The following is a 115,343-nucleotide window of genomic DNA, read 5'->3' on the forward strand; positions in this document are numbered from 1 at the left end:
CGATATCCCCATCCGTCGTCCCGGAATCGCCCCGAGCGATATCCGGGATCTTAGAAACATCCAGCGGGGGTCGTTTTGACATCACGGACTTTTTGAATAGGTCCCGGGGCAAGCCCGGGATGACAGCGCTTTATAAGCCAAGAACTCAACCTACAATCAAGGGATACAAATCCAACCATTGGGGATTCTTTTGTGTGATCAGTTTTTCTTTCCAGCTTCGCCGCCAGCGTTTTAATTGCTTTTCGCGGGTGATCGCGGCGTACATTTCTTCGTGCATTTCGTAATACACCAGGTCTTTTACGTTGTAGCGGGTGCAGAAGCCGGATGCCATGGACATTTTGTGCTGGTACACGCGCTGGGGCAAATTGCTGGTAACGCCAACATACAGCACAGTGCGTGTGAAGTTAGATAGAATATACACGGCGGAATAACGTTCAGACATGCCATTGTCCTGAAAACAAACATAGCTTATTTGAGCGCTATCAAACGATGCTGACTACTGAATCAAAGATCGGAAAACGAATATAGGAAATCGGCAATATCAGTTTGAAGCACAAAAGCACCTCAAACTGACACCTGAATTTACACGCCAAATATGGCTTTAAGCGTGAAGAAGCACAGAATAGACAGGATTGCGCCAGCAGGCAGTGTTACTACCCAGGAAATCACGATGTTGCGGATAATGCCCAGGTTAAGCGCAGACACGCCGCGTGCCAGGCCCACACCCAATACCGCGCCTACCAACGTTTGTGTGGTAGAGATTGGTAGCCCGGTGCCTGAGGCAATGACCACGGTACAGGCAGCCGCCATTTCAGCCGCAAAGCCACGGCTAGGGGTTAAGTGAGTGATACCCTCACCAATGGTAGCGATAACGCGGTGACCAAATAAAGCCAGACCCGCAACAATACCTAAACCACCTAAAGGCAGAATCCACGGTGCCAGTGAACTGCTTGAACCAATTTCACCGCCGTTGGATACAACGCTAACTACTGCAGCCAATGGGCCAATGGCGTTCGCAACGTCGTTAGAGCCGTGCGCAAATGCCATACAACAAGCGGTAACAACCATTAACAACGCGAAGACTTTTTCTACGTTTGCACGCTGTAAATCCGCGTCTTCTGAGTGACTGTAAGCCTGGCGACTGATAAGCCATTTACCAATGAACGCAATAATTACGGCCAACACAACAGACAACACATAGCCTGTGGTTGGAGACAGGTCCAAACCAACGTGTTTCAGGCCTTTTTTAATGGTCACCAGCGACATCACAAAGCCCGCAAACGCCATGTAAAACGGCACGTATTTGCGTGCGTAATGGAACGGCTTGTCGGTTTCGAAAATCAGTTTGTGTGCGCTCATGAAAATCAGATACGCAATCACGCCGGAAATCGCCGGCGTTACAATCCAGCTGCCAACAATACCGCCAACTTTGCTCCACTCAACCGCATCCATACTCACGCCTACAGCCGTGAAGCCAATGATGGCACCAACAATAGAGTGAGTAGTAGAGACCGGCCAGCCCAGGTATGACGCGACCGCCAACCACAGACCTGCAGCAAATAAAGACGAGATCATTCCCAGTACCAGGTACTCGGGAATATCAACAAAATAAGCGGTATCGATGATGCCTTTACGGATCGTCGAGGTCACTTCACCACCGGCCAAATAGGCACCGGCGAATTCGAATATCATGGCAATGATAATAGCTTGCTTGATGGTAAGGGCTTTAGAACCTACTGAGGTGCCCATTGCATTGGCCACATCATTTGCGCCAATACCCCATGCCATCACAAATCCCACCGCAGCGGCGAGGATGATCAGAATCATGCCATAACTTTGTAGGAAATCCACTGACAATAGCTCCCAGTCTGTTTAGCAGTCTGTCAGACGTCGCGCGTTGAAAGACGTATTTACTGCTGACGGGCATTCTGTCGTGTTCACGCTTACTGCCAGCACGTTGAATTTATGCATTGTTCTTCGTTCGTTTTTTATACTGAAGCTTCAATATTGCGGCGCATTCTAACTTAATCCGAAGACAAGCCATAGACCATTTTCGACGATCTGCTACAAATAATCGGCTTTATCATCCTGATCGATGATATTTACAGCAAATATTTCACTTTCGTTACAGATTTAAGACAATGTTAGCCGGTATTTTGTTTTTCGCTCAGGTTAAATCGTCTAATTTTTGTTGCAAACTCTCTAATGGCGTATGACGCACGTCTTTTCCGCTGGTCAGCGACACTATGTATTCGCAGATATTTTTGCAGCGATCACCAATGCGCTCCAGCGATCGCAGTGCCCACAATATTTCCAGCCAGTCTTCCATATCTTCACCCGACCGCGACATTTCACCGGTGGTAAAAGTCAGCAATTTTTTATATTCGCTGTCGATGCGGTTGTCCTGATCATACACGTGTAACGCTGCGCGCTCATCCTGACGAGCAAAGGCGTCGAAGGTACCGCGCATCATGGCCGTAACCTGCTGACCAATTTGCAGCATGCTGCTTTTTATCGACTCCGATGCCGGGATCTTTTGTTTGGTTACCAGCTTGGCAATACGCTCTATTTCATCACCCATGCGCTCAATGTCAGTGATGGCCTTTGAGATGGTCATGATCAAACGCAGATCACTGGCGGTTGGGTGCCGCTTGGCAATAATCCGCACGCATTCTTCGTCGATCTGCATTTCCATGGAATTGACTTTCAGGTCGTTGAGTATGACCTTTTCTGCCAGCCCCGGATTATTCGTACTGATGGCTTTCAGAGTATCGATTAACTGCTGTTCGACTTCGCCGCCCATAGTGAGCACTGAGTTTCTGAGGTTTTCCAACTCCAGGTTAAAGCGATCAGAGATGTGAGTATTCAGTGCGACCTGATGCATACGCGTCCCTCTCCTTAGCCGTAACGGCCGGTGATGTAATCTTCGGTTTGTTTCTTGTCGGGCATGGTAAACAGCGTATCACTGTCGCTGTATTCCACCAGTTCGCCCTGATGCAGAAACGCCGTGTAATCTGACACCCGCGCAGCTTGTTGCATATTGTGGGTAACAATCACAATGGTACAGCGTTTCTTAAGCTCACCCATCAGTTCTTCAATAAACAGCGTGGTAAGTGGGTCCAATGCCGAGGTGGGCTCGTCGAGTAACAGAATACTCGGTTTCAGCGCCAGCGCCCGTGCAATAACCAAACGTTGCTGCTGACCGCCCGACAGGGTCATTGCCGAGTCAAACAGACGATCCTTTACTTCTTCCCACAGTGCAGCTTCGTGCAATGCGCGCTCTACAGCGTCATCGAGTTGCCGGCGCTGCTTGATGCCCTGCAACCGCAGTCCGTAACACACGTTGTCGTAAATGCTCATTGGAAAAGGATTGGGCCGTTGAAACACCATGCCTACCTGAGAGCGCAGCAACGACAGGTTTTCTTTTTTGTGATTAATATTGCGCCCTTCAATCACAATTTCACCGCTGGTCTGGCTGTTCAGGATCAAATCGTTCATACGGTTAAAACACGCGATCAGCGTGGACTTGCCGCAACCACTTTGGCCAATTAGCGCGGTAATGCGGTGTTTGGGAATGCGCATGTTAATGTCGTGCAGCACATGCTTCTGACCAAAACGCAAATTCAGGTCGCGTACTTCTATGGCCGTTTGTTCCGGCGACAGGCCTTCCAGGTCGAGTCGTTCCCGTTCGAACAGTTTCAGCATGAGCGTCAGTAACCTCGCAAATATCGTTGACGTAGCCGCTTACGTAAAATGACAGCCAGAATATTTAACACAAAAACCACCAGCAATAACAGCAAACAGCTGGCAAACATCATCGACGCGCTGCGCATATCGGTTTGGCTGTGGAATGCGCCGTCGTAAATTAATACTCCCAGGTGCATAAACTGGCGGTCCAGATGCAGGTAAGGGAACTCACCGTCAAACGGCAAATTCGGCGCAAACTTCACAGCGCCTACCAGCATTAACGGTGCAACTTCACCGGCGGCCCGGGCTATGGCCAGAATAACACCGGTCATGATACCCGGACTCGCAATGGGTAATATAGTGTGCCAGATGGTTTCCAGTTTAGTGGCCCCCAGTGCATAACTGCCCGCTTTGAGCCTGTCTGGCACACGGCGCAGCCCTTCTTCGGTCGCCACAATCACTACCGGCAAGGTTAAAATAGCCATGGTGAGTGCCGCCCAGAATACCCCGGGGGTCCCCATGGTCGGTGCCGGTAAGCGGTCGCTGAAGAACAGCTCGTCAATTTGACCACCTACCATATACACAAAAAAGCCCAGCCCGAACACGCCATACACAATAGAGGGCACCCCCGCCATATTACTCACGCAGATGCGTATCACCGCTGTCATGCTGTTGTCCGGGGCGTATTCGTTCAGGTAAATGGCTGCCATAACGCCAAATGGCGTTACCAGTATGGTCATAATAAAAATCATCAGCACGGTGCCAAACAGCGCCGGGAACACCCCACCCGCGGTGTTAGCCTGCTTTGGCGACTCACTCAGGAATGTCCACACTCCGTCAGCGGCAACCCCTAACTTGCCCCAGGTCGTGAGCTGGCCGGTATAGGTAAGCTGGTCCAGCTCATTCAGCGCAATAGAGAACGGCGCGCCGTCAGAAAACTGCACGTTTAAACGAAACTCGGCTATTTGGGCTTCCCGTTCCAGGACCTTGGTTTGCCACTCGCGGAATTCGGCAGACAACCGCTCTCTGGCTGGTGCGTCTTCAGCTACCGCGCGAATATCCAGCTCGGCCAGACGACGATGAATAGGCGCCAGGTGCTGCGTGCGGATTTGATCAACGTCCTGCTGCAGCAAGTCTACCCGGGCTTGCGCCTGAGCCAGTGAAGACAGCGGCTGCGCCTGATTTTCCGGCATGTCCACACTCACGGGTTTCGCAAACACCCGGGTGCCGTCGGCTAACAACATGTCTGCTGCGTCTTTGGCAACGGCCAGGTTTTGAATCGCGGGCGTTTCCAGAATTAATTGATTTCCATACGGGTAGCGCGTGTCTGAATAACGAATCAGCCACAAGCGCTGGGTACCGGCACTGTACTGGCTGGAGGCGTGCCCCACGCCTACCTGCCCATATACTTTGTGTTCCTTACCGGCCAGGTCAACATAGGTCAGCGAGTGCACCGGCCGTGGCCAGAAGTAATCACTGCCACGCAGTGCAATTAGCGCCAGCACACATACCAGGGCGACCAGCAACAAACTGGCACAAAACGCGCCCAAGCTAATCACAAAGGACTGCTGCTGACGGTTGGAGAGAAATTGCCTGACCGACCATTTACCCATAGCTGGCATTCCTGCGCAGGCGCTGGCGCAATAGCTCTGCCAACGTGTTCACAACAAAGGTAAAGGTAAATAACACACAGGCGGTTAAAAACAATACCTTGTAATGCATGCTGTCCAGCTCGGCCTCGGGTAGCTCAATGGCAAGGTTCGCGGTAAGCGCACGCAAACCAGCAAACAAGTCCCAATCGGCAATGGGTGTGTTGCCCGTTACCATTAATACAATCATGGTTTCGCCAAAGGCGCGTCCGAATCCCAGCATGATCGCCGCCATGATGCCCGGAAACGCCACGCGCAACACCACCCGGCGTAAGGTTTGAAGACGTGTCGCGCCGAGCGCATAAGAGGCCTGTCGCAGGCTGGCAGGCACACCGCTAATGGCGTCTTCGGCCAGCGAATAAATACTGGGAGAAATAGCAAACCCCAATGCAATGGCAACCAGAATAGTGGTTTTACCTACCGGCACACCGGTGGCGTCGGTAATGAAATCAAAGTCATTGACTTCCAGCAGGTAGAACAACAACTGCGGCGCCCATTCGATGCTGATGTAACCCAGTCCGACAATCCCTAACACCGGCAGTATCAGTTCCGCTACGTTGCGAACTTCTGACGGCAAATTGCGCGCTACCTTGTGCTGCACAAACGCAATCAACAACAAGCTAAACGGCACGGTAAATAAGAACACCGCGAACGAAAATAAAAAACGTTCTGCCAAGGGCGCCAGCCAAATGGCAGCTATAAAACCAATGAGGACCGACGGAATGGCTTCGAGCATTTCAATCGCTGGCTTCATATTGTCGCGCACTTTAGGGCGAGCAAAATACGCGGTATACACCGCCGCGCCCAGTGCGAGCGGTATGGCAATCAACAACGCCAGCCCCGACGCCTTAAAGCTACCAATTAGCAGCGGTACCAGGTTCATTTTGGTTTCCTGATAATCCGTTGCACTGGTGGTTTGCCAAAGCTGATCTGCCTCTTTGTACCCCTCGTAGATCTGCGGCGTCAGTAAGCTGTCTGCGGTACTGAGTCCAGCAAGGTGTTGAATGCGAAGTTTGATCATGACTGCATCGGAAAACACATAAGCCCGGTTATCGAACCAGCTCACGCCCGTTGGCTGAATTGGCAACCCGCGTCGCTCTACAATTTCGCCAGTTACCCGATTAATAAGCAGTAGCTGTTGTTGATTGGTCACCATGGCCAGGCCATTCACACTGGCATGCGGGTAAATGGCCACAGGTTGTTCCTGCTTACGCAACGCAAGTACGTAAGTGCGCTGATAGCGCAGCGTGCCTTTGTCGTTAAACACCGTGTAGCGACTCACCGTGCTGTCGGGGTGGGTAACAAACAGCGAGCGGTTTTTCACAAAGGTAAACACTTTATCGACTGCTTTGGTGAGGGAAATCTGGTTTATCTGCTGATGTTTTTCATTGTAAAAGCGCAGTTCTCGATCGCGTATCTGCACCACTTGTTTGCTGTCGGGCAGCAACACAACGGGGTGTGATGAAGGCAAGGTATGGCGCATGATATTCGCCGGGTCCTGACGATTCACCCACTGAATTAATTGCGACTGTGCGGTATTCACCACCATGATCAGCCATTGTTCACCAACGCCGAGCGTCCAGTCTGTGTGTTCGGCCCACACCGCTTCGGGGATCGCAAATGAAAGCTCGCTGGCCAGAGGCGTACCGAACGACCCCAGGGTCTGGGCTGTGCCGACCGTTGGCACGGGTAATAATCGCACTTGCCCGCTGGTAGAAATATCCACCGCATAGGGCTGTCCCTGCACTTGCAAGGTGGTAAGTGTGTGGCTACAAGGACGGCGAATGGATTGGCGGGCAGTCAGGGTATCGGCTTCGAGCCTGGCCAGAGTCAAACGGCATCCGGGTCCATCAATAATAGCGGCCTGACCACTGTCCATATCACCGACATATAAGTAGCGACCAGACGGTAACACCGGGATTTCGGTCTGAATGTCAGCGTCGGGCGACATCGCTATGCTGGCCGCTTGCGAGAACAAATGCCATATAAGAATGACCATGGTTAGCAGCACGATTCCGCCAAAACCACTGATAATGACGCGCGCAGCAGTGTCCCGGCGGCGACGTTTTTTCAGTACAGATCCCTGCTCAGCTGCTACATTCATTATCCAGAGTCATGATTTGGCTTAAATTGCACTGCTCAGCAGTGTAAGTTGTGATATTTTAAGATCAAGAGAAACTTATAAATACCTGACTTCGTCGCGCTTTTTTTCGACGACGCAGAACAACTCACAGGAGTGAATGCATGAAGCCTGTCATCATCACTGTAATAGGTAAAGATCGCCCCGGCTTAGTCGATGCGGTGGCGAAAAAGGTGTATCAGTTCGGTGGCAACTGGCAAGGCAGTAGCTTTGCACATATGGCCGGACAATTTGCGGGTTTTGTGGAAGTGCTGGTGCCGGCCGAACAGCATCAGGCGCTCATTGACGCGCTGAATACGCTGGACGGATTGCAGGTCCAGTCGCAGTCGGTTACCGATACGCTGGAACAGCCCGACGAAATGCTGCGCATTGAGGTGATGGGCAATGACCGCGCCGGCATCGTGCAGGAGCTTACCAATGTACTGCATGGCTTTAATCTCAACATTTTGCACTTTGCGTCTACTTGCGAAAGCGCGCCTAACTGGGGCAGTCAGATGTTTAAGGCACAGCTGCGCGTAGGCGTGTCGGCCGACCTGGATCGCGACGATCTGCAGGAAGCGCTGGAAGCCGTTGCCAACGACCTGGTTGTAGACATTACCACAACCCTGTCGTAGGGCTTGTTACCCGCGGCCATTGCCAGCCAAACACTGGCCGCAAAAATTTGTTTGCGCCGTCAACATGCTGTCACACTTCGCTGGCATGTTAACGCGTTTTGATCGCTGAATAATTGATGTAATTATGGAATCGACTGATCTTTATTATCCCAAAGAACTGAGCTGGCTGGCGTTTAACGAACGCGTATTGCAGGAAGCCGCCGACAAGAATAACCCCGCCGTTGAGCGCATTCGCTTTTTGGGCATCTATTCAAACAACCTGGACGAATTCTTTCGGGTACGGGTTTCTGACGTAAAACGGCAAATCATTATTGCCCAGAATGACGGTAACGAGCTGGAAGCCCAGCACCAGCGTAAACTACTGGAACAAATCCAGCAGAAGGTGATGGCGTTGTCGAAGAAGTTCGACACTATCCACAAAGATGTGGTGAAAGCGCTGGCTCGCTACAATATTTACATCCTGCAAAAGCACGAGCTGACAGACTATCAACGCGAATGGGTAAGGAATTACTTTATAAACAAAGTCCTTCGACACATCGCGCCTATTCTGATTGATAAGAAAACGGACCTGCTCAGCCGACTGAACGGTAATGCCGTGTATTTGTATGTGGCTCTGCGTCGCGAAGGACGTAGTCCAAGATTCGCGGCTGTACAGGTGCCAACGGGCGAAGTGCCACGTTTCTTCTTAATACCGCCTCAGCGCAGCCGCAAGAACAAGCACATCATTTTGCTCGACGATATGATCCAGCTCTCCATGGAAGATATCTTCCGTGGTTTCGTGAAGTTCGACACGCTGGAGTCCTACTCATTTAAAATGACCCGCGACGCAGAATACTCCATTAACGACGAAATCGACGAAAGCTACGTTGAGAAAATGTCTGAGAGTATGAAGCAGCGCCTGATTGCCGAGCCCGTTCGGGTGATCCACGATCAGGACATGCCAGAAGACATGGTAGAGGACTTACAAAAGCGTTTAAAAGTCACCAAGCTCGATACCCTGCATTCTGCCGGTCACTACCGTAACTTTAAAGACTTTATTGGCTTCCCTAACCCGGGTCGTGAATACCTTGAACACCCGCCGTTACCGGCCATCGACACGAAAGACTTCTCGGCCTACAACACGGTATTCGACGCCATCAGCGACCACGACATATTGCTGTACTATCCGTATCACCGCTTCCTGCACTTTACCGAGTTTGTGCGTCAGGCCGCGTTTGACCCTAATGTGAAGTCGATTCGGATTAACATTTACCGGGTAGCCAGCCATTCTCGTATTATCAGCTCGTTAATTGACGCAGTAGATAACGGCAAGAAAGTCACGGTAATCGTTGAGCTGCGCGCCCGTTTTGACGAAGAAGCCAACATTGAATGGTCGAAGCGTATGACCGACGCTGGCATTCGCGTGGTACTTGGTGTGCCGTCGTTAAAAATTCACTCCAAACTGTGTATTGTGTCGCGTGAAGAGCGCGGCAAACTTATGCATTACGCGCACTTCGGCACCGGTAACTTCAACGAGAAAACCGCGAAAATCTATACCGATTTCAGCTTGTTTACCAAAAACCAGGAGCTGGCCGAGGAAGGCAACGCTGTGTTCGACTTAATTTCGAACCCGTACCGCCGCTACAAGTTCCAGCATCTGCAAATATCACCGCTGAACGCCCGTACCAAAATTCAGTCGTTGATCCGTCAGGAAATCCAATACCTGAAAGAAGGCCACAAAGCCGGCATTACGTTTAAGATCAACAACCTGGTCGACAACGAACTGATTGACGATCTGTACCGCGCGAGCCAGGCAGGCGTGAAAATCCGCGGTATCGTACGCGGTATGTGTAGCTTGCGTCCGGGCATTAAAGGTCTGAGTGAAAACATCAAAATCATTTCGGTAGTAGACCGCTTCCTGGAACACCCCCGGGTGATGATTTTCAATGGCGGCGGCAACCGCAAAGTGTACATCTCGTCGGCTGACTGGATGATGCGTAACATGGACAACCGTATCGAGGTGGGTGCACCGGTTTATGACGATGCGCTCCAGCAACGCATTGTGGATATTATGGAAATTCAGTTCCGCGATACCATGAAAGCCAGAGAGATCGACAAGGAACAAGTTAACCAGTATGTTAGACGTGGAAATCGCAAAAAGCTGCGCTCTCAGGAAGAGATTTATGACTACCTTAAACAGCTAGAAGAGAAGAAATGAGTCCAGACCCTTCGTCATTTGCCAGCGTAGAAAGTCGTGAAGCCAGTAAAGTGGCCGCGCTTGATATCGGCTCAAACAGTTTTCACCTGGTGGTTGCCCGCATCGTTGCAGGCTCAGTGCAAATCCTTCACCGGGTGAAACAAAAAGTCAGACTGGCAGAAGGGTTAAACGAAGACAACGTGCTGCAAGGCGAAGCCAAGCAGCGCGGGCTGGATACCTTAAAAATCATTGCTGATTCGTTGAAAGGGTTTGAACCGGACTCAGTTCGCATTGTAGCGACCCACACGCTTCGCAGGGCCGTGAATGCCAAAGAGTTTATTGAAGAAGCATTGCAAGTGCTGCCCTACCCCATTGAAGTGATTTCAGGTACGGAAGAAGCCCGTCTTATTTACTCTGGGGTAGCGCATACCAATCACGACGCGGGTAAACGTCTGGTAGTAGACATCGGCGGCGGCTCTACTGAATTCATCATTGGAGAAGGTTTATCGCCTTTACTGCTGCGCAGTTTACAAATGGGATGTGTTAGCTACACCCAACGCTTTTTTGCTAATGGCGAGCTGAAAGCCAAAGCGTTTGACAAAGCCATCACCGCTGCCGAGCAAGAAATGGAACCTATTGAGGAGCGCTACCGCCGGTTAGGCTGGCAGCGCTGTATCGGCACTTCCGGTACCATTAAGGCCATTTACAATCTGGTTCAGCAGACTCAGAAAGAAGGCGAGCATGATGTGCCGGTAACGCTGAAGGCGTTAAAGTCGCTAATGAAACAATTCATTGAAGCTGGCCATATCGACAAGCTCAATTTCCCGGAAATGACCGAGGACCGACGCCCGGTCATTCCCGCCGGCTTGTGCGTACTGATAGGTTTATTCAAGGCGCTCAAGATTGAAGCGTTGGAATACTCCCCTGCCGCTTTGCGGGAAGGCGTGCTGTATCAGATGGAAGATGAGCTGCACAACAGCGATATTCGCAGTCGCACCGCCAGCAGCCTTGCGACCCGTTACGATGTCGACATCGATCAGGCAAACCTGGTACTCAACACGACTCTGACCCTGTTTAACCATTGTCAGAAGGCGTGGAAGCTGCGTCACCCTGACTATCGCGCTATTTTAGGCTGGGCGGCGTTATTGCATGAAGTCGGCTTTCAAATTAACACCCGCGGCGTACAGCGCCATTCAGCGTATATTCTGCAAAATGTAGATATGCCCGGGTTTAATCAAGCTCAACAAGAATTGTTAGCCACCCTGGTGCGTTTCCATCGCAAGAAAATACGCATTGCCGATATTCCGTCGTTTACCCAATACGACAAAGAAGACGTGTACCGTTTGATTGTGATGCTGCGACTGGGCGTGCTGTTAAACATAAAACGCCAGGAATCATTCTTGCCTGAGTTTGAAGTTGACGTCGAAAAAGACAAACTCAGTGTGACCTTTCCAGCAGAATGGCTGCCGTCAAAACCCATCATGACGGCCGACCTGGAACGCGAAAAAGGCTATCAGTCAGCTGTGGGTATTGAGCTGGACGTTTCCTAAGATCCCGAATATCGCTGGGGCGATTTCGGGACGACGGATGGGTGGGATACATCCTTTCCCCGTCATCCCGGACTTGATCCGGGACCTTGGCTTGTTCCGGGACCTATTCAAAAAGGCCGTGATCTAAAAACAACCACCGCTGGATGTTTCCAAGATCCCGAATATCGCTGGGGCGATTTCGGGACGACGGATGGGAATATCGCTGGGGCGATTTCGGGACGACGGATGGGGACAAGCGCTTCGCGTTTCCGGGACCCTGGTTCGTTCCGGGTAAAGAGCCGTCATCCCGGGCTTGCCCCGGGACCTATTCAAAAAGGCCGCGATCTAAAAACAACCACCGCTGGATGTTTCCTAGGATCCCGAATATCGCTGGGGCGATTTCGGGACGACGGATGGGAATATCGCTGAAGCAATTTCGGGACGACGGATGGAGATAATCGCTTCGCCTTTTCCGGGACGACGGACGGACGTGCCCTAAACCGTAATCACCTGATTACGGCCTGCGGCTTTGGCGTTGTATAGCGCCTGGTCGGCTTCTTTTACGCTGCTGAAAAACTCGCTGTTGTGGGTCATTTCAATCACCCCAAATGAAGCCGTGAGCATAAGGTTTACCCCTTTGGCTTCAATTTCGGTTTCACTGATAACCTTGCGCAGCCGTTCAGCCAGTTCGGTGGCCTGATTGCGGTCGCAGTGCGGGCTCAACACTAAAAACTCTTCACCGCCCATGCGGATCAATGTATCTTCGGCTCGCAGTTCGTCCTTAATAATCTTACAAAAACGCTTTAAGGCGATGTCGCCGACTACGTGGCCGTGTTTGTCATTAATAGCTTTAAAGTGGTCGATGTCACAGGCCACCACTGACAAAATTTCGTTATTGCGCAACGCGTGGGCGCTCAGCTTTGGCGCAATTTCGTAGAAGAAATGACGGTTTTTGGCCCCCGTGAGTGGGTCGGTATGCACTTGTGTATGCAAGCGGTTAACCAGCGAATGCAACACACTCACCGCAAACGACAACATAAACACCAGCATAAACACCAGTAAAATCGCGAAGGTTAAACTGTGGTGATGCACAATACTGGCGTCGAAGAAAATAAGGTAAATCGGCAAAATAGCGAGGAGTGTATAGAACACCGTAGACAACACGGCATAAAGCACTTTGTCGCCAAGGCTGTTTGTTGCCAGATAATATTTTACCCGGCGGATAGCCTGCCACACCGGAAACGCGACGCTTAACAATATAACCGTATTGGCAGTCCACTGAGGAAGGTAACCAGCCTGAAGCAGCAATGAACACAGTGCCACGCCCACCAGATGCAGCAGCACTAACGTTATTTGTTGGCGATTTAATGAATGCCCGTAGCGCTTAACAATGGTCATCATGAGCATGTATGCCGCTGAGAGAGACATTACATAGAACCCCATGCGACCGATGTCTTCGTATCCGGAGAAACGCACTGTCTGAAAGACTTCTACGAGCCAGCAGGCAGCCAGAAAAAGTCGGGCAAATACACCGGAACTGGCTTTTGTTTTATGGTTTGGAACGGGGAGTGCGAACGTAAATACCACGCCAATCAGGGCAACTATCCCCAGCAGCAAAGTCTGTGCTACCACATAATCATAATCCATCACGGTGACAACCTACTTTCTTTGTTATTGTATTGTTAAAAGCGATTACGGAATATACGCGAATGCAGTACAAATAACCAGCAGGATAATTAGGGGATAGCGTAGCGATATCGTGACGCCGACGAAACCGGCGTCACAGAGAGGCAGGATTAGGTTAATGAAGCCTGATAAATGGCTTCAATAGCGGTATCCAGTGTTGCTTCAAACTCGGCGTCGCTTTGTTGTGCCGATACGCCTTCGGTCAGTGCACGCGAGAAGCTTGCGATCATACCGTGGTTTTCAGCCAGTTTGGCATTGGCGTCGTCGCGGCTATAACCGCCAGACAGCGCTACCACTTTCAGCACTTTCGGGTGGTCCACCAACTCTTTGTAGAAATCGGCTTGCTCCGGGATAGTCAGCTTAAGCATGACTTTCTCGTCGCCCAGCATGTTCAATTGCGCCAGAATTTCCAGCTTCAGTAAGGCCTCTGCTTCCGCTTTTTCCGGGCTGTTGATATCAACTTCAGGCTCAATGATAGGTACCAGACCTGCCGCCAGAATTTGCTTACCCACTTCAAACTGCTGCTCAACCACGGCTTTAATGCCTTCGTGATTAGCCAGTTTTACTACTGAACGCATTTTAGTCCCAAATACGTCCTGTGCGTTGGCTTTTGCTAACAGTTCGTCAAGACCCGGCATTGGCTTCATTAACTGAACGCCATTGGCTTCGGCTTCTAATCCTTTGTCGACTTTCAGAAACGGAACAACGCGCTTCTTTTGCCACAGGAAATTTGCAGAAGACAGACCTTCAATGTCACGGTCCAGGGTATTTTCGAACAAGATAGCGCCCAATACGCGCTCGCCAGAAAAGGCATTACAGGTAATGATACGGGTACGCATGGCGTGAACCATGTCGAACATTTCGTCGTCGTTAGCGTAAGCTGACTCGTCGATGCCGTAAAGTTTGAGGGCTTTTGGGGTACTTCCACCGCTCTGGTCCAGTGCGGCAATAAAGCCTCCCTGAGTGAGGATTTTATCAAGCATAGCTTGCTGTGCCTGTGATGCCATGTGCAACACTCCTTTCTTTTTCATGTACCGCGATTAAACGGCTGTAGGGTTACGAAAAATCGTTTGACCTGCTGATCCGTTAGCAGGCTGCCAGGCCCTGTGTTTATGTGTCACAGGTACCCGGCGGGGAAGATCTGCTGAGTTGCGTTGTTGTTATTTATTTTTTTCTTCGAGTACCGCAACGGCAGGCAGGGTTTTCCCTTCTAAAAATTCTAAGAAAGCGCCACCACCGGTTGAGATGTACGACACTTTGTCAGCAATATTGTACTTATCCACTGCCGCTAGCGTATCACCACCGCCGGCAATTGAAAACGCATTGCTCGCTGCAATGGCTTCTGACAGTGCTTTTGTTCCAGCTGCGAACTGATCGAACTCAAAAACACCAACCGGACCATTCCAAACAATGGTGCCCGCGTTCTTCAAAATGTCTTCAAGCGCAGCTGAGCTGTCTGGGCCGATATCAAAAATCATATCGTCATCAGCAACATCAGCAACGTTTTTCAGTTCTGCTGGCGTATCTTCAGCAAAAGCCTTACCGGTTACCACGTCGGTAGGTACCGGAATGTCACCGCCATTGGCTTGCGCCTGGGTAATCAGTTGCTTCGCTTCGTCAACCAGATCCATTTCAACCAGTGATTTACCCACATTGTGGCCTTGTGCCGCAATAAAGGTATTGGCGATACCGCCGCCCACAATCAATTGGTCTACTTTCTCTGCTAATGATTTTAACACAGTCAGTTTGGTAGACACTTTTGAGCCACCCACAATGGCGACCATCGGGCGAGCCGGATTATCCAGTGCTTTCGCCAGTGCAGCCAGTTCACCAGCTAACAATGGACCAGCTACCGCTTGTGGAGCAAATTTGGCAACGCCGTGAGTCGATGCCTGGGCGCGGTGAGCCGTACCAAATGCGTCCATTACAAACACATCGCACAGCGCGGCGTATTGCTTAGACAGGGTTTCGTCGTCTTTCTTTTCGCCTTTGTTAAAGCGCACGTTCTCTAAAATTACGCACTCACCGGCAGCTACGTCAACGCCATCCAAGTAGTCTTTTACCAGTTTTACGTCGGTATCCAGCACGTCATTCAGGTAGTCCACAACAGGCTGTAGCGAAAACTCATCCGCTGGCTCGCCTTCAGTCGGGCGTCCTAGGTGTGACATCACCATAACGGCTGCACCTGCGTCAAGCGCGGCTTTAATGGTAGGCAGTGACGCTTTGATACGTGCATCTGAGGTAACTTTACCGTCTTTTACCGGAACGTTCAGATCCTGACGGATCAATACGCGCTTACCTGACAAATCAATATCTGACATGCTTGGGATTGACATTGCTCTTCCTTATTAAATTAAAAAGTAAAACCTAAAATGCGTTAATTAATGACTGCCCACCTGATACATCGCCAGTGCCGTATCTAACATACGGTTTGCAAAGCCCCATTCGTTGTCACACCACACCAGGGTTTTCACCAGCTGCTTGTGACTCACGCGGGTTTGCGTACCATCCACAATACACGAATGCGGATCGTGATTGAAATCCACCGACACCAGGGGTTCTTCGGTGTAATCCAGAATACCGGCCAGCTTGCCGCTTCTGGCATTGCGAAGCGCGTCGTTTACCTGATCAATTGTAACCTGTGCGGCTAACGTTACGCTTAAGTCCATAGCGGTAACGTTGATGGTAGGTACGCGCACAGCTATCGCTTCAAATTTACCGGCAAACTTCGGCAGTATCCGCTCTATGCCCCGGGCCAGTCGCGTGTCGACCGGAATAATCGACTGGCTGGCAGCGCGCGTACGGCGCAAATCCGGGTGGTATGCGTCGATGACCTGCTGATCGTGCATAGAAGAATGAATGGTGGTGATGGTGCCGCTTTCTACGCCAAAGGCTTCGTCGAGTACCTGAATCACCGGCACTATACAGTTAGTGGTACAGGAGCCGTTAGACACCACGGTTTGTTCCGGGCGCAGAGTGTCCTCGTTACAGCCAAAAATAATGGTGTTATCCATGTCGGGCGCACCGGGCTGGGAAAACAGGACTTTTTTAGCGCCGTTTTGAATGTGCAGTAAACCGCTGGCGCGGTCCTGATACTGCCCCGTACACTCCAGCACAATATCTACATCTAACTCTTCCCAGGGCAAGCCCTGAATATCGGACTGGTGACATAAACGAATGCGGTCGCCGGCAACAATGAGGTCGCTACCGTCGCGTTCCACATGGCAGGCAAAGCGGCCATGTGACGTGTCGAATTTGAGCAAGTGCGCCATACCGGCCGGGTCGGCCAGTTCGTTTATAGCAACCACTTGCATAGATTGGTTGCGGCCACTCTCATAGAGTGCCCGCAGTACATTTCGGCCGATGCGGCCAAAGCCATTAATGGCTATTCTTACCATATGTTTTTACTAGCCTGCTGGCCAGGGCGTTTATAGCCCCAGCGCCGCCTCTACCACTGCCTCAACAGTAATATTGAAGTGCTTGAACAGGTCACCTGCTGGTGCAGACTCACCAAAGGTGTCCATGCCAATAATTGCACCGTTAAAGCCAACGTACTTGTACCAGCTTTCTTTAGACAGGGCTTCAACTGCTACGCGCTTAACCACGGCAGATGGCAGTACAGCTTCGCGATAGTCTGCATCCTGACGCTCGAATACGTCGGTAGATGGCATAGACACTACGCGGACCGCTTTACCCTGTTCGGTAAGTTGTGCCGCTGCATCAACCGCCAGCTGGACTTCTGAACCAGTGGCAATCAGAATAAACTCAGGCGTACCGTCACAGTCAACCAGTACGTAACCACCGCGAGCAATATCAGCAACTTGTTGTGCGTCACGCGCTTGTTGAGCCAGGCCCTGGCGGCTGAAGATCAAAGACGTTGGACCGTCGTTGCGCAGAATAGCTTGTTTCCAGGCTACGGCAGATTCGACCTGATCACACGGACGCCAGTTGTCCAGGTTTGGTGTAGCGCGCATGGCGACTACCTGCTCTACCGGTTGGTGAGTCGGGCCGTCTTCGCCCAGGCCAATTGAGTCGTGGGTGTACACGAAGATAACCGGTTGTTTCATTAACGCGGCCATGCGTACAGCATTACGGGCATATTCCATGAACATCAGGAAGGTTGCGCCGTAAGCTTTGAAACCGCCGTGCAGGGCAATACCGTTCATGATGGCAGACATACCAAATTCGCGCACACCATAGTAGACGTAGTTACCGCTGGCGTCGTCTTTTTCTACGCCTTTGCTGCCCGACCAGATTGTCAGGTTAGAACCTGCAAGGTCAGCAGAGCCGCCCAGAAATTCAGGCAGTAACGGACCAAACGCATTCAGCGCGTTTTGTGACGCTTTACGGCTGGCAATGTTTTGCGCGTTTGCTTGCAAAGACGCAATGTATTCGTCGGCTTTGGTTTCGAAATCGGCAGGCAGCTCACCAGCTAAACGGCGCTTCAGTTCAGCGGCCAATTCTGGGTACGCTGCAGCGTAATCGTTGAACAATGCATTCCACGCTTGCTCAGCTTCACCGCCTTTGGTTTTGCCATCCCAACCAGCATAAACATCTGCAGGCACTTCAAATGGCGCATGAGACCACCCCAACGCTTCACGGGTCAGTGCGATTTCGTCATCGCCCAGCGGCGCACCGTGGCAGTCTTCTTTACCTTGTTTGTTTGGAGAACCAAAACCAATCACGGTTTTACAACAAATCAGGGTAGGTTTGTCACTTTGTGCTTTCGCCGCTTCAATAGCTGCGTTGATGGCTTCCGGATCGTGACCGTCGATACCAGTAATGACATTCCAGCCGTAAGACTCAAAACGCGCAGGCGTGTTGTCAGTAAACCAGCCTTCTACTTCACCGTCGATTGAGATGCCGTTGTCATCCCAGAACGCGATTAGTTTGTTCAGACCTAAAGTACCGGCGAGTGAACAGGCTTCGTGAGAGATACCTTCCATTAAACAGCCGTCGCCCATAAAGGCATAGGTGTAATGATCAACAACCGGGAAGTTGTCGCGGTTGAACTGCGCCGCCAGCACTTTTTCTGCCAGCGCCATACCTACGGCATTGGTGATACCCTGGCCCAATGGACCTGTGGTGGTTTCAACACCCGGTGCATAGCCATACTCTGGGTGACCAGGTGTTTTAGAGTGCAATTGGCGGAATTGCTTTAATTCGTTAATCGGTAAGTCGTAACCGGTCAGGTGTAACAGTGAATACAACAACATAGAGCCGTGACCATTCGACAGCACAAAGCGGTCGCGGTTCGCCCATTCCGGGTTAGACGGATTGTGTTGTAGGTGATCGCACCACAGCACCTGGGCAATATCTGCCATGCCCATAGGCGCACCAGGGTGACCAGATTTAGCTTGCTGGACGGCATCCATACTTAATGCCCGAACGGCATTGGCGAGTTCTCGACGAGAAGGCATGTTGTCTCCTGAAATAATGAGTGTTGCTGCGGCTCTTGGCGAAGTTGCGAACGAGACGACAGCGATTACGTCTTACACTGGGGCACGTATTGTCGCCCAGTGACTTATCCAGTTCAACGTGTTTTCTGTCTTAGTTGTGGGATTTCCGTAATTTTTGCAACGAAGAACTGATCCCTTGTGTCAAGTAAACGTAACAAATAGACCTTTAGACGTCCAGAAGTAAAGACTGGTATTTATTATTGTGCTTGCTACAATATAGAGATTCAGTTTTTCAAAATATTACGGAGACACCATGGCAGCGCGTTTATTTACATCCGAATCTGTGTCAGAAGGACACCCGGATAAAATTGCCGATCAAATTTCCGATGCGGTCCTCGATGCGATCCTTGAGCAGGACCCAAAGGCACGTGTTGCCTGTGAGACCTACGTAAAAACCGGTATGGTATTAGTCGGCGGTGAAATCACCACGTCTGCCTGGGTAGACATTGAAGAACTCACCCGTCAAACCGTACGCGACATTGGTTACACCCATTCAGACATGGGTTTCGATGCTGACTCATGCGCCGTATTAAACGCCATTGGTAAGCAGTCTCCTGACATCAACCAGGGTGTGGATCGCGCCAGCCCGGAAGAACAGGGTGCCGGTGACCAGGGCTTGATGTTTGGTTATGCGTCAGATGAAACCGACGTATTAATGCCTGCGCCGATTACCTATTCACACCGTTTGGTTCAACGCCAGGCCGAAGTGCGTAAGTCTGGCAAGCTGGATTGGCTTCGCCCGGATGCCAAAAGCCAGGTAACGTTTATTTATGACAACGGCAAGCCGGTTGGTATTGATGCGGTTGTCCTGTCTACCCAGCATTGTGACTCTGTTGCGACCGATACCGTGCGTGAAGCGGTAATGGAAGAAGTGATTAAGCCTGTATTACCTGCTGAGTGGATTTCCAAAGACACCAAATTCCACATTAACCCTACCGGCCGATTTGTAATCGGTGGCCCAATGGGTGACTGCGGTTTGACAGGCCGTAAAATCATTGTAGACACCTACGGCGGTATGGCACGTCACGGTGGTGGTGCATTCTCGGGCAAAGACCCGTCAAAAGTTGACCGTTCAGCCGCATATGCCGGTCGTTATGTTGCCAAGAACATTGTTGCAGCTGGCCTGGCTAAACGCTGTGAGATTCAGGTGTCTTACGCTATTGGTGTAGCAGAGCCAACATCTATCAGCATTGATACCTTTGGTACTAGCAGCGTGGACGAAGCAACCCTGGTTGCGCTGGTGAAAGAGCACTTTGACCTGCGCCCTTATGGCTTAATTCAGATGCTGGATTTGGAACGCCCTATTTACCGCCCTACAGCTGCCTATGGTCACTTTGGCCGCGACGCTTTCCCATGGGAAGCTACCGACAAGGCAGAGGCATTACGCAGCAGCGTAAAATAGCAATATTTGAAAGAAAACCTGCGACTTGGTGTCGCAAACAAAAAAGAGGCACTGGTTGCCTCTTTTTTACGTGTGTAAATAACCCTAGGCGCTAACCGAGCGTGCTTAGTACTGGCAACTCACCATGGCCAGCGTGTCGGGCAAGCCGAACTTTGCCAGGTGAACATTTTGGTATTCACGCCGGTGAGTCACTTCAAATTCAGCGAAATCCGGTGGCAGAAATTGCCTGCTGTTCATTTCTGAGTCGAACTCAACCTCAACAAGCATCAACGGCTCAAGGTGACCCGCAAACACATCGAGAATAAGACTGTGGCCGAAAAAGCCGATGCGATAGCGCTGCTTTTCCACCCGCATGTGCTGCGTTAGCGGCCAGAGTTGTTCGAATTGCTCGGCGCTGATTGCCATTCGGGTATCCTGACGTTTATGTCCAAAACCCTGGCTGATGATCATAGTGTAGTTACCTCCTTCATCCAGGATGCGTACCTGACGCTCCCCATCTGACGAGATATACCCTTGCCTCACCTTTACTGGCTGACGGGTGTCTAACAATCCTTCAGGTAAAAAAGTAACGACAAATTTTCGCTCAATTTCCCATTCTGCACGCATAACTTAGTCCTCGTATACGAACGTGTTCCTGACTTTCTGCTGCGGTACTCCGCTCACCGCAAGATACTTTAACGTTAGTCCACAGAGGGGAATATTTCCATATCATACTGCTGCAGACTGTAAGACTTTACTGCCTGCGTTGTGTTCAGATTTTCTGCTTTCATTCAATAAGTTAGTGAAAATTCTAGCCGCTACTCAAAACACGTATGTAAGCACTAACTTGAGCCTTCATCGCGCATGGGTAAACGGCAAAAAAATAAATTAAAAAATGTAGAAATTATTTTTGGCTGGTTATTGTGATCCGGTTGAATAACGCTATAGTTAATAAAAACACTCAACGAAAAACCGGAACGTTTTAATGCCACTGCGCCGCGCAATCTTATTGTGTTTGGCCGGTAGTTTTAGTAGTCCTCTGCTGGCAAATCAACCTGCTTTTTTACCAGAATCTCCGCTGGTAAGTGCGCCTGCGGACAACGCCCAGTATTTCATTAAGTACCAAAATGCCCGGTTACCGAAATGGCGCTTCGATATTCGGATGAACAGTCGAAGTAATCCTTACGTTCCCACCAATTTGCCACGCGTTGATTTATTGGATTTGGCTGCCGTCAGTCTGTCGGCGCGCCGGGCGGTGACCTCCTCGTCGACCCAGTGGGTTTATGCAACATTACGTAACACACAGTATTTCCTGAACCCGCAGGCAGCGGCCTTGCCGATTACGGGCCATAATGCCACCGCGGCGGGTGTAGGCTGGCAATTCGGTGAACCTTATGGATTTGGATTAGCCGTAGGCTATGAATTTCGGTATGTCGGTGACGAGAACAATAACTCCCTGGTAATGGGTGTGCATTATTACTTCTAACCAGCTCCGGTCAGCCGTCTCAGTTGGGCTTGCTACTTAGCATGAAGTCTACAGCGCTCTTTGCATGTAACGCTGTAGTGTCCAATACCGGTAATGACGAATCCTGGGGAGCAATCAACAAACCGATTTCGGTACAACCTAATATAACCGCCTGCGCCCCGCGTTGTTTTAGCTGTTCAATAATGCGCTGGTATTGCTCTCTTGCGCTATCGAGCACTTTACCCTGACACAATTCGTCGTAAATAACCTGATGAACAATGCGGCGATCTGCCTCGTCCGGAACCATCACGTCTAACCCACCCGCACTCAGGTGATCTTTCAGAAAAGGTTGCTCCATGGTAAACGCCGTACCAAGCAAAGCGACCCGTTGATACCCCTGCTCTTTACAGGCGACGATAATGGCGTCACCAATGTGAATAACGGGGATCTGCACCACTTCCGTGATATTCGCGGCGACTTTGTGCATGGTATTGGTGCAGATTAGGAGCCCTTTAGCGCCCGCTTGTTCGAGTTTTTTGGCAATGTCACACAACGCCGTTGTTAACGCAGGCCAGTTGTTGTCGTGCTGTAACGCGGCGATTTCCGCAAAATCGACACTGTGCAAGATGAGCGGTGCGCTGTGCAATCCGCCACAACGGGCTTTAATACCTTCATTGAGCAACCGGTAATAGAGTGCAGTAGACTCCCAGCTCATGCCGCCGATTAATCCTATGGTGTGCACACTGACTCCTTAACACAGCGAATATTAACGCTGATTCACCACTGTCTTTTGGTTGTTTAGCGCTGCTTGCCGGGTATGAAAAAACGTTTGTTGAATGATTTCAGCGTCTACACTGGCGCGATGCCTGGCTATTGTCAACGATTGCGTTACCCGCTGTTTAACATGCTGCCAATGGTCCATCTGATATTCCGACAACACATATTCCAGCGCGCGTATTTCAAATTGCATGGGTACACCCGCTGCACTGAACAGCTTTATGAGCCAGGGATGGTCAACAACCCAGCCGTCACTGTATACGGTTGTGCCTTTTAAGAAGTCGTTCAGGGCCAGACAGACTGCGGTGCCATCGTTGCCATGAGCAAGCAGGTGCTCGCGGCTCAGCCCGTGCAATGACTCAGCTTCTTGTTCCCAGTGGGTCCAGTCCGGGTAGGGTTTAACTAACTGACAAAATTTGCCGCCGTCCTCCCGAATAACGCCAATTTCAACCGGGTAGCTGTGTGCACCAAACCCACTGGCTTCGATGTCGATAATAGAAGGAACCTGCATAATCACCTTTCGTTATTGTTATTCTTTTAATCATAGTACGTTTTCCCGGGTTAACCCGATGAATACGCCTCTCACGTTTCTGATGCAATCGTTACCGGATAGTTCAGTATCCTTTTCAGCGTCTAAAAACAACGCTGTTTTTTTATTTCTACGCAGAAATCGACTATAACCCTATACAATTACTTAACAATTACTGTGCCAACGAGTATGTTTAAGCGCATTGTTGGAAGCAATTTGAAATGGGCTTATCCCCGAAACCGGATTGTTTGTTATGCTTAACCCACGTATCTGTTATCGGTTGATAACCCACCAGCCAAAAGGAGACTTGCTGTGAAGAGTCGACTGTCACTGCTTAGCGTTACGCATTTGATGTTTAAAACATGTGTTATAGCCTGTTGTGCAGTGTCTTCTGTTTTTGCTGCCCAGCCTGTCGTTATTGGCCTGGATGCAGATATGAGCTCTGTTGCCATTGAAGGTGGTCAGGCGATTAAACGCGGCGCGTTGCTGGCGGTGGATGAAATCAATGCCAATGGCGGGATTTTGGGTCGCAAAGTCGTGCTGGAAATCAGCGACCACCGCGGTAACCCGGCACGGGGCGTAAAAAACATTGAGCAATTTGCCAAAAACCCCAACTTACTGGCAGTGCTAGGTGGGGTTCACACCCCCGTTGCTCTGGCAGAGCTCCCGCTGATTCATGAACACAAATTATTGTATCTCGGCCCTTGGGCGGCGGGCACCAGTATTATCGACAACGAGTATTCGCCCAACTTTGTTTTTCGCATTTCTGTTCGCGACACAGAAGCCGCCAAAGTGATGCTGCGCCATGCAGCGTCACGCGGTATAACCCGGATCGCGTTAGCATTGGAGCGCACTGGCTGGGGCCGCTCTAACCTAGCGTCTCTGGAGCAACACAGTCAGGCTTATGGCATTACCATCACCACGGTGCAATGGGTTAACTGGCGGCAGGAGTCCTTTCAACAGGAAATGGATGCAATAATGGAAAGCGAAGCAGAGGCATTATTTTTGGTGGTTAATGCACCTGAGGGAGTGGTGATTGCCAATACCATGCTGCAACAAAGTACGCCCATCCCCATGATCTCGCACTGGGGCATTGCTGGCGGCGATTTTGTGGCCAAACTGGGGCTTGCCACGTTGAATCAGTTAGACTTTGCGGTTTTACAAACCTTCAGTTTTGAACGTAACCCCGATGGTGCAGTTGAACGACGCGTATTTAATGCTTATCGCGAACGGTTTGACGCTCATGCTCAACCAGATAGTATTCTGGGTGTCGTAGGGCTGGCCCATGCTTATGATTTAGTTCATATTCTGGCAAAAGCCACAGAACAGGCCGGCTCGCTGAATTCAGACGAAATACGCATGGCGTTGGAAAAAATGACAGAGCACAAGGGGTTGATAAAACACTATGCGCCGCCGTTTAGTCCTACTCGCCACGATGCGCTGTTTGCCGATGACTACTTTATGTCATACTACAACGCGCTTGGACATTTAGTGCCTTTTACCGAGGATAATTGATGCCGCGTTTGCCATCGCTCAGGCAATATCTTCAACGCATAATGCTGCCCAAGCTGGCGGCCATTCTGGTGGTATTCACAATACTGATTTTTTCAACGGTATTTTTCACCGCGAACCGCCACATAGCAGAAGTACACCAAGGTTACCTTGACGACCTGACCGACAGTATTGAGCGAAGTATTGATTTAACCCGCACCGAACTGTCGAATATCGCAAACAACGACTTACTGGTTAACGGGCTAATCGACGTAGAATACCAACAGTATTATCTGCCTCTGTTTATCCAGTCCCTGCAAATTACCGGAGATCGCAACTTAAGTCTGGCGTTGTTCAATTTCTCGGGTGAGCGGTTGTTGTTTAAAAACTGGGACGAGCGGGTCCCTAAGCACTACCTGAAAGCCTGGCAGCAGCAAGTACTCAGTGATGCAGACACCTATACCTCGGTAAATGATGACGGCGTATTTATTGCCGCCCCTGTTATGATAAACGGCATGGCCGAGGGTGCGCTGGCACTGTATGTCGACTCATTGCACTGGGTAGTGAGTGATCGCCCGAACGTGGCTACGCAGCTTGTGATTGGCGAAGAAGGAAAGGTGTTGTATTCCAGTCGTCCCAAGCAGTTTCCGGTCGGCACGGAATTCGATACCCTGGATTTAGATGCACAGTACATTGCCAATACAAAGTGGGAAAACTTTCGTCTGGTTAGCTTCGAGCCGGTTATAGATGCCTACAACAACATCTTCTGGCTCATTCCCATCCTGGCACTTGCGGTAGTCTCAATTATCTTAACCAGTCTTTATAGCGTCAGAGCCGCCGCGAACTTGTCTTCACTGACTTTGCAACGTCTACACGAAAACCTCGAACACCAAATCGACAATACTCAGGGCAACAGCGAGATCCGCCAGGAGCCTACCCTGGAAATGTCGCAAATACGCCACGCCTTCGAACAACTCATCGACAGCGTTAACGACCTGTCACTGTCGAACAACCGGTTCAGCAATATCATTAACTCGATGGAAGAGATGTTAATGGTCGTCAATAACGATAATCAGCGACTGCTGTCTAACTCGGCGTTCACCCACTTTCTGGAGCATTATCAGCAATCACTGGATGACATTATTGAAAACGTGCTTCACCTGGCAATACGCACCGACAAGAAACTACAACTGAGCTACCAAAAACCGTCTGGTGAAACCTTGCACGTTAGCTGGAATGCCAGCCCTATGCTAAACACTGAGGGCGAATTCATTGGGCATATTCTAGTAGGCGAGAACATTACCCAGCGGGTTATTCTGGAAAAAGACGTGCTTATTCGCACCCGGGCAATGAACGAAGCGACAGTGAGTATAGTCATTTCCGACGTTACTCAGCCCGACAACCCGCTTATTTACGTAAACAGCGCATTTGAAAAACTTACGGGTTACCGGAAGGCCGAAGTGATTGGCAAGAACTGCCGATTACTGCAAGGCCCGAATACTAACCCGGAACACGTTCAGCAAATATCAGAAGCGCTGCAAGCCGGAAAAGGCGTAGAAATTACCCTGCTTAACTACCGCAAAGACGGTTCTGAGTTTTACAATCAACTCACGCTGTCTCCTATTCAGCAGCGCGATGGCTCGGTCTCACACTTCATCGGTATTCAGCAGGATGTGACACTGCAGGAACAAACATCCCGCTATTTGGAAGAAGCTAAACTTCGGGCCGAGGAGTCTACCCAGCTCAAATCCCGTTTCCTGGCCAGTATGAGCCACGAAATTCGCACGCCCATTAATGGTATCTATGGCATGTTGGGCCTGTTGAACAACGGTAACCTGGATGAAGCACAACAAAACTATGTGCGCATGGCACGCCAGAGTACCAAAGACCTGTTGCACATTATCAACGATATTTTAGATTTCTCGAAAATTGAAGCCGGCAAATTGCTGGTAGAACGGCATGATTTCAACCTGGAGGCATTGCTAAACGAAACCATTGAGCATTATGCGTTTGAAGGTGAGTCCAAAGGGATCCCGGTTGAATTACATTGTTCATTGAGCGAAACATGGGTCAGTGGTGACACTGTTCGCATTCGTCAGATCATCAGCAACTTGCTGAGCAATGCGGTGAAGTTTACCAGCGAAGGAAAAGTCTCAGTCAACGCATCGATAGAACGCGCCGACGATCACTATCGCTTTGATTGTGAAGTATCCGATACCGGTGTAGGCATCGATGCAAGCAAACTCGACAATATCTTTTCCCTGTTTAGCCAGGAAGATGAATCTACGACCCGTCAGTTTGGTGGTACCGGACTGGGGCTGGCCATCAGTAAACAATTGATACAACTGATGGGCGGCGATATTGAGGTCAGCAGCAAGAAAGGCCAGGGCAGTAAATTTAAGTTTCACATACTGCTGTATCCGCCGCTGGAAGCCAGGATACAAACAACCGCAAGCAGTGAAACTGATGCCGTCGAGTCATTTGCCAAGAGCAACAGCAAGCCACTGATTTTGTTAGTAGAAGACAATAACATTAACCAGGTAGTGGCTCGTGAACACCTGAGCGACTGCCGGGTTATGGTAACGACCAACGGCCAACAAGCTCTGGAAGCACTGCAAGGCGCGAAAGCCCATTTCGACCTGATCCTGATGGACTGTCAGATGCCTGTAATGGATGGCTATGAAGCAACCCGCCGGATCCGCGCCGGTGAAGCCGGAGAGCGTTACCAGCAAACCCCCATCATTGCCCTGACCGCCAATGCCATGAAAGGTGACCGTGATACCTGTATTGCCGCAGGCATGAACGACTACATCAGTAAACCGTTTAACGAATCAGAATTGCGTCAGAAAGTGTGGCAGTGGTTTCACATTGCCCACGCTGAATAATCTTGGTGACAGCTGGATCTGGTGTCCGGCACTGACCTGTGTAACACTGAGAGTGATCTAAATCATCCCATTGCCGTTATCGGTATTCTTTTATATATTTTTTCACACTGAGATTATGGACGCATCGCTCAATAAGGTAACTGATACTTCAACCCGGCATTTCCGCTTCTTCGACTTTATGTTGGCCGCTACCTGCATTTTAATTGTCTGCTCTAACATCATAGGTGCGGGCAAGGTTGCAGAAATAGCAGGCTTTACATTCGGTGCCGGGGTCATTTTCTTCCCACTGTCTTATGTATTAGGCGATGTGCTTACCGAAGTGTACGGCTATCAACGCGCGCGCCGGGCAATTTGGGCGGGATTCTTCGCAGCAGCATTTGCCGCTTTTATGGCCTGGTTTATTACCGAGATGCCACCCGCGTCAGGATGGAATTCAGATGTCGGCGGCATCACGCGTCAGGACAGCTTTGCTATGAATTTTGGTCAGGCCCCGCGTATTGTGCTGGCGTCAGTACTGGCTATCTGGCTGGGCGAGTTTGCCAATGCCTTTGTGATGGCAAAAATGAAAGTCATGTCCAAAGGCAAGGCGCTGTATCAACGCACCATTGGTTCAACCATTGTCGGTCAGGCTGTAGACTCAGCGGTGTTTTACCCCATCGCGTTTTGGGGTATCTGGACACCAGAGCTTATTCTTACCGTAATGCTCACCAATTACGCGTTAAAAGTATTGTGGGAAGTGCTGCTCACGCCGGTCACTTACAAAGTCATAGCGGTATTAAAACGTGCCGAAGGGGTAGATGTGTATGACGAGCACACTAACTTCACGCCCTTTTCAATTAAATAAAAGCTACTCCACCCGTTTACGCCGGGCAGGGGTAGTCCTTTATTACAATTGAAAGCGCTGAATTTGCCCGTGTAAGGTTTCAGCCAACTGACTAAGCTGTTCGGCGTTGGCGGCAACCATCTCAGTAGCTTCATTCACTTCACTGGTTACCGACATAATGTGTTTAACATGCGCGTCGATATCGCCGGCAACCACCGTTTGTTCTTCGGTGGTCTGTGAAATATCTTCTGTCATGGCATGCACGCTGTGCATATCTGCGGCCGTACCGGCCAGTACCGATACAGCGTGCTCTGTGAGGGCGCGGGCTTTTTCAGCCTGTGATTCGCTTTGTTCCATAGCCTTAACAGAACTGTCCACACTGGACTGCAACCGCTCAATGGCCTGACGTACCACGTCTGTAGAGGTTCGGGTACGTGAGGCTAGCTTGCGAACTTCATCGGCAACCACCGCAAAACCGCGACCAGATTCACCGGCTCTGGCTGCTTCAATGGCCGCATTTAACGCCAGCAGGTTGGTTTGCTCGGAAATACTCTCTATTTCAACCAAGACCTCGGCAATTTGCGCGGTGTCTTTTTCCAATGATCGCAACCGTGAAGCGGTGTTGCCCACCACGCCAGACAGCGCCCCTACCATAGACTCAGACGCGTCCAATTCAGTGCGACTTTCGTGGACCCGCTCATTAACAGTATCGCCCAGCGTGGTTGTTTCGGCACTTTGCTTACATATAGCGTCTATGGTCGCCAGCAGGCTTTCAACGCCGGTGTGCATTTGGTGGGTAACATTGACCTGATCGGTACTGCCCTTGTGCGACTGTAACGAAGCGGCGGACAATTGCTGAGCGCTGCCGTGCAATTGTGTTGCCGACGATGACAACTGTTGAATTAGTGACACCATATTATCGAGCATGGTATTCACCGCTTTACCCATCCTCCCGAGCTCGTTGTCGGCCTGATACGTTACCCGGTGTGACAGGTTTGCAGCTGCCATGTCATCAATAACCGCTTCGATTTCGTGCAGCGGAACCACAATTGAGCGCACCAGCCACAAAGCAATCAGCAATAAAAGCGAACCAATGATTGCAACGCCTCCAAGACTGTAGATGAGATCCTGTTTTACCGCACTGTGAATATCGGCCAGATACACGCCGGAACCAACGACCCATCCCCAGGGGGCAAAGGCCTTTACATAACTGATTTTGTCTTCGGCAACAGACTCACCGGCTGCGCGCCACTGATACTCAAAAAAGGCGCCCTCGGACTGCCCCGTAGTGACCAAAGCAGACATATTGGAAAACACGGTAACGCCGTCTTCACTTACCGCATTGGCAAAATTTTTACCCCTTACGGCAGGCTGCTGACCATGCCCAATCATGTCGACGGACTGATTCAATACAAAGAAATAGCCATCCTTACCAAACTGCTGCGCATTGAGCACTTCCAGCGCCTGCTCGCGTGCCTGCGCTTCAGTAAGTATGCCCTGCTCGGCGCGTTGATAGAAATAGTGAACCTGACTTGTGGCAGCATCCACCAAACGCTGCAAGTGCTGCTTTTGGTGTTGTACCGCATCACGATATTGGCTGCGTAAATTAACGGTTTCCAGTGCCAGCATTGCTAGCAACGACAATAACAGTATAACGAGTAGACGAGTCCTTACAGACCAGGATGTTGCAAGCATAACTACATAAATTCAATAACTTATGAACGCTGAACCTACATGAAAATAATTCCCATTACCAGAAATTTTTATAAAAAAATATACATAAATAGAACTTTATAAATAAAAAACCTTCACTATATCAAGGCGTTTTTAATCGGATTGTGCGTATCTGTTTTGAGCGTGGAATGTGAATGATGACCAGGCAGCACGGGCGTAATACGAGGAATAGCAGGCGTGTTCGACCTTGCACAAAATGTTGCTAACAAAGATAAATATGCGCTGCTGACGCAAAAAAAAGCGCCGCTATTTTGCAATAGCAGCGCTCACTCAGCAGGACTTAATTAAAACGTAGCGTTGAAATTAATTGCAGTAGTGCGAGGTGCACCAATCCAGGCAGCACCTGTAGCAATTGTGCCCAGGTAGCTTTCGTCCATCAGGTTGTTAATGGTCAGACGAACGTCAATTTGTTCAATGCCGGATACTGGTTGTTCCAGCGTCGCGCCCAGATAGAAATCACTCACTGAATAAGCATCAACAGTAAACGACCCGGCAGAACGATCACCCACGTACTTGGTAGACAGGCCCGCACTGTAGATATCGCGCTGATAGTCGAGGCTGATGACTGCCATGTCTTCCGGCGTACCGATAACCTGCACCCCTTCTGATCCCTCATCGGTATACTCAGAGCTGTTATGGGTGTAAGACACGTAAACACCAAAGGATTCGGTGACCTGATAATCCACAGCCAGTTCAATACCGTCTGACTCAATACCACCGTCATTGATATAACCACCCGCAACTGATTCAAGGAAATCAATGCCGCTCACGTCTTCGTTGCTAACAAAACGGATACGGTTTTCAAAGCTAATGCTGTAGTAGGTCAGGCTGGCATTCAGGCCCGGCATGGCATAGCGAATACCTACATCGATGTTTTCTGCGGTTTCTGGCTCGACTTTGCTTAAGTCGGCGTCGTCACGCTCCAGCACAACATCTTTAATGGCCGCGTAGTTTTCTGCGTAGCCGGCGAAGACTTCTACGCCCTCAACAGGCAGCGGCGCTACCACACCAGCCGACAGCAGGACGTCTGAGTCTGAAGAAACAGCCAGGTTATTCGCGCTGTCAAAGCGGTCTTTCTTTTCAACATCTACATTGAATTGCTTAGCACCTAGGCGAACTTTCGCTACGTTGAAATCCAGTTCGTCTTCGACATAGAACATCAGGGTTTCTACCGGGAATTCACGGCTGTACTGGATCCAGTAAGGCACGTGATCAAACTCATAACTGACTTTTGAGTCGATGATTTTTTGCCAGCTGCGGGTTTCTTCACGGTTGTAGTCTTCATACCACATACCACCGCGCAAGGTGTTTTGCATATCGCCAATCATAGTTGTCCATACCGCATCAACGTTGATACCCGCACGTTGTTTTTTATAGTTGGTATGGCGATACGAACTCACCGGAATTGCATTATCCGGGTAACAAGCCGGATCATATTCTGCGCCGCCACCGCCGTATGGAAAGGTCAGAGAGCTGGCACATCCCTCTTCCGGCGTGAGTGCCATACCATTGGCATCGACAAAAAAGATTTGCCCGAGCACTGAGCCGCCCATCGCCGTGTTGCCGTGAACCAGTTCAGAATGGCCATTTGTACCATCGTCCGTTACATCCACAATGTAAGGTGGGATCCAGTCGCCGCGACCTTTGTTGTCGTGGTAATAGGCGTTGGCTTTGACTTCTACATCGCCGAACGTCATGTTTGCTTCCAGATAAGCGAACCAGTTTTCACGCAAGGTAGACCAACCGCGGCGGTATGACTGGTCGATATACGGAATACCCGACCAGTCAGAGGTTAGTTGATCCCATTCCGGGTTTTGCTCGAACTGGCTCAAACCATAGATACGCTGATAGTTATCTTCATGGCTGTCGTCATAAGACAGATACGCCGTGATGTCCATATCGTCCAGGTAGCTGACAATCTTTGCCGCATAGTGATCGCGATTGGCTTCGCCAACTTCGTCCATCCAGTCGTTGTTATTCTGTGACGACAAGCTCATCCACGCATAGGTGTTTGGCGCGATTTCGCCCGTTTCCAGTCGTACATATGTCTTTTGCGCACCAAAGTCGCCGGTTGTTGCACTTACTACCAGCTGTTCATCCATACCCGGGTTTATGGTCGTGAAGTTCAGTGTTCCGCCAAGTGCTTCGTTCGAGCGTGATGCCACATCCGCCGTACCCTGAGATACCTCAACCGCACGCAGGTTTTCGGTGTCGATGTAGCGATTGGCTTTTGCGCCCCCGCCGTAGTTAGAGTTACCGTTGGCAATGCCATCTACCGTAATACCAATTTGCTGCTGGCTTAAATCAACCTGAAAACCACGGATAGAAATACTCGTAGACCAGTCATCTGAACCGAAGGTGTCACCTTCGTTAATCAGTACACCAGGCAGGTTGTCTACCGCTGCCAACACGCTGGTCAGGCTGGTCTGCTGTTTCAGCATAGGCTCATCAGTGGCGTTATTTGCGTAGGACACGCTACGACCGATAACCGTCACTTCTTCGATTTCGTCCGGCACCTCTACGGCAGCGTCATCTGCCTGCACGGCAGTGCTAGTGGTAACAGAAAATGCGCTGATTACTGCCAGTGCCAGTAACGAACGCTTAGGCATCATTGTGGTGTTCATGTGTGTTCCTTTAGCTATTATTTGAATAGTGATGGCGCGATAGGCTAGAGCCGCAGAATGACAAATCCATGAACGAAACTTGACCATTCGGTGAAGGAATAATGACAGTTAATTCATTGTGTTATCGCTTGAATTTGTAAAGTTATTGTTAATTTAAAGCTTGTGGAGAATTAACCTTAAAAAAAATAGGGAAAAAGAAACAAAATGAAGTGGAGATTCGTCTGATTTTTACTAGCCTTAAACTAAAGTGGAAATAAAACAACGACGATGATCACCTATCAATCGGTTCACGTAGACTCAGACTCGGAGACCCTTACTGCAAAGCTTCATGAATTTCATGATGCGATTCTCCGTGACCACACACATATCATCCGGGTTGCCTGTGCGCTATACGAGGAGAAAACGGACTACCTGAAAACCTTCATTCACAGCACCCGGGATGGTCATGCCATCACGGCGTATCAGGCAAAGTTGAGCGAAGTACCTTCTTTAAATGCACTGGCTGAGCATCAGGAATGCCGGGTAATTGACAACGTCCAACTCGAGATTAAACCCGGCACGGAACATTCCGACTGGTTGTTAGACCAAGGGTATGTGAGTTCATTTACCGTCCCTATTTACCATCACAACCGATTAATTGGTTTTCTTTTTCTGGACAGTGACAAGTCCAATGCATTTTCAGAACAAACACAACGACAATTACTGGTTAAATGTAACCAAATTGCAGAAGTCGTTTCCTGCGAAGTCGCCACCGCCCGCTTGCTCATTGCTACTGCTTCTGCCATACGCAATGTCGCAGGGTTGCGGGATTTTGAAACCGGTATGCACCTGACACGTATGGCGGAATTCAGTAAACTGATTGCACAAAATATGCCTGCAAAATATGGCCTGAATGACGAGATAATTGAGCATATTTACCTGTTTGCGCCGCTACACGATATCGGCAAAATCGGGATCCCTGACGCCATTTTGTTAAAGAAAGGCAAACTGACTGACGAAGAACGTCAGATCATGCAGGCTCACGTCACCAAAGGGGTAACTATTGCAGATCAAATACTCGAAAATTTCGGCCTGCTCGACTTAAAAACCGCGCGAATTATGCGCAACATCATTGCATGTCACCACGAGTATATGGACGGCTCTGGATACCCCAAAGGTGTAAAGGGCGACGAAGTGCCGGTGGAAGCGCGTATTGTTACAGTCGCCGACATTTTTGACGCTCTCACTCACGAGCGACCTTATAAAAAGCCCTGGTCAATTCCCGATGCGTTAGCTGAATTACGAAAGATGGTAGATTTGGGCAAACTGGATGAAAACTGCGTGAATGCGTTAGCGTCATCAATGAACGATGCCCGCTTCATCGTAAAAGAATACAACGATTCCTAAACTGCGATCCTCAAAGAAAAGTCGGAGATGGCCGTAAGCCGTGTGTCGATTAATTGAGACTATAGCATATCAATAAGTTAAGTTATTTCAATCACTTTTGTGTGACACTCTAAGTCGTACTTTGTGTGACAAGAGAAATAACTTACTCATTCTCTAACTTCTAAAAAAACTGTATTTATAAACAGTTAGCCTAGTTTACATAAAATGATAAGCTTAAATTACGCTTAAACATGGATGACTTACGGTGTACAAAGTAATAAAAACAGAAGCTAATAATGATAAAGCCAGCACAATGGAAACTAAGGCACTTCTTTATCTCGCAAGTCAACATCAGTCCTCTGATATCATACATGCATACTCAATAGATTGTTTTAACGATGTATCCGGTTTATGTGAGTCCTACAATATATGGGATGTACAAGCTAAAAATGAGAAAAACCTAAGACCTAGGAAGATAGGAGAATACCTTCTCACTTTATTTGAAAATTATACCTCTTCATTCTCAAATAAATTTAAAGAATATCTATTTTTCATGCCTACCCTCAATCGAATGTACATTCATAAAGATTTAAAAGAATATGGATTGAATAATTTCAAAATTGAATATATTAACAAAATAAAACAAGGGCTAAGTAGCAAAGTATCAGACAGCAAAAAAAATAAAATAAGTTCATTCCTAGATAAAGTTTTGTTTGTAGAGGCTGTCCAAGATGACGGTTATTACATCGAAAAGCTTTCACAATTTAATGTCAGCAAAAAAATTAAAGAGTCTTATTTTCAAGAAGTATTCAAAGAAATTAAACACACTCAATCTTCAAAAAAAAATAGCAGCATTGAAGGTAAGATACTTAGTGCTCCAGAAGATGCATTGATGTTAGATAGACACCTAACCTATCACGAACTACAAACATTTATTCTTAATAGAATGGTTGGTTTTTCATTTACGGACGTCAGTGGCATACCCTCAAGCTTGTTTAACTGGTTGTTCACTCTTAAACTCGCAAATGAAGATTTCGATCAAAGTACATACATCAGGGATGTTAAATCTAAAATATTCAGATCATATTTTGACAAATCAAACGAGAAATACTTTTGGAAATTATTCGAGGAAATACACTTAGCCATTTATGAAGATGAAAAGGCAAATATAATAGAAATTCTAAACAATATAAAACCTAACACAATAGATAAATGTTATTTTATGGATCAAGACTCAACACTGTACTTAATATCAATAATCAAAGACGGCTTGTCCCAACATGATAATTAAAAAATTTGGATTCGGAAACAGCAAGGAAGCATTCATCCTAGATGAACTAAAAGAAAATTTAAATATAATCTTTAGTGATGACAATAATAAAGGCAAAACTATTTGCTTGCAATCATTATTTTTTTCACTTGGAAACAACCCAATATTTCCCGAAAGCTTTAACTATAAAGAATATTATCATTACGTAGTAGTCAAAACCAATAAAAAGACAATAGAAATAATTAGAAAGGAAAATACCTTTTGTACTATAGCAGATGGTGCCTTTCGATTCTTTAGCTCACAGGCAGAATTTAAGTTATTTTTTAGTGAAAATATATACCCGTTACCTGAAATACTTCATAAAGATAGAATAAAGAAGCCAGATCTTGAGCTATTCCACCAATTAAATTTCGTCGGCCAAGATAAAAGAAATACATCTACAATCTTTAACACAGGATTCTATTCTAAGTCTGATTTCGTAAACCTTCTTTATTCTGTAGTAGGCATCTACGGAATTGAAGGAAACTCAGATGATAGAAACAAACTAACCTCTGAAATAAGCGGAATAAAAGAAAAGATTAAAAAGCTGAACAAAGAAATTGAAAGGTTAGACAAAAATAGCAAAATATTGGAAAATGTTAAACTGTCCATGAGCAGAAACTCCTTCACAATATTAGAAGAACAGATTGAGAAAACAAATAAAGAAACTTCTGAACTCACGAAAGAAAGAAATAAATTTTTAAGGCAAAAAACAAATAACACAAACTTAATAAAAGAACTTAAATCACTAAACAGAAATTTAGACCTCGGTAAAGTCCAATGCTTAGACTGTGGCAGTCTTAATATCAACTACAAAGTTAGAAACATTTCATTCGATATTAGTAATAAAGGAGTTAGAGATTCGATAATTAAATCGATTGAAAATGACACCAACATCATTATCGAAGAGTTAGAAAGGGTTGAATCTGATATTGAAGAAAATAAGCAAAAGGTCGACGAGCTTTTAGAGGACTCAACACCAGAAGCTAGAGATTATTTTTTGTTTAAAGGTGAGGTGGTCGAGTCAGGGAAACTTGATAAGGAAATAAAATCCCTGCAAGAGGAATTACGTAGCAAAGAATCAATACTTGAGAAAAATAAAAATTTCAATATTGAAGTCAAAGAGAAGCAAAATTCATTCATGAATTCACTAATTGAAGAAATGAATAGAATTTATAAATTAGTTGATCCAATTGGAAAGCTGACCTTTAGAGATTTATTCACAAAAAGAAATGAGAATTACTCTGGAAGCAGCGAGCAAGAGTTTTATTTTTCAAAAACCCTTGCAGTAGCAAAACTGACAGGGCATGGACTACCAATTGTTATTGACTCTTTCAGAGACAGAGAGTTATCTACTGAAAAAGAAATTAAAATGTTAGAAATTTTTGAGCGCATTGATAATCAGGTAATAATTACATCAACACTTAAAAAGGAAGAGTATAACGAGGCTGGTCGTTATCAAAGTTACAAAGACGTCCTTGCAATAGATTTTAGTCAGATAGAACCTTTTAAAATTTTGTCTCAAAATGTCAGTGGAAGATTTATTGAAATATTAAAGGAATTTAATATTTTGATTGATGAGTAAGAGATAATGTCTGGGTTTTAAGCATAAAATATCAGCCCTATAGAAAAAGCTGATAATTTCAAAATATCAACGGTATCGATATACAGTAGCTCTGCTTATACCTAGCTTTTTAGCCACTTCAGTAGGCCTGTAGCCGTCTTTTAGCAATGACCTTACTGCTTCCTCATCTGTAGTCTTTTTACGCCCCTGATAGGCTTCTGGGCGCTCCTGTTTAACTTTTGCTATACCTGCCAACTGTCTTTCTTTACGCAGATTAGTTTCAAACTCAGCAAATACACCAAGCATTTGAAGAAATGCATTACCTGATGCTGTAGATGTATCGATCTTCTGGTCAAGTATCTCTAGTGAAGCATTCTTATCTTTTATTGTTTCAACAATGTCTAGCAGGTCTTTTAGGTTTCTACCTAACCTATCAAGTTTCCACACCACCAGCTTATCACCATCATTTATCATATCGAGCATGAGGGACAGTACATCCCTTGTGTCTACAGAAGTTCCACTTTTTTTCTCATGACGAATAACGATATCAGGATAAGCTTTACGCATAGCTTGTTCCTGCATTGATGTATCTTGATCTAGCGTACTAACGCGACAATATCCAAAAATAGTCATAGTTCAATCTCATTTGGGTTTAGACCCTTGAGAGAATATGTGTTTTTTATCTCATATTCAACCCTAATGAGACACTTTGTTACTGTATCGTATGGGTATAGCCTATTGAGATAAGATACCAAGCACATTTTTGCGTTAAGCAAGACGTGTTTATATTTATATTGCAATGAGATCATAAAATTGAGAATGTAAATCAAAATCAAATAGATAGTAGAACCCATACTATGAACTCAACCAACGAAAGAATGAAGTGGATACTATTCTGGTCTTTCCTAATTCCTTTTTTGCTAGCTGTATTTGGCACTTTAGCCTCTGTTTTTCTTGGTTTTGGTTCTCCAACGCAAAATGAACGTGAGTTATTAGTAACCGCCTTTCTGGTTGAATTGGCAGCGTGTATTATTGCTTTGTTTTATTCTATTTTTGGCCTAAAACGCTCAGCAAATGATTCAGAACAAATTGAAAATAGTAAGCTTGAGTCCAAGGTAGAAGAGTTAGATTCCAAAATTTTGTTATTAGTAGAGAGGCTAAATGAATACAGTAACCCATCTCAGTTGAGTGAAGTAAACATTCCGGAGAGGACTTCTGAACGCCCAAATTTCATTCAAGAATTGTTCCCACACCTTGACATCATCGCAAAAGTAACTACACCTCCGCCGTTTGACATAGAGGAATACACCATTCATCCAACTTGGGGGGAGATTGGAGAAGATATTGATTCTGCAAAGCCTTATGAGCGTACATCCAAGCGAGAAAATTATGTCGGACTTAAAGTTCAATGGATATGTACATATGAAAATTACTACAGCTCGAATAATCAGCAAATCTTAAACCTTAACGGTGATAGGACAATGCATAGTATTACTGCGGTACTTAAAGAAGGTTTAGATATAACAAGATTAAAAACTATGGACAAATTAAGTCCTATGTGGGTTGCTGGTCAGATTAAAGATATAGAAGGAATTGGATTAACGCTAGAGCAAGTCGAGTTTAAGCCCATTCAAATTGAATGAGATATAATCAAAATTGTTTAGTGAAATTCATAATTAATTAGTTAGATTCTGAGTTGCTTAACTGCCGTTTCCAAAGACACTATTACATCATCAAAAGGAATGATGAATTTATCATCTTCAGGGTGCCTGAGAGCCAATAAGTTACTCAGTAGCACCTCTACTTGCTCCATACGTGCATTTGCTTCCTGAATCGCTCTGTGGGCTTCCTGAGAGGAGTATTCGATTGTTAAGAAGGACATGTAGTTAGTTCCATAAAATCAAGTGGACGGAGTAATTATTAATTATGGTTTGGGTAAATACACCTGTATCAAATACTAGTTCTAATAGATAGATTCAGCTTGCCATAAGTAGAATCTGACGTACATTCAGATGTAGACTGTTGTTTTCAGTCTATTCACTGACAGTTTGTACCAATGTTCTTCGTGCAACAGAACTGCTTAAGATTAATGGACACTAACCAAGAAGTAATAAAGAACGGAGAGCTCATGTTCACAAAAGAGTATATCGATAGTCTACCGAAAGATCCTTTACTTGCGCTGAGCAAAGTAACTGATAAAACTCTAGATTTCTGGGATGATATTCCACCGAATTCGGAATTAAACAATATAGATTTCTTTTTAGAAGCCTATGCGATTTCAAATGGGTTGATTGAACACCTTCCTGAAATTAGGAGATACTCCCCTAATCTGAATGAGCATCAGGAGAAAATATTAGACAATCTTATAGTCTACTTCAAAAATCTAAAGGTCGATATTTCAAAGAAGCTTATCTCTATTAAAACCGCGCACCTTACCGAAAAATATTCAGCGCTATTAGGAAATTCATTTTCATATGAGTTTTCTGAAGGAGATTTAAAGAGGATTCAAGAGCTTATTAATCAACTTCGTGATCATGTAACTTCTTCAGATTATTTTGACGAAAACCATAAAACAAGATTACTGAGTCGATTAGAAAAACTTCAATCTGAATTGCATAAAAAGATGCCAGATCTTGACCGGTTTTGGGGCCTAATTGGTGATGCGGGAGTTGCTATTGGCAAATTGGGCAAAGACGCTAAACCTTTCGTAAAGAGAATTAAAGAGATATCGGACATTATATGGAGAACTCAATCAAGGGCTGAAGAATTACCATCAGACACTCCAATGGACTTGCTTTCCTCATCTGATGACTCAGAAACATAGTGGTTGATTTTTCTTTGCCAATAATTAGCAAAAAGCTGTATTAATTAGTCAAAATTAAAAAAGTAACATATTGATTAATAAAACTAATAACCATATTGGCAATTTATTTTAGGGTTGTTGTTATCCTGCTGATACGAAGTAGTTTGGTAAGCAAATAACCAACAACCCTATATGGGTCTGTATGCGATTTTAAGAGCACTTAACCAACACCCTGTAGGTTAGGGTTACCAACAAAGATAAATGGCAACATAGAGCCTTACAGGAGAAATTAGAGCTGAAATCAAACTATAGATCGCTCTTTACCTCTCTAGACTCAAAATTCTTAAATGCTTGTTCTACTTCTTCAACACCAGCAGCAATTTGTTTTATTCTTGCTTCTGATAAATCAGGTATGTCTTTCAATTCAGACCTACCGTGTTTCTTTTGACCTTTAGGCAAATGTTCTTTAGTGACAACTTTACTCAAATAGCTTAATGCGTAGATGCACTCGTCTAAATAACCACCAATTGGGAATTGGATATGCTTACGAGTTATGATTGCATTGATATTTAGATAGTTACAACCCTTATCATCAGCAATCAAACGTTCAATGCATATACGTTGTTGTTCTTGTGATTCAACAGTAAAACCTTTTCGTTCCAGAACGAAGAATCCTTTAATAGCTACGTAAGGATTTACAACTTTTTTCTTCGATGTATCAATATCACTTTCATCTTTACATGATAGTGTTATGGCAACTATATCCCTGAAGTTGTTATATAACTGTTTGATTGTCATACGGTCTACTTTTCTAAAAGCCATAAAACAATGAAAGTGGATTCCCTTACCTAAGCGTGATTTACCCTTTTCTCTTACCCAGAGATATTGAAGATCTCTGTATATCGATTCACCTTCAGTTTTCTTAATTGTTCTAATTCCGTTGTTCCAACGTTCCTTTTTCAACCTGCGAACAATAGGTTGAAGAAGGTTTGTGATACTAATGCCAGAATCAGCAGGGTAATAATCAAACCTAAGTACAGTGACTTCGTTGTGTCTAGAACACACAAACTTTATCACTTTAAATATGTTGTCTAAGATAGGCTCTTCGTGGTTACCACGTTCAATGTTATCTTGAGACTCTTCTGGAATTTGTAATCTAAAGCCTTTGTAATGGGTTAACCATTCTGCGTTGTCGGTAGTGTGGAATTGGTTTAGTGCTTTGCGTTGTGCTTCATTAACAGCAGCGCTTGATGTTTTTTTAGTAAATGCCAATTTAGTAACCTCCTTGTATTTGTACCTTCATGTCATGAAAGTGATGTTTTTAGATGATACTATTTACTAAGATATTATGTAGCCAGACTTAGAGTTATAAAGTCACCACAAACACTATTTTTATTGGCATAAAAAGAGATATATGACTCTCAAAAATTGGTTGAGATGTTTTTGATAAAAGATAATTTTCAGACGTATAAAAATTCTACTTTGCTGATTCACCCGACTCAGCACTAATAGAGATCGAGTTTATGTATTCCTGCATGAGTTTAATATCATCTGGATGAGAATAGTTATCCGTTATATCTTGCTGTCCCGATAAACTATGTCCCACTATTGCTTTAACATACATATCGGGTACATTTTTAGTCCTTAATGTAGTGACAACAAAGTGCCTTAAGCTGTATAAACTCAACGGTCTCCCAATCCCATCAGTATCGGGAAAATCGCATTCTTTCTTAATAAAATTGGCGTATAGTCGTGTTAAATACCGATCTGATGTAGAGTATCTTTTAAACAAATATTCCTCTTTGCAATCTTCAACAAACTCTATGAAACCCTGTTCTATAAGCCATTTATGAATAGGTATAATTCTATTACTACTTATTGTCTTTAATTCACCAGCTTCTTCTGTTACTCGGATCGAGTGTACGCCATTTAATTCAAGAATATCTTCTTTTCTGAGTTGCATTATCTCAGCATTTCTCATGCCTGTGTGAGCCATTATGTAAATTGGCCATTTCTTTCCGGGTCCCAAACTTGATACACATGTGAGCATTTTAAAAACTTGCCCAACTGAAAATACAGCTCTTTTTTCACTATTTGCGGGCTTGAAATTCATAAATCTAAAAGCCTGTGAGTTACCACCCAAAACTTTTTCATAATAATTATAAAATGTTGCTAGATTTTTGTAGTGATTGGCTACAGTTTTTCCTCTGACCATGTCGTCTTCTGAAATAATTCCTTGCGCAACAATTTCAAATAGTTCAGGAATTGTATTCTGTTTCGCTATCCTAAGATTCCTTCTTGGGAAATTTGATAGGTACTCTCGAAACAATGTATCAAGCTCGTTTGACGTAACATCTTGCATTGAAGTACCCTCGAAATAGTATCCAAACAGGTTAAAACTATTTTTTACATCTTTATATCTGGTCTCGTCCCAAGGTTCACCGCCACTCATAGACTTATGTAACGTCCCCTCTAAACCAGCCCTCATGAACTGTTCAAAAAGCTCATTGAAAGTTCTTCTACCTTCAATCATTTTTTTTAAGTTCAAGTAAATTTGTTCAGCACTATCAATATCTCCGTTTAGCAAGTGATCTTTTAAATGATTGACTCGAAGGTAAAACTTCTCCAGCTCTTCTTCAGATTTAAAAAACTCTTTTGTAAAATCTGAAGCGTCAAGTTCAAGAATATTTTCACTACTATTAGAATCTTCAGATAAAAATAATTTTTTTAGCGCCGTACCAGCCCTATATCCGGCATCTTGACTAGAGCAAATTTTTTTAATTTTGAAAATTGAATATGTATCAAGGTCTTTATCATATAGACCACCTGAGAACTGCCGTTCTAAATAGCTCTTCCTATACTGCCTATACAAAACGTCTTCTAAGTCTTCATTATTGTTGAAAAGAACGTCAATCTGTTGAATTTCACTTTCAATAACAGATCGAACTAACTTTCGAATTTTTAAATCTTCCATAATTTGGGTTTCACCTGATTTTTTCATTAAATCAAGTATATGCGAAACTCTTCGTAGAGCAGTAGTGCTATCTTTCGTGTAAAGGGAAACTCTTATGATTTTGCCTGAACTTCGTAAGTTGAAGTAATAAAAACCTGCTCGCTTGACAGTGTATGGAACGTTGATGTGTGACATGATGTGTACCACTATGTGTGACACACGGAATTACGCCCCCCCTCAAATAACTATAACCTTTTGATTTAGCTTAATAATTTAAGAAAAGTCGGAGATGGCCGTAAGCCGGGTTCTGTTCTCTTTCGAGTGGTAATCATTCCTCTAGGCCAGCAATTGCTCACTGGCTCAAGCAACCTACCCGCTCCCCGTGCGGGCCGCACGTATAGGGAGCCTATTTGGTCTTGCTCCGGGTGGAGTTTACCGTGCCACAAACTGTTACCAGTTGTGCGGTGCGCTCTTACCGCACCCTTTCACCCTTACCGGCGCCGAAGCGCTTAGGCGGTATACTCTCTGCTGCACTGGTCGTCGGCTCACGCCGCCCAGACGTTATCTGGCACCCTGCCCTATGGAGCCCGGACTTTCCTCCCCTTTCGCAAGCGAAAGCAGCGATTACCTGGCCATCTCCGGCGCGCATGATACCGCGTTTACTCAATAATACCAATCGGCTTATTCGCTGAACCCCATTCTCGATTCATCGCCTCAATTGTAAAGAAAAAAAATTAACCATAACGCTAATTAATTCAATATGTTAAGCAATACCCAGATTTGGCAATGTGATTTTTTTGTAAATTTTTTAGGGGGATTTTTTTACCATGCCTCGTCTTTACTCCTAAGCAGCAACTCACCCTTGCTGTGCCGGTGCTGACTTGACCGGCAATTTGTTGTGTAACCCGTGCTTGTGCGGCCAATGGGCATTTTCTCCCTGGTTTTACGCCCATTGGCCCGCTGGTCGGCTTACACAGGATCCACACAATCGTCAGGACAGAGAACATAACATGTACAACAAAACAAAAACCGCCTGCGCAGTAGCAGCCGTGCTATCCACTATGGTGGCATCACCGCTGGTACTGGCCCAGGACGCCGCCCAACAAGAAGTTGAAACCATTGCTGTAACCGGTATCCGCTCTTCTGTTGCCAAATCCATGGACGTCAAGCGCAGTTCTGCTGGCGTGGTAGATGCAATCAGCGCAGAAGACATTGGTGACTTCCCCGACACCAACCTGGCTGAATCCCTACAGCGTATTACCGGTGTGTCTATCGACCGTTCAGGTGGTGAAGGTCAGTTAATTACCGTGCGAGGTTTTGGCCCGCAGTTTAATACCGTGTTGGTTAACGGCCGCCAGATGGCGTCGGAAAACCAAAGTCGTGCATTCAGCTTCGACACCATTGCTTCAGAACTGGTTAGCAGCCTGGACGTACACAAAACGTCTACAGCCACTATGCAGTCTGGTGGTGTGGGTTCAACCATCAACGTAAACACCGCGCGACCGTTCGCATTGGGCGGCTTCAAGGTCGCTGGCAGCGTGAAAGGCGTGTACGACGAAAACAGCGAATCGACGACACCACAGCTGTCGGGATTGATCAGCAACACCTTCAACGACGACACGTTCGGCGTACTGCTGGCGGTATCGCATCAGGAGCGTGAAACCCGTTTGAACCAGGCGCAAATTGACGGCTGGTTAGAAAACGTCGGTGTACCCAACCCGGTAACCGAAAGTGGCGAAGCGTGGGATGGCAATGTGTTCTCACCGCGTAACTACGACCACAAAGTGACCTTTGAAGACCGTACCCGTACCAACGCTAACCTGGTATTACAGTACGCGCCTAGCGATGACCTGGTGATCACGGCTGACGCGCTGTATTCAAAATTTGATGTGGAATCCAATGCCACGTCTTACGGTCACTGGTTCACTGCGCCGAATATTCAGGGCGTAGCCGACGACGGTAGCCTGTTCGATGCCAATGGCGATCGCCTGAGCCCTACCGTTGATGCAAACGGCACGGTTATCGACTTGTACCAGGAAGTGGGTCTGGCGACCGATATGCACGCCAAGACTTTCGACCGTCTGACCGACACGCTGTCACTGGGCCTGAACTTTGATTACCAGTACAACGACAACCTGAACCTGAAGTTTGATTTAAGCCATTCAACCGCAGAACGCGAAGCCAACAACGGTGGCGGTGACCAGCTGTCTCTGATTGGTTATGCAAACCGCGTACGCTTTCAGGTTGACGACAACATTCTGCCGGTCGCCAGCATGTTTGCTGACGCCAACGCCAACATCTACAGCGGTCAGCAAGAAATCGACGGCGCCATCGTGGCCTCTCCGGTTGACGGCTTCCCAGCTTACGATAGCAGCCTAACGCCAGCTGGCGTGAGCGACTTGCTGGACAAAGACAACAGTCGTGCACACGTTATGTTACGTCGTGGCTGGGCAGTAGAAGATGAAGTGACGCAACTGCGTTTCGACGGTGAGTATTTCACAGACAACGGCGGCATTACCGAAATTCGTTTTGGTACCCAGTACAGCAACGAAACTAAGAGCCTGACCCGCTGGGACAACGAAGGCGTTGGTATTCACTGTACGTACTGTGGCTACCCTGACCTGCCGGAAATCCCTGCCGATGCACAATACGTGTTCAACGCGGGTAACGACTTCTTAAGCAGTGTAAGCGGCAGCGGCCGTATGCCAACGTCATGGCTGGCACACAACGGTGAAGCCAACTTCGCGTTCCTGGAAAACTACTACCAGAGCGTTAACGGCTCAGCCATTAGCTTCGATGCCGTGCGTCGCAACAACAGCTTCGACGTGGAAGAGCAAATCCTGTCTGCTTATGTAGAAATGGATTTTGAAGGCGAAGTGGGCGACATGTTGTTGTCTGGTACTGCCGGATTCCGTTACGAATCTACCGATGTGTCGGTAACCGGTACCGAAGCCCCGATCATTCAGTTAACCGTACTGGACCAGACTGAAATGCTGGCGCAATACGGCGAAGCGCAACCTATCGACGTTGACGCCGATTACGACGTGATCCTGCCTAATTTCAGCATGAAGCTGGAAATCACCGACGACCTGATTGCCCGTGCAGCGGTGTCTACCACCATTACACGTCCAACGTTGGAAAGCATGTCGCCGGTAACGGTTATTACTACAACCCGTCAGGGTGGTGACTTAACCTCGACCAGTGGTAACCCGGGTCTGGAGCCATTTGAATCAGACAACTTCGACTTGTCTGTTGAGTGGTACTACGACATCGCCAGCTACGCGTCAATTGGTTACTTCCGTAAGCACGTGTCTAACTTCATTGTGAACAGCCAGGAAGATCGCACCTTTACGCTAAGTGACGGCAGCCTGCTGACTGACCCGTCTACCGGGACAGACAGCAGTGGTCCGGACGGCGCTGACAGTGTTGCTGTGTTTACCAATACCCTGCCAAACAACGGTGAAAACGCCATTGTTGACGGTTTCGAACTGGCCTGGCAGCACAGCTTCGACTCAGGCTTTGGTGTACTAGCTAACGCGACCCTGGTCGACAGTGATGCCAAGCTGGACCCTTACAACATCAACCAGGTGTTTGCGCTGACCGGTCTGAGTGACTCCTACAACCTGGTCGGTTTCTACGAAAACGATGATTTTATGATCCGCCTTGCCTACAACTGGCGCGGTGAGTTCGTTCAGTCGTTAACCCAGTCTCAGGGTGATGGCCCGACTATCGTTGAGGATTATCAGCAACTGGATCTGAGCGCCAGCTATGAGCTGTCTGATTCACTGGGGATCTTCTTTGAAGGTATTAACCTGACCGAAGAGTACGTGCACAAGCGCGGACGCTTCAGCAACCACATGCTGTTAGTTGAAGACAGCGGTCGTCGCTGGGCGTTTGGTGTAAGAGGTTCATTCTAACGAGTGCCCCGGCTGGCGTGCGTGTCACCCTTTCGCGCACGCTGGCTATTATTATGTAAACGCACAGTACGCTGTGCCTTTACACAATAATAAATGAGGTAACTACGGTGACAAGTGCATCACAACCTGTTCGCAAAGTGGTAATCGTTGGCGGCGGCACAGCCGGCTGGCTAACCGCGGGTCGCATTGCGGCTGAACATGCCACTAAAGCCCATCACCCGGTAGAGGTGGTGCTGGTTGAATCCCCGAATATTCCTACGATTGGCGTGGGTGAAGGCACCTGGCCAACCATGCGTAACACCCTGATCAAACTGGGGATTCGAGAAACCGATTTTATTCGTGAATGCGACGCCAGTTTTAAACAAGGCGCTAAATTCGCAGGCTGGGTAACCGGCGACGCCAACGACTTCTACTATCATCCACTCATGCTGCCGCAAGGATTCAGTCAGGGCAACCTGGGGCCTTACTGGCAACAACATCAAGACACTATTGAGCAATCGTTTTCGAATGCAGTGTGCTTTCAGGAAGCCTTGTGTGAACACAACCGCGCACCGAAATCGATTCGTCATGCCGAATTTGGCGCAGTTGCTAACTATGCGTATCACCTGGATGCAGGCAAATTTACCGCGTTTTTAACCCGTCACTGCACAGAAAAACTCAATGTCCGGCACGTGCTGGCAGACGTAACCGGCGTAATAGCCCATGACAATGGCGATATCCGGGCTATTCAAACTCAACAGGCTGGTGAAATTGACGGCGATTTATTTGTAGACTGTACCGGCTTTCAGTCGTTGCTGCTCGGCAAACACTACAAGGTGCCTTTTGTGCCGTGCGATGACGTGCTGTTTATTGACCGCGCTCTGGCAGTGCACGTGCCTTACGACAGCCCGGACGCCCCAGTGGCAACCCATACTATCTCCACTGCGCAACAGGCGGGCTGGATTTGGGATATTGGCTTGCAAAGCCGCCGTGGCGTCGGCCATGTCTATGCCTCGCGCTACCAGAGTGAGCAACAAGCCTTGGACCAGCTTGCTCAGTATGTCGGACCACAATTTAACGACTTTTCTGTAAAACAGATCCAGATTCAAAGCGGCCATCGCGAACATTTCTGGCACAACAATTGTGTCGCCGTCGGCCTGTCAGCGGGTTTTCTAGAACCTCTGGAAGCCTCAGCTCTGGTACTGGTTGAGCTATCAGCCACCATGCTGGCAGAGCAACTGCCGGTAAACCGCGCAACGATGCCAATTATCGCCAAGCGGTTTAACCAGACTTTCCAGTACCGCTGGCAGCGTATTATTGATTTCCTGAAGCTGCATTACATGCTTACCAAGCGCACTGACACTGCGTTTTGGCGCGACAACTGCGATCCGGCCACCATCCCCGATAGCCTGCAGGAACTTTTAGATTTATGGCGCTATCACCCGCCTTACGACCACGACTTTACCAGCAACAATGAAGTGTTCCCGGCGGCCAGCTACCAGTATGTGATGTACGGCATGGGGTTTGAGTCAGACCTGAGCTTTGGTCAGCAGCAGGTAGCCAAGGCATTTGCGCAGCAACAACTGCAGATGAATCAGCAGGCGAGGCAAAAAGTGCTCAGCGCCCTGCCAACTCACCGTGATTTACTGAACAAAATTAATCAATACGGCTTACAGCCGGTATAACAATAAGCGAGCCCTGTTTATGTCTTTAGTTGCCCTCAACCCCAATGCTCATAAGGCACTTAAAATCAACCCGCAGCAGGTGCCACACGTTGGCGCCAACGCGCATCTGATCCCCGTGGTGGTGTCGGAGTTTCAAAAGCTGGTAGTCAACTACCCTATTGTGTTTACCAAGCACGCAGACACCGGCCAGTTTGTATGCTCGGCGCTAACCGGCTTTAGCGAAGGCGAGAATCTGTTCTGGCAGGAAGGCCGCTGGCAGGCGCTGTATATTCCGGCGCAAATTGAACGCCACCCGTTTTTTGTGGGCCAGGACACAGATGCACAAGGCAACGCGAAGCCGGTGATCTGTTTTGATGACGCGAGCCCCGCCATTGCAGACACGGACGGCGACGCGTTATTCAATGACGATGGCACGCCTACGTCGCTGCTCAACGAAAAACAGCAGCTATTGGCTCAATTGCTGGACGGCGAACAGCAAACCCAGCAATTTATAGACGCGTTGCTGTCTCACTCACTTATTACCCCCATAAAACTGGCAGTCACCTTTGCCGATGGCAGCGAGCATACAGTGCAGGGATTGTTTACTATCGACGAAGAAAAGTTATCGCAGTTGAGTGCAGAGGCCATTACCAGTTTGCATGCCGGGCAATGGTTAGGGGCTATTTACACCCTGATCGCTTCCACCGCGCAAATTTACGCACTCATTGACCGCAAAAATCAGCGCATCGAGCACGGCAATGCCTGGTTTAGCTGAAGCGAATGCACCGATGGGTGCTATTCGGCTGCACTACGTAGGCCAAAGCCGTACGCCGTTATTGGTGGTGGATGATTTTCATCCGGACCCCGATGCGCTGGTGGACGAGGCTTGCCATGGGCAACCTTTCCAGAAGCTTAGCGACGATTTTTACCCCGGTGTAAGAAAGCCGCTGCCCGGGCACTACTCAGCTTTTCTGCGTAGTGCCCTGCCGGCGGTACTCTGGTTAGCCGGTGAAAACGACAGCGCGTTTTCGCTGTCGTTTGCCCAGTTTTCCATGGCAACGGCATCGCCCGAGAGCTTGAAACCGATTCAGCGCATTCCTCACATCGACTCCACCGTGAATAACGAGTGGGCGATGGTGCATTACCTGTTTGACAATCCAAAGGATGGCACTGCCTTCTACCGCCACAAAGAAACGGCACTTGAACGACTAAATACCGCTGAACATAACCGCTATATGCAGATCCTGAAAAATCAGGCCACCACGGAGGGGCTGCCTCCGGCTGAGTACATTCAGGGTTCGACGGCACTGTTTGAGCAAACCGATAAAGTGGATGCAGTTTATAACCGCGCTATCTTCTATCCGGCCAACGTGTTTCATTCGGGGTGTATTCAGGTGGGAAGCGGTCTGAGTGACGACCCTGCCCGCGGGCGACTGACCGCGAATTGCTGTATTACTATTGCTGAATCGTAAAGCTAATAGGTAGCCCGCACGCCAACTACATAACGCGCGCCAGAGTCTTGCACTAGCAACAGCTGATTGTTAAAGCGGCCGTGCTTGTGCACGGTTTCATTAGTCAGGTTGATCCCTTCTGCATACAGGGTAACGCGACCGTTAAGCTGGTATGAGGCGCTGACATCCCACTGCTGATAGGGGTTAACAAAGGTCGGCTCGTTGCTTTGTGACTGCACCAGAGACTGTAAAAATCCGCCCCGCCGATTATATGCTACGCGCCATTGCAGTGGTCCTTTCTCGTAGAACAACACCAGATTGCCTGCCCCAGAGAGGCCGGTTAAGGCGAATTTAGTTTTAACGTCGTCCTTATCGAGTTCAGCGTTACTGCTTACCGCACTGACATTAGCCTGCACACCAAAACCGGAATCGCCAAAGGCATGTTGCCAGCTAACCTCAATGCCGTCGACCATAGCAGTCTGACCGTTTACCGGGCTAACTATATCAAATACGGCCGTGCTATCGGCTTCATCCGGCGCATTTGGGTCATTGCCGGTACTGGGATCCGTCACCCCAGGAAAAGGGACATCCTGGTTGGCACTCAAAATAAAGTTATCCACGTATTTACGGAATGCCGCGGCAGCAAGGTAGCTGTCTTTCTGATAATAATACTCTAACGCGATATCCAGGTTACGTGACTCGAACGGCTGAAGTAACGGGTTGCCCACCGAGGCACGTAAATCGCCGCCCTGGCGTGTTGTGGTAAAAGTGATCCCCGGCGTCATCTGCGACAAGGTTGGGCGCGTAATACTGTGGGAATACGCGCCGCGCAGAACCCACTTATCGCGATAGGTTGCTTTTACCTGAATACTGGGTAGCCAGTTGGTGTAGGACTGCGAATAATTCACAAGCGCGGCCGCCCCCGTGATTGGCGCCAATTCAGTTTTGTCTAAGATCACCAATGAGTCCAACTGCTCGTTCACCCCGGACACCTCAACATCGGTGTGGGCCAGCCGCAATCCGGTGTGAGCCACCACAAACAGCGACGAAAAATCCCATTCGTAGGTGAGATCAGCATACAGTGCGTAGGTTTTCTCATTGATGACAAACGAGTTATTGCGCCGCACAGCACTTAAATCAACGCCTCCCGCTTGCTCCAGAAAAGCAAACAGTTCAGGGCCATTGTGTCTTAACCACTGGTTGGGTATGCCATCATGCCCACTGACTTCATCTAAAAAGTCGTCACCTGCGTTAAACAGGGTTTGAAAACTGTCGGGAATATCGGGCGTATCGAAATAGCCGCAAAAAGCGCAATGGCGTGCATTGAGTTCATTGTCGTAACGGGTGTTTTGCTTGGTTTGATCGGCCACCCGCCAACCAAAATCGAGTTGGGTGAGGCCGCCATTATTCAGCAGATAGCGGCCATCTACCTTCCACTGTTTCACCGTATCACTCACATCCCACCCGCGTTTTAGCATGACATGCGAACGGCCATTTGACGGGTCCAGATAGTTCCCAACACCGACAACTTCGCCGTCAGCGTTTACTTGTGTAGGGTTTGCAGTCTGGAACCCATAAATAGCCGGTAACACCACATTGTTGGTGTGATCGAATGTAGACCGGTTCAGATACCCGATAAGCGACAGGGCATTCCCGCTGCCCTGCTTGTCCTGTGACGTGGCGCGCGACATGGAGAGATCGCTGTTAAGCGACAGAAAATCAGTAACCTGCCAGTCGATGTTTATACCACCCGCATGCAATGTGCTGTCGCGGTTAAACGTACGTGCATGAAAATCTGTTGCGTGGCCTTCCTGCTGGCTGAACTTCACCGCGGTGCCGTTATCATCCAGCTCTACAGCCTCAAGATTACTCGAAGTAAACCAGTGGCCCATGGACGTTGCAGAGGTATTTACGTCAAATCGCGACCCCAGATAATCAGCGGTAATATCGAGGGAATCATTAGGCCGGTATTGCAATACCAGGGTGCCGCCAGTGCGGGAGCGATCGTCAAAGCGCACCCGCTGATCGTAGTTTCTGGGAACGTATAATGTGTCAGTATCGCGCTTCAGCGAAGACGCGGGGACGTTGGTATTTACCAGCCAGCCGTCTATTTGCGCTTCGTCGATGCGGGCATCGCGCTGATGATGAGTGAGCGACAATAACACCCCAAACTTATGATCCAGAAAGGTATTGCGCATTAACACCGAGCCTTGTGGAGTCCATTGGTCGGCGTTGTCATCGTACTGCATTTCCACACTGCCTGCAGCCCGCATACCACGGTACGACAGCGGTTTGTCGGTAATGATATCGATGGTCGCGCCAATCCCTCCGGACTGCTGCGATGCCTGATTTTGCTTAAAAACAGTGACGTTACTAACCAGCTCCGACGCCAGGGTGTCAAAACTGAATTCACGGCCTAAGGTGTCGGTGGCCAGTTGCCGCCCATTAATCAGAACACGGTTGAATTCGGGGCCAAAGCCTCGCACGGTAACATAACGCCCCTCGCCTTCTGCCCGGTCAATGGCAACGCCTGATACCCGTTGAAGTGCTTCAGCCAGATTCTGGTCCGGAAATTTGCCCATTTCCACCGACTGAACGGTTTCCAGCAAATAGTCAGCGTCGCGTTTTATGGCCAGCGATTGTGCCGTTCTGGCACGCAGCCCGCGAACCTCAATGTACTCAACCAGCGCTTGCTGATCTTCCACCGGCACACTGAGTAAGTCGTCGCGCTTTGCAAACAGATCTGAAATCCACCTGAACAGTCCGCTGCTCTCTTCATCATCGGGCTTCACCGACACTTTTATGCGGCCGGAGTCGGTAACCTCAGCCATGAGGTCGGTGCCCGCCAACAACAGTGTGATTGCCTGTGCAACCGGATAAGTCCCCTTCACACTGTTGGCCATGCTGTGACGCACTTTGTTGTAAGGGAACACAATGGTGAGCTGCGCCTGATTTGCGAAGGCAATTAACGCTTCATCGGCAGGTTGCCGAGCAATATCGAATGAAATGGTTTGCGACTGCTGTGATTGAGGCGTAGTCGTTTGAGCAACGCTATCAGCCGACAGTGCAAGGTACACTGCCGCCGCAACAGGCGCCCAAAACAAGCCTTTCACACGATTCAAGTTAACCACCTGTTTACTGCACTTAGGCACACAATCGCCACATTTAGTTTTATTTTTACCAATTTTAGCTATTCGCACACGAGGCCAGCCTGACGACCGGATTGATGCGGACACAACCCTATAATAAGGCTGGGGTTTGTGTAAAGCAGGAATCACATTTTATTAACAATACCCATTATTCTCCCCGAAGTGCAATTTTATCTATAATGCTATGGGGGAATTCATTTTGTTGGTCGTCCTATAGAAAGTAGTAGCAAAATAATAATGAAGATGTCAGTCGATAACACCATTCACAACGCCTACATGACGGCTCGAAACGGCATTGCAAAAATGCTGTCGAGACTTGTGCCGCCAAAAGAAGTGGACGACATTTTACAGGACACCTACGTACGATTATGTCAGGTGAAAGACACCAGCCATATTCGTGAACCTCGTTCTTTTTTGTATAAAACGGCGCGCAATCTTGCTTATGATCATCTTAAGCGTGCCGATGTCAGGTTAATCGATGATGCGATCGAGGCAATCGACCAGTTAGACAGCCAGCTAGACGAATTCGAAGACGAAACGTTACGCCAGACAGCCAGTCAGCAGGAGTTTGCGCATTTTTGTGACGCCGTTCGCTTGTTACCGCCACAGTGCCGCCGCGCATTTGTGCTGAAAAAAGTGTACGGACACACACAAAAAGCCATCGCAACTGAGTTAGGTATAAGTGAAAAAACAGTGGAAAAGCATATAGCTGAAGGTGTTAAACGCTGCACGTTACACATGCGAAAAGTGCAACAGCGCGACGAAGGCGTGACAGGCATGAGAGGTCAACACAATGGCTGATCAAAATGTAAATAATGTTGTGTCGTTGCACAGCGAAGACCGCATCCTCGACGAAGCCAGTCTCTGGCTGGTAAAACTCGACAACGGCCTGTCTCAGCAGGAAGTGACTGCCTTAAAGCAGTGGCTGAAAACACCGGCTCATCAGGATACGTTTCTGGAAGTTGCCGCCTTGTGGGACAAAATGGAAGTACTCAGTAAATTAGCAGAAATAGTGCCGGCGCCGCGTTCACAGCGCAGTGTTATGCGCCCTCTGGCTATTGCTGCATCGTTTCTTTGCGTGGCGTTGCTGGGTTGGTTGGGACTCAGTGCCTGGCAACCGCCATCGCAATCTTTCGCTACCGTGCAATATCAGAACGCACTGAGCACCCAGGTGGGTGAAATGCGTGAGTTGATTTTAAGTGATGGCAGCAAACTCACCCTTAACACTGATACCCAGGTGGCCGTTACCTACACCGACCGCCAGCGTCTGATTGAACTCAAACGTGGTGAACTTCACATTGAAGTGGCCAAAGATACCAGCCGACCACTCAGTGTACTTGCTGATGGCCAGATGATTCAGGCGGTGGGTACGGCATTTAACGTTGAATGGGTAAACGATACGCTGGACTTACTGGTAACCGAAGGCCGGGTTCGGGTAGCGCCACAAGCACAACCTGTAGAAGTGCTCACCCAATCGGTGGACGTGCGGTTACCAGCGACTTCACTGTCTGTATCACAGGGGCAGTATTCGACCCTCTCAGAGCCCGTTCAAAAAGTGCGTCGCATAGACGATGCCGACTTAAGTGCCAAGGTATCCTGGCAGACAGGCAAATTGATTTTTCGCGGTGAATCTCTGGCCGAAGTGATTCGGGAAGTCTCACGATATACGCCGCTGTCTATTGAGTTGGGAGATGCGTCACTAAAGGACATTCAGATTGCAGGCTTGTTTAACGCCAACGATGTAGAAGGTTTACTGGCCGCGCTGGCTGAGAACTTCCCGTTGCGGTATGACTACACATCCAGCGATACAGTGGTGATTCATTCTCTGTAGTGCGTTGTCTGTATGACTTTTTTCAAAGGCTATAAAAAAGGTGAGCACTTGCTCACCTTTTTTTGATCTTCTGCGATTTTATTGTGCTGTCATATCGAAAAACAGCGCGTGGAACCCGGCCGTTTCCGACAACTCGACCTGTTCACCAGGCGCGAACGCTACACCATCACCGGCAGCAACGGTTTCACCATTCACCAACGCAGTACCTTCAATAACCTGCAACCAGCCAATGCGTGATGACGGCAGTTCGTGTTGCCATGTCGTGTTGTCCAAAAGGCGACCTGCATACACATCTGCATCCTGATACAACGGCAGTGAAGCCCCCCTGCCTTCTTCGCTAAATATCAGAGTCAATTCGCTCGCGGCTTCCGCCAGCGCAGGTATATGTTGCTGTACATAACCAGGCGCAACATTCTTTTTGTTTGGTACAACCCAAATCTGCAAAAACTCTACGGTATCGCTGTTACTGTGGTTGAATTCACTGTGACGGATACCCGTACCGGCCGTCATTTTCTGCACATCACCCGGGCGGATGACCGATTCATTGCCTTCACTGTCTTTATGCGCCAAACCACCACGTAGCACATAGGAAATGATTTCCATGTTAGCGTGCCCATGTTCAGCGAAGCCGCCACCCGGCTGCACGGTATCCTGATTAATAACGCGCAAAGGGCCATGCCCCATATGGTTGGCATCATAGTAGTGCCCGAATGAAAAACTGTGTTGTGACTGCAACCAGCCAATGTTGACCTTACCGCGTGCTCCAGCGTGACGAATTTGCATAATGATTCTCCTCAAAGTTGATGAGCTCAGTCTAGCAACCTCACAAAAAGAGACAATACAACCATTAAGGGATACACTGTCGCATATTACACAACAATAAAAGTGCCAGATGGATAAACTCACCGCAATGCGGGCCTTTATGACAGTAGCCGATCAGGGTAGCTTCGCAGCGGCGGCCCGGCAGCTTGGCCTGTCTCGTTCCCAGCTAAATCGCCAGGTGCTGTGGCTTGAAGATCACCTACAGGTGACCCTGTTCAACCGAACAACGCGGCGCGTGTCGTTAACTCACACAGGCAAGGCTTACCTTGAAAACATCGTGCCATTGCTGGATAACCTGCACGACACTGAAGCCCAGCTGCAACAAGGCCAAACCGGTTTACGTGGCGTAATAAAAGTAAACGCCCCTATGTCTTTTGGGTTGTCTCACCTCACCCCCGCCGTATTGGCATTTATGCAGCAATACCCGGATATTCGCGTTCAGCTGGAACTCTCAGACGAAAAGCGCGACCCGCTGTCGAATCAGTTTGATGTAACCTTGCGTATTGGCAAACCTGAGTCCAACCCCGCATTAATTGAGCACGACATTACGCATACATCCCGCCGTATTGTCGCGTCTCCTGATTTTCTGGCGAAATACGGAGAGCCAACGGAGATTAGTCAGTTAGCCACACTTCCCTGCTTACAATACGGCAGCCTGTTGCATGGCAATTACTGGGATCTGATGCACCAGCGTACCGCGATGCGGGTTAAAATTAACGGGGTACTGAGTTCCAACAACGGTGACGTCCTCAAACAAGCCGCGTTGCAAGGCAGAGGGTTAGCGTTCCTGCCTACCTTCATTGTGGGTGACGCCATTGGTCAGGGGGCGTTAATACCGGTACTGGAGGCTTATCAACCTGAGAAACTGGTCATTTCGTTAATCTACCCGCCTAACCGACATATGGCGTTGCGTTTGAGCGTGTTTGTGAAGTTTATGCAGGACGCGTTTGAGGATAATGATTTTATTGTTGGGTAAGAGCGTGATTTTTTTAGATCGCGGCCTTTTTGAGTAGGTCCCGGGGCAAGCCCGGGATGACGGAGTGTTTGTCGTCCCGAAGATCCCGGGGCGAGCCCGGGATGACACTTATCCCCATCCGTCGTCCCGGAATCGCGCAGCGATATCCGGGATCTTAAAATCGAAGTGCAGGTGGTTGTTGTTTTTAGATCCCGGCCTTTTTGGGTAGGTCCCGGGGCAAGCCAAGGTCCCGGAACAAGTCCGGGATGACGGTTCTTTTTTCCCGGCTCGGAGGCCGGGATGACGGGGGAGTGTGTTGTCCCGAATCAAGGCCAGAAGGTCCCGGGGCAAGCCCGGGATGACGAGGCTATTATTCCGCGGCGTCGGGGGTAACCGCGTTGTGGTAGACGTCCTGAACGTCATCACAGTCGTTCAGCATATCCATGAACTTCTGGAACATGGGCATGTCGTCTTCGCTGATGTCCACATGTGTTTGTGGTACGAAGGTGATTTCTTCTACTTCGAAACTCAGCTCTGGGTAGGCGTCTAATAACGCGGTCTTTACTTTGAAGAACTCAGTGTTAGGTGCGTAAACTGAAATCTTGCCGTCTTCAGATTCAACATCTGTTACATCGACATCGGCTTCCATCAGGACTTCCAGTACCGCGTCTTCGTCTTCACCTTCAAACACAAAAATGGCCTGGTGATCGAACATATGCGACACCGCGCCCGGCGCGCCAATTTTTGCACCGGTCTTTGTGAAACAGTTACGTACGTCAGTAATGGTGCGATTGTTGTTGTCAGTCAGACAGTCAACAATAACCATGCAGTTACCCGGACCAAAGCCTTCGTAACGGGCTGGAACAAAGTCTTCACCTGCGCCGCCGGCAGCTTTATCAATCGCTTTGTCGATAACGTGCCCTGGAACCTGATCTTTCTTCGCTTTGTCCATCAAACGGCGAAGCGACAGGTTAGTGTCTGGATCGGTACCGCCGTTTTTCGCGCAGACGTAAATTTCTTTACCGTATTTAGAATACACCTTGGTTTTGGCGCCGGCGGTTTTTGCCATGGCCGCCTTTCTTACTTCAAATGCTCTTCCCATCTTAACAATCTCTACTTTCTGACTTCTGGTGTCGGCGTTTTGTAAAAGGCCCGAGTTTACCGATTTTTAGTGGTTATGGTAAGTGCTCTTTGGCCAAATAATCGTGTGACTGCATTTCCTGCAGACGACTTAAGCAGCGTCTGAACTCGAAGTTTAGCAGGCCTTCAGTGTAAAGGTTCTGCAGAGCGACCTCGGCAGACATGATCAGTTTTACGTGTCGCTCGTAAAATTCGTCAACCATGGCGATAAAGCGCCGGGCAACGTCATCATTGTTTTGACCCATCTGCTTTACATTGGCCAGTAGCACCGTGTGATAGCATCGGCTCAATTCAATGTAATCAGACTGACTACGCGGGCCTTCACATAGCTCTTTAAAGTCGATCATCAAGACACCATCGGCGTCGCGCACGGTTTGCAGCATGCGGTGATTGACTTCAATTTTTTCGCCCTGAGTACCTTCATCGGGCGCAAGCTGGCCAAAATAGTCGTTCAAATTTACCGTAGCCTGTTCATCCAGCGGGTAATGATAAATCTCTGCCTGCTCCAGGGTACGCAAACGGTAATCAATGCCGCTGTCGACATTCACCACGTTACACTGGGCGTTAATCAGTGCGATAGCCGGTAAAAATCGGGCCCGTTGCAGGCCGTTTCGATACAGTTCGTCGGGCACTATGTTCGACGTGGCTACCAGCACAATCCCCTGCGCAAACAGCGCTTCCATTAACGTACCCAAAATCATGGCATCGGTAATATCTGAAACAAAAAACTCGTCGAAACATATAATGCGCGTTTCGTCGGCCAGTTTTTTCGCCACAATTTTCAGCGGGTCCTGCTTCCCGCCCAATAGCTTAAGCTCGTCGTGCACCCGGTGCATAAAGCGGTGAAAGTGCACGCGCATTTTCTTTTCGAACGGCAGGCAGTGGTAAAAGGTGTCAACCAGGTAGGTTTTACCCCGCCCAACGCCACCGTAAAAATAGATGCCTTTGATATTGGAATGCGATGCGGATTTTGCGCCGAAAATGGCCTTCATCTTTGAAGCCAGAGACGACTTGGGCATCCCTCGTAACATTAAGTCGTCGTATAAGCGCTGCAATTCACGTACGGCATTTTCTTGTGCAGGGTCGAACTTAAAATCATCCCGTTCAAGATCTTGTTGGTATTTTTCCCACGGCGTCATCGCCTGTTTTACTCCTCGAGAACCACGAATTAAATCTAAGCGCTTGAAAAGCGTAATTATGCCCCGAATTCAGGCCGAATACCAATTCACCGCCGTTATTTTAAGCAGTCTGTTCAACATCTATGGCTTCCGCGGCGCGCTTGCGTGATAATTGGGGCCGATACATTTTGCCACAAACTGTCTGAGCAAAGTGACGCGGGTCTTGCTATAGTCTGCAATAGCAACAGTGAACGCTGCGCAAGCAGTTACTGGGTCTACCTGATAACACAGGCCCGGTCTTTGAAACAACGGAGAAAAGAATGGAAGTTGTCATTCCCTTAGCAATGCTGGTAATTGGTTTGATTATTGGTTTTTTTGTCGCTCGCTATGTCTTTACCAAAGAAGGCGCAGTAAAAGCCAATGCGGCAGCGGAAAAAGCCATGAAGGAACTGTTGGCGCAACAGGCTCAACATCATTTGTTTCAGGTAAAACAATCCATTGAGGGACTTGAAAAACAATGTTCTGACCTTAAACAGAGTGTAGCGGACTACGAAACCCTGCTGGAGTCTGACAACAGCGACGACACCCCGGCAGTGCCGTTTTTTGGTGAACATACTACCGCTTATTTACGAAACAACATTAAAGGTACAGAAAAATCTAAACAATCTGCGAACAGTGACACCCAACCCCGTGACTTCGCAGGCCAAAGTTCAGGACTGTTTGTCGGCGCAAACGCACCATCTAACGCAGACAAAGAATAACCCCGGGAACTTTTCCAATAGTCACAGAGTCTTTGGGTAGGTAGTTGCAAGAACGCAATGAGACTAGGAGTTATGTGTCTATGAATAAGTCTTTTCGAAAGCTTGTCGTGGTATCGGGTATTGTTGTCAGTACTCTTGGTATGTCGGTATCCACGCAAGCTGCGCTTCCCTTCTTTGGCGATAGTAAAAAAGAAGTCCCCACCCTGGCCCCAATGCTTGAAGAAGCCATGCCTGCGGTTGTGAGTATTGCGGTAGAAGGTACCCAAACCTCACGTCAGCAGGTGCCAGAAATGTTTCGTTACTTTTTTGGCGGGCCGTCTGAACAGGTTCAGGAACGTCCTTTCCGGGGTTTAGGTTCGGGTGTCATTATTGATGCCAAAAAGGGCTATGTGGTTACCAATGCTCACGTTGTCGCTAATGCCGACGAAATTACCGTGAAGCTGACTGATGGTCGTGAGTTCATCGCCAAAAAATTGGGCGCTGACGAGCAAAGCGACATTGCCATTCTTCAAATTGAATCTGATGATCTAACCGCACTGCCACTGGCAGACTCTGATGAGGTACGCGTGGGTGACTTTGTGGTTGCCATTGGTAACCCTTTTGGCCTGTCGCAAACAGTGACCTCTGGTATTGTCAGCGCATTGGGTCGCTCAGGCCTTAATATAGGCGGTTATGAAGACTTTATTCAAACCGACGCCGCCATTAACCGCGGTAACTCAGGTGGTGCACTGGTTAACCTGCACGGTGAACTGGTGGGCATTAACACCGCTATCTTCGGGCCAAACGGTGGCAACGTAGGTATCGGTTTTGCGATCCCGGCCAATATGATGAAGAGCCTGGTTGATCAAATCGTTGAATACGGTGAAGTGCGTCGTGGCCAGCTTGGCATTATTGGTAGCAACGTAGACCAGGGCCTGGCGGAAGCCATGAACTCCGAGTTCAACAAAGGCGCGTTTGTCAGTGAAGTGCAACCGGACTCTGCAGCAGAAAAAGGCGGTATTCAGGCTGGAGACATCATTATTGCGGTTAATGGCAAAGACCTTACAAGCTTTGCAGAGCTACGCGCCAAGATAGCCAGCATGGGTGCAGGTGCAGAAGTTGAACTAACCGTCATTCGCAAAGGTGAGCGCCTGAAGCTGGATGTGGTTCTGGACGATGCTGCTAAAGCAGAAGTAGTGGCTAAACAAATTCACCCGGCCCTTGAAGGTGCAACGCTGGTTAACGGTGAAGACGCCGGCGGTAACCCGGGTGTTGAAGTGAGCAACGTGGAAGAAAATTCTCCAGCCGCGCGTATTGGCTTGCAGGAAGGAGACGTGATCCTGAGTGTAGGTCGCGGTCGCGTGACCAACGTGGCGGAATTCCGCGAGATACTCGATGGTGCCAAGGGCGTTATTGCCCTGAATGTTCGCCGCGGCAACGCATCACTTTACGTGGTGATCCGCTAACAAGCGCTGAACTCGCCAGATAAAACGACAGGCGGTGAGCTGCTAACGCAGCCACCGCCTTTTTATTTGTGCACAGTATTGGCGTAAAATGCTATCCTAATCACATTGTTATGAAATCCGGGATTTAGTGTTTAACTCCCCTCAACCTGAATTTGAGTCATTGTGTCGAGCAGGCAACTACTAGTTTTTATATTTCGTTCTGTCTTTTTAGGCCTGGTTGTTGCGGCGCTTATTTTGCTGCTGGTGCCGGACCTTCGCCGTGGTGCGGGCTTTGGTGACAACTGGTTTTCCTCGAAATCGCCTGCCGCAAGCAGAGAAACTTACTATCCTGCGCTAAGTCGTTCAGCCCCAGCGGTTGTTAATATTTACAGCGTCAGTATTGAAAATAACTATTACCAGCCCCGTCAACGCACCAGCTTGGGTTCTGGTGTGATCATGACAGAATCGGGTTATATCATTACCTGTCACCACGTGATCAAAGACGCCGACAGCATTTTTGTTGCGCTCCAGGATAACCGGGTGGCACAGGCGCAGATTGTAGGCACAGACCAGCTTACCGACCTTGCCGTTTTAAAGGTCAATGAAGACAACCTGCATGTGATACCGCAACTGGAAGAAACCGACCTTCGCGTGGGTGATGTGGTAATGGCCATTGGTAACCCCTACAACCTGGGCCAAACCATTACACAAGGTATTGTAAGTCGCGCAGGACGCACCGGCCTGTCTAACTTTGTCGACTTCATTCAAACCGATGCGGTACTGAACCAGGGTAATTCTGGTGGGGCATTGGTAGACAGCAATGGTTATTTGGTGGGTATCACCAACGCCAATTTCCAGGTACGTGACGAGCGACGCGGCACCTATATCGTCGACGGTATCAACTTCGCGGTGCCCTATGAGCTGGCTAAGCGCGTAATGGAAGACATTATTACCAATGGCAAAGTCACCCGCGGGCAATTAGGCTTCGTAGGCGAAGAGTTACGCGGTCGCCCAGGTATTGAGGTTAAAGCTGTTGCCCAGAACTCCCCCGCCGCCATTGCCGGCCTTCAGCCGGGCGATATCATCATGGCCATCGACGGCATCCGACTGGAAAGCGCATCTAAAACGCTGGACATGATTGCCGAAACCCAGCCAGGCACTGTGCTTGAAATGGAAATCAGCCGTAACGCGCGCACGATTACCATGCAGGTCACCGTCGCCGAACTGATGGTGCCTCAATAACAGGTTACGCACTTCGACTTTAAGATCACGGATAAATGTCATCCCGGCCCCCGAGCCGGGACCTTCTCAAAAAGGCCGCGATCTAAAAACCACAAACACTGCTAAAGGGTCACTAAGATCCCGGATAAATGCTGCGCATTTTCCGGGACGACGGATATCGGATAAAAAAGAAACGTCATCCCGGACTTGTTCCGGGACCTACTCAAAAAGGCCGTGATTTAAAAACAGCCTCGCTCCTACTCGCTGGCGCGAGTAACGTTGGCGCCTAAACCGCCCAGCTTTTGTTCGATAGCCTCATAGCCACGATCCAGGTGATAGATTCGGCTGATATGGGTTTCGCCGTCGGCAACCAGGCCAGCGATGATCAGACTGGCGGAAGCGCGTAAATCGGTCGCCATGACCGGTGCGCCTTTCAATACAGACTCGCCTTTACTTACTGCACTGTTGGTTTCCAGCTCGATTTCCGCCCCCATGCGTTGCAACTCAGGTACGTGCATAAAGCGGTTTTCGAAGATGGTTTCGGTGATCACACCGGTACCTTTGGCCACAGCGTTCAGCGCCACAAACTGCGCTTGCATATCGGTTGGGAAACCCGGATGCGGTGCGGTTTTTACCTTCACGGCGGTTAAGGTTTTGCCGCGCATATCCAGCTCAATCCAGTCTTCACCGGTTGTTACAGTAGCGCCGGCTTGTTGCAGCTTAGACAGCACTGCATCCAGTGTTTCTGGCGCGGCTTTTAAACAACGTACATGACCGCCAGTGACAGCGGCAGCAACCAGATATGTACCGGTTTCGATACGGTCGGGCAGTACCCGGTAATCGCAACCGTGCAGAGTTTCTACGCCTTGGATTCGAATCTTGTCGCTGCCTGCGCCAGTGATTTTTGCGCCCATGCTGTTCAGGCAATTGGCTAAATCCACAATTTCCGGCTCACGTGCTGCGTTTTCAATGACGGTTTCACCATCGGCTAATGCTGCGGCCATCATTAGATTTTCGGTAGCGCCAACACTCACTATATCCATAAAGATGCGTGCGCCTTTCAGACGTCCGTCAACGCTGGCGCGAACGTAGCCTTCATCGACCTGAATGTTTGCGCCCATTTTTTCCAAACCTGCCAGATGCAGGTTAACCGGGCGCGCACCTATGGCACATCCGCCGGGTAACGATACGTTTGCGGTTCCGAGTCGGGCGAGTAACGGCCCAAGTACTAAAATAGAGGCGCGCATAGTGCGAACCAATTCGTAACTTGCTGTGTCACTGCTCAGCGTTTCTGCGTGAAGCGTAACGGTATTTTTTTCGTCTTCAACCACGCCTACGCCCAGCTCTTTGAGCAGTGCCACCGTGGTATTGATATCACGCAATGCCGGCACATTCGTGTAGCGGCAGGGCTCAGACGTCAGTAAGCTGGTCATTAACAGCGGCAAAGCGGCATTTTTGGCGCCAGAAATCACCACATCACCGGCCAGTGGCGGGCTTTTTTTAATTATTAGTTTGTCCACAACCTGTTCCTGGAGTGATTACTGAGGAAGATTAAACTGACGCTCGCGTTGCCAGTCTTTTTCGGTAAAGGTTTTAATGGAAACGGCGTGCATAGAGCCGTCTGCAATAAATGGATTAAGGGGTGCGTAAACGAATTGCTGGCGCTTTACGCGACTCATGTCGGCAAAGGCATCGCTAACGGCAATGATGTTAAAGTGCGAACCTTCACCTTTCACGTACACTTCGGCAAGGTTCAGGCTGTCTTTTAAAAGGGTTTCTATTTCTTTGATGTCCATAGACTCTATTGCGATGGTGTGGCGTTCTGCACAGGCAGAAGCGCGTCGATTTCACTGATTTTCGCTAATTTAAGCATTTTTTCAGGAAGGTTGCACAGGGTTATTTTTATCCCTTGCGCACGGCCGTCCCGAATCGCATTAATTGTCCAGGCTAACCCGGCGCTGTCCACCCGCTCAACCTTTGCAAAATCAAAGGTACAGGCGCCAGCCTGACGGTAAGACTGCTTGTCGCTGCTGCTTAGCTGCGACCACCAGTCTTTGGTCAGGCTTTGGCGATCTAATGCGCCACTGAGGGTGATCAGGGTGCGCTCACTCACGCTTTACTGCCTTTTCCGGAAATATCATCCAGACTCTTCAGTTGCATAGGCTTTTCAATACGCTCGCGCATGATTTCGATTACTTTGTCGATACCTTCAGTACGGATGATTGGCTCGTATTGTCTGATTTCGTTCTGCAGCATGCTAATGCCTTCGGCCACCATATCGTAGGCTTTCCATTCATCGGCTTTGCCGCTCTTGCGAACTTTAAACGCAACACTGATATCCGGACGTTTGCCATCGCGGATCACGGCGCGAATGGTTGCGCTTTTATCGCCGTCAAAGTCCTGCTCAGGCGCGAATATAACTTCCTGTTCGTCATAGTAGCTCAGCGCATCTGCGTAGCTGGTGATCAGGTACTGACGAAATACGCGAATGTACTCAATCAGCTTTTCTTTGTCGGCTTTTTTAAAGTCGAAGTGCTTACCTAATACCTTAAATGCACTGTACTGATAATCAATGTAAGGGAGTAATTCTTCTTCCATGATGGTGCGCAGCAGTTCCGGATTTTCTTTTATCTGCGCTTTGGAATTTTTCATACGCTCAAAAGTACGGTTCCCGACCTGTTCAACCATGGTATAGGGATTACGCGTATCAATTTCAGCCTGCTGTGCAGCGGCGGGAAACACCATCATTAATAAGCAGGTAAAAATAACGCCTAACTTGATTTTCAACTTCACTCTCCTAACTAGATTTCTTGCGACTTACTTACCAGACCGGTTAAGCAAGTATTATTCTTCACTACTGCGGCTGAACAGAAACTGACCGATGAGTTCTTCCAGCACTAATGCCGAACTGGTGTCTTCGATATAGTCACCGTCGGCCAGATTCTCAACCCCATCAATGGTAAATCCGGGTTCAAATCCGATATATTGCTCTCCCAGCAAGCCCGAAGTCAGAATTGACGCCGAACTGGTCTCAGGAAACGCGTTGTATTCAGCCTGAATGGTCAGTTCTACAACCGGACTGTAGTCATCACTGTCCAGTTTAATACTGCTTACACGGCCAATTGTTACGCCACCGACTTTCACGGGTGAACGCACTTTTAATCCGCCAATATTGTCGAATTTGGCATACAGGGTATAAGTATCACCATCAGTTACCACTGTTTGATTGGCGACTTTTAGCGCCAGTAATAACAAGGCGGCAATGGTCATTAATACAAATACGCCGACCATTAATTCCGTTTTATATCGGTTCATTACGTTACTTTCCCCTACTCGATACCAAACATCAGGGCGGTAAGCACAAAGTCCAGCCCCAAAACTGCTAATGATGAGAACACCACGGTTTGCGTGGTGGCCTGACTGATACCTTCGGAAGTAGGTATCGAATCATAACCTTTAAATATGGCAATCCAGGTCACAACTAAGGCAAAGACGAGGCTTTTTATGACCCCATTTATGACATCTTTGTCCCAATCAACCGTTGATTGCATGATTGACCAGTAGCTGCCTGCATCGACACCTAACCAGTCGACGCCCACTAAATGGCCGCCCAAAATACCTACTGCCGAGAAAATCAGTGCCAGCATTGGCATCGACAACATCCCCGCCCAAAAACGCGGTGCTACCACTCTGCGCAGCGGATCAACCGCCATCATTTCTAAACTGCTCAACTGTTCGGTGGCTTTCATTAAACCAATTTCAGCAGTCAGTGCTGAGCCTGCCCGACCGGCAAACAGTAACGCGGTTACTACGGGTCCCAGTTCGCGGAGCAATGACAACGCCACCATAGGGCCAAGGCTGCCTTCAGCACCGTAGTCGGTCAGAATGGTATAGCCTTGCAAGGCCATTACCATGCCAATAAACAAACCTGACACAATAATAATGGCCAGCGACTGCACACCTACCACGTAAACTTGCTTAATGGTCAGTGGAATATTTTTTATGCTGGGCGGTGCAATCAACGCACCAAACAACATCAGGCCTGCTCGTCCTGTCGCGCTGACACGGTCAAGCGTAGTGCGCCCGATTTGACGAATCCAATTCAAACCTCTTCTCCCAACATACTTTCCTGTAACGACGGTGCCGGGTAATGGAACGGTACAGGACCATCAGCCTCACCACGCAAAAACTGTTGTACCAACTCAGAGTCGCTGTGTTTAATTTGTTCTGCGGTCCCTTCACCAATAATGCGTTTGTCTGCCAGAATGTATATGTAATCAGCGATGGTCAGTACTTCTGTTACATCGTGGGTTACCACAATACTGGTTAGGTTAAGCGCATCATTTAATTCGCGAATGAGTTTAACCAGCACGCCCATAGAGATCGGGTCCTGTCCGGCAAACGGTTCGTCGTACATAATGAGATCCGGGTCCAGCGCAATTGCCCTGGCCAATGCAGCACGGCGCGCCATACCACCCGACAGTTCACTGGGCATTAACTGAGCTGCACCGCGCAGTCCTACTGCTTGCAACTTCAACGATACAATAGTCGCAATAACCGACTCTGACAGTTTGGTATGCTCCCGCAACGGGAACGCTACATTATCGAACACCGACATATCGGTAAACAACGCGCCACTTTGAAACAACATGCTCATACGACGGCGGGTCTGATACAACTCGCGGCGCGACATATTCACAATCGAGTCACCGTCAAACGTTATATCGCCACTATCGGGCTGCAACTGCCCGCCAATCAACTTTAATAGCGTGGTTTTACCAATACCACTAGGGCCCATTACCGCGGTAATTTTGCCCTTTGGCACCCGCAATGACACACCGTCATAGATAACGCGCTCTCCGCGGGAAAAGGTCATATTGTCTACGTTGACTAAATAGTCCATGCTTTTTTGAAATTCCTGTTGCTGACTGACAATGCCCAACGGGCGATTTTCAGTCCAGAGGCCACATCCCAGCCTTTTTGTGGGATTGTACGCTGTTTCGGCGTTATCCTCTAAACACAAATACGTTACAATTTATAACTAACGGGCTTTCCGCAAATTATCGTCTAAACTTGTTATACGGTCTGTATGAAAGATCCGGTTTTCTCATTCGAAATCCTCGAATCAACACAAACCGGCACAGCATACTCATAGCTTACAGTTTACCGGGAAACAAAAGTAAACCGTTAGTCTTCGAACGGCGACAGATCGCCCTACTTACGGTCTACGCCTTTTGTCATCTGCGCTGGCTACACCCGACGGTTAAGCATTGAACGGGAAATACTGGCGATTCTCGCATTCAACTAAAGTCTATCACAGCCATTTGCGATTACATACATTCATGTAGGTATATATCGTAAATAGATGTAACAGATGGGTAAATTGTCACCACATGTTCCCATAGGACCAGAGAAAGCGAATATTTCTCCCCGGCGAAGCATAGGAATAGCGCTTTTTTTTTGCGAGAATACCCTTTTTAGCGCAATGCAGGACTTAGCGTGGTAACACAAATAGCCATTTTCCTGGTCGGACTCGGTGTACTCAGTTGGAGTGCAGACAAGTTTGTATACGGTGCGTCAGCACTGGCCAAGAACATTGGTATCTCCCCCATGATGATTGGGTTAACCATTGTGGCAATGGGCTCGTCCGCGCCAGAAATAGTAGTGTCTGCGGTCGCCTCTATGAGTGGTAACCCCAATACCGCGGTAGGCAATGCGTTAGGGTCCAACATTACCAACATTGGCCTAGTACTGGGTATCACTGCCCTGATTAAGCCGCTACTGGTATCGTCTACCACGTTAAAGCGCGAATTCCCGGTGCTACTTGCGGTAAATATTATTGCGGTCTACTTCCTGTACGACGGTGAACTGAGTTCCCGCGAAGGTATCATTCTGATCCTGCTGTTCATTTTCGTTTTAGCTGGCATGGCGTGGATTTCCCTGCTAGTGGAAAAAGGCGATCCGCTGATGTCAGAGACATCCGATGAAATTCCCTCCGAAGTGGAAACGGGCAAAGCCGTAATGTGGATTGGTGTAGGCCTTGTATTATTGCCGCTGAGTGCACAATACATGGTGGACTCAGCCGTTTTTATAGCTCGCTACTTCGGCATCAGTGACTTAATTATTGGCTTAACCATCATTGCACTGGGTACAAGTTTACCTGAACTGGCCGCCAGTGTGGCAGGCGTGCTCAAAGGCGAAGACGACTTAGCGCTGGGCAACGTAATTGGTTCTAATATTTTTAACTTACTGGCGGTGCTGGGAATGCCCGGTCTTATTGCGCCGGGAATTCTGGACGAACAGGCCGCCAACCGCGATGCCTACGTCATGCTGGGTATGACTTTATTGCTGCTTACATTCAGCTTCAATTTCAGGGGTACCCGCCAAATTAATCGCATAGAAGCCACGCTATTAGTGCTAAGCTTTCTGGCGTATCAGTATTGGTTATTCGCATAATGACAACGACAAACGCACAATTTATTGCCTCCGGCAAACAGGTAGTGGATATCGAACTTAACGCTATCGCCGCACTCAGCAGCAAGCTGGACGAACATTTTGCCAACGCCTGTAATTTGCTTATGCAGTGCAACGGAAAAGTCGTCGTAAGCGGGATGGGGAAATCGGGGCATATTGGCAATAAAATTGCCGCTACGCTGGCCAGTACCGGCACACCCGCCTTCTTCATGCACCCGGGTGAAGCAAATCACGGCGACCTCGGCATGCTGGCACCCAACGACGTACTCGTGGCTATTTCCAATTCCGGCGAAACCGGCGAGCTACTGAACCTGCTGCCCGTAGTCAAACGAATGAATGTGCCGGTCATAGCGATAACCAACCGGGCAGACAGCACGTTGGGCAAACACGCTGATGTTGTGCTGGATATTGGCGTCGAGCAGGAAGCCTGTTCACTGGGACTGGCACCGACCACCAGCACCACGGTTACCCTGGTTCTGGGCGACGCACTTGCCGTTGCACTGCTGGATGCCAAAGGCTTCACGTCCGACGACTTTGCGTTATCTCACCCCGGTGGAAGCCTGGGCAGAAAGTTGTTGCTCACCGTAGACGATATTATGCTGAAGGGCGACGAAATCCCGTTGGTAAGCGCCGAAGCGACGATCACACAAGCGTTGCTGGAAATCTCCAAAAAAGGGCTGGGACTTACCGGCATCGTTGACGACAACCGAAGCCTGCTCGGGGTGTTTACCGATGGGGATTTGCGTCGCTTACTGGATGCCAGGGTCGATATTCATACTACCCGGGTAGCCGAGGTCATGACCACCGGTTGTAAAACCTCACAAGCCGGGGAACTTGCTGTCGAAGCCTTGAATCTAATGGAAAACTACAAAATCAGTGCGTTGCTTGTTGTGAATGAACACAAACAGCCTATTGGCGCTTTTAATATGCACATGCTGTTAAAAGCCGGAGTGATTTAATGAATACGGTTGATACCCTTTACGGCCCAATGGCACTTAAACAATTTAAGCAATTACGCACGTTGCGACTGCTGGTATGTGATGTAGACGGCGTGTTCTCAGACGGGCGCATCTATCTTGGCAACGACGGTGAAGAACTCAAGGCCTTCCACACCCGCGACGGCTATGGCATAAAGGCATTGATTAACGCCGGTGTTGAAGTGGCGGTGATAACCGGCCGTACGTCGGCCATCGTAGCGAATCGCATGAAGTCTCTCACCGTTCAGCATATTATCCAGGGCGAGGAAAACAAAACGGATGCCCTTGCTACTCTCATGAAACAGTTAAATGTAAAACCGCAGGACGTTGCTGCCATTGGCGACGATATGCCCGACACCGGTATGTATCAGCACGCTGCCATTAAAATTGCGGTTAACGACGCGCATCCGCAAGTGAAGCAACAAGCCAACTGGATCACCACGTTACCCGGTGGATTTGGGGCAGTCAGGGAAGTCTGCGACACCATTTTACAAGCCAAAGATAAGCTGAAAGGCATTCTTGGGGCCAGCGTATGAACCGCTTGGGCCTGATCATTGCCAGTTTGTTTATACTGGCGTTGGTGTTGTATTTACCCGGCTTTTTGGAAGAGCCGCCGGTACAGGTGCTGGATGAAGACGCCCGGGCACTCACACCGACATATCAGGCAAGAAACCTGACAACCACTATTTACGACGAACAGGGTAATCGCATTCAGCAGGTTTTCTCGTCGCACATGGAGCATTATCAGTTTTTAGGCTTTGTGCTCTTCCAGGCTCCGCAATATACTATCTACCAGGAGACCAACGAGCCGCCCTGGCAAGTCGTCGCCAGTGAAGGCACACTGTACGACAACAACATGATCCAATTAGAAAATGATGTGGTGATTGTGAGTAAGAACCCGGAAGACTTTGTGCAACGGGTGGAAACCGATTATCTGGAAATAGATCTGGACAAACAGTCCATGGTGTCAGAAGCTCATGTTGAAATCTCCGGGCCTGACTTTCTTATTCAAAGCAACGGATTAAAAGCCGACCTGCTGAATAAAACATATGAGTTAAACCAACATGTACAAACCACTTATCAGCCTGCTAACTAGCGCGACGCTGGCATTCATTGCAACCAGCGCCACTGCCGAGCAGTCGGATTTTAAAAAGCCGATTGAGCTCAAAGCCGAGTCGCAGTTCTTAGACGGAAAAAACAAAAAGTCCGTTTTTATCGACAATGTACAAATAGTTCAGGGCAGTCTGAACATTCTGGCTGACCGGGTTGAGGTAGAAGCCACCGAAGGAAAAGGAAAAGAGGTTTTTTCCGCTACCGGTAAGCCAGCGGTGTACCGCCAGAAGCTCGATGATGGTCGTACCGTAGAAGCCCGCGCGTTTGAAATTCGCTATGAAGTTAGCAGCCGCACGATTTCCCTGAACGGGCAGGCTGAACTGATTCAGAACAGCTCCGTCGTAAAAGGCGACTCCATTGTGTACAACATGGAAAAAGAGCAGCTTATGGCTAAAGGCGATGGCAGCGGCGATGGCCGGGTTACAACGGTATTCAGTACCGAAACCATTGACGCCATTAAGCAAGACAAAAAGCCCAAGAAGCCAACGCCCGACAACGACGACCAGGAAGAGCCGCGCTAATGGCTACCCTTACTGCTAAACACCTGGCTAAGTCCTATAAATCCCGTCAGGTTGTAAGGGATGTAAGTGTAGAAGTCTCTACTGGCCAGATTGTGGGTTTACTTGGCCCCAACGGTGCAGGTAAAACCACGACCTTTTACATGATTGTGGGTTTGGTACCGCTGGATAAAGGCGATATTCGCATCGGCGATATGGACCTGACACGCCATCCTATGCACGAACGTGCCCGCCACGGTATTGGCTATTTACCGCAGGAAGCGTCGATCTTCCGCAAGCTCAGCGTGTTCGACAACATCATGGCCATTTTGCAGACCCGTAAAGATTTAAATGCAGAGCAACGGCAAAATGAAGCCGATGCCTTGCTTGATGAATTCAATATTAACCATATACGTAATAGTACAGGGATGAGTTTGTCGGGAGGAGAACGCCGCCGTGTAGAGATTGCCCGGGCGCTGGCCGCTAACCCGAAGTTTATTTTACTGGATGAACCCTTTGCAGGTGTTGACCCAATTTCGGTTAATGATATAAAGAAGATCATTCAGCATTTACGCGACCGAGACATCGGTATTTTGATCACCGATCACAACGTGCGCGAAACCCTTGATGTATGTGAAAAAGCGTACATAGTGAGTCAGGGTGAACTTATTGCACAAGGCACCGCTGAACAGGTTTTGAGTAATCAAAAAGTGAAGGATGTATACCTGGGTGAGCAATTCAGGCTATAGTTAAGGTAAACATGAAAAAGCTTGATGCGTTACCCCATCCAATAACAGGGCGTTAAGAAAAGAAGTAGATGAAACCATCTTTACAACTCAAATTTAGTCAACAACTTACCATGACGCCGCAGTTGCAGCAGGCGATTAAACTGCTGCAACTTTCTACGTTGGACTTACAACAGGAAATTCAGGAAGCGCTGGACGCCAACCCGTTGCTGGAAGTTGATGAAGGCAGCGACAACGACACTATCGAAAAGAGCAATCTGGATGCCGACAACGACGTGCAGCCCAGTGCCAGTAGCGAGAGTCTGGATACCAACGAAGCATTAGAAAAAAACGAGCTGCCCGACGAATTACCCATCGACAGCACCTGGGATGAGTACTATTCAGCAGGCTCTGCGCCCGCTCCTGGCCCTGCGTCCAACGACGATGAACAAATTTTCCAGGGTGAAACCACCGACAACATTCAAGACCATTTGCTGTGGCAAATGCGCTTAACACCCTTTAGTGACGTGGATCGCGCTATTGCCATCGCCATCATCGACTCCATCGACGAATCAGGTTATTTAACAGTTAGCCTGGACGATATCCTTCAGAGCGTTAATACTGAAGATGAGATGGAAGAACTGGTTGAATTGGACGAGGTGGAATGTGTCCTTAAACGCATTCAAATGTTTGACCCGATTGGGTCAGGTTCGCGTACGCCTCAGGAATGTTTGCTGGTTCAGCTAAAACAATTCGCTGAAGACACGCCCTGGCTGAACGAAGCCAAACTGCTAATCGAAGAATACGCCGATCTGCTTGGCAGCAAAGATTATCGAACCCTTATGCGTAAATCGCGTCTGAAAGAAGACGATTTGCGCGAAGCCATGCGCTTGTTACAAACACTGAACCCGCGTCCCGGCAGTGCCTTGATTACCAAAGAGCCTGAATACGTGATCCCGGATGTGTCGGTAACCAAACGCAATGGCCGTTGGGTAGTTGAACTCAACCCGGACAGTTTACCGAAGCTGAGTGTTAATCAGCAGTACGCGGCCATGAGTCGCCAGGCGAGAAACAGTTCAGATTCACAATTTATACGCTCGCACATGCAAGAAGCAAAATGGTTCATTAAGAGCCTGGAGTCGCGTAACGAAACGCTGATGAAAGTCGCTAATTGTATTGTGCAACAGCAACTTGGCTTTTTTGAGCACGGGCCGGAAATGATGAAGCCCATGGTACTGAATGACGTTGCGGAAATGGTAGACATGCACGAGTCGACCATCTCGCGTGTTACTACTCAAAAATACATGCACACACCGCGTGGTATTTTTGAGTTGAAGTACTTTTTCTCGAGCCACGTTGCCACTGAGTCAGGCGGCGAGTGTTCGTCGACTGCAATCCGTGCATTAATTAAGAAACTGGTTGCCGCAGAAAAACCCAGTAAACCGCTCAGCGATAGCAAGATTGCTCAATTGTTGGCTGATCAAGGCATTAAAGTTGCCCGGCGGACAATAGCAAAATACCGGGAATCACTTTCGATTCCACCGTCTAACCAACGCAAGAGCCTAATTTAGGCCGAAATATAAGGAAGACGAACTATGCAAATTAATCTGACTGGTCATCACGTCGAGATAACCGATTCTTTGCGTAATTATGTTGATACTAAATTCAGTAAGCTGGAGCGACACTTTGATCACATATCCAACGTACATGTGATCCTTAACGTAGAAAAATTAAATCAAAAAGCCGAAGCCACCGTTCACCTCAGCGGTGCAGAAGTGTTTGCTTCGTCTGAAGACTCCGATATGTATGCAGCAATTGATAGCATGGTAGACAAACTGGATCGCCAGGTTATCAAGCATAAGGAAAAACTCAAAAAACATTAAGTCACCAACCTTATGAATATACAAGCGTTAGTGAGCCTGGACCGCACCGAGTGTGCGGTTCAGTGCAATAGCAAGAAGCGAATTCTTGAAATCATCAGCGACATTGCTGCTCAGGCAAATCCCGAAGTCGAAAAAGAAGCTGTGCTGAGCGCGCTGCTTGGCCGGGAGAAGGTGGGCAGTACGGGTATTGGCAACGGTATAGCCCTGCCCCACGGTCGCTTACCTGAATTAACCAAAGTCACGGCGGTTGTGGTCACGACCACCCCCGCTATCAACTTCGACGCCATTGACGACAAACCGGTCGATATTTTCTTTGCCATTCTGGTACCTGAAAATCAAACGGAAGGCCACTTGCAGACTTTGGCAACAATCGCAGGTAAACTCAGTCAAAAAGAGATTATTAAAGCTATCCGCGGCGCCGAGACCAAAGAAGAGGTAATCGCAGCTCTGTGTGATGGTTGATACACTGGCTAACAAGGAACCAGGCTACACATGAAACTCATCATCATCAGCGGGCGATCTGGCTCAGGTAAATCCGTCGCATTGCGCGCACTGGAAGATCTGGGCTATTACTGCGTCGACAATATTCCGGTTAACCTGCTTCCGACGCTCACCCATACCGTGGTCGACGAGTACGATCAGGTTGCGGTAAGTATAGACGTGCGTAACCTGCCTAAAGATCCTGACGAGTTGGTCGAAATCCTGGATTATCTGCCGTCGTCCTGGGCTATGACCATCGTGTATATCGACGCCAGCGACGATATATTAGTTAAACGATTCAGCGAAACCCGCCGCCTACACCCGTTAGCCAAACTCAACAAGTCACTGGCTGAAGCGATTCAGGCAGAACGCGAGCTGTTAGCGCCTGTTACCGAGCGCGCAGATTTATACATCGACACCGATAACCTGTCTATCCACCAGCTTGCAGAACTCATCCGCGAGCGTATTCTGGGTAAGAAAAGCTCGCGCCTGGTTATGGTATTCGAATCCTTTGGCTTTAAACACGGTATCCCCAAAGACGCGGATTACGTGTTTGATGCCCGATTCTTACCCAACCCGCATTGGGAGCCCGACTTAAAACACTTAACCGGACTCGATTCACCGGTAGAAGCCTTCCTGGGGTCTCAGCCGATTGTTACCAAGTTTATCTGGCAAATTCAGAATCTGCTGACCACCTGGTTACCGCACCTGGAACGCAACAACCGCAGTTATGTCACCATTGCCATTGGCTGTACTGGCGGACAACACCGCTCGGTATTTGTGGCACAATCACTGGCAAAACTCTTTAGCGACAAACACCCGGACGTACAAATCCGCCATCGGGAGCTCAATCGATAATGCGTATCGAAAAAACACTGACTATTGTGAACAAACTGGGGCTGCACGCACGCGCGGCTACGCAATTAGTGCAGTTGGCTAACCAGTTCAATGCCACCATTACCGTTAAAAAAGGCGAAAACGAATGCAACGCCAACAGCGTACTGGGATTGATGATGTTAGAGAGTCATCAGGGCGAACAGGTCGATATTATTTGCGAAGGTGATCAGGCCAGGGAAGCCATGGAAGCCGTTGAAACGCTTATCGTTGGACGTTTTAACGAAGACGAATAACCGCCCTTTTTAACCAGACAATACCTTGACCATTCAGTCCACTTCTTTGTTTTAACAAGAATTTTTTATTCCAAACATGTAATTTTTTACTTCATACAACTCGACAAGTCTCTGTATCTGGGTTAACGTCGTCTAATAAAATATTTATAAAATCCAATAAATTATACGTTGTGGCTAGTCGTATACTCACGTTTTTAAAGCAGTACCTGCTTATCGACGATCAGCATCTTCTGACAACCGATGCTGATGTTTGGAAGCTGAGCGTATTGCGAATTATTCTGCTTATCGGCGTAGTATTAACGTCTACTATTGTTGCGCACTCCTCATACATGGCGTACCAACAACAACTTTACTATGTAATCTGCCTGACCTGCGGTTTCACCTTGATGCTGTGGAGCACGCTTGCCCTAAGCAAACATCAGATTCAATTTGCATCAGCCAGTTTAACCTTCATTATTATTGCAGCCGGGCTTTGCATTCTGTTTTTTACCGTGGACCTGGCGTCCTCGCGGTACGGTCTGTTGTTTTTCTTCACGCTGCCCATAATTTTGCGCCTGTTTTACGGTAATAAGGCAGCGCTGATAGGGATGCTTGTCAACATCATTCCTTTTATCATTCTGCTTAGAAATGAACCCATCGCGCCTTTGTTTGGTGTTGATATCACCTTACCAGACACGCACACTTATCTGAGCGCGCTCATCTTCTTGTTCTTTAATTTTTGTTTGCCCGTTGCAGTGATACGCGTGATGTCGTCTCTGGAACATCAGGCGAAATACAATCAAAAACAGAGCTTAAAACTGGAAAAGTTAGTTAACCGGTATCAGGAAATTTTTAACAATGGTGGTCTGCCCTCTTTCTTTTGTGATGCTCAGGGCAATATCCTTCAGGCAAACCGAAGTGCACGCCGCTTGATAAAAACGTATTCCAGCGATTGTACTAATTTATATCAATTGTTTGATTTAAAGACACCATTAACGCCAGGAGTAAAACAACAGGCGACTATTTTTAAGCATCCTGATTGCGTGTTTGAGATCCAACCAGCCAGCCTGGAGCACCATAAGAAACAATTGATTCACTGTTATGACATCTCAAAGAATGCAGCGAAAGCGAAGCGGTTCGAAGATTTCAAAAAACAACAGTTTACAAAACATTATTTTGACGAACTGACAGGCCTGAAAAATCATCATTACTGGAAGCTAGCCGAAACAAACGACACACTTACCGGCCGCTACTGGGTACTGCTGAAACTCAGCAATCTTCGGGATATTAATACCCAGTACAGTTATAACAACGGCGATCAGTTATTGAGCCAAATAGCGCTACTATTAAAAAGCCAACTTCCGATCGATGCAGGGTTATACCGTTTTCCCGGAGCCAAGTTTTTTGTCAGTATTACGGTTCCGGCAGATACCACCCCGGTGATCACGGAGTGGATAAAGTCCTTCTTACCAACACACCTTGTCCATCGTAGCCTGTCAACTCAGGTATCCCTGCACTGGCATGCAGGCATTTATCCATGTCATAACAAAGCGAAACCCGGCAACGTTTTGGAAGCGTGTACAATTGCATTGAGTCAGGCGAATTATCAAAGGCCTTATGTGGTATTCGACCCTAACAGTGTCACGCAAATTCGGCTACATTCACAACATAAAGACAGGGTAAAGTTCTTAATAGACAACAATCACCTCATTCTTTATCTTCAACCACAGGTCAATCTGAATCAGGCCATTGTAGGCTACGAGGTTCTGGCCAGGCTTACTGATCCTGACAGTTCACAAGTATTACCGCCATCAGACTTCATTCCCATTGTTGAAAAATACCAATGGCATGTGTTGTTTAGCCGGAAATTACTGGAAAAGGTGTTGGCTCTGTTATCAGATTGGCCAACCGGCCTTGCGAATGTTCCCATAGCAATAAATCTATCCGGCCCGGAATTACTCGATGATGTTTTTTTCGAAAAGGTGCTTCGCTATTTTACAGAAAACCCCAGCTTGCGAGATAGTTTGAAGCTGGAGCTGACAGAGACGTCGGTATTATCCAGCCATTTGGAGACAAAACGGCGATTAAACTTACTGGCAAACGTGGGAGCAGTGATCATTATTGATGACTTTGGCACTGGTCATGCGTCACTGTCACAACTTATTGATATGTCAGCATCTGTACTAAAAATAGACCGTGAATTTGTGAACCAAATTGAACAATCAGAGCGTCACAGGAAAATAGTCAATATCACTTTAGAACTGGCCAAAAGCCTGGCGATGGAAACTATTGCTGAAGGCGTTGAGACACCAGCACAAGCACACTTGTTGCAACAAATGGGGGTACGTATATTTCAGGGGTTCCTGTACGGCAAACCAGCCCCGGTCTCTTATTGGTCAAGCAAAAAAAGTAATCAAAAAGTGCATCAGCTTTTAACAAACTGATGCGTTGATGCAGACTTCCCTATAGTAACCTGTCGTTTTTTTTCTCCCATTCATCTCGCTCAGCGTCTCCTACTCCTAATATCATCTGATTGATTTATATAGGGGTATTGCATTGACCGTGATTAATATTTAATCTGGATATTCCGTATACTTTATAACCCTGAACAGAGCAGCCTTATGAAACGTGAAATGCAAAACTTACCTCCTGTTGATTCCTCACGCCGCAAATGGCTAAAAACTGTCGGAATTGGAGCGGGTGCCGCTGCCTTGTCAGCGTGCGTGGATTCTGGTGTAAAAGAGCTAAGTGCAGCCGGTATGCAAACCGAACACTTTCCTTCTGCCACACCAAACCTGAACGACGGTTTAATCCGTCTGTCTTCTAACGAAAATGCCTTTGGTCCATCAAAGAAAGCAGTGGAAGCCATGCAAGGTGAACTGCTGAACCTCTGCCGTTACTCAGACGCAACGGTAAATGTGCTGGTGAAAAAGATCGCGGCACAGGAAGGCGTATCAGAAGACCAGATTATTGTTACCAACGGGTCGTCTCCCATCCTGTTTGGATATGCCGACTGGATCACGAAGAACGGCAATAAACTGGTTACGTCCATGGCTACCTACGAGGGTGTGCCGCGCGGCGCAGAGTTTATGGGCGCCGATGTTACCTATGTGCCTCTGGACGCCAACATGGATTTCGATTTAGATGCTATTGAAGCAGCCGTCACAAACGACACCACTGCCGTGTATATTTGTAATCCGAATAACCCCACTGGCCGCGCCGTAGATGCCGCTAAATTGACGGCATTTGCTAAACGAGTGTCACAGAAAGCGCAGGTGTTCATTGACGAAGCCTATATCGAAATGTCGGACGCTTATCCGTCAAATGTGCAGTCAAAACTGGCTGCAGACGGCTACAACGTAGTGATTTGCCGTACCTTCTCGAAAATTCATGCCATGGCAGGCCAGCGTTTAGGTTATGCCATTATGCCGGCAGACCAAGCGAAACAAATGGGCCGTATGCTACGCATGGGTGGCGTGAACTATCTTGGTCTGGTTGCCGGTATGGCCAGCATGGAAGACCTGGAAAACCTGAATACTATGCGTAGTCGTGTGGGCACTGAACGCGCTAAACTGACAGCTGCTGCGGAAGCCTTGGGGCGTCCTTACGCTAAGAACCCGCAAGGTAACTTTATCTACATGGACACTGGCATGCCACACGATGAATTCGCGACCAAGATGCGAGCTTTGGGTGTGAAAGTGGTCGGTCGTACCTGGCCGGGTTACGATACCTGGTCACGTATCAGTGTAGGCACACCAGAAGAAACCGATGCCTGTGTGAATGCGCTAAAAGCCGTTTACGCTTAATCGTCGGCACTTTCAGCGATTCTTCTTATTATTTAGCACCCCACAACCTGACAGGTTGATGGGGTGTTTTTTAACTCTAATTACTTTTCCAGATTACCTTCATCGAATAGTTTCGTTTTAACGAATCAAATGTCTGCGTCATACTTCTCTTCATTGAAAAGAGGAGTCCATTATGAAACCTGCAACCTGGGTGATTACCGGCCTGTTTATCGCCGCTTTTGCTGTTACGTATTCACTGACCGCCAGCACGCCCCTAAGCCTGTCGATGGCCGGTGCGTTATCGCTATTCCAGCTCGGCATGTACTGGGTATTAGCTGATTTACAATTTGCCAGTTCAACACAATAAAAAACGGCTGGCACAAGGTGCCAGCCGCTTTTGTTCAATTAGATTTAGTCAGTAACTTCAGCGCTGTCCCGCACGTTTTTTTGCACCGCAATCGCTGCAAACAAACTCAACGTATACGCCATGCCGAAGAACCCTTTCTCACTAAGCAGTAAGTCTGCGTTGATTAGTCCAATCACCAGCAGTGCAATTCCAGCCACGGTAGCAGCGACACACGCCACCATGTAAGGCTTGGTCACCATAATGCCTGCCAGTTTGTCGCGAATACTTTTTTGCAGTGACACGACGCCAAACAGTCCCAGCAGTAATACGGCAAAGTAATAGCCTTTTTCGTTTAACATCATGGTGGCGTTGTATAAGCCCACCAGATACGCCAGAGAACCGGTGGCCAATGCCACGCCTGAGGCAATACTAAATGCTTTGGTTGGTTTCATTGTGCTGTCCTTATAAAGTAATGGTTGAGCCATCGGGCTGCATGATCACAGCTTGCTCTGTCAGGCCATATTGCTGCATGTAACGTTGCAGGCTGCCAAATGTAGCGGTAGCCACTTTTCCTTTGTGGTCGTTCAGAGTAATGCCGTCTGAAAACAGGCCACCCAGTGTCAGTTTGAAACGGCTCAGATTCACAGGTTGAGGCTTAAAATACGCCTGATTATTGCTTTTTATGCGGTCCGGATTGTCGGTTTGATAAATAGCCGCCTGTAACACGTCTAAGGTAAATTCCGTACAGTTCTGGCGATAGCGATTGTGCGGATTCGCCACCACTGAATAATGCGGGTTGTGCAGGGCTTTGTGTTTACCTGATGCAATCAGTGACACTAACTTTTGCTGAATTGCCGGTGTCGGAATGATGATCCCGGCTTTCATGGCTTTCGCAGCCCAGAAGAAATCAACCGGGTAATCGACAATAATGTCGCTGCGCCCTGGTTCCTTGGCACGCTGATACAAGTTGTGGATGGCGTATCCTTGCACTACCTCGCCATTGTCCAACTGAATGTCGGAGTACACTGCTATGGCGACATGGGTAAACCCAATGCCTTTGGGCAAGTCCTTATCCGGGCGCCCCTGACGGCCAATAATAAAAGCATATGCCTGTTGTTGCGCAGCATAGTGCTCAACCTGCTTTGCAAAATCAATGACCTCTTCCGGTGCGAATAACGCTTCTCCGGTAGCCTGACTACCCGCGTTAGCTGTCTGGCTAAGCAGTATCGTCAGGCTGGAAATGATAATAATCAGATAACGCATGGTATGCTCCCGTTGTTGCCTGAATTACGGCTTTACAACCGTTTGTTCAACCACTACCTCTGACGGAGGCGGGTCACGGGTAATGACTTTGGTGGTGATTACCAGCGGCTTTTTCTCTTTGTGCTGGTGACTTTGATGCAACGAATCCGCAGCCTTATCGGCGACACTGGCAACAGTGACTACGGCAGCCGCACTCACGACGACGGGTACAGCCACCACTGCACTGGCTACACTTGCGCCTACCGAAGCCCCTTCCACGCTGGCTAGCACGCTGTGTTTACTGGCTTGCGCACTGTGATCAACCGAATCATCGGCAACAACAGGACTGGCTAACATTGCGATTAATACACCTGTAACTAACTTTTTCATTGCGAGTTTCCTTGTTTGCTTGAATGCCTAATCAAACTAGCCACAAGTACAAATATTGTAAACTCACTATAAAAATGTAGTATCTTTTACCACCCCAGGTATCAATTTTTAATACTATGAGCCAAATTAAGCAACTTACCCTAACGTTAAAGCAACTGCTTCGGGAACATGATCTGACTTACCGTGACATTGCGGACGCCCTTGCATTGAGCGAAGCCAGTATTAAACGGTGTTTCTCTCAACAGAGTTTTACATTGGAAAGACTGGAGCAAATTACCGATATTATGGGCATGACACTCAGCGATGTGTTTGTATTAATGGCACAGCAGCAGCAAAAAGTGTCGCAACTTACGGAATCTCAGGAGCAACAATTATTAGAAAATCCCAAATTGTTGCTGGCTGCGGTGTGTGTACGGGACGGCTGGCAGTTCGATGAGCTAATCGCTCACTACGATATCAGTGAGCACGAAGCAATCCAGCTATTTGCAAAGCTGGATCGTTTGCGGCTAATAGAACTGCACCCAGGCAACCGCTACCGTTTGCTTATTGCTCAGGATTTCCGGTGGATCCCCGGCGGGCCGTTGGAGCGGTTTATGGAACAGGAAGTCATGGTTAAATTTATGGCGCCGAAAAAGAACGAGCCCTGGACGTTTCGCTTTTACTTACGTGGGCGTTATTCGCAATCGTCGGTAGAGATTTTGCAGCGCCGCCTGAATCAAATAACCCGGGAAGCCGCAGAGCTAAACGAAGAGGACGCCAGGCTGCCTATTGCAGAGCGCACGCACATGGGGTTATTAATGGCAATGCGTCCCTGGGAGCCCTCTTTGTTCGAGGCCATGCGCCGCTAATCGCGGTTATTGACCTCGGCCACCAGGGCAATAATATCGTTGTGGTAATTATCGGCGACTTTGTACTCCCGGTAGCCCTTGGACACCGCATACCCCATGGTGAATTCCACACCTTCAATGCTGTAGAGGCCAGCACCTTGCCTGCCGTTTTCCAGTTGCGTCACTTCCCCGGGTAACGTCAGTGTGTCGCCAACCTGCCAGGGAGCGTTTTGACATGCGCCAACAACTTTGCCGCTGCGCTCAATGTACACAGCGATGCGTTTGCCATCGCTGCCCGCTACCACGTCGTTCAACATATCCTGAAACTGCGGCGTGCTGTCGAACACCAGGCCTATTCCGCCCAACAGCGTACTCTGCTGTTGAATCGCCGCATTGTAGATATACGTATGCTGATTGTTGTAATACGGGCTAGGTACAAACTCTGATACACAATACTGCTGTGGTGAATTCAACGTTTTAACCCCCTGCCAATGGCTGTCTGCATGGGCCGTCTCACCGATACGAGCAGCAAAATCCGGGTTAGACGCAGCAACAATGTTGCCCTGATTGTCGTAAAGGTAGATACAGGTATAAACGGTGTAGAGGTCGTTAATGTAAACCAGAATGTCGCCTAACATTTGCTGGGCATCGTCAGATTGATGCGCTGAATCAATCAGTTCAATAAACTTCGAAGTCAGTGCCCACCACCGGCAATCGTTGGCACGCTCATAGAGATTGCGATCCATAATGTCGATGGCCAGTGCCGCGTCAAAACTCAGGTCGTTAAAATGCGTGCTCAGCGCGGTACTCATTAACTGACTCACCGAATCGCTGAAAATGGTCTGCATCTGACGGCCAATTTTACGGATCTCTTCCAGAATGGGAATAAACTCGTCGGCATCACTGCGGGCTGCTGCTATGCGCCCGTTGAGCACCACCAGATCCAAATCGTCGGTGACGATTTTCGAACGTCGCTGGATCCCTTTTAATGTGGGAGAAAAGCCATTCCAACGTTTGCTGTCAATCACTTCAGCATCAGCGTCTACAGACGTGTTTTTAACCGGCACTAACGGCAATAAAACACAACCTTGCCATCCCAGTCCCATGTATCCCTGATAACCCCGGGTTTTTGCTCTGGTCACCAGATACCGACGGTTGTCCAGCGTCAACATTTGATTATCACCATTGAGCGCCAGCGCCGTATCTCTGGCTAGCAAATGCGGCTGACTCGACACCAGTACATTCCCTTTGTTGTCCAGCAAAGCCAGAATAGCCTGATTGTTTTGCCCGAGATCGCCGAATAATGCTGCCATTTCGTCTTCTAATTTAAAGCTCAGACACAACACGCCGAGTATATGACCGCCATCTTGTTCTGGTGCCCTGATCGGCGCTAAAAATAATGACGACAGCGGTTGGTTTGGACGTAAACAGGAATACCGGCACAATTCATAGTAGGGCTCACTGCCTTTCAACACGTCGCTGATGATAGGGTCGGCAGTGTCTGTCACCGGATTTAGTGTATCCAATTGCGCTGTCACGTCGCCATTAACATCGATAAGCAGGATGTCATCGTACACCGTGTATTTGGCTGCGTATTCCTGAAGTCGCGCCTGAATCTCACTTCGCTCATTGTCACTTCGTGAAGGCTGCGAAAGATAGTTTGTTAAATCAACATCGGTGGCCAAAAAGCCCACATCCGCTGTTCGCTCGAACAAATTGCGATTGGGAATGTCGACGATCACCTGGGCAACTGCAGCGTTTCTGCGATGTTGCTGTAGCAATTGTTCCGACAGCAGGTTTTCAATCAGCACCGCCTGTAGTTCAGCAAACTCCGCTTTTGTCTCAAGCATATTTACCAATAAGCTCTGAGGGACGTTCAAGCTGTTGATCTTGCCAATCAGCGCAACCTTATCCCACCAGGTATTTAACGTTCCCAAATTAACCTGATGCTGATTAACTGATTGAAATAGGGTAAATAAACTCTCTTTATTCTGTTGTATTAGCACTTCCATCTGACGCCCCTACGACTTTAGTATAAGTTACTGTTTTATTTATAGTTTTACCTTATCTTTTATATCAGATGCCATCCGTGAGGATTGTATAAATTATGTTAAAAACAATATCGTTTGATTATTAAAATAAAAAAACACCTAAAAATATGGAATAAAAAACAACCAATCGGCCGTTTAGATCATGACAGAAACCCTGTGCTGCTGTAATCTAAGCGCATGCGAGCCGCGAGGCATTTTGGGGAGAAGTTTGGTGGCAGAAGCTATCGAAACGAAATACGCACAGAGTCAATTACGCGACATCAACCAGGCTTTGTCAGAAGGCCGGTTTGTGTCTGTGCGCAAGTTTCTCCACGAAATGCCGCCCAGTGATGTCGCCCATATTCTGGAATCCAGCCCAACAAAAACCCGTGATGACCTGTGGGAACTCCTCGACAGTGATTTTCACGGTGACGTTATAGAAGAATTATCTGAGGATGTCCGTAACGGGATCATTGCCAAAATGATTCCAGCCAACGTGGTTGACGCCTTAGAAGACATGGACACCGACGATCTGGCTGAAACCCTGTCGAGTCTGCCGGACGAGGTGTTGCAGGACATCCTGCAATCGATGGACGCACAGGATCGCCATCGCGCAGAACAAGCCATGTCTTATGGTGAAGAAACCGCCGGGTTCATTATGAATACCGACACCATCACCTTAAGGCCTGATGTGTCGGTTGATGTGGTGTTGCGCTATTTGCGCCTGAAGGGAGAGTTGCCCGAAAACACAGATACGTTTTACGTGGTCAATCGCACTGACAATCTGGAAGGGATCGTACCGGTTTCGCGATTGCTCACCGCTGACCCCGAGGCCACGGTTTCCGATGTGATGGACGAAGAGCCGGAAGCAATTCCCGTCAATATGCCCGACGATGAAGTAGCCAGTATGTTCGAACGCTACAACTGGTTGTCGGCCCCGGTTGTAGATGACAAACACCGCCTGGTAGGTCGTATTACCATTGACGACGTGGTCGACATCATCCGTGAAGATGCAGAACACTCCATGATGAGTATGGCGGGTCTGGATGACGAAGAAGATACCTTTGCCCCTGTTATGCAAAGTACCAAGCGTCGTTCAGTGTGGTTAGGTGTGAACTTACTTACCGCGCTTATGGCAGCTGCTGTCAGCGATCTGTTTGAGGCGACACTGAGCCAGTTGGCTGTGCTGGCCATTCTTAATACCATCGTGCCCAGTATGGGCGGCGTAGCAGGTAACCAAACCCTGACGCTGGTGATCCGCGGGATGGCACTGGGTCATGTGAATCCGTCCAACTCCCGTTGGTTAATCTACAAAGAACTCGCGATCGGCGGGTTGAATGGTGTGATTTGGGCCGTGCTGATTGCATCAGTCATTGCAGTATGGAAACAGGACCTCACTCTCGGGTTAATTATCGCTTTTGCCATGTTGATGAATATGATTGCTGCAGCACTGTCCGGGGCAACACTGCCGATTATAATGAAGAAACTGCGCATTGATCCGGCGTTAGCGGGTAGTGTTATTCTGACGACGATTACAGATGTCGTGGGTATCTTCGCGTTTCTTGGTACCGCAACCCTGTTCCTTATCTAAACCTTCCTTTTATTATGCCTAAGCACTGTAAGGCAATGCCATTTCGGTGGGCAATACGCTCGCCGAATTAAACTTATAACCGACTCCCCAGACCGTTTCGACTAACTTACTGTGTAAGGGAGCTTTGTCGAGTTTGGCGCGTAAGCGATTTACGTGACTGTTCACCGTGTGCTCATAGCCGCTGTAGTGATAGCCCCACACCGAAGACAACAGCTGTGCACGGGAAAAGACCTGGTCCGGGTGACTGGCCAGGAAATACAATAAATCAAATTCGGTGGCGGTTAAGGGTAATGCGTAGCCATTTACCGTTGCATGGTGATAGTTGTGATCAATACGGAAGCAGCCTATCTGAATAGGGCGTTCATTGCCTGTTGACGAACTTGCGGGCGTTCTGCGTAACTGAACGCGTACTCTGGCTTGTAATTCGGCAGGGTTACACGGGTAATCCAGATAATCCTGGGCCCCGAGTTCGAGGGATAAAATGCGCTCTGCTTCACAGCCTTGCTGCGCCAGCACGATGACGGCCGAGTTCACTGCTTTGCGCACCAGAGCGCGGAAATCATCGAGGCATTCGACCAGGGGCTGGCTTAACGCCAACACAATGACCGGCACAAACTCATGCGTGCATTTGTGTAATGCAGTCGCCATACTGGTTGCCAGCGCACAATCTGCATTGACGCGCTGTAAACAGTGCTGCAGTTCTGATGAGGGTGTGTTGCCTTGATTTACGATTAGAATCATTCCGTTTCTCCGGTCTGTCGAATTGCCTGGCTGCATTTTGCTCTGGCCAGGCCCACTGCCTCATTTTATTGATGAAACAATGCTACTCTTATCCAACAGACCGGAAAAACTAACTAATTATTCCACACGGGTAATAATTAATCGGGCGACCGGGTTATCAAACCGGTGTTCAGCCATCAGTACCGAGTCAGGTAACGTGTCCTGGGAGGACACCACGCCCGGGTGATAACTAACGGTATCCGCGTCATCACGCTCTGCGTTGAACCCTTCACCACCGTCAGCGGGGCCCGGAATGGTACCAGCAGCTTCACTGTTAGCTTCCGTACCAGTGTCATAAACCGGCAACATCATCGACATGGAATCATTCACCGCCAAATCGCTAAGCGCTTTGTTGGTTATTCCGGTAAAGGCGTCGTTGGTATTTACCAGCATAGTGACTACAGACAGATACGCCGCCTGCTCGTCCGATACGGTAAGCTGATACGACTCGTTGCTTCCGGGGCCCACAGGTGCGCTGCCCGACTCTGTTGCCAGTGTACCTTCGGTTGCCAGCACATCGCTGTTGTCGCCCCCCTCAGCAAGCACTTCCAGTGCCGCCGACGCGCTTTCACCCACTTGCCACAATGACTGCTCACCATGCAGCAGAACCGCTACCGGCGACAGAGGCTGTGCAGCACTGATATTTTCGATAGTCACTTCATAGGTTAACATCACCGGCTCAGGTTCTGGCTCAGGTGTATTGCGGTTATTGTCATTGTGATCACAGGCGGCAAGTAACGCCGTGCCCATTCCCACTACAGCCAGATTACGTAACATTGAAAGCTTCATAACGCCTCCTTATTCCGTTACGGTCACGGTAACTTTGGCTACCGGGTTCAACCAGCGTTGCACGGTATTTTGAATATCACTTTGACCACCCATCATATCCGCATCGCCCAGGTTACCGGGGTGAATGTGCACCATGGCGTTGTTGATAGTGGTTGTAACACCGCTGCCACCTGTGCCAATCAGATCTTCTAATGGCGGAGGTACAGGCATACCTGGCGCACCCGGCGCGCCGCCCCCACGAATTTCATCGTTCGCTTCTGTACCGGCATCATAGGCGTTAAGGTAGACGGTATAAGTGCCGGCTTCCTGGGGAATTGGCCAGCTATTCAGACCGACAAAACCATCGTTGGTAGGTAGCAACATACCCACAATAGACAGCGCAGTGTTCGTATCTGCCGTGGTAAATGTTGCCGTGGTGCTTGCAGTAGGCATAAGTAAACCGCCAGCCGGGTTAGCCACCATATCAGCGCTGATAGCCATCGCTGCCGTCTCTAAACCTGAAATATCACCGCCTTCAGCCATAGCTTGCAGTTCAGCGGAGGCCGCTTCACCTACATTAAACAAAGATTGGTCAGGTGTGTGTGCTGTAACTAGCAGCGGCGTGAAATAAATCCCGCGTGTGAGGTTTTGTACCTCAACTTCTACATCAACGGCATGCGCCTGAACAGCGGTGCCGGCTAAAGCAGCGGATAGCATTAAACGGAACAGATTTGAACGTGTCATTGTATCTCCTTACTGAGTCAAAACGGTCATCAGCTGACATCAACTGACGGGTGTAAGAAGATAATGCGAGGAAGGTGTCGCGAAATTATCACGACAATTTCACAATTTTATGCCAGGGGTAAAAAGCAGGTGGTGGTATTTACTCAGACTTTAAAAGTAAAAAATCCGGCCTGGGCCGGATTTTCAATATAACTACTTAACCACTTTCAGGTTCGGTTTACCCGTCGGTTTGGGTGGTGCCTGTGGCGGCACTTCTGCATCAGCTTTTGCTTCTGCAATCACCGGCGAAGGTGCTTCCGTTTCCGCTGTTTCTTCCAGCGGCTCGGCGGCAAATACCGTTCCAGCCCCATTCTCTCTGGCATAGATAGCCAACACAGCATGACAAGGCATACTGATTCGACGTGGCTGACCACTAAAGCGCGCCTGGAATGACAAGCCGTCTTTGTCCAGGTAAAAGTTCACGCAGGCTGACGGAGAGATGTTCAGTACAATCTGACCGTCTTTTACAAATTCCTGCGGCACATCCACTAACTCATTAGTAGCGTCTACCACTATATATGGCGTAAGGTCGTTATCGACAATCCAGTCGAAAAACGCACGCAATAAATAGGGTTGGTTTGACGTCATTTGGGTCATAGTGGGTTGTGGATCTCGCGTTCCTGATCGGTTAACGATGCTTTGAACGAGCTGCGAGCAAAAATGCGGTTCATGTAAGCATGAATATCTTTGCTGCCGTTACCTGTCAGCTCAATGCCCAACGCAGGTAAACGCCATAACAGCGGTGCCAGATAGCAATCCACCAGGCTGAACTCTTCGCTCATGAAATATGGCATTTCAGAGAACACAGGTGCCAGACTAAGCAATGCTTCACGCAGTTCATTACGCGCTGTTTCAACGTCGCCTTCACCACGGAAAATTTGTGCTGCCAGACTGTACCAGTCCTGCTCAATACGGTGCATCATCAGACGGCTTTGACCGCGTGACACAGGGTAAACAGGCATTAATGGCGGGTGCGGGAAACGCTCATCAAGGTATTCCATGATGATGTGCGACTTATAAAGCACCAATTCACGATCGACCAACGTTGGTACCGTACCATACGGGTTTAGTTCAAGTAGATCCTCAGGCAGCTTGCTGGGGTCAGTGTAGCTGATTTCTACGCCGACACCTTTTTCCGCCAATACGATGCGAACCTGGTGACTGTAGATATCAATTGTGTCTGAGAACAACGTCATGATTGAACGTTTATTCGCGGCTACGGCCATTCATTCTCCTCCGTCAGAGATACGTTTGAAACTGTCCACTTTAACACCCTATTAAAGTGAAAAAAGGGGGCGAGAAGCCCCCTGTCGGTCATTATACTATAAATTGGGCTAATTAGTGCACATCTCGCCAGTATTCTTTTTTCAGCAAGTATACAAACACAAACAGCACTAAAATGAATACCAGAACCCACTTACCAATCGACTCAGATTCGAGGCGGAAAGGCTCGCCGGTATACTCAAGGTAATTCACCAAATCCAGTACCGCCTGGTCGTATTCTGCCGTTGTCATGCTGCCGTCGCCATCGGTTTTAATACCAACGTGACGCATGACTTTTTCGCCGTCAACCAGTGCTTCTTCCTCGGTCATACGAGGTGTACCTTGCAGAGGCTGAAGTACGTGAGGCATACCCACTTCAGGGAATACGGTGTTGTTAACGCCAAATGGACGAGACTCATCTACGTAAAAAGAACGCAAATAGGTGTAGATCCAATCAGCACCGCGAACACGAGCAACCAGTGTCAGGTCTGGTGGCGCAGCACCAAACCACACAGCAGCAGACTCAGCCGGCATTGAACGCGTGATGTAATCAGAGATTTTCTCACCGGTAAACTGCAGGTTTTCCTGTGCTAAATCTTCCGGAATACCCAGGTCGTTAAAGGTGCGCTGATAACGCTGGTACTGCTGGCCGTGACAGCCAAGGCAATAGTTCATGAAGATCTTAGCACCACGCTGTAACGACGCCTTGTCAGACAAATCATAGTTAGCTTTGTCCAGGTGTACGTTACCGCCTGCGGCAAACGCAAAACCAGGTAATAGCAAAGCCAGAATACAAATTAGTTTTCTCATTTAGGGATCCTCGCTGGAACTGGTTTTGTGGTCTCATTTTTACTGTAGATGAACAGTAAGATGAAGAACCCGAAATACATTACTGTCAGAATTTGTGAGGCAGTAATTTTCCAGTTTTCCTGCGGCGTACCACCCAGGTAACCCAAGAATACGAACACAATGGCAAACACAATCAGGTTAGTTTTGTGCAGACCACTGCGATAACGCCATGACTTCACAGTACCACGGTCGAACCAAGGTAACAGGAACAGGAAGATAATGGCGCCAAACATGGCGATAACACCAAACAGCTTATCCGGAACCGCTTTCAGGATGGCGTAAAACGGTGTGAAGTACCAAACCGGGAAGATGTGCTCTGGTGTCTTCAGCGGATTAGCGATTTCAAAGTTAGGATGCTCCAGGAATTTACCACCCATTTCAGGGGCAAAGAACATAATGTATGTGAAACCAGCCAGGAAGATACAGAACGCCACCAGGTCTTTCAGCACGATGTGCGGGAAGAACGGCAATACGTCATCAGCAATGTCGTACTTGCTGGTGTAGTACTCGTGAATTTCAAACTTGGTTTTCTCGTCTTCAGACAAGCTGCCTTTCTTGTGCTTGATAGCCACGCCGTCAGGGTTGTTTGAACCCACTTCGTGAAGCGCAATGATGTGCAGGAATACCAGAATCACAATTACCAGTGGCAATGCGATAACGTGCAGAGCGAAGAAACGGTTTAGCGTAGCACCAGAGATAACGTAGTCACCCTGAATCCACTGAACCAGGTCAGGACCAATCACCGGAATCGCACTAAATAGAGATACGATTACCTGTGCACCCCAGTAAGACATTTGTCCCCATGGCAGTACATAGCCCATGAAAGCTTCCGCCATCAGCGCCAGATAAATTAGCATACCGAAGATCCACAGTAATTCACGTGGCTTCTGGTAGGAACCGTAAATCATGCCGCGGAACATGTGCAGATACACCACAATGAAGAACGCAGAGGCGCCGGTGCTGTGCATGTAGCGAATAATCCAACCGTAGTCGATTTCGCGCATGATGTATTCAACTGAAGCAAACGCGCCTTCAGCAGTCGGGTTAAAGTTCATGGTTAGCCAGATACCGGTAACAATCTGGTTTACCAGTACGACAGTGGCTAAAAACCCAAACACGTACCAGAAGTTCATGTTTTTGGGTGCAGGGTATTGGATTGCGTGCATATTGGCTACACGCATCATTGGGATACGTTCTTCGATCCAGGCTAAAAACGCTTGCATGTTAAGCAACCTCCGCTTCTGAACCAATGATGACGGTATTTTCGTCAACGAATTGGTACGGTGGCACCACCAGGTTTAATGGTGCAGGAACATTTTCGAATACGCGTCCTGCCATATCAAACTTAGAGCCGTGACATGGGCAGAAGAAGCCATCCGGTACGCCTTCAACATATTCTTCGAAGGCACCGTCTTTCATATGCTGTGGAGAACATCCAAGGTGGGTACAAATACCAACCAGGATCAAATATTCTTCTTTTAGTGAACGATACTGATTTTTTGCAAAAGCAGGCTGTTGCTCATTTTCAGAATTAGGGTCGCGTAACTGATCTTCGTGATTGCCTAATTCAGCAAGAATCTCAGGGGTACGGCGCACAATCCAGACCGGCTTGCTTCGCCACATAACACGAATCAGCTGACCGGGTTCAATTGCACTGATATCTACCTCGACATCAGCACCGGCCGCTTTCGCTTTCGCACTCGGATTCCAAGACGCTACAAAAGGTACAGCCGCACCAGCTGCACCTACGCCGCCAACAACACACGTTGCTACGGTTAAAAACCGACGGCGCGGATTGTCTTGCGGCTTGTCATCACTCAGCGCAGACTCTTTTGCATCTACAGACACATTGCTCATCCACTTTTCTCCAGGTTTTGGATAATATGAATCCGAGAATCACCTACCTAGGTCAGTGTTTAACGGTATTCATGGTACTTATCGTGTTACTCGCTCTTGGTACTTTTTGCAGTTCGGCGATTTCACGAAAGAAAGTCAAATTTTTCGACCGAAAATGATAAAAGAAAACCCCCTCAAAACACAAGGAATTACTGGAATTAACTAGCGAAATAGTTGTAAGGTTTGAGCCCCATCAAAGACGATGAGACGAAAGTCGTAAACCCAAACACAGCAAATCACATATTTTTTACATGGATTTAGCATTTGCTTTGACTCGTCGCCAGCCCATAGTACGCCAAGCTTTCCCATTGATTAATTTATACTCAGCAGCAGGGTGCCATTCGCTGCCCGCATGTAGCTGAAAAAACAAACAATGCGCTTAGTTTTTATCACGGTTAACAAATCCGCTTTTTTCTAAAAACGGCCTTTTTTTGAAATTTAGCCAGCAAACCGCTCATTCAGGTAGCTGATGATGGCCTTAGACTCATACATCCACTCCACCTGACCATCGTCATGCTGAATACGCAAACAAGGCACCTGTACTTTACCGCCGCCATTAATTAGCGCATCACGATGCGGTGAGCCTTGTGTGGCGCTCAGCTTTTTTACGGGAGCATTCAGTTTATAGATTACACGACGGGTTTTGGTACAAAACGGGCAGGCGAAAAAATGATAAAGGGTTAAATTCGAAGCAACTTCATTGACCTTCTGTTGAGCTTCTGGTGAACGTTTGATGCGACTCCAGCGGGTTACAACATCGGCAGAAACAATCACTAATCCCAGGGCATTTCTGATTAATTTTACTAACATACCTTTCTCTTACTTTGCATTAGTGTGAATGAAGAACGTTTGTGTGCGGCGATCCGGATAAGCTGGACCCCTGTTCGTTTGAAGACACAAACAACCCAATGTGGGCAGGTAAAAAAAAACCCGGCAAAAGCCGGGTTTTTGAAACCGTATAAAACGAATTAACGTTTTGAGAACTGAGGCTTCTTACGTGCTTTATGCAGACCAACTTTCTTACGTTCAACGCGACGAGCGTCACGAGTAACAAAGCCAGCTTTGCGCAGCGCAGGACGAAGAGCTTCGTCATATTCCATCAGAGCACGAGTGATACCGTGACGGATTGCACCAGCCTGACCATTTGAACCACCACCAGCAACAGTGATGTAAAGGTCAAATTTTTCAGTCATTTCAACTAACTCAAGTGGTTGACGAACAACCATACATTCAGTTTCACGACCAAAGTACTCGTCAAGAGCACGTTTGTTTACTGTGATGTTTCCTGTACCTGGACGCAGGAATACACGAGCAGTAGAACTTTTGCGACGGCCAGTGCCGTAATATTGAGTATCTGCCATGTGAGTAACTCCTTAGATGTCCAATACTTGAGGTTGTTGTGCAGTGTGCTTGTGCTCAGCACCCGCGTAAACTTTTAGCTTGCGGAACATTGCGCGGCCCAGAGGACCTTTTGGCAACATGCCTTTAACCGCTTTTTCAAGGACCATTTCTGGCTTGTGAGCGATCAGCTTCTCAAAGTTAGTTTCTTTCAGACCACCTGGGTAACCAGTGTGCGAGTAGTACATTTTGCCCTGAGCTTTGTTACCAGTTACAGTAACTTTCTCTGCATTGATAACTACGATGTAATCACCAGTGTCAACGTGCGGTGTGTACTCAGGCTTGTGCTTACCACGTAAACGCAGAGCGATTTCTGAAGCTAAGCGGCCTAAAGTTTTGTCTGTGGCGTCTACCACGTACCAGTCACGTACAACCGTTTCTGGCTTTGCAACAAAAGTTTTCATTTTTAAATTTACCCGAAAATAATTCGTCGTTACTTAGGTTTTTTGTAAAAACCCCCTGAAAAATCAATATACGGACCCCTTCGAATCCACTGATTTCTTCCACTTTCCCAAAGTGGGTGTAACTGGGCAGGGCGCGAATTATACAGGAATTGCCCAAAAAGCGAACCCCTAATTTTTAAATTTTTCATTGGTAAATTCAAAAAATGTCATCTAGCCTTAAATGAGTTGTGTCTATTCGTTGTAGTACATGAAAAACCTGGCCGTTGTTTTACTCTTATTCACCCTTTTTACACCTCACGGAGCTGCCTCAGAAAGCGGCGACGTCATTTTTGCTCGCGCTTTTGCTGACGACGCCTACGGTTATTATCACGCCAAGGTTTTACAACGCGTACTGGAGCTAACGCCTGAATTTGGTATTGCCAATGCCGTGCCCCACCCTCAGCCCATGCCACAGGCCAGACAAATCATTAAACTAAAAAGCGGTGAAGCCGACGTAATGTGGAGTGCAACGTCAGACATACGCGAACAACAATTGTTGCCAGTCCGTTTTCCGCTGCTACAAGGGCTGGCGGGTTACCGTGTACTGGTCATTAATGCTTATAAACAGGCCCAGTTTCCTCAGTCGCTAGGTAAAGAAGCTATTCAGGGACTTGTGGGAGTACAGGGCAAGGATTGGCCGGACTTAGCGGTACTTCAACACAATGGATTCAAGGTAGAAGCAGCTCAGTGGAGTTTGTGGTTTCATACCATGTTTACCGCTGTAGAAAAAGGCATGGTAGATTACTTCCCCAGAAACGTTATCGAAGTCACCAACGATCTTGAAAGACACAAAACCAAACGCATAAAGCTGGAAGACAACTTTATCCTGCGCTATCCGAGTTATGAGTATTTTTTCGTATCACCGCACAAGCCCGACCTGGTAAATCGCATTCAGATAGGGTTGTTGCGGATGTTGGACAACGGTGAACTGAAAACCATGTTTGAAAAACACGAGAATCACCAAAAAGCCATGAAACTGGCGACGGATCCCAACCGGAAAGTGTTCGATTTGGCGAACCCGGAGCTTTCTTATCACTTTGACGATCCGCTGTGGGTAAGCAATCCATCTTACATGCGCGCAGAGTTGGAAAAAGTTATTCAGTTTAATGCTCAGACCGCGAGCAAAAAGTAACGCGACCAGCCTACGCTTTGGCTTTCGCCTGCTGCCAAAGGTGCTCAAGTTCTGCCAGGCTCATATCGCTAAGCTGTTTATTCGATAGTTCTGCTGCCTGTTCTACCTGCGCAAAACGCTTGGCAAACTTAAGGTTTGCCCTGCGTAGCGCCGCATCAGCATCGACTTTGGCGTGACGGGCCAAATTCACCATAGCGAACAAGGCATCGCCAATTTCTTCTTCAAGTCTTAACGAGTCCACCGGTTCGGCTTGCAGTTCGGCCTGAATTTCGTCAACCTCTTCAGCGACTTTGTCCAGCACCGGCGCAATGTCAGGCCAGTCGAAGCCAACTTTGGCGCACTTTTTCTGGATTTTTTGCGCGTACATCAAGGCCGGTAACCCGGTGGGTACATCAGACAGCATCGACGCTTGCGATGAGGCCGACTCTGCCTTCTCCTGCGCTTTAATCGCGTCCCATTGAGCCGACAGCGCAGACTCATCCGTATCGGCACCTGCAAACACATGCGGGTGACGACGCTCCATTTTGTCGCTTATTGCATTCGCGATATCCGCAAACTCAAAATCGCCCTGTTCTTTGCCAATCTGGGCATAAAACACAATTTGAAACAACAAGTCGCCCAGTTCATCTTTTATATCTGCCGCGGCGCCCCGCTCAATAGCATCCACTGCTTCATAGGCTTCTTCGATGGTGTACCGGGTTAGCGACGACATGGTTTGTTGTGCATCCCAGGGGCAGCCCGTATTGGGATCGCGCAACGCAGCCATAATGCCAAGCAGGCGATCCAGTGCTTTGCCGGGGCTAGTTGGATTTTCGTCTGACATCGAGTACGTCCTTCAATTGCCCAAGTTTAGACATCATTCGCGACAGGGTGTTGAGGTCAGCCACTTCAACCGACAGCGCGATTAACGCGGTTTGTGTCGACTTGTCGCTTTGACTGTTTACGCCCAACAAAGCTACGCCCTCATTAGCCAGTACAGTAGTAATATCGCGCAGTAGACCGGTGCGATCGCTACAATACACGTCAACGGCCGCTTCAAACCCGACATTGAGTTCATCAGACCAATTCACCTCTATCTGACGCTCGGGATGCTGAACCAGTAAATTCTGCAGCTGGTCACAGCTTTCTTTGTGAACGCTTACCCCGCGCCCCTGGGTGATATAACCCAGAATAGGCTCGCCGGGCACAGGCTGACAACAGTTTGCCAGTTGGCTTAGCAGGTGCCCCACGCCCTGCACCACCACAGAGTCTTTTTTGCCTTTGCTGCGCGCCGCTTTACGGGTTTTCAGCTTAGGACTTAATTCAGGCTCAGTTGGCGGTGGCGCAAGCTGTTGTTGCAGGTAATGCACCACTGACATAACCCGTACATCACCGGCACCGATAGCGGCATACAGTTCATCCAGCGAAGGCGCGTTGAACTTTTCGCAGGCGTCGACGGCTTTTTTCGCGCTGATGTGGACTTTAGCCAGTTCGCGCTCCAGCAGCTCTTTACCTGCCTGCTGATTCTTCTCTTTATCCTGCTTTTTGAAGAAACTGTGAATAGTGGCACGCGCTCGTGAAGAGTGCACATAACCCAAACCCGGATGCAACCAGTCCCGCGACGGGTTCGGCTCTTTGCCGGTTAATACATCAACCTGATCGCCACTGTGCAGCTGATACGTAAAAGGCACAATCCGGCCGTTTACCTTGGCCCCGATACAGCGGTGGCCAACATTACTGTGAATGTAATAAGCAAAATCGACCGGTGTTGACCCCTGCGGCAAATCAATCACATCACCGCGAGGCGTAAACACATACACACGATCATCAAATACCTGGCTGCGTAGCTCTTCCACCAAATCGCCTGACTCGGCGACTTCTTCCTGCCACTGCAGGATTTTTCTCAGCCAGTTGATTCGCTCGTCGTAGCCAGACGCTTTGCCTGTACTGCCTTCTTTGTATTTCCAGTGCGCCGCTACACCAAGTTCTGCGTCCTGGTGCATTTTTTGAGTGCGGATCTGAATTTCTACGGCCTTCCCTTCCGGACCGACGATCACGGTGTGAATAGACTGGTATCCATTGGCTTTTGGCGTGGCAATGTAATCGTCGAATTCATTGGGAATGTGCTTGTAGTGCGCATGCACCGTGCCCAGCGCCGCATAGCAATCCTGCAAACGTTCGGCAATGATACGCACGGCACGGATATCGAACAGCTGCTCAAAAGTCAGGTGCTTTTTCTGCATCTTTTTCCAGATGCTGTAGATGTGTTTGGGGCGGCCGTACACTTCGGCTTTAATATGCTCAGCATCGACCAGCGACTGCAGCTCGGTAACGATGTTGTCAATGTATTCGGCGCGCTCGCGGCGTTTACCGTCGAGTTGTTTGGCGATTTGTTTGTAGGTAACCGGATGCAGGTAACGGAATGCCAGATCTTCCAGTTCCCACTTTAACTGACCAATACCCAGCCGGTTTGCCAGTGGCGCATAAATAGTCGCGCATTCGCGCGCTACCATGACCCGGGTTTCTTCGTCGGCTTTTTTAACCTGCTGTAACGCACAGATACGCTCAGCCATTTTAATGACTACCGCGCGCACATCTTCCACCATGGCAAGTAACATGCGGCGAATACTGTCGATGTGCTGTTCGTCTGGCGCAGACAGTTTGCTGGAAGACTGTTTGCGGTTGTGCAATGAACGTATGGCGTCCATGCGGCGCACGCCAACAATGAGCTGCTCGATTTCATCGCCGAAGGTGTCTTTCACTTCGGCGTCGGTCAGCATGTGTTGCTGACAGTAAGGAAAGACCAATGCGGCCTGGAGTGTCGCATCATCCATGTTGAGCTGATGCAGTATTTCAACCATTTCCTGACCCACCAGCAGTTGCTCGGGCATGTGCGAGATTTCACGCAGTTTTTGCCGCGTTTCTTCAGACATATCCAGGCTCGCCAGCCATTGCTCAAAAGGCGGCCGTTGTGCTTCATGCACTTTACGGGTTGAAACCATGATTCTTCACCAATTGTCCTGAGTCAGTTGTTACTTCAAGCAGATCTTACAGGCCTAAGACCCTAGCTGTCCGTGTTCTGTTCCCGCTTATTGCGGTGTCAGCAGCATCATCATTTCAACGTGCTGCGTATACGGAAACATTTCCATTAAAGCGACTTTGTTAATGCGATAACCCGCTGCCAGCAACGGCGCAATGTCGCGATCAAGTGTCGCAGGGTTGCAAGATACATACACGATTGCGCCGACCTTGCGTTTTGCCAGTTGTTCGCACACAGTGTGCGCGCCTTCCCGCGAGGGGTCCAGTAACACTTTAGTCTTGTTGTGAATGGCAAGCGCACTCACAATATCGCTATTTGACAGATCTTCGCAGCGCCAGCTGATGTTGGTTATGCCCTGTTGCTGCGCACTGAGATCGGCACGTTGCACCATAGTGGCAATCCCTTCAACGGCGGTCACGTGACTGACTTTTCTGGCCATCGGCAAACTAAAGTTACCCAGCCCACAAAACAAATCCAAAACCTTATCGTCGGGTTGCAAGTCTAACCAATCCAGCGCCTGCTGCACCATCGCGAGATTCACTTCGTGATTAACCTGAACAAAGTCTTCCGTGGTCACGGAGATAAAACAGTCGTTGGCGGTTTCGCACTTCAGACTGTCCTGTTCACCCCAAAGCAGCTCAGTGCCGTTATCACCATAATCGGCCCGCAGCACAACCTGGTGTGCTTCAGCGAATGTGCACAAGTGTTCGCGGTCCTGTTGCGATAAGGTCTGCGTGATCCTGAATGTCACTGCAACGTCGTTGTTTGATGCCAACAGACTGATGTGACCTAAGGCCTCCGGGCGTTTAAGCTGGCGAACGACCTTGTGCAGTGCAGGCAACAGTGTATTCAAAACGGGAACTAATACCGGGCAGTCAGGCACATCTACGATCGCGCTGCTACCAGCCGCCCTGAACCCCAGTTTGATATTGTTTTTATCCCGCGCATCAACCGCAAGACGAGTTTTACGCCGGTAGCCAGGGTGTGCACTCACAATAGGCGGATGCCAGGGCAAAGCAGCTAACCGGTGATGGCGACGAAACTGAGAGTCCAGTGCTTGTTGACGCCACTGTAACGCGGGTTCAGGCGCAACATGTTGCAGGGCACATCCACCGCATTGTTCGGCTAGTGAGCAAAAAGGTGCAATCCGATGTTCAGACGCCTGCTCAACACTGACCACCAGGCCTTCACAGACTTGCTTTTTTTGTTTGGTAATAGCCACACGGCAGGTTTCACCGGGTAAGGCGCCATCGGCGAACAACACTGGCTGATGACTGCGGCTGACACCGCGGCCCCGCGCATCCCAGGTATCAATGGTTGCCGCCACTGTTGCTAACGTTCCCTGACGGCTTGTATTTCGCTGTTTTGAGCGGCGAGGCTTACCCCGTTTAGGCTGATAAATAGTGGCCATAATTTACCGTGTTTCCAGAATAACGGTAGCCACCGCATAATGCTGCTCATCAGACAGCGACACATGGCAGTGGGTAATACCCCGCTGTTCGCAGCGGGCGGCAAATTCACCGCTTACGTTCAACACCGGCGCCCCCAGCTCGTTGTTTTCAACACTGAGTTGTTGCCAGCCTATGCCTCTGCCAATGCCGGTACCTAGAGCTTTGACAGCGGCTTCTTTGGCAGCAAATCGCTTCGCCAGATACCGTTCGGGCTGATTGTGCGATGCATAGCATGCCAACTCAGTGTCGGTAAGTACCCGCTTCGCCAGACGGTCACGCTGCCCGCTATCGCGATTAATGCGAGCAATTTCTACAATGTCAGTACCGATACCAGCAATTGCCATGGCGCTAAGCTCAGCGTTGTTGTAACAGGGCGCTGGTACGCGCTTCCTGCATCAACTTACGCATGTCGGCCACAGCAGTGTGTAAACCGTCAAATGCCGCACGAGCAATGATCGCATGGCCAATATTCAGCTCCAGAATTTGTGGAATAGCGGCTATAGGTTTTACATTGTGGTAATGCAATCCGTGACCGGCATTCACCTGCAGACCCAGTAAATGAGCGTATTCCACGCCTTTGCGGATCTGCGCAAGGTATTGTAGCTGCTCTGCTTCACTGGTCGCATCGGCATAATGCCCGGTGTGGATTTCGATAAACGGGGCGCCCGTGGCCTTGGCGGCGTCGATTTGTTTTTCATCGCCATCTATAAACAGTGACACCAGAATATTGGCGTCGGCTAAACGCTGGCAGGCGTCAGTAATACGGCTCAGATTGCCCGCGACATCCAGTCCGCCTTCGGTAGTCAGCTCTTCGCGTTTCTCTGGTACCAGGCAGCAGAACACCGGCTTTACCTGTTCGGCAATGCCCAGCATTTCGTCTGTAACGGCCATTTCTAAATTGAGACGGGTATTGATCGTCTGGGCAAGAATCTGCACGTCGCGGTCCTTGATGTGACGGCGGTCTTCGCGCAAGTGCACCGTAATACCATCAGCGCCAGCGCGCTCAGCAATATCGGCGGCATGCACCGGGTCAGGGTAAGAAGTGCCACGCGCGTTACGCAGGGTTGCAATGTGATCAATGTTAACGCCAAGAAGAATATCGTTCATTACCAATAGCCTGTAGGGTAAAAATGCGCGCCAATTGTACCAGCGATGCGCAGTGGGTTAAATACAGAGTGGGCTGGTACTTTCAAACCGCCGGATTTGATCACCGCGGCAATAAGGCGAGATTAACGCCCGGCTAAAAACAACTCCCGGCTTTTCAGCGGCTTGTCGCCAATAAACGGTTGTAATACATGACGGGTCAGTCGTTTAGCTGTTTTAATGGCACTGTCGGTGTAATCACCCTCAGCCAACGACAATAAATCCTTGCCCGAATAACTATTTCGACCGGCCTGCGCTACCGCACTAAACCCCTGTTCGGCGTAAAAATCATACCAGCCCTGGGCAACAATCGGCTCAGCAGAAAACGCTTCTGTTGTCATATCCGGAATCACGCCCAACTCCGCTATCAGCGCCATCTCAAACTCACGCAACGGACGGTCCAGGCGCTGGCTTTCTTTTAACTGAACCAGGGTGTCGCCATAGGTCTGATAGACCATTTCCGCCGCCAGCCCCTGCGGCAACACGCGGTTAGTCAGTTCATTGACGTAAAACGCGCAATACAACGCATCGCCGGTCACGTTCAGTGCCGGTGCCGCGGCTTCAATTAGCGTCAGGTTTTTTAAGTCGGATTTGCCGGTCAATTGAATACGCAACGCCTGAAACGGCTGAAGTAAACTGCGTTTGTCGGACTTTGCGCCGCGTACGCCTTTTGCCACCGCACTGATGCGACCTTGCTCGTAGGTAAAGAAATCCACCAGAAAACTGGTTTCCCGGTAAGGACGGCGGTGCAACACGTAGGCATTCAGCCAATTAGGCGTCATGTTGGTTCTTAGCTCCCAGGTTAAGCGCGCTTGATCCGAACCACTTTCATTTGCTCAAACTCCATGCCCGCCACGGTTTCCGTAACAGGATAATAAGTCAGGTTTACTCTGGCCCCTTTTAACGACTGGTAGGGCTTAGTCCGTTTGAACACAAAAGGCACATCAACGCCCTCTAGCATGAGTGTATGACGCACCCATTCTCCGTCCTGACGCTGGGTATGAGAGGCCACTCTGACGTTTTCGGTATGTGTCAGTGACTGATGTTTGGCAAGTAGCTTATCCACACTCATAACGGGGCAATCGCATCCACTAGCAGTTGTAATGACTCTCGGCCCCGGAAAAAGTTAACATCCAGTTGATACGCAACTTCCACCCGGCGAATCGAGGCATCAGGCCAGACTTGAGTATCAATATTAAAGGCTATCGCGTCAAACTCTTCGCCGCTGTCCGGGTGTGCCAACACCATTTTAAGGTGGCGTTCACCAACGATACGTTGCTGCACTAAATGAAACACACCGTCAAAGAGTGGTGGCTGAAAGCCCTGACCAAACGGACCGGCCTGTCGAAGCAATTGGGCAACGTCCAGACTCAATTCGGTGTCGGTCAGCTCGCCGTCAGTAACAATCACATGCGGGTCGCCGATGTTCGCCAGCGCTTCTCCTGCATAACGAGAAAATACTGCGCTGAATTCCTCAAGTTTACCGGCTTCAATAGACAGGCCTGCAGCGGCAGCGTGACCACCGAATTTGATGATCAGGTCCGGGTAAGTCGTATCAACAACATCCAGTAGATCGCGAATGTGCACACCGTCTACCGAACGCGCAGACCCTTTTAGCGTATCATCGTCCTGCCGGGCGAACACAATGGTTGGACGCTTGTGCTGGTCTTTTAACCGGCCAGCCACTATACCAATCACCCCTTGGTGGAACGCTTCATCGAACAGCACGATGGCGTTTGGCACTTCGCCCTCAAGATCCAGTGAAGCGAGTGTTTCTTCGGCTTGTTGCTTCATGTCCTGTTCAATGGTTTTACGCTGCTGGTTGAGCCTGTCCAGCTCCACTGCCATCGCACGAGCCTGCATGGCATCATTACACAATAAGCACTCTATGCCCGCCGCCATATCGTCCAGCCTGCCGGCGGCATTGAGTCTGGGACCGACCACAAATCCCAGGTCAGACGCGGTAATTCTGGCCGCCTGTCGTTGGGCTACATCCAGCATTGCGGTGATACCCGGCCGGCAACGGCCGGCGCGAATACGCTGTAATCCCTGATGCACCAGTATGCGGTTATTCTGATCGAGCACCACCACATCGGCGACGGTGCCTACTGCAACTATATCCAGGTAATTGGCCAGATTCGGCACCGGGCGCCTGCTCTCGGCAAACCAGCCACGCTGATCGAGCTCGGCCCGCAATGCCAGCATTAAATAAAATGCCACCCCCACGCCGGCCAGGGATTTAGACGGAAAACGACAGTCCGGTTGATTGGGGTTAACAATCGCATCAGCAACCGGCAGTGTATCGGCCGGTAAGTGGTGATCGGTTACAATCACCGTCATACCCAGCGCTTTAGCGCGTTCTACACCGGCATGACAGGCAATGCCATTGTCGACGGTAATAATTAACTGGGTTCCGCGTTCAGCAGCCACATCGACGATTTCGGGCGACAAGCCGTAGCCAAAATCAAAACGATTCGGTACCAGATAATCAACCCGTTTTGCGCCCATGTCCGCCAGTGCCAGCATGCACAAGGAGGTGCTGGTCGCCCCATCGGCATCAAAATCGCCAATAACGGTTATCATGTTGTTGGCAGCAATCGCATCGGCGATTAACGCCGCCGCCCTGTCACAGTGTAGTAGCTTACTAAAATGCAACAGCGACTTAGCCCCTGTATCGAGTTGTGCCGGGGTTTGAATATGGCGGCCTTGATAAATTCTGGCCAGAACCGGATGCAGGTTTGCCGTTAGGGGGGTTGACGCCAGTTCGCGTCGGTGAATTGATAAAGCCATGAAACGTCAACGTTAGTGGATGAGTGCCTGACGGCAGGATAGCCGTTTATTGCACCAGCACTTACGCAGCGCTGGTGCGCATTGCTTTAGCCAGCTGTCGACTGCAGTGTCGACAACAACTGATCAGCCGGTTGATAGCCAGGCACTACTGTGCCATTGGGCAGAATGATATTAGGCGTTCCGTTTACCCCAATACTGCGACCGAACTGGTATTGTTTAGCAATGTCGGTTTTACAGGATGCCGGGGCCACGTTTTGGCCTGCTTTTGCCGTGCTCATGGCATCCTTGGGATCTGTTGCACACCACACGTTAACCATTTGACGGTAAGTTGGACTGCTTAAACCCGCACGAGGGTACGCCAAATAACGCACTGTAATCCCTGCTTCGTTGTACTCGCCCATTTGTTCATGCAATCGTCGGCAATAGCCACATGTGGTGTCGGTGAAAACGGTGACCACATACTTCTCTTTTTTAGCTTTGAATTCGATATAGGAATTTTCGAACTGTTTTAGCCCTTCGATACGCATTTCAGCCAACGCAATTTCCGATTCATTGCGCATCTCTTCATCGAGATTATAGATTTTTGCCTGAAGAAAATAGGTGCCGTCAGCACTGGCGTAAAACAACCCGTTTTCAGTGCTCACCTGTACCAAACCACGTACTGGCGAGTCTGCAATGGCATGCACTTGCCACTGCAAGGTCGATTCAATTTTTGCTTTAATGTGATCATTTGCAGCGTCTGCCAGCACGCTTGCCTGAGTGTTCAATGTTAGTAAGCTCAGGAAAACGGCGACGCCGCGGGAAAACAATCTCATAGATACTCCTGTGACTGGTATGCGTTATTCACTACCAAATTATGTGAAGGTGCTGGTAAATAAGACCGCCATACCCCCGAAAAATTGCATCATACCTTATTCAACACCCGCATTGAAGATTGCTCGCCGCGGGTAAATACGGATACAACGACGAATGTGCTCTAGCCTCTTGGATGATGCTCACCAATCAGGTTTTGCAGTCGTTCCGTGGCGACATGGGTGTAGATTTGCGTGGTCGACAAATCACTGTGCCCTAACAACATTTGTACTACTCGTAAATCCGCACCATGGTTCAATAAATGGGTCGCAAAAGCGTGCCGAAGCGTGTGAGGCGACAGGTGTTCAGTAATACCGGCAACCACGGCATAGTATTTAATTCGGTGCCAGAACGTTTGCCGGGTCATTTGCACGCCGCGTTTGCTAACGAACACCACATCGGTCTGATGTTTAAGTAGTGCCGGGCGGGCAACGTTTAAATAGTGCTGCAGCGCATCGAGGGCCTGTTCGCCCAACGGCACCAGTCGCTCTTTATTGCCCTTCCCTGTTACCCTTACCAGCCCCTGAGTCAGGCTAATCTGAGACATCCTGAGTCCGGTAAGTTCACTGACGCGCAATCCGGTAGCGTAGAGCACTTCCAGCATCGCTTTGTCGCGACATTCAATGTCGTCTTCCACATTCGGCGCATCCAGCAGTGCGTCGACTTCGTCCTCACTTAAACTGCCGGGTAATTTCTTCGCCGCCTTTGGCATGGCCAGTTGCGAAACCGGATTGTCCTCGCGAAACCGCATTGTCACGCAATAGCGGTAAAAATGACGCATTGCGCTTATCGCTCGCTGGGTTGAGCGGGCTGATAATCCATTGTCATCGCGATAAGCCAGATAGTCCTGCAAATCTTCCAGCGACACCTTCACAATCAACGGGCGTTTGTCAGCAACCAGAAACGTCGCCAGATGACACAAATCGTGACGATAACCCTGCTGCGTGTTGTCGCTAAGGCCTTTTTCCAGCCACAAATGTTCGACAAACGCTTCTATGTCATCCGTGTCGTTGTCGCGAAGCAACGGTCCAGTCTTGCTCATTTGAATCCTCGGCGGGACTTAACCAGCTCATAAGCCGCCTGAATGTCCTGTGCTTTTGACTTGGCAATTTCCATTGCCTGTTCAGGTAAGCCTTTGGAAGCCAGTTTGTCGGGGTGATGCTCAGACATGCGTTTGCGGTAAGCACGCTTTATGGCTTTTTCATCGTCACTGGCCGACACACCTAAAATGGTGTAGGCATCTTCCAACGTGGGACCACTATTTGACTGCGCCTGGCGACGCTGCCCCTGTCCTTGCCCCTGTGAGCGAGATTGCCTGCGAAAGCGAATTTCCGCCTCATAAATTGCAATCAGGTAATCCAGATCCCGACGCACAAACCCCAGCGGTTTGGCGACCTTTTCCAACACCTGGTATTCATCCCGCGACAGATGACCGTCGGCAAAGGCCGATTGTATGAGAATTTCCAGAAATACCTGAAGGATGTCGCGACGACCATGGCAGGACTCGTGTAATTGCTTGAGAATATCGCTTATTGGAAAGTCCCGCTCTTTCCCTTCACGAAACGCCTGTTGCGCTTCTTTGCGCGCATCACCGTGCAATTTCATGTCGTCCATGAGTCGGGTCGCAACCAGAATTTCGTGTTCGGTGACCTGACCATCTGCTTTAGCCAAGTGCCCCAGAGAAGCAAACAGACTGTGGAAAAAAATAGCCTGCTGCTTCATGGCGTCCTGGCTGGTAAAGAACCGCCCGAAACCGCCAGACTGATTAAAGTCCTGCGCATAGCCCTTATCGAACAAGTAACCGACAACCGCGCCGAGAATGGCACCGGGGATCCGAAACGCCAAAAATCCAAAAATAAAGCCGAGTACGGTGCCCCAAGATGGCATGCTTCCCTCCCATTGTGATGCTTTGCACTACCAATAACGTGCGTACTTTATCATGCATTACCGAACAACATCGGTAAACTCCCAAGGCCACGCCGCTATTTGTGTATTTTTAACGCGAAATAGCAAAAATGGTCGCGATGTGACGAGCCTGTTCACTAGGCCTGTTTAACGGATGAAGCAACGAAAACGCGTCGTCATTGCACAAAAATCGATACACCTTGGGTTATTCAGCAAAGAAATTGGGGATATCTTGGGAATTTTTCGATTTTTTTAAGGTCTGCTGTTGGTAAATGGCGACGAAGTGCATAGAATTAGCGCCTTGTTCAAACGCTTATCGGTAGCACCAGCTGTTAGTGGTAAGTGATTCATTACTTTCACCGGCGAACTTCGAGTAAGTAAATTTGTTGTCGACATCATCCTGCGCAAACACAAGGCCTCACGCCCGAACGGTTTTATTGCTGTGTCACCTGTGTGCTGCCTCACTCACTCTGCCAGCCTGGGCACAAAGCGATAGCGCAGAAGATGCCGCCTGTATTGTGACACCACCGCCATTCGATGAGAGCCGTTTATTATCGAAGAAACAAGTGAAAGTGATGTCTGACTCTGCGGAAGTGCTGGAAAATCAATTGGCCAGCTTTGCCGGAAACGTAGACATTACCACCGACAGTGCAGTGATCCATGCTGAAAAAGCGGAAGTCAGTGACAACGGCAAATCCGTTTCAGCAACCGGTAACGTTACTTACAGCGACCGTCAACTCAGCGTTAGCAGCGACGGCTTATCAGTCAGCTCGCAAACTCAGACCCTGAATATGCAAAATACGGTTTATCAGTTAACCGGCTTTGTTGGGCATGGTGCCGCTGAAGAAATCGACATCAGCGCTGACGATGGCATAAGCCTCAAAGAAGTCAGTTTCACTACGTGCCCGCTGGGTCAGGAAGACTGGCGACTGGTTGCCTCAGAAATCAGTATTGAGCAAGGCGAGACCATGGGAGAAGCCCATCATACCCGTTTTTACGTGGGTGACGTCCCCGTGCTCTACTTGCCTTACTTTGCCTTTCCAGTAAGTAACCAGCGTCAGAGCGGTTTACTTTTCCCACTGATTAGCAGCTCAACGTCTACCGGTATAGATTACGAACAACCGTATTACTGGAATATCGCACCAAATTACGACATGACCATTTCCCCGCGATTGATGTCGAATCGCGGTGTCCAGTTAAAGACTGAATTCCGTTATCTGACCGAGAGCTCACAAGGCAACCTGTTTTTGGAATACCTGCCCAACGATACCAAGTTGGCCAGTGATGACAGCCGATACTTTTACCGCTACCAGCATCAGGGTATGCTGGGTGACAGTTGGATGGTGAATGCCGATCTGAATGGGATCAGCGACAACAACTACATCGTGGATCTGGGCTCAGATTTTTACAACCGCTCAGACACCACCATAAACCGTACACTGGGCGTAGAGTATTTTTCCAATCATGTTGATTTCAGCCTTTATGTGCGTGACTTTGACACCATTGGCGATTACGAAGACATCTACCGGGCCCTGCCTGAAGCAAAAATTCAATTGCGTCAGCCGTTGGGCGATATGCTGGCATTAACCGTGGATTCAGAACTGGCGTATTTCGACAACGCGCAGGAAAATAACCCGACTGCGCTGCGCTGGCACGTCGCTCCTACTTTGTCTTTGCCCTATCAACGCTACTGGGGGGAAATGACCGCAGAGCTAACGGTGATGAACACCTACTATCACCAGCGTGAAATAGAGGGCACACTGCTGGAAGAGGAAGTCAACCGTACACTTACCCGCGGACGCTTATTCAGCTCGTTGTATCTGGAGCGCAACGATAATTTGCTCGGCAACAACATGACGGTGACGCTGGAACCTAAAATTCAGTACCTGTACACCTCGTACGAAGACCAGTCGAACATTGGTTTATACGACACCACTGCATTGCTAAACGACGTAAACGGCTTATTCCGAGGCCAGGAATTTACTGGCCTTGACCGTATTAACGATAACAATCAAATTACTCTGGGTGTCACTTCTCGCGTAATTGACGACGCAAACAGGGAACAATTTGTCGTTAGTTTGGGTCAGATATTCTATCTTGCAGACACCCGGATCACGGCAACTACCGATGATCGCAATCGTTCGGCGTTAGCCGCGGAGCTGGATTGGCGCTTTGACGACAACTGGTTTGTGCACTCCACCGTGCAGATTGCTACCGACAACGACAAAGTTGAACGTAGCAGCATGGTGCTGGAATACCGCCGCGACAATGAAAGCCTGGTGCAAATGAGTCACCGCTTTGTGCGCGATTTGTCAGGTGAAACCATTGACCAGTTGGGCATATCAGCCAGTTGGCCGATTGCGAAAAACTGGCATTGGGTTGGACGTTCATACCGGGATCTGGAAAGAGACAGAAGCATCGAGAACTATTTTGGGGTACAGTACGAGTCCTGTTGCTGGGCAGTGCGTTTAGTCGCACAACGCAGCCTGAGCAATCGCTACGACGCGTTGGGTCAACAGAACACCAACGAGTTTGACTCAAGTATCGGATTACAATTTATATTTAAAGGAATTGGGTCAGCGCGCTCAAACCGCGACATGCTGGAAGATGGCATGTTCGGTTACCGCCAGCCCTACGTGTTAAATTAACCGTAGCATTGACCGTTCAAACACTAAGCAAGAGAGTTTATGAAGTATATTATTCGTGGTTTGTTATTGGGTTTGGTATTAAGCCTGCCTGCCGTTGCTCAGGTACAATTGCTCGACAAAGTCGCCGTGATCGTAGATCAGGGTGTGGTGTTGGAAAGCGAAGTCAAAGCCCTGGTCGACGAGGTAAAAGCAGATGCTGAAGCCAAAGGCCAGAAATTACCGTCTGATCTCGCGCTTCGCACGCAAGCCATTGAGCGCTTAATTCTGAAAAATTTGCAGCTACAGCGCGCGGAAATGATGGGGATCCGAATCAGTGATCCGCAGTTAGATCAAACCATCGCGAATATTGCAGGCAATCAGGGCGTATCGGTAGCCCAATTGCGTGAAGAATTATCGCGTCAGGGCATGACTTATGACGATTATCGCGAAAAAGTGCGCGAAGAGATGATTATGGGCGAAGTGCGCCGCGCCAACGTGCGTCGTCGTATTTACATCACGCCTCAGGAAATTTCCAACCTGATGGAAATCATTGCTCAACAAGGTGGCGATCAGGCAGAGTACGAACTGGGCCACATTCTGATTGGATTCCCGGCAGATCCTACCGACGAAGACATTGCTGAAGCCCGTGAACGTGCCGACAAAGTTATTGATCTGCTGAACAATGGTTCTGAATTTGCACGTATCGCCATTGCAGCATCATCAGGATCAGAAGCCCTAGACGGCGGTAACATGGGCTGGATGAACATCAATGCCATGCCTACGCTGTTTGCAGACGCTGTGCAAGGAAAACGCAAAAACGCGCTGATTGGTCCGATTCGAAGCGGCGCTGGTTTCCACATTCTGAAAATTCTGGATACCCGTGGTATTGAAGTCGTTGAAGTGGAAGAGGTCAATGCACGTCACATCCTTATAAAGCCGTCTATCATTCTGAGCGAGGAACGCGCTCAAAAAATGCTTAAAGACTTTAAAGAACAAGTCATTGCAGGTGACGCTGATTTTGCAGAGTTAGCCAAGGAACACTCTGCTGACCCAGGCTCTGCATTGCGTGGTGGTGAATTAGGTTGGGCTGACCCGAACATGTACGTACCGGAATTTAAAGATGCGCTGGCTAAATTGGCGCCCGGAGAGTACAGTGAACCAGTACGCTCTACCCACGGCTGGCATTTAATTCAATTGCTTGAACGCCGGGTGGACGACGCAACTGATCAACGCAAGGAAGAGAAAGCCTACCAACTCCTTTACAATCGTAAATTTGCGGAAGAAAGCGAGAACTGGTTACGCGAAATGCGTGACACGGCTTATATCGAAGTCCTTAGTGAGTAAACTTAAGGCCTCTTAATGACACCGTTAAAAATTGCAGTAACCCCTGGCGAGCCCGCCGGGGTTGGACCTGACCTGACTATTGAACTGGCCCAACAATCGTGGCCAGCGCAGCTGGTTATTTTCGCCGACGAAGCCATGATGCAGGAACGTGCCAGCATGTTGGGTAAACCACTCAAGCTGACACACTACACGCCCGGCGAAACCCGCATCCAGGAACCCGGAGAATTATTCATCCAGCCCATTCCAGCGGCTGTTCCTGTGGTGCCAGGTGAACTGAACAGTGAAAACGGCCACTACGTCGTGGAAACACTACGCCAGGCATGCCAGGCAAACATCGAAGGCGATTTTGATGCGGTCGTTACCGGCCCGGTGAACAAAGGCATCATCAATAAAGCCGGTATTTCATTCAGTGGCCACACTGAGTTCTTTGCCCATCAATCGAATACGATTGATGTGGTAATGTTACTGTCTACCGAAGGTCTGAATGTTGCGCTGGCTACCACACACATTCCGCTGGAATATGTGTCCAGAGCGATTACGCGCGAGCGATTGCACAAGGTCATTCACATCATTCACACCGACCTGAAGCTGAAGTTCAACATTACCCAGCCGCACATTTATGTATGTGGTTTAAACCCCCATGCGGGTGAAGACGGTCACATTGGCCGGGAAGAGATCGAAACCATTACCCCTGCGCTGAACGAGCTGCGTGAACAGGGTATTCATATTACCGGTCCGCTGCCTGCAGACACTATTTTTCAACAAAAATACCTGGCCGATGCCGACGTTGTACTCGCGATGTACCACGATCAGGGCCTACCCGTGCTAAAATATAAAGGCTTTGGTGCATCCGTGAACATCACACTGGGATTACCCTTTATTCGTACATCCGTTGATCACGGTACCGCGCTGGACCTGGCGGGTAAAGGCGAAGCCGACAGTGGCAGCTTTACCCAGGCAATGCTTAAAGCAATCGAGTTAGCAAAACACCAACAATGAATAAAACGCATTTAGGTCATACCGCGCGTAAGCGGTTTGGTCAGAACTTTTTAAATGACACCTTTGTCATCGAACAGATCGTCGATGCCATTAATCCGCAAGACGGCGACAATCTGGTGGAAATCGGCCCCGGATTAGGCGCATTAACCGATCCGGTTTGTGAGAGAGTCAATGCGCTGACCGTGGTAGAGCTGGACCGTGACCTGGCAAAACGGTTGCGTCACCACCCTTTCCACGGTAGCAAGCTGACGATTGTTGAGCAGGATGCCCTGAAAGTCGATTTTGCTGAACTCGCAAAGGTCGATGCGCCGCTACGCGTATTTGGCAACCTGCCGTACAACATATCAACGCCGATCATGTTCCATTTATTCAGTTTTGCAAATCTGATCAAAGATATGCACTTTATGTTTCAAAAAGAGGTGGTGAATCGACTGGCCGCCACACCTGGGCATAAAAACTATGGCCGCCTGTCGGTAATGGCGCAATACTACTGTAAAGTTCAACCCGTTATTAACGTGCCGCCCGGTGCTTTTGTGCCACCTCCCAAAGTGGAATCTGCGGTGGTGAGATTAACCCCGCACACTACGCCTCCGGTGCAGGTAAGCTCAGTAAAAACCCTCGAACGCGTCTGTACGTTAGCGTTTAATCAACGCCGTAAAACCATTCGCAATAGTTTGAAAGAATGCATAGAAGAAGCACAGTTGCTGGCACTGGGCATTGACCCAACCCGCCGCGCCGAAACCCTGTCGTTGCAGGATTATGCCGTGATAGCCAATTGGGTAGACGAACATGACAACACCGACGCCTGAGTCTAATTTGGCCGAATTGGTTTCAATTCGGGTAGTAACGCGGCATCTGCCGGAGCATCTGCCTTCCGACAGTGACAAGTTCGCGTTTGCCTATCAAATTACCATCATGAATCACAACAGTTGCGCGGTCACGCTAACCCACCGCTACTGGCTTGTCACTGACGCCAATGGCAAACAAACAGAAGTGAGTGGCGAAGGTGTCGTTGGCAAACAGCCAACTATTGAACCCGGCGAAAGTTTTCAGTATACCAGTGGCTCAGTGATCGACACGCAAGTGGGTACCATGCAAGGTCACTACGAAATGAAAACCGAGCAAGGCGAGACCTTTCGCGTACCAATCGATCCATTTCGTTTAGCCCTGCCAAACATTATTAATTAGGCACATGGCAAGATACGTCATTGGGGATATTCAGGGCTGTTACGAAGGACTTTCCCGATTACTGGACAAAGTTAAGTTTGATCCTGCCTGCGATACACTCTACGCCGTGGGAGATCTGATTGCTCGCGGCGAGGACTCCCTGAGCACAATTCAACTTCTACGTAGTCTGGGAAACCAGTTCAGCACCGTGCTGGGCAATCACGACCTGCATTTCCTGGCCGTCTCGCAAGGCCTGAAAAAAGTCAAAGCCAATGACAAGCTGGATACCTTACTGGCCTGCCCTGAACTCCCGGATATCATTGAGTGGTACCGCCAATGGCCGCTGGCCATGATGCTCGACGACAATACAATAATGGTACACGCCGGTTTATACCCGGACTGGTCTTTGTCACAACTGTGTGCCCTGAGTCAGGAAATCAGTGATGAGCTGCAAAGCGCCCGTTGGTGCCAGTTGCTGGAAAACATGTATGGCAATGGCCCGACGCATTGGGATCAAGGCCTTTCTGGTGCGGCGCGGCAGCGATTTATCATTAACAGTACCACACGCATGCGCTTTTTATCAGCCGACGGCGGACTGAATATGAAAGCCAAATACGCCCCCAAAGATGCACCGGGCTCACTTTGTCCCTGGTTTAAAGTGAACAATCCTCAGTTACTGCCTGAACAGCGGGTCATATTTGGCCATTGGGCCGCCCTAATGGGTCACACAGAGTCCTCGCAGTTCCAGGCACTTGATACCGGTTATGTCTGGGGTAACCAACTGACCCTGTTAAACCTCGATCTCGGGCAAACTTTTGCGATCAGCGCTTAACCTTTTTCAATTTTGGTCCGATACTGTATAAACAGAGAGTTAAAGAAGTCTGATCACAGCAATTTATGCCTAATACTTTTGTATCATGCCGTAAAGGTTGGTATAAAAGTATCTACAGCAATGATTGTTGTATGACTTATCGGGGACTGTTATGGAAGTTTTGCTGTAGGGGACACAGCATCGGGACCTTGAAAGCCAATCAGTAATACCAGACGCCTGAACAAGCGACGTAGAAACACTGTTTGGATACTAAAAACTATAAAAAGCTCTGGGAGCCAGAATGAATTTAACGGTTAAAGCGCGAATCATCATCGGGTTTGTCGCAATTAGCGCATTACTCCTTATTATTAGTGTATTTTCATTAGTTAATTTGAGTTCAGTTCATGATGACGTAGAGGAAGTCAACAAGGTTGCCATGCCAACCGTGGTGGGTAGCAACACGCTAAAAGCCACATTCCTCAACATGGGTCGATTGACATTTGAAGCGTACATTTCTGAAGACATTCCCTCAGTAGAGACTAGCCAAACGAATTTCAACGAAGCGAATCAGCGTTTCGACGCCGCGTACAAAAGTCTGGCCGTTACCGTTAAGAATGATCCCAAGCTTAAAGCGTCACTGCAAACAGTGCGCGGCCAGTACGAAGAGTACTTGTCTACCGTAAACAGCTTGTACGACAGTCACTTGCAATATCTGCATAAGCGCAACGAAGTGTCCTCTCGCCTGATGGACGTAGAAGACAATGCTGACGATGCGTCAACTTACCTGCTGGACTTTAGCGACACAGACGAAGTTGCAAGAAGCACTAAACTCAAAAAAGCGTCTCAGCTTGGCAGCGAATTAGAGACCCGCTTGTTAACACTCATGACGGTGACGTCTGATTACATTAAAACGCAGACCCTGGTGCGTGCTGATACGCTGAGCAACGAAGTTAAATTTGCGGTCGATGCCATAAACGAGCAACTCGATGCTATGTTAGCGGCGGCAGATGGCCAGGATAACACTGGTATGTTAGGTGACATCGAAGGCCTGGTAAACGATGCCATTGATGCCGTCACAGGTAGCGACGGGATTATTCAGCTACACATGACACGTCTGGAGTTGAGAAACCAAACGCAACAGTCTCTTAGTCAGGCCGACAATAAGGCCTCAGAAGCCATTAATGAGTTAGAAAACCTGCTGGCTCTGACTAACCAGAAAGCAAAATCACTGGAAGAACAAGTCACCGCTAGCGTAGCAACCGGGACAACCAGCGTCTTTGTTATTGTTGCAATTTCACTGGTCGTTGCCTTCTTCACCGGTATGAAAACGGTGTCGGCCATTACTGTGCCTCTAGCGAAGGTGAACGAATTGCTTAACATTGCCTCTTCTGGTGATCTGACTCACAACCTCGACGACTCCAAGCAGGACGAATTCGGTCAGTTGGCAAAGAACTGTAATAAGCTCATATCCAGTCTGAAAGACCTTATCCAGGGTATTAATCTGCGCGCTGAACAACTCGCAGCAGCGTCAGAACAAACCTCAGCGGTTACCACGCAAACCACGAAGTCGATTCAGGATCAGAAAACGCAGATTGGCCTGGTGGCAACGGCCACCACCGAAATGCATTCAACGTCTCAGCTAGTGACACAAAATGCAGAAAATACACTGGAAGAAATTCGTCATGCCGACGAAGAGTCTAACAAAGTGCGTACAATTTCACTGGAAAATAAAACCACTATTGAAGTATTGGCACGCGACGTTGATCAGGCTGCCCAGGTTATTAATAAACTGCATCAGGACAGCGCCAGTATTGGTAGCATACTCGACGTTATTCGCGGTATCGCCGACCAAACAAACTTATTAGCATTGAACGCGGCTATCGAGGCTGCCCGGGCTGGTGAACAGGGCCGGGGCTTTGCCGTGGTTGCGGATGAAGTACGAACTCTTGCCAGCAGAACTCAGGAATCCACGCAAGAAATCAATGCCATGATTGAGGTGCTTCAGGAAGGCGCAGAGAAAGCCGTGGCCGTGATGAATCAGGGCAAAGAGCAAACGGCGAAATGTGTTGAACAAACCGACATGGCCACTCGTGCTCTTGATGTGATTTCCGAGGCTGTGCATCGCGCCCATGACGTGAGTTCGCAAATCGAACAATCTGCACGCGAGCAAAATCTGGTGTCTCAGGATATCAGCGAGAAACTGGAAACCATCGTGGGCATTGCTGAAGAAACTACCGTGGGTGCACAACAGACGTCGGAGTCCAGCTCCGAAGTCGCCCGTTTGGCCGAAGAGTTACAAAGCTCAATTCGCCAGTTCAAAGTATAAACACAGGTATCGGGCAAACGGCGGTGTCGTTTGCCCGATGTGTTATTTCTCTG

The 115,343-nt window shown here is 48.7% G+C and carries 105 protein-coding genes and 1 other RNA gene (1 of these 106 only partly in view); 47 read left to right on the plus strand and 59 right to left on the minus strand.

Going from position 1 to position 115,343, the window contains the following annotated elements; all coding sequences use genetic code 11:
• Window positions 1–145: 145 nt before the first annotated feature.
• From BUB81_RS06575 to BUB81_RS06600, 6 genes are all read right to left on the minus strand, one after another.
• The gene (locus BUB81_RS06575; RefSeq protein WP_073320092.1) at window positions 146–442 is read right to left on the minus strand and encodes a GIY-YIG nuclease family protein; all 297 of its coding nucleotides are present in this window, start codon (window positions 440–442) and stop codon (window positions 146–148) included.
• A 140-nt stretch (window positions 443–582) separates the two neighbouring features.
• A complete protein-coding gene (locus BUB81_RS06580; RefSeq protein ID WP_073320095.1) occupies window positions 583–1,851 on the minus strand; it encodes an inorganic phosphate transporter in 1,269 nt (422 codons plus the stop codon).
• Between the two features lie 316 nt (window positions 1,852–2,167).
• On the minus strand, window positions 2,168–2,884 hold the full coding sequence (phoU, locus tag BUB81_RS06585; protein ID WP_073320098.1) for a phosphate signaling complex protein PhoU: 717 nt from the start codon (window positions 2,882–2,884) through the stop codon (window positions 2,168–2,170).
• 14 nt (window positions 2,885–2,898) lie between these two features.
• On the minus strand, window positions 2,899–3,705 hold the full coding sequence (pstB, locus tag BUB81_RS06590; protein WP_073320101.1) for a phosphate ABC transporter ATP-binding protein PstB: 807 nt from the start codon (window positions 3,703–3,705) through the stop codon (window positions 2,899–2,901).
• Between the two features lie 5 nt (window positions 3,706–3,710).
• Window positions 3,711–5,300, minus strand: a complete 1,590-nt coding sequence (gene pstA / locus BUB81_RS06595; RefSeq protein WP_084526284.1) for a phosphate ABC transporter permease PstA — start codon at window positions 5,298–5,300, stop codon at window positions 3,711–3,713.
• Complete coding sequence (locus tag BUB81_RS06600) at window positions 5,293–7,440, minus strand: ABC transporter permease subunit (RefSeq protein ID WP_073320104.1); 2,148 nt, start codon at window positions 7,438–7,440, stop codon at window positions 5,293–5,295. Before BUB81_RS06600 ends, pstA begins: the two co-directional genes overlap by 8 nt.
• A gap of 140 nt (window positions 7,441–7,580) precedes the next feature.
• On the opposite strand from BUB81_RS06600, the gene BUB81_RS06605 reads away from it, so the two are divergent.
• The 3 genes from BUB81_RS06605 to ppx all read left to right on the plus strand — a co-directional run bounded on the left by BUB81_RS06605 (window position 7,581) and on the right by ppx (window position 11,816).
• Window positions 7,581–8,090 carry a glycine cleavage system transcriptional repressor gene (locus BUB81_RS06605; RefSeq protein ID WP_073320107.1) on the plus strand — a complete coding sequence of 170 codons (510 nt, stop codon included), beginning with the start codon at window positions 7,581–7,583 and terminating at the stop codon, window positions 8,088–8,090.
• Between the two features lie 124 nt (window positions 8,091–8,214).
• Entirely contained in the window at window positions 8,215–10,287 is a 2,073-nt protein-coding gene (ppk1, locus tag BUB81_RS06610) for a polyphosphate kinase 1 (RefSeq protein WP_073320110.1), read from the plus strand.
• Entirely contained in the window at window positions 10,284–11,816 is a 1,533-nt protein-coding gene (ppx, locus tag BUB81_RS06615; RefSeq protein WP_073320113.1) for an exopolyphosphatase, read from the plus strand. Before ppk1 ends, ppx begins: the two co-directional genes overlap by 4 nt.
• A 474-nt stretch (window positions 11,817–12,290) precedes the next feature.
• Here ppx and BUB81_RS06620 read toward each other — a convergent pair whose 3' ends face one another.
• The 5 genes from BUB81_RS06620 to tkt form a co-directional block, all read right to left on the minus strand.
• A complete protein-coding gene (locus tag BUB81_RS06620) occupies window positions 12,291–13,442 on the minus strand; it encodes a GGDEF domain-containing protein (protein ID WP_073320116.1) in 1,152 nt (383 codons plus the stop codon).
• Window positions 13,443–13,591: 149 nt separating this feature from the next.
• Window positions 13,592–14,488, minus strand: a complete 897-nt coding sequence (locus tag BUB81_RS06625) for a fructose bisphosphate aldolase (protein WP_073320119.1) — start codon at window positions 14,486–14,488, stop codon at window positions 13,592–13,594.
• Between the two features lie 153 nt (window positions 14,489–14,641).
• Entirely contained in the window at window positions 14,642–15,817 is a 1,176-nt protein-coding gene (locus BUB81_RS06630; RefSeq protein WP_073320122.1) for a phosphoglycerate kinase, read from the minus strand.
• Between the two features lie 45 nt (window positions 15,818–15,862).
• On the minus strand, window positions 15,863–16,879 hold the full coding sequence (gene epd / locus BUB81_RS06635; protein WP_073320125.1) for an erythrose-4-phosphate dehydrogenase: 1,017 nt from the start codon (window positions 16,877–16,879) through the stop codon (window positions 15,863–15,865).
• 30 nt (window positions 16,880–16,909) lie between these two features.
• Window positions 16,910–18,901 (minus strand): transketolase, encoded by a 1,992-nt coding sequence (gene tkt, locus BUB81_RS06640; RefSeq protein ID WP_073320128.1) that lies wholly within the window; start codon window positions 18,899–18,901, stop codon window positions 16,910–16,912.
• A 292-nt stretch (window positions 18,902–19,193) separates the two neighbouring features.
• Between tkt and metK the strand changes: the two genes are divergently transcribed.
• Window positions 19,194–20,342, plus strand: a complete 1,149-nt coding sequence (gene metK, locus BUB81_RS06645) for a methionine adenosyltransferase (protein ID WP_073320130.1) — start codon at window positions 19,194–19,196, stop codon at window positions 20,340–20,342.
• Window positions 20,343–20,447: 105 nt separating this feature from the next.
• Here metK and BUB81_RS06650 read toward each other — a convergent pair whose 3' ends face one another.
• Window positions 20,448–20,948, minus strand: a complete 501-nt coding sequence (locus tag BUB81_RS06650; protein ID WP_073320133.1) for a CYTH domain-containing protein — start codon at window positions 20,946–20,948, stop codon at window positions 20,448–20,450.
• Window positions 20,949–21,306: 358 nt separating this feature from the next.
• On the opposite strand from BUB81_RS06650, the gene BUB81_RS06655 reads away from it, so the two are divergent.
• The gene (locus tag BUB81_RS06655) at window positions 21,307–21,807 is read left to right on the plus strand and encodes a hypothetical protein (RefSeq protein ID WP_073320136.1); all 501 of its coding nucleotides are present in this window, start codon (window positions 21,307–21,309) and stop codon (window positions 21,805–21,807) included.
• Window positions 21,808–21,826: 19 nt separating this feature from the next.
• Here the strand turns inward: BUB81_RS06655 and BUB81_RS06660 are convergent, their stop codons facing one another.
• Both BUB81_RS06660 and BUB81_RS06665 read right to left on the minus strand, forming a co-directional pair.
• Entirely contained in the window at window positions 21,827–22,528 is a 702-nt protein-coding gene (locus BUB81_RS06660; protein ID WP_073320139.1) for an aspartate/glutamate racemase family protein, read from the minus strand.
• Between the two features lie 24 nt (window positions 22,529–22,552).
• Complete coding sequence (locus BUB81_RS06665; RefSeq protein ID WP_073320142.1) at window positions 22,553–23,074, minus strand: 3'-5' exonuclease; 522 nt, start codon at window positions 23,072–23,074, stop codon at window positions 22,553–22,555.
• 330 nt (window positions 23,075–23,404) lie between these two features.
• Here BUB81_RS06665 and BUB81_RS06670 point away from each other — a divergent pair, with 330 nt between their 5' ends.
• The 3 genes from BUB81_RS06670 to BUB81_RS06680 all read left to right on the plus strand — a co-directional run bounded on the left by BUB81_RS06670 (window position 23,405) and on the right by BUB81_RS06680 (window position 28,312).
• On the plus strand, window positions 23,405–24,607 hold the full coding sequence (locus tag BUB81_RS06670) for an ABC transporter substrate-binding protein (RefSeq protein ID WP_245819129.1): 1,203 nt from the start codon (window positions 23,405–23,407) through the stop codon (window positions 24,605–24,607).
• Window positions 24,607–27,468, plus strand: coding sequence for a hybrid sensor histidine kinase/response regulator (locus BUB81_RS06675; protein ID WP_073320145.1), 2,862 nt, complete (start codon window positions 24,607–24,609; stop codon window positions 27,466–27,468). Before BUB81_RS06670 ends, BUB81_RS06675 begins: the two co-directional genes overlap by 1 nt.
• Window positions 27,469–27,583: 115 nt before the next feature.
• Window positions 27,584–28,312 (plus strand): queuosine precursor transporter, encoded by a 729-nt coding sequence (locus BUB81_RS06680; RefSeq protein WP_139241521.1) that lies wholly within the window; start codon window positions 27,584–27,586, stop codon window positions 28,310–28,312.
• A gap of 42 nt (window positions 28,313–28,354) precedes the next feature.
• Here BUB81_RS06680 and BUB81_RS06685 read toward each other — a convergent pair whose 3' ends face one another.
• A complete protein-coding gene (locus tag BUB81_RS06685; protein WP_084526286.1) occupies window positions 28,355–29,986 on the minus strand; it encodes a methyl-accepting chemotaxis protein in 1,632 nt (543 codons plus the stop codon).
• A 323-nt stretch (window positions 29,987–30,309) separates the two neighbouring features.
• A complete protein-coding gene (locus BUB81_RS06690; protein ID WP_073320151.1) occupies window positions 30,310–32,649 on the minus strand; it encodes a TonB-dependent receptor in 2,340 nt (779 codons plus the stop codon).
• Between the two features lie 267 nt (window positions 32,650–32,916).
• On the opposite strand from BUB81_RS06690, the gene BUB81_RS06695 reads away from it, so the two are divergent.
• The 3 genes from BUB81_RS06695 (at window position 32,917) to BUB81_RS06705 (ending at window position 36,908) form a co-directional block, all read left to right on the plus strand.
• Window positions 32,917–34,035 carry an HD-GYP domain-containing protein gene (locus BUB81_RS06695; protein ID WP_073320154.1) on the plus strand — a complete coding sequence of 373 codons (1,119 nt, stop codon included), beginning with the start codon at window positions 32,917–32,919 and terminating at the stop codon, window positions 34,033–34,035.
• 244 nt (window positions 34,036–34,279) lie between these two features.
• Complete coding sequence (locus BUB81_RS06700; RefSeq protein ID WP_073320157.1) at window positions 34,280–35,305, plus strand: hypothetical protein; 1,026 nt, start codon at window positions 34,280–34,282, stop codon at window positions 35,303–35,305.
• Window positions 35,295–36,908, plus strand: a complete 1,614-nt coding sequence (locus BUB81_RS06705) for a hypothetical protein (RefSeq protein WP_073320160.1) — start codon at window positions 35,295–35,297, stop codon at window positions 36,906–36,908. Before BUB81_RS06700 ends, BUB81_RS06705 begins: the two co-directional genes overlap by 11 nt.
• Before the next feature lie 66 nt (window positions 36,909–36,974).
• On the opposite strand, the gene BUB81_RS06710 is transcribed toward BUB81_RS06705, so the two are convergent.
• Entirely contained in the window at window positions 36,975–37,520 is a 546-nt protein-coding gene (locus BUB81_RS06710) for a recombinase family protein (protein ID WP_073320163.1), read from the minus strand.
• A gap of 224 nt (window positions 37,521–37,744) precedes the next feature.
• Between BUB81_RS06710 and BUB81_RS06715 the strand changes: the two genes are divergently transcribed.
• Window positions 37,745–38,530: a hypothetical protein gene (locus tag BUB81_RS06715; RefSeq protein ID WP_073320166.1), complete on the plus strand. Its 786-nt coding sequence runs from the start codon at window positions 37,745–37,747 to the stop codon at window positions 38,528–38,530.
• A 41-nt stretch (window positions 38,531–38,571) separates the two neighbouring features.
• Here BUB81_RS06715 and BUB81_RS06720 read toward each other — a convergent pair whose 3' ends face one another.
• On the minus strand, window positions 38,572–38,769 hold the full coding sequence (locus BUB81_RS06720) for a hypothetical protein (RefSeq protein WP_073320170.1): 198 nt from the start codon (window positions 38,767–38,769) through the stop codon (window positions 38,572–38,574).
• Between the two features lie 246 nt (window positions 38,770–39,015).
• Between BUB81_RS06720 and BUB81_RS06725 the strand changes: the two genes are divergently transcribed.
• Window positions 39,016–39,711: a hypothetical protein gene (locus BUB81_RS06725; protein WP_073321034.1), complete on the plus strand. Its 696-nt coding sequence runs from the start codon at window positions 39,016–39,018 to the stop codon at window positions 39,709–39,711.
• Window positions 39,712–39,996: 285 nt separating this feature from the next.
• Here BUB81_RS06725 and BUB81_RS06730 read toward each other — a convergent pair whose 3' ends face one another.
• From BUB81_RS06730 to rnpB, 3 genes are all read right to left on the minus strand, one after another.
• Entirely contained in the window at window positions 39,997–40,962 is a 966-nt protein-coding gene (locus tag BUB81_RS06730) for an inovirus-type Gp2 protein (RefSeq protein WP_073320173.1), read from the minus strand.
• A gap of 205 nt (window positions 40,963–41,167) precedes the next feature.
• Window positions 41,168–42,838: a tyrosine-type recombinase/integrase gene (locus BUB81_RS06735; RefSeq protein ID WP_084526290.1), complete on the minus strand. Its 1,671-nt coding sequence runs from the start codon at window positions 42,836–42,838 to the stop codon at window positions 41,168–41,170.
• A gap of 86 nt (window positions 42,839–42,924) precedes the next feature.
• Window positions 42,925–43,283, minus strand: an RNA gene (rnpB, locus tag BUB81_RS06740) — RNase P RNA component class A.
• A gap of 370 nt (window positions 43,284–43,653) precedes the next feature.
• Between rnpB and BUB81_RS06745 the strand changes: the two genes are divergently transcribed.
• The 4 genes from BUB81_RS06745 (at window position 43,654) to BUB81_RS06760 (ending at window position 49,675) form a co-directional block, all read left to right on the plus strand.
• On the plus strand, window positions 43,654–46,560 hold the full coding sequence (locus BUB81_RS06745; protein WP_073320179.1) for a TonB-dependent receptor: 2,907 nt from the start codon (window positions 43,654–43,656) through the stop codon (window positions 46,558–46,560).
• A gap of 107 nt (window positions 46,561–46,667) precedes the next feature.
• Window positions 46,668–48,224, plus strand: a complete 1,557-nt coding sequence (locus BUB81_RS06750; RefSeq protein ID WP_073320182.1) for a tryptophan halogenase family protein — start codon at window positions 46,668–46,670, stop codon at window positions 48,222–48,224.
• Between the two features lie 19 nt (window positions 48,225–48,243).
• Entirely contained in the window at window positions 48,244–48,978 is a 735-nt protein-coding gene (locus BUB81_RS06755) for a SapC family protein (protein WP_073320185.1), read from the plus strand.
• Window positions 48,962–49,675, plus strand: coding sequence for a DUF6445 family protein (locus BUB81_RS06760; protein WP_084526292.1), 714 nt, complete (start codon window positions 48,962–48,964; stop codon window positions 49,673–49,675). Before BUB81_RS06755 ends, BUB81_RS06760 begins: the two co-directional genes overlap by 17 nt.
• Window positions 49,676–49,677: 2 nt before the next feature.
• Here the strand turns inward: BUB81_RS06760 and BUB81_RS06765 are convergent, their stop codons facing one another.
• Window positions 49,678–52,767, minus strand: a complete 3,090-nt coding sequence (locus tag BUB81_RS06765; RefSeq protein ID WP_084526346.1) for a TonB-dependent receptor — start codon at window positions 52,765–52,767, stop codon at window positions 49,678–49,680.
• 279 nt (window positions 52,768–53,046) lie between these two features.
• On the opposite strand from BUB81_RS06765, the gene BUB81_RS06770 reads away from it, so the two are divergent.
• Window positions 53,047–53,604 (plus strand): RNA polymerase sigma factor, encoded by a 558-nt coding sequence (locus BUB81_RS06770; RefSeq protein ID WP_073321068.1) that lies wholly within the window; start codon window positions 53,047–53,049, stop codon window positions 53,602–53,604.
• Entirely contained in the window at window positions 53,597–54,634 is a 1,038-nt protein-coding gene (locus tag BUB81_RS06775; RefSeq protein ID WP_073320188.1) for a FecR family protein, read from the plus strand. Before BUB81_RS06770 ends, BUB81_RS06775 begins: the two co-directional genes overlap by 8 nt.
• A 78-nt stretch (window positions 54,635–54,712) precedes the next feature.
• Here the strand turns inward: BUB81_RS06775 and BUB81_RS06780 are convergent, their stop codons facing one another.
• Window positions 54,713–55,417, minus strand: coding sequence for a pirin family protein (locus BUB81_RS06780; RefSeq protein WP_217653453.1), 705 nt, complete (start codon window positions 55,415–55,417; stop codon window positions 54,713–54,715).
• A gap of 109 nt (window positions 55,418–55,526) precedes the next feature.
• Here BUB81_RS06780 and BUB81_RS06785 point away from each other — a divergent pair, with 109 nt between their 5' ends.
• Window positions 55,527–56,432, plus strand: a complete 906-nt coding sequence (locus BUB81_RS06785) for a LysR family transcriptional regulator (protein ID WP_073320191.1) — start codon at window positions 55,527–55,529, stop codon at window positions 56,430–56,432.
• 349 nt (window positions 56,433–56,781) lie between these two features.
• On the opposite strand, the gene BUB81_RS06790 is transcribed toward BUB81_RS06785, so the two are convergent.
• Together BUB81_RS06790 and zapE are read right to left on the minus strand one after the other, a co-directional pair.
• Complete coding sequence (locus tag BUB81_RS06790) at window positions 56,782–57,513, minus strand: YebC/PmpR family DNA-binding transcriptional regulator (RefSeq protein ID WP_073320194.1); 732 nt, start codon at window positions 57,511–57,513, stop codon at window positions 56,782–56,784.
• Window positions 57,514–57,586: 73 nt separating this feature from the next.
• The gene (gene zapE / locus BUB81_RS06795) at window positions 57,587–58,690 is read right to left on the minus strand and encodes a cell division protein ZapE (protein ID WP_073320197.1); all 1,104 of its coding nucleotides are present in this window, start codon (window positions 58,688–58,690) and stop codon (window positions 57,587–57,589) included.
• Between the two features lie 299 nt (window positions 58,691–58,989).
• On the opposite strand from zapE, the gene BUB81_RS06800 reads away from it, so the two are divergent.
• From BUB81_RS06800 to BUB81_RS06810, 3 genes are all read left to right on the plus strand, one after another.
• Window positions 58,990–59,430: a ZapG family protein gene (locus BUB81_RS06800; protein WP_073320200.1), complete on the plus strand. Its 441-nt coding sequence runs from the start codon at window positions 58,990–58,992 to the stop codon at window positions 59,428–59,430.
• Window positions 59,431–59,510: 80 nt separating this feature from the next.
• Complete coding sequence (locus BUB81_RS06805) at window positions 59,511–60,875, plus strand: DegQ family serine endoprotease (protein ID WP_073320203.1); 1,365 nt, start codon at window positions 59,511–59,513, stop codon at window positions 60,873–60,875.
• Between the two features lie 162 nt (window positions 60,876–61,037).
• On the plus strand, window positions 61,038–62,096 hold the full coding sequence (locus BUB81_RS06810; protein WP_073320206.1) for a trypsin-like peptidase domain-containing protein: 1,059 nt from the start codon (window positions 61,038–61,040) through the stop codon (window positions 62,094–62,096).
• Between the two features lie 236 nt (window positions 62,097–62,332).
• Here BUB81_RS06810 and murA read toward each other — a convergent pair whose 3' ends face one another.
• From murA to BUB81_RS06845, 7 genes are all read right to left on the minus strand, one after another.
• Window positions 62,333–63,595, minus strand: a complete 1,263-nt coding sequence (murA, locus tag BUB81_RS06815) for a UDP-N-acetylglucosamine 1-carboxyvinyltransferase (protein ID WP_073320209.1) — start codon at window positions 63,593–63,595, stop codon at window positions 62,333–62,335.
• An 18-nt stretch (window positions 63,596–63,613) separates the two neighbouring features.
• On the minus strand, window positions 63,614–63,871 hold the full coding sequence (locus BUB81_RS06820) for a BolA family protein (RefSeq protein ID WP_073320212.1): 258 nt from the start codon (window positions 63,869–63,871) through the stop codon (window positions 63,614–63,616).
• Window positions 63,872–63,876: 5 nt separating this feature from the next.
• Window positions 63,877–64,188: an STAS domain-containing protein gene (locus BUB81_RS06825; RefSeq protein ID WP_073320215.1), complete on the minus strand. Its 312-nt coding sequence runs from the start codon at window positions 64,186–64,188 to the stop codon at window positions 63,877–63,879.
• Window positions 64,185–64,856: an MlaC/ttg2D family ABC transporter substrate-binding protein gene (locus tag BUB81_RS06830; RefSeq protein ID WP_370164565.1), complete on the minus strand. Its 672-nt coding sequence runs from the start codon at window positions 64,854–64,856 to the stop codon at window positions 64,185–64,187. Before BUB81_RS06830 ends, BUB81_RS06825 begins: the two co-directional genes overlap by 4 nt.
• 63 nt (window positions 64,857–64,919) lie before the next feature.
• Complete coding sequence (mlaD, locus tag BUB81_RS06835; protein WP_073320218.1) at window positions 64,920–65,390, minus strand: outer membrane lipid asymmetry maintenance protein MlaD; 471 nt, start codon at window positions 65,388–65,390, stop codon at window positions 64,920–64,922.
• 14 nt (window positions 65,391–65,404) lie between these two features.
• Window positions 65,405–66,181 (minus strand): lipid asymmetry maintenance ABC transporter permease subunit MlaE, encoded by a 777-nt coding sequence (gene mlaE / locus BUB81_RS06840; protein WP_073320222.1) that lies wholly within the window; start codon window positions 66,179–66,181, stop codon window positions 65,405–65,407.
• Entirely contained in the window at window positions 66,178–66,978 is an 801-nt protein-coding gene (locus BUB81_RS06845; RefSeq protein WP_073321077.1) for an ATP-binding cassette domain-containing protein, read from the minus strand. The genes mlaE and BUB81_RS06845 overlap by 4 nt, the downstream gene beginning before the upstream one ends.
• A 596-nt stretch (window positions 66,979–67,574) precedes the next feature.
• On the opposite strand from BUB81_RS06845, the gene BUB81_RS06850 reads away from it, so the two are divergent.
• The 14 genes from BUB81_RS06850 to BUB81_RS22115 all read left to right on the plus strand — a co-directional run bounded on the left by BUB81_RS06850 (window position 67,575) and on the right by BUB81_RS22115 (window position 79,485).
• Window positions 67,575–68,531, plus strand: a complete 957-nt coding sequence (locus tag BUB81_RS06850) for a calcium/sodium antiporter (RefSeq protein ID WP_073320225.1) — start codon at window positions 67,575–67,577, stop codon at window positions 68,529–68,531.
• On the plus strand, window positions 68,531–69,508 hold the full coding sequence (locus BUB81_RS06855) for a KpsF/GutQ family sugar-phosphate isomerase (RefSeq protein WP_073320228.1): 978 nt from the start codon (window positions 68,531–68,533) through the stop codon (window positions 69,506–69,508). Before BUB81_RS06850 ends, BUB81_RS06855 begins: the two co-directional genes overlap by 1 nt.
• A complete protein-coding gene (gene kdsC / locus BUB81_RS06860; RefSeq protein WP_073320230.1) occupies window positions 69,508–70,062 on the plus strand; it encodes a 3-deoxy-manno-octulosonate-8-phosphatase KdsC in 555 nt (184 codons plus the stop codon). The genes BUB81_RS06855 and kdsC overlap by 1 nt, the downstream gene beginning before the upstream one ends.
• Window positions 70,059–70,622 carry an LPS export ABC transporter periplasmic protein LptC gene (lptC, locus tag BUB81_RS06865; protein ID WP_073320233.1) on the plus strand — a complete coding sequence of 188 codons (564 nt, stop codon included), beginning with the start codon at window positions 70,059–70,061 and terminating at the stop codon, window positions 70,620–70,622. Before kdsC ends, lptC begins: the two co-directional genes overlap by 4 nt.
• Complete coding sequence (lptA, locus tag BUB81_RS06870) at window positions 70,591–71,160, plus strand: lipopolysaccharide transport periplasmic protein LptA (RefSeq protein WP_073320236.1); 570 nt, start codon at window positions 70,591–70,593, stop codon at window positions 71,158–71,160. The genes lptC and lptA overlap by 32 nt, the downstream gene beginning before the upstream one ends.
• Window positions 71,160–71,885, plus strand: coding sequence for an LPS export ABC transporter ATP-binding protein (lptB, locus tag BUB81_RS06875; protein ID WP_073320239.1), 726 nt, complete (start codon window positions 71,160–71,162; stop codon window positions 71,883–71,885). Before lptA ends, lptB begins: the two co-directional genes overlap by 1 nt.
• A gap of 68 nt (window positions 71,886–71,953) precedes the next feature.
• Window positions 71,954–73,432, plus strand: a complete 1,479-nt coding sequence (locus BUB81_RS06880) for an RNA polymerase factor sigma-54 (protein ID WP_073320242.1) — start codon at window positions 71,954–71,956, stop codon at window positions 73,430–73,432.
• A 24-nt stretch (window positions 73,433–73,456) separates the two neighbouring features.
• Complete coding sequence (hpf, locus tag BUB81_RS06885) at window positions 73,457–73,744, plus strand: ribosome hibernation promoting factor (RefSeq protein ID WP_073320245.1); 288 nt, start codon at window positions 73,457–73,459, stop codon at window positions 73,742–73,744.
• Between the two features lie 12 nt (window positions 73,745–73,756).
• Window positions 73,757–74,206, plus strand: a complete 450-nt coding sequence (gene ptsN, locus BUB81_RS06890; protein ID WP_073320250.1) for a PTS IIA-like nitrogen regulatory protein PtsN — start codon at window positions 73,757–73,759, stop codon at window positions 74,204–74,206.
• Window positions 74,207–74,236: 30 nt separating this feature from the next.
• Complete coding sequence (gene rapZ / locus BUB81_RS06895) at window positions 74,237–75,082, plus strand: RNase adapter RapZ (protein ID WP_073320253.1); 846 nt, start codon at window positions 74,237–74,239, stop codon at window positions 75,080–75,082.
• The gene (locus tag BUB81_RS06900; protein WP_073320256.1) at window positions 75,082–75,354 is read left to right on the plus strand and encodes an HPr family phosphocarrier protein; all 273 of its coding nucleotides are present in this window, start codon (window positions 75,082–75,084) and stop codon (window positions 75,352–75,354) included. Before rapZ ends, BUB81_RS06900 begins: the two co-directional genes overlap by 1 nt.
• A gap of 170 nt (window positions 75,355–75,524) precedes the next feature.
• On the plus strand, window positions 75,525–77,777 hold the full coding sequence (locus BUB81_RS06905; RefSeq protein WP_073320259.1) for an EAL domain-containing protein: 2,253 nt from the start codon (window positions 75,525–75,527) through the stop codon (window positions 77,775–77,777).
• Between the two features lie 189 nt (window positions 77,778–77,966).
• Window positions 77,967–79,139, plus strand: a complete 1,173-nt coding sequence (locus BUB81_RS06910) for a pyridoxal phosphate-dependent aminotransferase (protein ID WP_245819130.1) — start codon at window positions 77,967–77,969, stop codon at window positions 79,137–79,139.
• 172 nt (window positions 79,140–79,311) lie between these two features.
• On the plus strand, window positions 79,312–79,485 hold the full coding sequence (locus BUB81_RS22115; RefSeq protein ID WP_175555778.1) for a hypothetical protein: 174 nt from the start codon (window positions 79,312–79,314) through the stop codon (window positions 79,483–79,485).
• A 44-nt stretch (window positions 79,486–79,529) separates the two neighbouring features.
• On the opposite strand, the gene yiaA is transcribed toward BUB81_RS22115, so the two are convergent.
• From yiaA to BUB81_RS06925, 3 genes are read right to left on the minus strand one after another with little or no spacing between them, the layout of a single operon-like run.
• Window positions 79,530–79,916 carry an inner membrane protein YiaA gene (gene yiaA, locus BUB81_RS06915; protein ID WP_217653454.1) on the minus strand — a complete coding sequence of 129 codons (387 nt, stop codon included), beginning with the start codon at window positions 79,914–79,916 and terminating at the stop codon, window positions 79,530–79,532.
• Window positions 79,917–79,926: 10 nt separating this feature from the next.
• Window positions 79,927–80,727 (minus strand): DUF2145 domain-containing protein, encoded by an 801-nt coding sequence (locus tag BUB81_RS06920; RefSeq protein WP_073320268.1) that lies wholly within the window; start codon window positions 80,725–80,727, stop codon window positions 79,927–79,929.
• Between the two features lie 24 nt (window positions 80,728–80,751).
• Window positions 80,752–81,096, minus strand: a complete 345-nt coding sequence (locus BUB81_RS06925) for a hypothetical protein (protein WP_073320271.1) — start codon at window positions 81,094–81,096, stop codon at window positions 80,752–80,754.
• A gap of 116 nt (window positions 81,097–81,212) precedes the next feature.
• On the opposite strand from BUB81_RS06925, the gene BUB81_RS06930 reads away from it, so the two are divergent.
• Window positions 81,213–81,944, plus strand: coding sequence for a helix-turn-helix domain-containing protein (locus BUB81_RS06930; RefSeq protein ID WP_073320274.1), 732 nt, complete (start codon window positions 81,213–81,215; stop codon window positions 81,942–81,944).
• On the opposite strand, the gene BUB81_RS06935 is transcribed toward BUB81_RS06930, so the two are convergent.
• Window positions 81,941–83,935 (minus strand): cache domain-containing protein, encoded by a 1,995-nt coding sequence (locus BUB81_RS06935; RefSeq protein ID WP_073320278.1) that lies wholly within the window; start codon window positions 83,933–83,935, stop codon window positions 81,941–81,943. The two genes, BUB81_RS06930 and BUB81_RS06935, sit on opposite strands and share 4 nt — an antisense overlap.
• Before the next feature lie 250 nt (window positions 83,936–84,185).
• On the opposite strand from BUB81_RS06935, the gene mgtE reads away from it, so the two are divergent.
• Window positions 84,186–85,544 (plus strand): magnesium transporter, encoded by a 1,359-nt coding sequence (mgtE, locus tag BUB81_RS06940; RefSeq protein WP_073321080.1) that lies wholly within the window; start codon window positions 84,186–84,188, stop codon window positions 85,542–85,544.
• Between the two features lie 18 nt (window positions 85,545–85,562).
• Here mgtE and BUB81_RS06945 read toward each other — a convergent pair whose 3' ends face one another.
• The 11 genes from BUB81_RS06945 to rplM form a co-directional block, all read right to left on the minus strand.
• Window positions 85,563–86,285, minus strand: a complete 723-nt coding sequence (locus tag BUB81_RS06945; RefSeq protein WP_073320281.1) for a response regulator transcription factor — start codon at window positions 86,283–86,285, stop codon at window positions 85,563–85,565.
• A gap of 117 nt (window positions 86,286–86,402) precedes the next feature.
• On the minus strand, window positions 86,403–87,113 hold the full coding sequence (locus tag BUB81_RS06950; protein ID WP_073320284.1) for a spondin domain-containing protein: 711 nt from the start codon (window positions 87,111–87,113) through the stop codon (window positions 86,403–86,405).
• 9 nt (window positions 87,114–87,122) lie between these two features.
• Window positions 87,123–87,836 carry a spondin domain-containing protein gene (locus BUB81_RS06955; protein WP_073320287.1) on the minus strand — a complete coding sequence of 238 codons (714 nt, stop codon included), beginning with the start codon at window positions 87,834–87,836 and terminating at the stop codon, window positions 87,123–87,125.
• Window positions 87,837–88,028: 192 nt separating this feature from the next.
• Complete coding sequence (locus BUB81_RS06960; RefSeq protein WP_084526295.1) at window positions 88,029–88,472, minus strand: ClpXP protease specificity-enhancing factor; 444 nt, start codon at window positions 88,470–88,472, stop codon at window positions 88,029–88,031.
• Window positions 88,469–89,101 (minus strand): stringent starvation protein SspA, encoded by a 633-nt coding sequence (sspA, locus tag BUB81_RS06965; RefSeq protein WP_073320290.1) that lies wholly within the window; start codon window positions 89,099–89,101, stop codon window positions 88,469–88,471. The genes BUB81_RS06960 and sspA overlap by 4 nt, the downstream gene beginning before the upstream one ends.
• Window positions 89,102–89,213: 112 nt before the next feature.
• A complete protein-coding gene (locus tag BUB81_RS06970; RefSeq protein WP_073320295.1) occupies window positions 89,214–89,948 on the minus strand; it encodes a cytochrome c1 in 735 nt (244 codons plus the stop codon).
• Complete coding sequence (locus BUB81_RS06975) at window positions 89,945–91,210, minus strand: cytochrome b (protein ID WP_073320298.1); 1,266 nt, start codon at window positions 91,208–91,210, stop codon at window positions 89,945–89,947. The genes BUB81_RS06970 and BUB81_RS06975 overlap by 4 nt, the downstream gene beginning before the upstream one ends.
• Before the next feature lies 1 nt (window position 91,211).
• Window positions 91,212–91,844 (minus strand): ubiquinol-cytochrome c reductase iron-sulfur subunit, encoded by a 633-nt coding sequence (petA, locus tag BUB81_RS06980; protein ID WP_073320302.1) that lies wholly within the window; start codon window positions 91,842–91,844, stop codon window positions 91,212–91,214.
• 477 nt (window positions 91,845–92,321) lie between these two features.
• Window positions 92,322–92,693 (minus strand): glutathione S-transferase N-terminal domain-containing protein, encoded by a 372-nt coding sequence (locus BUB81_RS06985; protein WP_073320305.1) that lies wholly within the window; start codon window positions 92,691–92,693, stop codon window positions 92,322–92,324.
• A gap of 158 nt (window positions 92,694–92,851) precedes the next feature.
• Window positions 92,852–93,244 (minus strand): 30S ribosomal protein S9, encoded by a 393-nt coding sequence (gene rpsI, locus BUB81_RS06990; protein ID WP_073320309.1) that lies wholly within the window; start codon window positions 93,242–93,244, stop codon window positions 92,852–92,854.
• Between the two features lie 12 nt (window positions 93,245–93,256).
• Window positions 93,257–93,685: a 50S ribosomal protein L13 gene (gene rplM / locus BUB81_RS06995; protein WP_073320311.1), complete on the minus strand. Its 429-nt coding sequence runs from the start codon at window positions 93,683–93,685 to the stop codon at window positions 93,257–93,259.
• A 247-nt stretch (window positions 93,686–93,932) separates the two neighbouring features.
• Here rplM and BUB81_RS07000 point away from each other — a divergent pair, with 247 nt between their 5' ends.
• Complete coding sequence (locus tag BUB81_RS07000) at window positions 93,933–94,856, plus strand: type 2 periplasmic-binding domain-containing protein (protein ID WP_073320314.1); 924 nt, start codon at window positions 93,933–93,935, stop codon at window positions 94,854–94,856.
• Window positions 94,857–94,866: 10 nt separating this feature from the next.
• Here BUB81_RS07000 and mazG read toward each other — a convergent pair whose 3' ends face one another.
• From mazG to djlA, 11 genes are all read right to left on the minus strand, one after another.
• Entirely contained in the window at window positions 94,867–95,679 is an 813-nt protein-coding gene (gene mazG, locus BUB81_RS07005; RefSeq protein ID WP_073320317.1) for a nucleoside triphosphate pyrophosphohydrolase, read from the minus strand.
• Window positions 95,657–97,837, minus strand: coding sequence for a GTP diphosphokinase (gene relA, locus BUB81_RS07010; protein WP_073320320.1), 2,181 nt, complete (start codon window positions 97,835–97,837; stop codon window positions 95,657–95,659). The genes mazG and relA overlap by 23 nt, the downstream gene beginning before the upstream one ends.
• Window positions 97,838–97,924: 87 nt before the next feature.
• A complete protein-coding gene (rlmD, locus tag BUB81_RS07015) occupies window positions 97,925–99,286 on the minus strand; it encodes a 23S rRNA (uracil(1939)-C(5))-methyltransferase RlmD (RefSeq protein ID WP_073320323.1) in 1,362 nt (453 codons plus the stop codon).
• Window positions 99,287–99,289: 3 nt separating this feature from the next.
• A complete protein-coding gene (gene acpS / locus BUB81_RS07020) occupies window positions 99,290–99,670 on the minus strand; it encodes a holo-ACP synthase (RefSeq protein ID WP_073320326.1) in 381 nt (126 codons plus the stop codon).
• 10 nt (window positions 99,671–99,680) lie between these two features.
• The gene (gene pdxJ / locus BUB81_RS07025) at window positions 99,681–100,433 is read right to left on the minus strand and encodes a pyridoxine 5'-phosphate synthase (protein WP_073320328.1); all 753 of its coding nucleotides are present in this window, start codon (window positions 100,431–100,433) and stop codon (window positions 99,681–99,683) included.
• A 122-nt stretch (window positions 100,434–100,555) separates the two neighbouring features.
• The gene (gene recO, locus BUB81_RS07030; protein WP_073320330.1) at window positions 100,556–101,251 is read right to left on the minus strand and encodes a DNA repair protein RecO; all 696 of its coding nucleotides are present in this window, start codon (window positions 101,249–101,251) and stop codon (window positions 100,556–100,558) included.
• Window positions 101,252–101,271: 20 nt separating this feature from the next.
• Window positions 101,272–101,541, minus strand: a complete 270-nt coding sequence (locus tag BUB81_RS07035; RefSeq protein WP_073320332.1) for a hypothetical protein — start codon at window positions 101,539–101,541, stop codon at window positions 101,272–101,274.
• Window positions 101,538–103,259 (minus strand): single-stranded-DNA-specific exonuclease RecJ, encoded by a 1,722-nt coding sequence (recJ, locus tag BUB81_RS07040; RefSeq protein WP_073320334.1) that lies wholly within the window; start codon window positions 103,257–103,259, stop codon window positions 101,538–101,540. Before recJ ends, BUB81_RS07035 begins: the two co-directional genes overlap by 4 nt.
• Before the next feature lie 86 nt (window positions 103,260–103,345).
• Window positions 103,346–104,074 (minus strand): bifunctional protein-disulfide isomerase/oxidoreductase DsbC, encoded by a 729-nt coding sequence (gene dsbC / locus BUB81_RS07045; RefSeq protein WP_073320336.1) that lies wholly within the window; start codon window positions 104,072–104,074, stop codon window positions 103,346–103,348.
• Window positions 104,075–104,235: 161 nt separating this feature from the next.
• Window positions 104,236–105,153 carry a site-specific tyrosine recombinase XerD gene (gene xerD, locus BUB81_RS07050; RefSeq protein WP_073320339.1) on the minus strand — a complete coding sequence of 306 codons (918 nt, stop codon included), beginning with the start codon at window positions 105,151–105,153 and terminating at the stop codon, window positions 104,236–104,238.
• The gene (djlA, locus tag BUB81_RS07055; protein ID WP_073320341.1) at window positions 105,150–105,998 is read right to left on the minus strand and encodes a co-chaperone DjlA; all 849 of its coding nucleotides are present in this window, start codon (window positions 105,996–105,998) and stop codon (window positions 105,150–105,152) included. Before djlA ends, xerD begins: the two co-directional genes overlap by 4 nt.
• A gap of 455 nt (window positions 105,999–106,453) precedes the next feature.
• Here djlA and BUB81_RS07060 point away from each other — a divergent pair, with 455 nt between their 5' ends.
• The 7 genes from BUB81_RS07060 (at window position 106,454) to BUB81_RS07090 (ending at window position 115,290) form a co-directional block, all read left to right on the plus strand.
• Complete coding sequence (locus BUB81_RS07060; RefSeq protein WP_073320343.1) at window positions 106,454–108,664, plus strand: LPS-assembly protein LptD; 2,211 nt, start codon at window positions 106,454–106,456, stop codon at window positions 108,662–108,664.
• Window positions 108,665–108,703: 39 nt separating this feature from the next.
• Window positions 108,704–109,987: a peptidylprolyl isomerase SurA gene (gene surA / locus BUB81_RS07065; RefSeq protein WP_073320345.1), complete on the plus strand. Its 1,284-nt coding sequence runs from the start codon at window positions 108,704–108,706 to the stop codon at window positions 109,985–109,987.
• A gap of 15 nt (window positions 109,988–110,002) precedes the next feature.
• Window positions 110,003–110,986 (plus strand): 4-hydroxythreonine-4-phosphate dehydrogenase PdxA, encoded by a 984-nt coding sequence (gene pdxA, locus BUB81_RS07070; RefSeq protein ID WP_073320348.1) that lies wholly within the window; start codon window positions 110,003–110,005, stop codon window positions 110,984–110,986.
• Complete coding sequence (rsmA, locus tag BUB81_RS07075) at window positions 110,983–111,795, plus strand: 16S rRNA (adenine(1518)-N(6)/adenine(1519)-N(6))-dimethyltransferase RsmA (RefSeq protein ID WP_073320350.1); 813 nt, start codon at window positions 110,983–110,985, stop codon at window positions 111,793–111,795. Before pdxA ends, rsmA begins: the two co-directional genes overlap by 4 nt.
• Window positions 111,776–112,174: a Co2+/Mg2+ efflux protein ApaG gene (gene apaG / locus BUB81_RS07080; protein ID WP_073320353.1), complete on the plus strand. Its 399-nt coding sequence runs from the start codon at window positions 111,776–111,778 to the stop codon at window positions 112,172–112,174. The genes rsmA and apaG overlap by 20 nt, the downstream gene beginning before the upstream one ends.
• 4 nt (window positions 112,175–112,178) lie before the next feature.
• On the plus strand, window positions 112,179–112,985 hold the full coding sequence (locus BUB81_RS07085; protein WP_073320356.1) for a symmetrical bis(5'-nucleosyl)-tetraphosphatase: 807 nt from the start codon (window positions 112,179–112,181) through the stop codon (window positions 112,983–112,985).
• A gap of 280 nt (window positions 112,986–113,265) precedes the next feature.
• Window positions 113,266–115,290: a HAMP domain-containing methyl-accepting chemotaxis protein gene (locus tag BUB81_RS07090; protein ID WP_073320359.1), complete on the plus strand. Its 2,025-nt coding sequence runs from the start codon at window positions 113,266–113,268 to the stop codon at window positions 115,288–115,290.
• Between the two features lie 42 nt (window positions 115,291–115,332).
• On the opposite strand, the gene BUB81_RS07095 is transcribed toward BUB81_RS07090, so the two are convergent.
• On the minus strand, window positions 115,333–115,343 hold the 3' portion of the coding sequence (locus BUB81_RS07095) for a glycosyl hydrolase 115 family protein (protein WP_175555779.1). 2,287 nt of this gene lie beyond the right edge of the window; the window shows 11 of its 2,298 coding nt (coding positions 2,288–2,298); its start codon lies off the right edge, out of view; its stop codon occupies window positions 115,333–115,335.

The organism is Marisediminitalea aggregata (genome assembly GCF_900129565.1).
In the GTDB taxonomy this organism is placed as follows: domain Bacteria; phylum Pseudomonadota; class Gammaproteobacteria; order Enterobacterales; family Alteromonadaceae; genus Alteromonas; species Alteromonas aggregata.

Bases quoted from the DNA above. Each gene is read 5' to 3' on its own strand.
- BUB81_RS06575 (WP_073320092.1), bottom strand. From the start codon at position 442: ATGTCTGAACGTTATTCCGCCGTGTATATTCTATCTAACTTCACACGC.
- phoU (WP_073320098.1), bottom strand. From the start codon at position 2,884: ATGCATCAGGTCGCACTGAATACTCACATCTCTGATCGCTTTAACCTG.
- pstB (WP_073320101.1), bottom strand. From the start codon at position 3,705: ATGCTGAAACTGTTCGAACGGGAACGACTCGACCTGGAAGGCCTGTCG.
- pstA (WP_084526284.1), bottom strand. From the start codon at position 5,300: ATGGGTAAATGGTCGGTCAGGCAATTTCTCTCCAACCGTCAGCAGCAG.
- BUB81_RS06600 (WP_073320104.1), bottom strand. From the start codon at position 7,440: ATGAATGTAGCAGCTGAGCAGGGATCTGTACTGAAAAAACGTCGCCGC.
- BUB81_RS06605 (WP_073320107.1), top strand. From the start codon at position 7,581: ATGAAGCCTGTCATCATCACTGTAATAGGTAAAGATCGCCCCGGCTTA.
- ppk1 (WP_073320110.1), top strand. From the start codon at position 8,215: ATGGAATCGACTGATCTTTATTATCCCAAAGAACTGAGCTGGCTGGCG.
- ppx (WP_073320113.1), top strand. From the start codon at position 10,284: ATGAGTCCAGACCCTTCGTCATTTGCCAGCGTAGAAAGTCGTGAAGCC.
- BUB81_RS06620 (WP_073320116.1), bottom strand. From the start codon at position 13,442: ATGGATTATGATTATGTGGTAGCACAGACTTTGCTGCTGGGGATAGTT.
- BUB81_RS06625 (WP_073320119.1), bottom strand. From the start codon at position 14,488: ATGGCATCACAGGCACAGCAAGCTATGCTTGATAAAATCCTCACTCAG.
- BUB81_RS06630 (WP_073320122.1), bottom strand. From the start codon at position 15,817: ATGTCAATCCCAAGCATGTCAGATATTGATTTGTCAGGTAAGCGCGTA.
- epd (WP_073320125.1), bottom strand. From the start codon at position 16,879: ATGGTAAGAATAGCCATTAATGGCTTTGGCCGCATCGGCCGAAATGTA.
- tkt (WP_073320128.1), bottom strand. From the start codon at position 18,901: ATGCCTTCTCGTCGAGAACTCGCCAATGCCGTTCGGGCATTAAGTATG.
- metK (WP_073320130.1), top strand. From the start codon at position 19,194: ATGGCAGCGCGTTTATTTACATCCGAATCTGTGTCAGAAGGACACCCG.
- BUB81_RS06650 (WP_073320133.1), bottom strand. From the start codon at position 20,948: ATGCGTGCAGAATGGGAAATTGAGCGAAAATTTGTCGTTACTTTTTTA.
- BUB81_RS06655 (WP_073320136.1), top strand. From the start codon at position 21,307: ATGCCACTGCGCCGCGCAATCTTATTGTGTTTGGCCGGTAGTTTTAGT.
- BUB81_RS06665 (WP_073320142.1), bottom strand. From the start codon at position 23,074: ATGCAGGTTCCTTCTATTATCGACATCGAAGCCAGTGGGTTTGGTGCA.
- BUB81_RS06675 (WP_073320145.1), top strand. From the start codon at position 24,607: ATGCCGCGTTTGCCATCGCTCAGGCAATATCTTCAACGCATAATGCTG.
- BUB81_RS06680 (WP_139241521.1), top strand. From the start codon at position 27,584: ATGGACGCATCGCTCAATAAGGTAACTGATACTTCAACCCGGCATTTC.
- BUB81_RS06685 (WP_084526286.1), bottom strand. From the start codon at position 29,986: ATGCTTGCAACATCCTGGTCTGTAAGGACTCGTCTACTCGTTATACTG.
- BUB81_RS06690 (WP_073320151.1), bottom strand. From the start codon at position 32,649: ATGAACACCACAATGATGCCTAAGCGTTCGTTACTGGCACTGGCAGTA.
- BUB81_RS06695 (WP_073320154.1), top strand. From the start codon at position 32,917: ATGATCACCTATCAATCGGTTCACGTAGACTCAGACTCGGAGACCCTT.
- BUB81_RS06705 (WP_073320160.1), top strand. From the start codon at position 35,295: ATGATAATTAAAAAATTTGGATTCGGAAACAGCAAGGAAGCATTCATC.
- BUB81_RS06710 (WP_073320163.1), bottom strand. From the start codon at position 37,520: ATGACTATTTTTGGATATTGTCGCGTTAGTACGCTAGATCAAGATACA.
- BUB81_RS06715 (WP_073320166.1), top strand. From the start codon at position 37,745: ATGAACTCAACCAACGAAAGAATGAAGTGGATACTATTCTGGTCTTTC.
- BUB81_RS06720 (WP_073320170.1), bottom strand. From the start codon at position 38,769: ATGTCCTTCTTAACAATCGAATACTCCTCTCAGGAAGCCCACAGAGCG.
- BUB81_RS06725 (WP_073321034.1), top strand. From the start codon at position 39,016: ATGTTCACAAAAGAGTATATCGATAGTCTACCGAAAGATCCTTTACTT.
- BUB81_RS06735 (WP_084526290.1), bottom strand. From the start codon at position 42,838: ATGTCACACATCAACGTTCCATACACTGTCAAGCGAGCAGGTTTTTAT.
- BUB81_RS06745 (WP_073320179.1), top strand. From the start codon at position 43,654: ATGTACAACAAAACAAAAACCGCCTGCGCAGTAGCAGCCGTGCTATCC.
- BUB81_RS06755 (WP_073320185.1), top strand. From the start codon at position 48,244: ATGTCTTTAGTTGCCCTCAACCCCAATGCTCATAAGGCACTTAAAATC.
- BUB81_RS06760 (WP_084526292.1), top strand. From the start codon at position 48,962: ATGCCTGGTTTAGCTGAAGCGAATGCACCGATGGGTGCTATTCGGCTG.
- BUB81_RS06770 (WP_073321068.1), top strand. From the start codon at position 53,047: ATGTCAGTCGATAACACCATTCACAACGCCTACATGACGGCTCGAAAC.
- BUB81_RS06775 (WP_073320188.1), top strand. From the start codon at position 53,597: ATGGCTGATCAAAATGTAAATAATGTTGTGTCGTTGCACAGCGAAGAC.
- BUB81_RS06780 (WP_217653453.1), bottom strand. From the start codon at position 55,417: ATGCAAATTCGTCACGCTGGAGCACGCGGTAAGGTCAACATTGGCTGG.
- BUB81_RS06785 (WP_073320191.1), top strand. From the start codon at position 55,527: ATGGATAAACTCACCGCAATGCGGGCCTTTATGACAGTAGCCGATCAG.
- BUB81_RS06790 (WP_073320194.1), bottom strand. From the start codon at position 57,513: ATGGGAAGAGCATTTGAAGTAAGAAAGGCGGCCATGGCAAAAACCGCC.
- zapE (WP_073320197.1), bottom strand. From the start codon at position 58,690: ATGACGCCGTGGGAAAAATACCAACAAGATCTTGAACGGGATGATTTT.
- BUB81_RS06800 (WP_073320200.1), top strand. From the start codon at position 58,990: ATGGAAGTTGTCATTCCCTTAGCAATGCTGGTAATTGGTTTGATTATT.
- BUB81_RS06805 (WP_073320203.1), top strand. From the start codon at position 59,511: ATGAATAAGTCTTTTCGAAAGCTTGTCGTGGTATCGGGTATTGTTGTC.
- BUB81_RS06820 (WP_073320212.1), bottom strand. From the start codon at position 63,871: ATGGACATCAAAGAAATAGAAACCCTTTTAAAAGACAGCCTGAACCTT.
- mlaD (WP_073320218.1), bottom strand. From the start codon at position 65,390: ATGAACCGATATAAAACGGAATTAATGGTCGGCGTATTTGTATTAATG.
- BUB81_RS06845 (WP_073321077.1), bottom strand. From the start codon at position 66,978: ATGGACTATTTAGTCAACGTAGACAATATGACCTTTTCCCGCGGAGAG.
- BUB81_RS06855 (WP_073320228.1), top strand. From the start codon at position 68,531: ATGACAACGACAAACGCACAATTTATTGCCTCCGGCAAACAGGTAGTG.
- kdsC (WP_073320230.1), top strand. From the start codon at position 69,508: ATGAATACGGTTGATACCCTTTACGGCCCAATGGCACTTAAACAATTT.
- lptC (WP_073320233.1), top strand. From the start codon at position 70,059: ATGAACCGCTTGGGCCTGATCATTGCCAGTTTGTTTATACTGGCGTTG.
- lptA (WP_073320236.1), top strand. From the start codon at position 70,591: ATGTACAAACCACTTATCAGCCTGCTAACTAGCGCGACGCTGGCATTC.
- lptB (WP_073320239.1), top strand. From the start codon at position 71,160: ATGGCTACCCTTACTGCTAAACACCTGGCTAAGTCCTATAAATCCCGT.
- BUB81_RS06880 (WP_073320242.1), top strand. From the start codon at position 71,954: ATGAAACCATCTTTACAACTCAAATTTAGTCAACAACTTACCATGACG.
- hpf (WP_073320245.1), top strand. From the start codon at position 73,457: ATGCAAATTAATCTGACTGGTCATCACGTCGAGATAACCGATTCTTTG.
- ptsN (WP_073320250.1), top strand. From the start codon at position 73,757: ATGAATATACAAGCGTTAGTGAGCCTGGACCGCACCGAGTGTGCGGTT.
- rapZ (WP_073320253.1), top strand. From the start codon at position 74,237: ATGAAACTCATCATCATCAGCGGGCGATCTGGCTCAGGTAAATCCGTC.
- BUB81_RS06900 (WP_073320256.1), top strand. From the start codon at position 75,082: ATGCGTATCGAAAAAACACTGACTATTGTGAACAAACTGGGGCTGCAC.
- BUB81_RS06910 (WP_245819130.1), top strand. From the start codon at position 77,967: ATGCAAAACTTACCTCCTGTTGATTCCTCACGCCGCAAATGGCTAAAA.
- BUB81_RS22115 (WP_175555778.1), top strand. From the start codon at position 79,312: ATGAAACCTGCAACCTGGGTGATTACCGGCCTGTTTATCGCCGCTTTT.
- yiaA (WP_217653454.1), bottom strand. From the start codon at position 79,916: ATGAAACCAACCAAAGCATTTAGTATTGCCTCAGGCGTGGCATTGGCC.
- BUB81_RS06920 (WP_073320268.1), bottom strand. From the start codon at position 80,727: ATGCGTTATCTGATTATTATCATTTCCAGCCTGACGATACTGCTTAGC.
- BUB81_RS06925 (WP_073320271.1), bottom strand. From the start codon at position 81,096: ATGAAAAAGTTAGTTACAGGTGTATTAATCGCAATGTTAGCCAGTCCT.
- BUB81_RS06930 (WP_073320274.1), top strand. From the start codon at position 81,213: ATGAGCCAAATTAAGCAACTTACCCTAACGTTAAAGCAACTGCTTCGG.
- BUB81_RS06935 (WP_073320278.1), bottom strand. From the start codon at position 83,935: ATGGAAGTGCTAATACAACAGAATAAAGAGAGTTTATTTACCCTATTT.
- BUB81_RS06945 (WP_073320281.1), bottom strand. From the start codon at position 86,285: ATGATTCTAATCGTAAATCAAGGCAACACACCCTCATCAGAACTGCAG.
- BUB81_RS06950 (WP_073320284.1), bottom strand. From the start codon at position 87,113: ATGAAGCTTTCAATGTTACGTAATCTGGCTGTAGTGGGAATGGGCACG.
- BUB81_RS06955 (WP_073320287.1), bottom strand. From the start codon at position 87,836: ATGACACGTTCAAATCTGTTCCGTTTAATGCTATCCGCTGCTTTAGCC.
- BUB81_RS06960 (WP_084526295.1), bottom strand. From the start codon at position 88,472: ATGACCCAAATGACGTCAAACCAACCCTATTTATTGCGTGCGTTTTTC.
- sspA (WP_073320290.1), bottom strand. From the start codon at position 89,101: ATGGCCGTAGCCGCGAATAAACGTTCAATCATGACGTTGTTCTCAGAC.
- BUB81_RS06970 (WP_073320295.1), bottom strand. From the start codon at position 89,948: ATGAGAAAACTAATTTGTATTCTGGCTTTGCTATTACCTGGTTTTGCG.
- BUB81_RS06975 (WP_073320298.1), bottom strand. From the start codon at position 91,210: ATGCAAGCGTTTTTAGCCTGGATCGAAGAACGTATCCCAATGATGCGT.
- petA (WP_073320302.1), bottom strand. From the start codon at position 91,844: ATGAGCAATGTGTCTGTAGATGCAAAAGAGTCTGCGCTGAGTGATGAC.
- BUB81_RS06985 (WP_073320305.1), bottom strand. From the start codon at position 92,693: ATGTTAGTAAAATTAATCAGAAATGCCCTGGGATTAGTGATTGTTTCT.
- rpsI (WP_073320309.1), bottom strand. From the start codon at position 93,244: ATGGCAGATACTCAATATTACGGCACTGGCCGTCGCAAAAGTTCTACT.
- rplM (WP_073320311.1), bottom strand. From the start codon at position 93,685: ATGAAAACTTTTGTTGCAAAGCCAGAAACGGTTGTACGTGACTGGTAC.
- BUB81_RS07000 (WP_073320314.1), top strand. From the start codon at position 93,933: ATGAAAAACCTGGCCGTTGTTTTACTCTTATTCACCCTTTTTACACCT.
- mazG (WP_073320317.1), bottom strand. From the start codon at position 95,679: ATGTCAGACGAAAATCCAACTAGCCCCGGCAAAGCACTGGATCGCCTG.
- relA (WP_073320320.1), bottom strand. From the start codon at position 97,837: ATGGTTTCAACCCGTAAAGTGCATGAAGCACAACGGCCGCCTTTTGAG.
- rlmD (WP_073320323.1), bottom strand. From the start codon at position 99,286: ATGGCCACTATTTATCAGCCTAAACGGGGTAAGCCTCGCCGCTCAAAA.
- acpS (WP_073320326.1), bottom strand. From the start codon at position 99,670: ATGGCAATTGCTGGTATCGGTACTGACATTGTAGAAATTGCTCGCATT.
- pdxJ (WP_073320328.1), bottom strand. From the start codon at position 100,433: ATGAACGATATTCTTCTTGGCGTTAACATTGATCACATTGCAACCCTG.
- recO (WP_073320330.1), bottom strand. From the start codon at position 101,251: ATGACGCCTAATTGGCTGAATGCCTACGTGTTGCACCGCCGTCCTTAC.
- BUB81_RS07035 (WP_073320332.1), bottom strand. From the start codon at position 101,541: ATGAGTGTGGATAAGCTACTTGCCAAACATCAGTCACTGACACATACC.
- recJ (WP_073320334.1), bottom strand. From the start codon at position 103,259: ATGGCTTTATCAATTCACCGACGCGAACTGGCGTCAACCCCCCTAACG.
- dsbC (WP_073320336.1), bottom strand. From the start codon at position 104,074: ATGAGATTGTTTTCCCGCGGCGTCGCCGTTTTCCTGAGCTTACTAACA.
- xerD (WP_073320339.1), bottom strand. From the start codon at position 105,153: ATGAGCAAGACTGGACCGTTGCTTCGCGACAACGACACGGATGACATA.
- djlA (WP_073320341.1), bottom strand. From the start codon at position 105,998: ATGCCATCTTGGGGCACCGTACTCGGCTTTATTTTTGGATTTTTGGCG.
- surA (WP_073320345.1), top strand. From the start codon at position 108,704: ATGAAGTATATTATTCGTGGTTTGTTATTGGGTTTGGTATTAAGCCTG.
- pdxA (WP_073320348.1), top strand. From the start codon at position 110,003: ATGACACCGTTAAAAATTGCAGTAACCCCTGGCGAGCCCGCCGGGGTT.
- rsmA (WP_073320350.1), top strand. From the start codon at position 110,983: ATGAATAAAACGCATTTAGGTCATACCGCGCGTAAGCGGTTTGGTCAG.
- apaG (WP_073320353.1), top strand. From the start codon at position 111,776: ATGACAACACCGACGCCTGAGTCTAATTTGGCCGAATTGGTTTCAATT.
- BUB81_RS07085 (WP_073320356.1), top strand. From the start codon at position 112,179: ATGGCAAGATACGTCATTGGGGATATTCAGGGCTGTTACGAAGGACTT.
- BUB81_RS07090 (WP_073320359.1), top strand. From the start codon at position 113,266: ATGAATTTAACGGTTAAAGCGCGAATCATCATCGGGTTTGTCGCAATT.